Raw genomic sequence first — 115343 nt, 5'->3', positions numbered from 1 at the left:
CATCAAAAATACCGAACATATTAGGCCGGTATAATTTTTTCTTCTATACTTATAGTTAAGTTTACACCATCTCCATAAAAAAGCGCCCAGAACCCTTGATTCATTAATATCAACTGTACTTTTGTACATGACGGAAAAAAGCAGGTCCATCGTGGAGGTGCTGCTGCATCGGGCTGCCCACACCCCCTTACGAACCGCTTACCTTTTTCTGGCCGACGGCGAAACGCAGGAGGAATCCCTTACCTACCAGGAACTGAACGACCGGGCGTGTTCGGTGGCCGCCGTCCTCCGGCAGCATCAGGGCATCGCCGGAACGGTCGGCCCGCGGGTGCTGCTGGTCTATCCGCAGGGACTGGATTTCATCAACGCCTTTCTGGGCTGCCTGTACGCCGGGTATGTGGCCGTGCCGGTGTCGGTGCCAGCCAAAAATCGGGGCAGCGAGAAGATCACCCACATTCTGAACGACGCCGGTATTACGGTTGCCCTGACGACGGCCAAAACCCACAGCCAGCTGCAACGGCTTTTCGAGGGGGAGGCCTGGTTTCAGTCGCTGACCTGGATTCTGACGGATCTGCTGCCCGCGCCGGCCGAAACCTCCGTCGAACTACCCGCCCGCGACACCCTCGCCTTTCTGCAATATACCTCCGGCTCGACCGGCCATCCGAAGGGCGTGATGGTAACGCACGGAAACATCATGGCCAACTCAGCCTTCATCCGGCACGCCTTTCAGAATGATGAAGCGAGCGTGTCGGTCTGCTGGCTCCCCTCTTTTCATGACATGGGCCTGATCGACGGCATCCTTCAACCGCTCTACAGCGGGTTTACGGCCGTGCTGCTGAGTCCGGTGCATGTCATGCAGAAACCCGTCCGCTGGCTCCGGGCCTTCAGCCGCTACGGCGGCACCTACGGCGGAGCGCCGAACTTCGCCTTCGATTTCTGCGTCGACCGGGTATCGCCCCAGGAGCGGGAAGGGCTGGACCTGTCGGGCATCCGGCACCTTTACAATGCCGCCGAACCCATTCGTGCCACCTCCATGAGCCGGTTTCTGGAAATCTACGACCCCTATGGCTTCCGGCCCGAAAGCCTGTTCACCTGTTACGGCCTCGCCGAATCGACCCTGGCCGTCACCATGTGCCGCACCGACCGCCGGCCGGTGCGGATCGCCGTAGACGCCGAACAGCTGGAGTTGGGCCGGTTTCAGGAAATTTCCGAAGATGCCTGCGGCCGCACCCTGCTTACCTGCTCCGGCTGGCCGATGTCGGACAGTATCCTGCGCATCGTCGACCCGGAAACGGGCCGTTCCTGCCGGGAAAACGAAGTGGGTGAAATCTGGACGGCCGGACCGAGCGTGGCCCGGGGTTACTGGCACAAACCGGACCGGACGGCTGAGATTTTTAACGCGTATACCGTTGAGGGTGAAGGCCCTTTTCTGCGCACGGGCGACCTGGGCGTCTACGACCCGAAGAAGGGCCTGTTCGTGACCGGCCGGATCAAAGACCTTATCATCATCCGCGGCACTAACCATTATCCGCAGGACATCGAGTGGACCGTCGAACAAAGCCACGAGGGCCTGCAACCCAACGCGGGAGCCGCCTTCCCGATCGAAACCGAACAGGGCGAACAACTGGTGATCATCCAGGAACTGAAACGAACGGCCCTCCGCACGATGAACCCTGAAACCGTGGTCGAAGCCATTTTACGGCGGATCAGCCTGCATCATGGCCTCTCACCGGTCTGCGTGGTGCTGCTGCCGCCGGGCGGTGTCCTGAAAACCACCAGCGGAAAAGTGCAGCGGTCGGCCTGCCGGCAGGCATTCCGGGCCGGTGCCCTGGCCGAACACTACCGCTGGGAGCCGCTGCCCAGTTCCATCATTCTTTGAAATTAGTTCATAGTAAATCTCGTCTGATGATTTCATCTCCGATTACAACCTCCACTGTGGAAGAATGGCTGGTTCAGCAACTGGCCAAAGAATTACGGGTCGAGGCTTCGGCCATCGACCCGCACCGGGCCATCACCTCCTACCGGCTCGACTCGGTCGTCGTGGTGACGCTCGCCGTGGACCTGGAAGAATGGCTGGGCGTGGCCATCGACCCGTCCATTTTCTGGGAATTCCAGACCATCGCCGACATCTCCCACTGGTTGGTAAACGACTATCTACCGACCCAATCCCGGCCCTGATGAATCCTCCCGTTCTTACCGGAACCCAGATCGCAAAAAGTTCTTCCAGCCTCTGGACACCCTTCAATCCGGTCTGCCGCGAAGACCCCTACCCCATGTACCGGCGCATCCGGGCCGAGGACCCCGTCCACCGGACCGGCTCGGGCGACTGGGTCGTCAGCCGCTACGCCGACGCCTGCACGGTATTCACCGACAAGCGGTTCGACGTAATCGACATGCCGGGCTATTTCCGGGAAAAAGCCCTGAGCCGCGAAACCGGCGCACAGTCGCTGGAAGATACGTACCGGGCCACGTTTCACTGGCTGCTCTACCTCCGGCGGCCCCTTCACGGACGCGTCCGTGAGATGGTCATGAAAATCTGGGCCTCCCTGAACCTCGACGGCTGCGTGCAGCGGGTGCTGGACGAACTGGCCGACGAACTCGAATCGCTCCCGGCCGTCGACCTGCTCAACGATCTGGCTAAGCCGCTGCCGGTGCGGATCATCGCCCGGCTGCTCGGCTTTCCCGACGACAGCGTCGAACGGCTCAAGTACTGGGGCGAACAGCTCGCCAACGTCTTCGAACCGATGCTCTCGCGGGGCAACATGGAAGAGATCAACCGCGCGGCCGGCGATTTCATGGCGTTTGTCGAGGACTGCATCCGGGAGCAGCAAAGGGCGCCCGGCGACAACCTGACCGCCAGACTGCTTCAGCAGCGGGATGCGCAAGGGAACCCGGTCGACTCCGACGAGCTGGTTTCATTGATTATCAACCTGTTCGTAGCCGGAGAAGAAACCACCCGCAACCTGGTGGGAAACGGTTTCGCGGCTCTGTCGGCACATCCCGAACAATTTGAATTACTCCGGAACCGTCCGGAACTGCTGAAAACCGCCGTCGAGGAGATGCTCCGGTACGACAGCCCCGTTCAGATTACCTCACGCATGGCGCTGGAGGACGTGGAACTGGGTGGGCGGCTGATCCGGGCCGGTGAGCAGCTCTACGTCTGCATCGGGTCGGCCAACCACGACGAGCAGCAGTTCGAAAACCCGGAAGGATTCGACATCACACGGCAGAAGAACAAACACCTGGCGTTCGGCTTCGGCAGCCACTTCTGTCTGGGGGCCATGCTGGCCCGCATGCAGGCGATGGGCGCATTCCGGATGCTGATGGCGCGGTTTCCGGCCCTGCGGGCCGACCTCAGCCGGGCCGTCCACCGTCGGAATCTGCTGCTGCGCGGTTACTCCGCCCTGCCGACCTACCGGATCTAATCCGTCTTATGCTGTTTACCACCGCTTCGTACTTTGCTTTTCTGCTGGTCGTCCTGACGCTCTGGTTTCAGACCCCCGTCCGATATCGGTGGGTCGTGATGCTGGCGGCCAGTTATTTCTTTTACGCCACCTGGAACCCAGGGTTTGTGCTGCTGCTGGCACTGACAACCGGGGTCGCCTACGGCACCGCCCTTCGCATCGGCCGGACGCCGGACCGGGAGGCTCAGAAACGATGGCTGAGAACCGGCGTCGTGCTGGTGCTGGCCCCACTGCTGTTTTACAAGTATTTCAACTTCTTCTCGGCTACTCTCCAGGCCGGCCTGAAACCGCTGGGACTGAGCGGCTTTCTGCCCGCACACCATTACCTGCTGCCGGTGGGCATCTCGTTTTACACCTTTCAGACGCTGAGTTACCTGATTGACGTCTACCGGGGCTACGTCCGGCCGGAAAAACATGCCGGCATTTTTGCGGTATACGTCGCCTTTTTCCCCCAGTTGCTGGCCGGTCCGATCGAACGGGGCCGTCAGTTGCTTCCGCAGTGGCGCCATCCGCACCCGGCTTTCAGCTATTCCGACGCCGTGGCCGGGCTTCAGCTGATTATCTGGGGCCTGTTCAAGAAGATCGTTCTGGCCAACCGGCTTCAGGAGTATGTGGATACGGTATTCGATCAGCCGGAACAGCACTACGGCCTGGGGGTCTGGCTGGCCTGTTTCTTCTTTTCCTTCCAGCTTTTCTGTGACTTCTCGGCTTATTCGGACATCGCCGTCGGGTCGGCGCGGATGTTCGGAGTCCGGCTGAGCCAGAACTTCGCCAACCGGGTCTATGCCTCGCGGTCGCGGACGGAATTCTGGCAGGGCTGGCACCGCACCCTCACGGCCTGGTTCCGGGATTACATTTACACGCCGTTGAGCAAACAGACCCGCGACCGGCGTGTGCTGTATCTGAACCTGCTGGTGGTGTATCTGCTGACCGGTCTCTGGCACGGGGCGCAGTGGGGTTTCATCGTCTGGGGGTTGCTCAACGGCCTGTGGGTACTGACCGAGCAGGTCACCCGGCCCGCCCGCCGGGCTTTCTTCGAACGGCTCGGCTTCGGGCCGGAGCTTCGGCTTCATCAGATCCTCTCCACGATGCTGGTCTTTACGGCCGGGGCGCTGATGGGCCTCTGGTTCCGGGCCGCCACCTTCGCCGAGGGAAAAACGCTTTTCCGGCACCTGTTCGTCGCCGACTGGTCGCTGCCGGCTTCGGGATCGTCCTCCCGGCTGCTTGTGATCGTGCTGGGCCTCGTCGGGATGGACGTCGTTCACCGGCTCATGGACGCCCGGCCCATCGACGTGCTGCTGCAACAGCAGAGCCGGTGGGTTCGCTGGGCGTATGCCGTCGGGGTGGCGGAACTGATCCTGACGCTGGGCCGGTACGACAACGTTAGGTTCTACTATTTTCAGTTTTAAGCCTTTATGATCCGGTTCTGGCGAAATCTGCTTCTTTTCTTCGCGGTGCTGGCAGCGGTTAAAGGGCTGGTGCTCCTGCTTTCGGCCGGATATTACGAGCGGGTCATCCACGATACACGGGCCAAAACCCTCCTGCTGGATCGTCAGGCCGGGCGCATCAACACCGTATTCATCGGCTCCAGCCGCACGTTTACGAGCATCGACCCGGCCCGCTTCGATTCGCTGACCGGCCATCGGACGTGCAGTTTCAACTTCGGCGTCAGCAGTTTTTTCATTCCTCACACCTTCCGGACCGCCGAAGTCCTCATGGCCCGCCGGGACCTGGCCTTACATTACCTCGGCGTCGAACTGTCGCTGCCGCGTTTCGATACCAGCATCGACCCCTTCCGCTGGGAAGCCTGGGAACAGCCCCGGTTTTATCTGCCCTACCTGTTCAACGCCCCTCCCGACACGGCCGGCTCCCATTCCCGCCGGGCGGAACAGTATCTGAACACCTATCTGTTTACGCTGCTGTCGCCGGCGCTGCGGCTGCGGATGGCAGTGGCCGCCCATACCGACGACGCGGCCCGGCGGCAGCAGTTTGAAGCCGACCTGACCGGTTCGCCCGACGGCTATCTCCCTGACAATCATGGCCTCGATGCCGGTACCGGCCTGGGTCGGGATTCGGCCGAGTTACCGGCTTATCATTCCCGCAGCCTGCTGGTTTATTCCCGTTCGGGAAACGAGGCCGTCAATCCGGAGTACCGGGAAGAAATCGACCGGCTCATCGGGCTGGCGCAACGGCACCGCGTGCGGCTGTTTTTCTACCTGCCCAACCGCATGACGCCGGAGGAGGCCCGGGCGCTCATTCCCCTGTTCCGGTCCATCGACGCGCAGCACCGGCTGCACCTGCCGCACGACCCCCGCTTCGACGCGCTGTTCCTGCCCCGGTTTTCGATGGATCGGGGGCACGTCAATTATGGGGGCTCCCAGATTTATACGGGTCTGATGGCCGAAGCCTTCGTGAAACAGATGGTTCCGTAACCCTCCCCAGCTGATTATCAGTATTTCAATAATTTTTTAGAATTTTCTTTTAGGAATAGATGCTTATACGTTTTAGAAACCTTATTTTAGTATACAAAAAGGCCCTGAAATCTTGATTCGGTTACAGAGTGGAAATCGGTAGTCAGGTGGCCTTCATTCTTTCCTTTATCTACCTTTTTATGAGAAATTCTTTTATACAAACTCTTTGGATTCTTCTGTTTCTGCTTACTTCCTGCTATTCGGTCTACTCTCAAATCCAACTAACGGGTACGGTGACCGACAAAAACAGCCGGAATGCCCTGGTAGGCGTAAGCGTCGTGGTGAAAGGGACGATAGCCGGCACCATAACGGATACGAAAGGGCAGTTTTCGCTCACCACCTCCACGCCCGCTCCCCTGACCCTGGTGGTATCTTCCGTCGGTTATCAGACGCAGGAAATTCCCGTTTCGGGCGGCCAGTCCCGTCTGGAGGTCGAGCTTCAGGAGCAGGTGATGCTGGGGCAGGAGGTGGTCGTTTCGGCCTCGCGGGTCGAGGAAAGCGTTCTGAAATCGCCCGTTTCGGTTGAAAAACTCGACATCCGGGCCATCCAGTCGTCGCCCGCGCCGACCTTCTACGACGCATTGATGAACATCAAGGGAGTGGATATGAGTACGCAGAGTCTCATGTTTCGCTCGGTGAACGTCCGGGGCTTCGGTGCCAACGGTAACACGCGCGTCGTGCAGTTAGTCGACGGGATGGACAACCAGGCTCCGGGCCTGAACTTCTCGGTGGGCAACATTGCCGGCCTGAACGAGCTGGACGTGGAAAGTGTGGAACTGCTGCCGGGCGCGGCTTCGGCCCTGTACGGCCCCAATGCCATCAACGGGCTGCTGCTGATGAACAGCAAAAGTCCGTTCCAATATCAGGGCCTGAGCGCCTACGCCAAAACCGGCATTATGTCGGCCGAAAACCGCACGACCCGCACGACGCCGTTCTACGACGCCGGTTTCCGCTACGCCAAAGCCTTCAATAACCGGCTGGCGTTCAAAGTCGGCGTTTCCTACATCAGCGCCGACGACTGGCAGGCCACCGACTACCGCGACCAGGGCTTTACGAACGGTTTCAACCTCGGGACCGGCAACCGCCAGAACAATCCGGGCTATGACGGCATCAACGTCTACGGCGACGCCAGCGCCAACCTGAATGCCTTCCAGAGTACCGTTGCCGGCTTCCTGACCATCCCTCCGGCCCAGCTTCAGTTGATTTCACCGGATCTGGCCCGGATCGTGGGCGGGGTCAATCAGCTTTCGACGGCTACCGGAATACCGGCCACCCAGATCCTCAACGACGTGATGCTGCCCAACGTAACCGTATCGCGAACCGGTTACACCGAAAACCAGATGGTCGATTACAAGGTCAGCAACCTGAAACTGAACGGGGCCGTCCATTACCGGCTCAGCGACAAGGTCGAGGCCATCGTGCAGGTCAACTGGGGCAGCGGGACGGCCGTTTATACCGGCGTTGACCGGTATTACATCAAAGGATTCAAAATTGGCCAGTACAAGGCCGAAGTGCGGGGTTCCAACTTCTTCGTGCGGGCCTATACCACCCAGGAACGCTCCGGGAACGCCTTTGCCATCGGCATCCTGGGACAGGGCGTCAACGAAGCCTGGAAACCCAGCCTGAGCCAGGCCAACCTGCTGGGCTCCTGGTTCCCGCAGTATGCGTTCACCTATGCCGGGGGCGCCCTGCAGGTCTTCGGGCCGGCTTTGCAGCAGGCGCTGGCCGCCAACCCGACCAATCCGCAGGCCGCCTATCAGGCCGCGCTCAACGCCGTCAATGCGGCTTCTGGCAACCTGCACACGGCCGCCCGGACCTTTGCCGACCAGGGCCGTTTCCTGCCCGGCACGGCCGAGTTCAACCAGGCGGTGGATGCGGTAACGGGCCGGCCCCTGCCGGGAACACCCGCGGCCGTCGGAGCCAGGTTTCTGGACAAAACCAACCTCTACCACGGCGAATTCATGTACAACTTCAGCCCGCTGGTGGCGCCGAAAGTGGTGGAGCTGATCGTCGGTGGTAACTTCCGGCAGTATGCCCTTAACTCCGAAGGGACGCTTTTCGCTCAGGATGAAAACGGTAAGGAGTTCCGGATCAACGAGTTTGGCGCTTATGCCCAGGCCTCCAAAACGATTGCCGACATACTAAAGCTGACCGGTTCGGTCCGGTACGACAAAAACGTCAATTTCAAGGGACAGTTCAGCCCCCGGCTTTCGGCGGTACTGACGCTGGCGAAAGTCCACAACATCCGGGCGTCTTTCCAGCGTGGTTTCCGCATCCCGACCACCCAGGCCCAGTACATCGACCTGAATACGCCTAACAGTCACCTGATCGGCGGTTTGCCCCTGTTCCGGGAACGGTATAACTTTTCAAACAACCCGACCTACCCGCTGGAATCCGTCCGGGCGTTCGGGGCCGCCCTGCAGCAGGGCACTCCCCTGGCTCAGGCGGCTCAGCTCCTGAAACCGTACCAGCCCCAGCAATGGGATCCTGAGCGGGTCGAAACCTACGAGGTCGGCTATAAAGGACTGATCAACAATCGCTTGTTCGTCGATGCTTACTATTATTACAACCGCTTTCTGAACTTTGAAGGTGGCAATGTGGTGGTGCAGGGCCTTCAGCCGGCCACGGCGGCCAACCCGGCCTCTCTGCTGCAACTGATCAGCGGAACGACCCGGACAGTCTACAGTTTCTTTGCCAACTCGCCCGTCCAGCTGAAAAACCACGGGTGGGCGGTCAGCGCAGATTACAGGCTGCCGGGCAGCTTCATCATCGGGGGTAATGTGTCTTTCAACGAACTGATCAACCGCGACCGGCTGCCGGCCGATTTCGTGACGTTTTTCAATACGCCGAAATACCGGTACAACCTGTCACTGACTAATCGAAATATCCGGGGCAGCGGGTTCGGTTTCAGCGTCGTTTGGCGCCACCAGGACGCCTTCGTCTGGGAGTCGAGTTTTGCCAATAACGAAGCCACCCTGCGGAAGCAGACGACCGTTCCGGCCTTCAATACGCTCGACGCCCAGGTGAGCAAACGCATACCGGGTATCAAATCGGTGGTGAAACTCGGCGGCACCAACGTCCTCAACCAGCTTTACAGGCAGTCGTGGGGCAATCCCAGTGTCGGCGCCCTGTACTACATCTCCCTGAATTTCGATGAGCTGATGAATTGACCGGACCCGTACGAAGCCGATCGATAACGATTTCGGAAAAACCTGCAACGACCTGCAGGTTTTTTTAGTCTATGTCCCTGAAAGTAACCGTTACCTCAGAATAGTCAACTTTGTCTCCTGATGCTGTTTACGGCTTTGTATCTTTAAGATTACGGAAGCGGAAAGCGCATCGGTCTCTTTATTATTCTTCTATGAATCAACCCTCTACCCATATTTTGTATGAAAGCGTTGTTGGGCCTGAAGCACCCGGGTGCTTCGGCGGTGCAGTGGTTCCTGATCCTCAGCCGATTTGTTCTTTTGTTCCTGCTGCCGTCGGTTAGTTTCGGAAAACATATTTACGGGGGGGACATGAATCTTCAGGCGACCGGTCGCCAGAACTATTATACGCTTACGCTTCGCGTATTTTTCGATCAGGCCAACTCCACCACCAGCGACTACGAGACCTCGATCACCATTCACGTTTTCCGGAAAAGCGATCATACCCGGGTCAATTCCGTAACCGTCGGGCAGACCTCTTCGCTCCAGGTTCAGTACGGCAACCATACCTGCGCCACCCAGCGGAACATGAGCGTGCTGGAAATCAAATACAGCCGGGAAGTGTTTCTGGACCCCGCCGTTTACAGTGATGCCGAGGGCTATTACGCGGTCTGGGAGCGGTGCTGCCGTAATAACGACATCGACAACATCAGCAATCCCGGGGCCACCGGGATGGTGTTCCAGATGGAATTTCCGGCCGTTCGGCGGAACGGAGCCGCCTTCCTCGATTCGACGCCGGAGTTCAACTTTCCCAACGGCGAATATGTCTGCGTCGGCAAACCGTTCAAACTGAACTTCGGGGCCACCGACGCCGACGGTGACCAGCTCCGGTATTCGCTCGTCACCCCGCTGGCCGGTTACACGAGCGACGCGGCCAACAACCGCACAGGCAACGGAGCCTCCAGGGCTTCTTACCCGGAGGTAAACTGGCTCGCCGGTTACGGCGCTGCCGCTGCGATACCGGGCAATCCGGCCCTGGGCATCAATCCCCAGACCGGTGAATTGTCGGTTACGGCCAGCCGGACGGGCCTGTTCATTTTCGCCGTTCTGTGCGAGGAATACCGCAACGGTGTCCGGATCGGGGCCATTCGCCGGGAATTTCAGATGCCGGTGATCGACTGCGGGCGCAACACTCCGCCCCCGCCCGTGATCAGCTACAAAAGTCAGGTGGCCGTCGATCTGGCCTTTTGTGAAGGCACTTCCCTCACTCTCTCCACCGAATCCGACCCGCAATGGGCCTACCAGTGGCAGCGAAACGGCCTGAACATCCCCGGCGCTACCTCCGCCACCCTGGTCACCAGCGAACCGGGCGACTACACCGTCGTAAAAAGCTTCGCCAAAACCTGCGGTAACGATACGATCTCGAAGGTGACGAAGGCGCGGGCTGTTCCGCGGCCGAAAGTCAGCATCACCCCCGAGGACCCGAAGCTTTGCGAGGGCGATTCGGTCACGCTCTCGGTCACCGGGGAAGCCGGCGTCAGCTACCGGTGGATGCTGAGCGGGACGGCACTGCCGGGCGCAACCGGCACCTCGCTGAACGTGAAAAAAGCCGGTACCTACGCCGTCAGAGCCACCTCCCCGCAGGAATGCGCCAACAGCGACAGTGTGTCCATCGTGGTCAACCCGAAGCCGGCCGCCACGCTCAGCAGTTCGGCCAAAGCCATCTGCCAGGACGGTGAAACCCGCCTGGATGCCTCGGCCGGCGCCGGTTACCGATACGAATGGTATCACGACAAAGGGGTCATCGGCAATGCGTCGGCCTCCAGCCTGTCCGTCCGCCAGGCCGGAACCTATCAGGTTCAGATCACCGACGGCAACGGTTGTAAGGCCCTGTCGTCCGTACTGAATCTGGCCGTGATTCCGCGCCCGGACCTGCGGTTCGACTCCCTCTCGCCGATGTGCGCCGGTCAGTCGCAGGCGGTGCCGCTGGTTGCCGGCCCGGCCGGAGGTCAGTTTTCGGGGCCGGGGGTGAGCGGGGGCCGGTTCGATGCGTCGAAAGCCGGGGCCGGTCTGCATACGATCACCTACACCTATGGAGTCAATGAGGGGTGCCCGGTGTCAGTGACGCGGACGGTCCGGGTAGAATCCCCGGCGGTGATCAATATGCCCGAACGGGTCAGTATCCTGTCCGGCGGTTCGGTCACGCTCCAGCCTTCCGTGGGAAACCAGGCGGCCTCCTACCAATGGAGCCCACCCGAGGGTCTCTCGGACCCAGCGGCCCGAAACCCGACGGCCGGCCCGTCCGAATCGACGACGTACCGGCTGACGGTGACCTCATCGGGCGGATGCCGGTCCGAGAAAAGCATTGCCGTGGAAGTGCTGCGCAGGCTGTTCATCGCGGACGTCTTCTCGCCGAATGACGATGGCGTCAACGACCAGTGGGAAATCCGGAATACCGATCAGTTCCCGGGTTGTGACGTAACGATCTACAACCGCTGGGGGGAAGTCATTTTTCACTCCGACGGCTACGAAAAGCCCTGGGACGGGAGGTATCTGAACCGGAAGGTGCAGCCGGGCACGTATCATTACCGAATCAAAACCAACGAGGCTCTGATTCCCGAATACAAGGGGGTGGTGATGGTGATGTACTGAAAAAGCCGGTTCCGGGCGATGGCGGAAATCAGAGCTTGCCCCCGAAAGCCAGGTCGCCGGCGTCGCCCAGCCCCGGAACGATGTAGTAGTGCGCATCCAGGCGTTCGTCGACGGCGCCCAGCCAGAGGTGGCATTCGGGCATTCGCTGCTGAACGTACCGGATGCCTTCCGGACTAGCCAGGACGGCGGCAATGTGCGTCCGGGCCGGTGTTCCGAACCGCAGCAGGGCATGATAGACCTTCTCCAGCGACCGCCCCGTCGCCAGCATGGGGTCCATCAGGATGACCGTCCGGCCGCTGAGGTCCGGGCTGGTGATGTAATCCATGGCGATCTCGAAGTCGTCGCCGTGGGTCAGATACCCGCGGTAGGCGCCGATGAATGCATTTTCAGCCTGATCGAAGAAGTTGAGGAACCCCTGATGAAAGGGCAGGCTGGCCCGCAGGATGGTGGCCAGAACGGGAGGCTGTTTGATCAGCTGCGTGGATGCTTTTCCAAGGGGCGACTGCACCGAAGCGATCTGATACGTCATCGACTTGGATATTTCGTAGGCCATCAGCTCGCCCAGACGTTCCAGATTCCGACGGAAGCGCATCCGGTCTTTCTGAATCGTCACGTCGCGAAGTTCGGCAATGAAATGATTGGCAATCGAAGGCTGATCGGCAAAAACAAACATGCAGGGCTTTTTCAGGGTAATTTAAACGGAATGTGTCGGATAATCCAAACCCTTTCTTTAATTTGTGCATCAAAATTTGTTTATCGTTCCTGATGATTGTCGGTTATTCGGCGGTCTGCGCGAAGGTTCCTATGAGGAATATTTTTACGATCTGGATAGCTGCGGCCCTGCTGTCGGGAGGGTCGGCTCACGCACAGAGCCAAACGATCCCCTTAAATAGTGATTACTATCATCTTATCGATCGTCTTGAAATCCGGCAGGGCCAATGGGCCGGGGGTTTCCATAGTTCCGTAAAACCGTATAGCCGCCAGGCCGTCGTGCAGCTGACCGACAGCATTCTGGGCAACCCCTTTGTCCGGTTATCCCCGGTCGACAAGGCCATGCTCCTTTACCTTCGCGACGACAGTTGGGAATGGGTGCCGACGAGTTACCCGGATTCGCTCTCGCTGCTTCAACTCCGGGCGGCCGAATTGCTGCCCGGCCGGCAACGACCGGGCGACAGCCGGAAAAATCTCGGGCCGTTCTACCACAAGAGAAGCGACGCTTACAGTTCTCAGACCGAGGATTTTGATATTCACATCAATCCGGCCGTCAATTTCGGCTTCGGCCGGGAGACCAATTCCGATACGACCGGGGCCTCGTTCAACCCCTACATCAATACGCGGGGCGTCGAAATCCGGGGCAGCATCCGGAAGCGCCTGAGCTTTTACACCTACCTGTCCGACAACCAGGCCCTGTTTCCGCGTTACATCTGGGAATACGGCCAGCAATACACCTCCGGTCAGGAGCAGGGCTTCGCGCCGGGCGAAGGGCTTACCAAACGGATCCGCGCCCGCAATTCGTCGTTCGGCGGAGCGGACTTTCTGTCGGCACGCGGCTACATTTCGTTCAACGCCTTAAAGATCATCAACATTCAGTTCGGGCACGACCGCCACTTCTTCGGCAACGGTTATCGTTCCCTGTTCCTGTCCGACAACTCTTCTCCCTACCTGTTCCTGAAATTTACCACCCGGCTGGGGCGTTTCCAGTATACGAACCTGCTTACCGAGTTTCAGAACCGGCAGGTGCCCATCGGAGCCTATGAAACCAACCCCCAGAAATACGCAGCCATCCATCATCTGAGCGTCAACATCGGCGACCATGTGAATCTGGGACTTTTTGAAGCGGAGGTGTTCAGCCGGAGCCAGATCGAACTGAACTATTTCAACCCGATCATCTTCTACCGCTTTGTGGAATCCTACCGGGGCAGTGCCGACAATGCGCTGATCGGGCTGGATTTCAAAGCCAACTTCGCCCGGCGTTTTCTGTTGTACAGCCAGGTGATGTTCGACGAGTTTTACCTGACCGACCTGCGGGCCGCCAAAGGTTCCTGGCGGAACAAGTTCGCCATTCAGGCGGGGGCCAAATACATCGACGCCTTCGACATTCCGAATCTCGACCTTCAGGCCGAACTGAACCTCGCCCGGCCCTATACCTACTCGCACCGCTCCGGCCAGACCAACTACGTGCATTACAACCAGCCGCTGGCCCACCCGCTCGGCGCTAATTTTATCGAAGGGCTGGGAATCGTACGGTATCAACCCCACGCCCGGCTGAACGTGACGGGCATCTTCGGGGTGATGCGGTACGGGGCCGACCCGCCGAACCGGAACTACGGGGGCAACCTGCTGAAAAGCTATGAAGACCGGGTCCGCTGGCCGGGGCAGGAAGAAGGGGGGCATTATATCGGGCAGGGCCGCGAAACCATCGTCACCTACGGCGACCTCCGGCTTTCCTTCATGGCCCGGCACAACCTGTTCATCGACTTTCATCAGGTGCTGCGGAAAAGCGACAGCCAGTTGCTGCGGCTGAACTACAACACCTCTTCCTCCTCCATCGCGCTGCGCTGGAACCTGCCCTACCGGACGATGGTCCTGTAAAAAACTTACTGGAGCAGGGGAAGTGCCTAAAGGCACTACTTAGCGGGTTGCCGCCCTGTGGTGCCTACAACCATTGGGTCGCTCTGCGACCGCTTCCAGGACGGCAGGTACTCGTAAAGGATTTAACCTCCCGGTTTTTTGTCATCCCGACGCAGGAAAGATTCTGTGCTTCAGGGCTCGGTCTGAAGGGTCATTCAGCTGCAGGATCCCTCCTGCGTCGGGATGATAAAAAGAAACGGGAGGTTAATAGCGCTTCCCTGAACAACCTCTAACGTGGTTATTGGTATTTGGCGGCCCGGGCGTTTAGCTTTGTAACGGAATCAGCCCGGCCGATGCGTGGTCGGATGAAGCCTTTATTGCAAATCTGACCGAAAATGTCTGCACAACTCATCCGCCGGGAACTGGAAGAAGCCCGCTCGGTTCTCGACGCTTTTCTCAGCGACGAACAGAATATCGCCCGGATCGAACAGGCCGCCCGGCTCATGGCGGAGGCACTTCGGGAAGGCCGTAAAATTATTTCGTGCGGCAACGGCGGCTCCCACTGCGACGCCATGCACTTTGCCGAAGAACTTTCGGGCCGGTACCGCGAAGACCGCCGGGCGCTGGCGGCCATCGCCGTCTCCGACCCCAGCCACCTGTCCTGCGTCGGCAATGATTACGGCTATGAATTCGTTTTTTCCCGCTTCGTGGAAGGGCTGGGGAATGCCGGCGACGTTCTGCTCGGCATCAGCACCAGCGGCAATTCCGGTAACGTCATCCGGGCGGTGGAAGCGGCCCGGCAAAAGGGCATGAAGGTGGTTCTGCTGACGGGAAAGGACGGCGGTCGTCTGGCCGGCACCGCCGAGGTTGAAATCCGCGTGCCTCACTTCGGCTATGCCGACCGGATCCAGGAAGTTCATATCAAGGTCATCCACCTTTTTATCCTCCTGATCGAGCAGTTCGTTCTGGCTCCGGCTCCCGGTTCCGGCGCCTGACAAAGGGACCCCGACCCTCACATCGCTTAAACTTTTCCGGTGCTTGTTTGTCGTATATATATTCAAAGACAAACAGTTATATGAAAAAAGCCGGAATTATCACCGCGTCGGTCCTCGGGGTTCTGCTCCTGGCAGCCTGGGTCATACCGACGTTTTTTCGGGATAAGATCATTGCCCGGCTCCAGCAGGAGATCAATAACCGGGTCAACGCCCAGGTCCATTTCCGGCCTGACGGCGTCAGTCTGTCCTTACTGCGACATTTCCCGAATCTGACTATACAATTCGACACACTGAGCATCGTCGGCCACGCTCCCTTCAACGGAGATACCCTGATCGGCACACGGTCGCTCGAAGCGACGATCAACCTGATGAGCGCCGTCAGCGGAGACCGGATTCGGGTGAAAGGGCTGTATCTCGACCAGCCCCGCATCCTGGTAAAGGTGCTGCCCGACGGGCGGGCTAACTACGACATCTACAAAGTCGTCGAAAGCGATGAGCCGCAGGTGGCCGACACGAGCGACGCGGCTTTTACGGTCGACATCGATGAATGGTCGGTGCAGAACGGCCTGATCCGCTACGAAGACCAGACCCTGCCGCTGACGGTCCGGCTGGCCGGCGTGGACCATACCGGCAGCGGAAGCCTGTCGGCGGAACTGACCGACATGGCGCTGAAAACCCGGGCCGAAGCCCTTACCCTGGCGTATGACGGAACCGAATACGTAAGCGAAAAGAAGATCGACTCCGACATGAAGCTGCGGGCCGATCTGGAACACGGAAAGTATACGTTTACGGATAACCGTATCCGGTTCAACGACCTGCCGCTGGAACTGAATGGTTCGATCACCACCGGCACGTCGGCTCCGGCCGATACCAGCATCGGGTTCGACCTGACCTACCGTGTCCCGGACAACGACTTCAAGAACCTGCTGTCGGTGCTGCCCGGCATCTACTCGGAACGCTTTAAAGACATCCGGGCCGACGGCACGGTCCGCTTCGACGGCCACGTCAAAGGGCTTTACAACGGCACCCAGATGCCGGCTTTTCTGCTGAACGCCGTGGTGAAGAACGGCCGTTTCCGGTATCCGGACCTGCCTTCGGCGGTCGAGGGCATTGGCCTTGACCTTCAGGTGAGTAACACGACCGATCAACTTGTCAATACCGTCGTCAACCTGAAAAACCTGGTGGCCCGGCTGGGCAGCCACCCGATCCGCGGGCGGGTGCTGCTGCGGGGTCTGAAGCGTTCGGTAGTAGATGCCGACGTAGCCGCCCGGCTGGATTTGCAGGACCTGACCCGGCTTTTTCCAATCGACAGCCTGACCCTGCGGGGGTTGTATGAACTGAATCTGAAAGCCAAAGGCACCTACGATAAAGCTGCCGGCCTTTTTCCGGTGGTGAATGCTCTGATGCGGCTACAGAACGGTTACGCCAAATCACTGAAGTTTCCCGAACCGCTGGAAGGCATCAACGCGCTGGCGACGGTCACCAACCGCACCGGACGGCTGACCGACAGTCGGATCGACATCGGCGACCTGCGTCTCAAGCTGGCCGGCGACCCGTTCCAGGCCAAAGGCTGGATTCAGAACTTCGCGGATTACACCTTCGACCTGGCCGCCAAAGGCCGGCTCGACCTGACGAAGCTGACGCGCATTTTCCCGGTGGAAGGCACCCGGCTGGCCGGTCTGATCGACGCCGATATTCAGGCTAAAGGGCGGCTTTCGGACGCCAAAGCCAAACGCTACGAACGCCTGCCGACCAGCGGAACCCTGGCGGTCCGGAACCTGAAATACGAAGGAGAAGCTTTGCCGCAGGGACTGACGCTGGCTTCGGCCAACATGAATATGGCGCCCGGCAAACTGACCATCCGACAGGCCGAAGGTACGCTGGGCAGCAGCCGCTTCACCGCCGACGGCTCCCTGACCAACTACATTCCGTTTCTGCTGGAAGACGACCAGCCGCTGGAAGGGACGATGAACGTCCGGGCCAATCGCCTGAACGTGAACGAATGGATGACCGACGAGCCGTCGGCCCCCAAAACGGGTTCGCCCTCGGTGGTCGAGATTCCCCGGAACATCCGGTTTACCCTGAATACGACGCTGGGACAGGCTCTTTACGACGAAATGCCGCTGAACGACATTCGCGGGCAGGTGGAGGTAGCCGATGGGGCCGTCCGGATGAAGAGTGTGACCTTCAACTCGCTGGGCGGGCGATTCATCACCAACGGTCTGTATGATTCGAAGGACATTCGGCGCCCCCGGTTTGCTTTCGATGTCGATATTGCCAACGCCGACGTCAACCAGGCGTATAAGCACCTGACGCTGGCAAAAATCGTGTTTCCGCTGGCGCAATACGTATTCGGGAAGTTTTCGAGCAAATTCAACGTAGACGGCCGGCTGGAGCCGAACATGATGCCTGACCTGAACAGCCTGACCGGCAACGCCCTGGTCAAGGTGGTGCAGGCCACGCTGAAAAACAACCCGCTGCTGGAGAAAATCGCCGAGAAAACGAACCTGAAAGACTTCCGGAACCCGAACTTCAAGGATATGCTGATGAAGGTTGAAGTGAAGAACGGGTTTGTCTCGGTGCGGCCGTTCGATGTTAAAGTAGGCGATTATCTGGTCAACGTGTCCGGCTCGAACTCGCTGGAAGGTCATCTGAATTACATCCTCAAGATGGACGTGCCGACCGGAAAAGCCGGGATCCAGTTTGCCAGCCGGTTTGCTTCTCTGACCGGCCGACCCCTGGAGGGCGTCGACCGGGCCAAAATCGACTTCGCGCTGGGCGGAAGCTATCAGAAGCCCCAGGTTCGGTTTCTGGCCAGCACCACCGCCAATCAACTGAAGAATACCGTCGTAAAGGAAGTGATCCGGAAACCGCTGGAAAAAGCCCGCGAAAAGGCCATGGTCCGGGCCGACAGCCTCCGGCGCAGAGCCGGACAGCAGACGAAAAACGAGATTACCCAGCAGGGGATGAAACTGCTCGAAAAGCTGACGAAATCACCGAAGGACTCCTGAAACCACCCGAACCCCTCCTTAGCAAGGAGGGGTTTTTGCCTGTAAGTCCCCCTCATTCTGCAAAGCCACCCCTCCTTAACAAGGAGGGGCCGGGGGTGATCACTTCCGTGCCGTGACCATCGCCCGGCCGGGGATGGTCAGGTAGCCGGCCACCCGGATCGGCTTCAATCCGGCGGCTTTCTGCCAGTCCTGGATTTCCGCCACCGAGTAGTTACCGGCCGCACTGGTCAGGCCGTAGAACAGGTCCGTACTGGAGCCGACCAGGTCCGGCCGGCCGTCGACGTCGGGCCGGATGAACTCATTGACGATGTATACACCCCCCGGCCGGAGCGCCCGCGCCACCTTATGCGCCACCATCCGGTTTTGTTCCTCGGAAAAATGATGCGCCAGACTCGACATCAGAACGATATCGTATTGACTTTCGCCCAGCTCGTCGGTCAGGACGTTGCCGGGCCGGTGACGCACCCGGTCTCCCATGCCCGACCGGGCCAGCAGCGGGGCCGCCTGCTCGACGGCCGGGGGCAAATCCAGAATGACGGATTGAAGTGCCGGAAGCTTCCGGCACAGGGCCACCGAATGCTGCCCGTGCGAGCCGCCGATGTCGAGCATCTGCGTAGCGTGCTTCGGAACGGGCGCTTTCCGGCTGAACTCCTTCACTTCCGTGCCGGTCGCTGCGGCCATGGCCTGCTGGTAATAGGCCCATTCGGCCGTGGTCAGGTGGTCGTGATACTGTACGCCCTGTCCGGTTCGGAGGTAATTCCCCAGTTGGTCGAGCCAGGGCCACATGACCCGGTTATTGAACAGCATCAGCCCGAAAACCGAGAGAGGATCGTCTTTCAGCACCCAGCGCCGGGCCATGCGGGTCAGGCTGAACCGGCCGTTCCGGTAATGAAAATAGCCCAGGGTCTTCAGCAAAGCCATCAGTTCACCGACCGCCTTCGGATGAAGATTCAGGGCCCCGGCCACTTCCTCGGCTGTCTGCCGCCCTTCGCTGACTGCATCGAAAATGCCCTGATCGGCCGCTTCCAGCACGGCTTTGGAGATAATCGGAAACAGTTGGGCGTGTAATAGCGGGAGAGGCACCAGATTGGCTTTGAGAGCAAACCATTCCAGTGGGTTCTCGGGGGTAACGGTCAGTTGCATGAAAGCGGAGCAGTAGGGTGTTATGTAAACCGGGAGCCGGCCGATATGTTCGCCGGGGTTGATTTTAAAGTGACTTTCGCCTATACTTACATTCGCTTCGGCCGGAAATGCGGTTCAGGCGGAAGCTCCGACTCTGCCTATTCTTTCTTAACCGGAATCACTTGAGCAAGCGCCCCGTCATCGTTGAAGATGAATTGGTTGAGGGACTCAAAGCCCGCAGTCAGAAGGCTTTTGCCGTCCTGTACGACAACTACGGGACCACCCTGCTCGGCATCATCTGCAAAATCGTCAGGGACGAACACGAGGCCGAGAATCTGCTTCAGGATACGTTTGTCAAAATCTGGCGGAACATCGATCAGTACGATGCCTCGAAAGGCCGTCTGTTTACCTGGCTGCTGAACATTGCCCGCAATACCGCCATCAATTTTCTCCGTTCGATAAAAGATATAGAAAAAACCGAAATCCAAACCGCCGAAACCGATGTATATACAGCGCGGGCCGTCGTGTCCGAGCCGTCGCCCTTAGAGTACATCGGCGTCGCGGAGACGGTTAACCAACTGGATCCCAAGCTGAAACAGGTCATCGACCTGATTTATTTTTTTGGGTATACCCAACAGGAGGTGGCAGATCGGCTCGACATGCCGCTGGGTACGGTCAAAACCCGGACGCGGGCGGCACTGCAACAGTTAAAGCAGTTATTTGCGGATGAGTAACGGAATGGAATACCTACAATCTGGAATGATCGAGGAGTATTGTCTCGGGCTTCTGTCTCCGGAGGAAGCCCGGGAAGTGGAGCGAATGGCCGGTCTGTTTCCTGAAGTTCAGGCCGAAATCGACCGGACCAGCCTGGCGCTTCAGCAGTATGGAGCAAACGTGGTTCAACCCCGCCCCCAGCTGAAACACCGGATCCTCGACCAACTGAGCCGGCTGGACGGCGCCCGCGCTTTCGACCTGGCGCACCTCCCGCTGATCAACGCCTACTCCGACCACGGGCAGTGGCTGCGCACGGTGGAATCGATTCGGCCGACCCGGGATTTTCGCAATATCTACTCCCATACGCTCCGGGAAGACCCGGAGGTCGTGCAGTATCTGGTCTGGGCCCGGTTTGAAATCAAGCCGGAAGACCATCACGACGAACACGAGAGTTTCCTGATTCTGGAGGGCGAATGCGAATGCACCGTCGGCGGCAAAATTCTGCGTCTGTCGGCCGGGGATTATCTGGCCATCCCGCTGGATGTGGAACACAATGTCCGGGTTCTCTCCGCCACGCCCGTCAAAGCGATCATCCAGCGCCGGAAAGCCGCCTGATTCCCACCCGTTTATCCGGCCCAGTTTTCCCGGTCCAGACTGCGGTACTGAATCGCTTCGGCCAGGTGTTCGATGCCGATGCTTTCCTGCCCCGCCAGGTCGGCGATGGTCCTGGACACCTTCAGAATGCGGTCGTAGGCCCGGGCCGAAAGGCCAAGCCGTTCCATGGCGGTTTTCAACAGGCTGCGGCCCGCTTCACTGATCACACAGACCTCCTTGACCATCTGCGACGGCATCATTGCGTTGGAGTAGATGCCGGTATGATTCTCAAACCGCTTCGTCTGGATTTCCCGCGCCTGAATGACCCGTTCGCGGATGGACTGGCTGCCCTCGGCGGGCCGGTTGGCCGTCATCTGATCGAACGAAACCGGGGTGACTTCCACGTGCAGGTCGATCCGGTCGAGCAGCGGGCCGCTGATTTTGTTCAGATACCGCTGCACCACTCCCGGGCCGCAAACGCACTCCTTTTCCGGATGGTTGTAATACCCGCACGGACACGGATTCATGCTGGCGATGAGCATGAAATTGGCCGGAAATTCCACGGCCCACCGCGCCCTTGAAATGGTGACCCTGCGTTCCTCCAGCGGCTGCCGCATCACTTCCAGCGCATTCCTTTTGAATTCGGGCAGTTCGTCGAGGAACAGGACGCCGTTGTGGGCCAGGGAGATTTCACCGGGCTGCGGGAAACTGCCCCCGCCGACCAGCGCCGTGTCGCTGATGGTGTGATGCGGAGCGCGGAACGGGCGGGTAGAAACCAGCGTGGCCCGGCGGCTCAGCTTGCCGGCGACCGAGTGAATTTTGGTGGTTTCGAGCGCTTCGTGCAGGGTAAGGGGCGGCAGGATGCCCGGCAGCCGCTTCGCCAGCATGGTTTTTCCGGCCCCCGGCGGTCCGATCATCACCACGTTATGCCCCCCGGCGGCCGCAATCTCCATCGCCCGCTTGATGTTTTCCTGCCCCTGAACGTGCGCAAAATCAGCATCATAGGTGTTCTGGCTGGTCAGGAACAACTCGCGGGTATCCGAAACCAGCGGCTCAATGACTTTCTTTCCCTCGAAAAATTCGACCGCATCCATCATCGTCTCCACCCCGATAACATCGAGCTGGTTGACGATGGCGGCCTCCGGGGCGTTTTCGGCGGGCAGCACGAAACCCTTGAAACCCCGCCTGCGCGCTTCGATGGCAATCGGCAGCACGCCCTTGATGGGCCGCAGCCGCCCGTCGAGAGACAGCTCGCCCATGATGACGTACTCTTCCAGACTGCGCTCGAACGTCACCTGCTCCGACGACTGAAGTACGCACAGGGCGATAGGCAGGTCATAGGAAGAACCCTCCTTCCGGATGTCGGCCGGGGCCAGATTGACGACCACCTTCTGCCGGGGCATCCGGTAATCGAAAAACTTAAGAGAGGCTTCGACGCGCTGTTCGCTTTCCTTGACCGCACTGTCGGGCAGGCCGACGAGGTTGAAATGCAGCCCCTGCGCCACGGCGACCTCGATGGTGATGATGGTGGCGTTGACGCCCTGCACGGCGCTTCCATAGGTTTTTGCCAGCATGAATTCCAGAGTTCCGGTTGGGTGGTTATTCCGTTAGACGAACGTTCGCTCAAAAGGACACTGGTCGGGGGCAATGGGAGAAAGAAAAAATGCCGTTCGGTCGTTTCTTGTTTGTAAACTGTAAAAAGCCTGTCAACTTTGAACCCTGATTCGTTTGACCAGACTCTCTGACTCCCTATGATTGCTCAGCAGCCCTCTATTCAGCAGATCGCCACCGTGTTTCAGGAACAGTTCGGCCGCCGGCCGGAACTGCTGGTCCGCGGCCCCGGCCGGATCAACCTCCTAGGAGAACATACCGACTATAACGGCGGCCTGGTACTGCCGGCCAGCATTGATAAGGAGATCATTTTCGCCATCGCCCGGCGTCCGGACAGCACCTGCCGCGTCGTGGCCGAGAACCTGAACCAGTCGCATACGTTTTCGGTCAATGAGCTGAAAAAATCGCCGAAAGGCTGGCCCAATTACCTGATGGGCGTGGTCGATGAGATTCAGAAACTGGGTCGTAAACCGGGCGGTTTCGAGCTGGTTTTCGGCGGAAACATTCCGGTCGGGGCGGGCCTGTCGTCGTCGGCGGCTCTGGAGTGCGGGCTGGCTTTCGGGCTGAACCAGTTGTATGACCTGAATCTGGAAACGCTCGACATGGTCAAGCTCTGCCAGCGGGCCGAAAACCTGTTTGTCGGCGTCAACTGCGGCATCATGGACCAGTTTGCCTCCATGTTCGGGCGGGAACAGTCGGTCATTCAGCTCGACTGCCAATCGCTGAAACACCAGTATTTCCCCTTTCAATCGGAAGATTATAGCCTCATTCTCTGCGACTCGGGCGTGAAGCACTCGCTCGGCAACAGTGAATACAATACCCGCCGGGAGGAGTGTGAAACCGGGGTGGCCATTCTTCGGAAATACGATTCGGGCATCCGGTCGCTGCGGGATGCTTCTCTGGAGCTGGTCGAGGCCCACCGCGATGAAATGCCGGGGAAGGTGTATGACCGCTGCCGGTATGTGGTTCAGGAAATTCAGCGTGTCCGCGAAGCCTGTGAATACCTGCTCGGCGACGAGCTGGCGGCTTTCGGCCGGAAGATGTACGAAACCCACGACGGCCTTCAGCACCAGTATGAGGTCAGCTGCCCGGAACTGGATTTTCTGGTCGACCAGACCCGGCAGGACGACGCCGTTCTGGGTTCCCGGATGATGGGCGGAGGCTTCGGGGGCTGCACGATCAACATCGTCCGGCGGGATCAGGCCGATGCGTTCGTGGCCCGGATGACGGCGGCTTATCAGGAAGCCTACCAGATTGCGCTGAAATGCTATCCGGTCCGGATTACCAACGGAACCTCCGCGATTCAGGGATAAACTAACCTACTCTTTCCAGCGCCATTCGTTGGAAATCTGCAGCGGGGTGCGCAGCCCCTGGGCGATGAGGTAGTCGCGGGTGCGGGTATCGTCCATGCGCCGGGTCGGAATGTCGTCGGCGTCGGCGATGGCGTAGAGCAGCATGGCCGAATACCGGACCGTGTTTTTCATCTGTTCCTTATTGACCAGATTCATGCGGTCGCAGTTGGCGTGGTAACAATCAAGGGCGTTCTTTTCCAGATGCCCGTTCAGGCCGACCACCGGAACGCCCTCCATCATGAACGGCTGGTGATCGCTGTGCAGATCGGCCTGGTTGGACATGATGTTCGGAAAAGCCGGCTCCACCTGCTTCATCGTCTCCCCGATCGAGGTCAGAAACGGCACCATCTCGCTCCGCCCGAAGGCGTTGATCCCGTTCGGGTCGTTGGTCATATCGAGGTTGAGCACATACCGCACCTTATCCAGCATCCCGGCGCTTTTCATATCCTCGACCAGGCTCTTCGACCCGAGCAGGCCCTGCTCCTCCCCCATGAACATGACGAATTCGATCGTCCGTTTCGGCTTCAGCTTCAGCGACTTGAACGTCCGGGCGATGTCCAGAACGGAGAATGAACCGAGGCCGTTGTCGATGGCGCCGGTGGCCAGGTCCCAGGAGTCGAGGTGGCCGCCGATGATGATTTTTTCATCCGGATATTCCGACCCTTTCAGCGTGGCAACCACGTTCCGGGCCCTGATCTTCCGGCTGATGTTGGTCATGTCGATCAGCGCGTGCAGGTTCTTTTCTTCCTGCATCCACTGCCGGATCTCCTGCCCGCTCTCCATCGAGATACAGACCGACGGAATCGGAATCAGCTTGCCGGTGACGGAGGCCGTGCCGGTCAGCAGCACGTTGCCGGGCACCAGATTGACCATGATGACGCCGATGGCGCCGTGCTGAATGGCAAGGGCGGTCTTTTCCGACCGGTGCAGGTTGCGGGAGCCCCTCGTGGGGGAGGACAGGCCGATGTTCACCAGGACAATTTTGCCCTTGATTTTTGCTTTGAGGGCGGCAAAATCGCCTTCCAGCCCATTCCCGACGTCGACGAGTTCCCCGCTGACATGGGCATCAACGGGCGAATGAGCCAGGGCTACTACTTCCACATCCCGGAAATTGTCACTTTTATTAGGAACGACCGCCAGCGTCACCGTGTCACGCATCCACGACTCCACCTCGAACGGCGCATAGCGTACTTCCGAAAAACCGTATTGCCGGAGCAGATTATGGGCGTATTCTTCGGCCCGGCTTCCGTTGGAACTGCCCGTCAGGCGATGGCCGATCCGCTGCGAGGCTTCGCCCAGCGTTTCGTAGGCCCGGCTGTTTTGCAGCACCTCCTGATTTATTTTCGAGAAAACCTTCTCTAATTTGGGTTTGGAACCGGCCGGATCGCTGTCGCCGACGGGCAAAACTCGACCGGGCCGACCGAACTGATAAGCACTTAACAAACAGATTCCGCCCGCCAGGAGCAAATAAACGTAAACCTTTTTCTTCATAGACAGGGTGGCCGTATCCGTCTTCAAAATAACAAAAAATGACGGGAACGCAGTAAGCTCGATTTTAAAAATTTTAAGGTTTTTGGCAAACGGTTACATTTGATCCCATCCCTGAAAATTGCCTTAACGAATTAGGGGAAAACGGTGTTTAACCACCACAGTCCTGATTAGTTTTCCATGACAAACGCACAGACACCCGCCGTATTGCCCGGCCTCCCGGCGGCCCCACAGGCGCCCGTCAAGCCCAAAGAACTGACGGTTCACGGTCACACCCGGATCGATAATTACTACTGGCTTAACGAACGCGAGAACCCGGAAGTTATCGACTACCTCAAAAAAGAAAACGACTACCTCGAAGCGGTGCTGGCCCCGGTCAGGGAACTGCGGGAGAACCTGTTCGAGGAGATGAAAAACCGCATCAAACAGCAGGACGAATCGGTTCCGTATAAGGAAGGCCACTATTACTATTATACGCGTTTCGTCGAGGGCGGGGAATATCCGCTGTTCTGCCGCCGGCGGGGTTCAATGCAGGCGGACGAAGAAACCATCCTGGACGTCAACGAACTGGCGAAGGAACACTCCTATTACGACATCGGCGGGCTGGAGGTGTCGGACAACGAGGAGCTGGTGGCCTACGGCGAAGATACCGTCAGCCGGCGGCTGTATACGCTCCGGATCAAAAACCTGAAAACCGGAGAGATTTACCCCGACGCCATCCCGAATACCGAGGGGGGCAGTTATGCCTGGGCCACCGACGATAAAACGCTCTTTTATATCCGGAAAGACGAAACGACCCTGCTGGGCTATCAGGTCTACCGCCACGTGCTCGGCACCGACCCGTCGGAGGATGTGCTGCTGTATGAGGAGGAAGACAACCAGTTTTACATGGGCCTCTACCGCATGAAGTCGAAGAAATACATTGCGGTGGTCTCGGACCATAACGGGGTAGCTTCGGAATACCGCCTGCTCGAAGCCGCCGACCCGACCGGCGCGTTTCAGGTATTTCTGCCCCGCGAAAAAGGGCACGAATACGACCTTCAGCACTTCGGCGACAAGTTCTACGTCCGCACCAACTGGAATGCCGAAAACTTCCGGCTCATGGAAGTGCCGGAAGGCCATACCGCCGACCGCAGCGCCTGGAAGGAGGTGATTCCGCACCGGCCGGACGTCTATCTCCAGCAGCTCGACGTCTTTACGAACCACCTCGTGCTGGGCGAACGGAAGGAGGGGCTGATGCACCTGCGGGTGATCGACCAGCAGAACGGCGGAGAGCATTATCTGGACTTCGGCGAACCGGCCTACGTGGCCGCCATTTCCTATAACCCGGATTTCAACACCAATATCCTGCGGTTCGGGTATGCCTCGCTGACGACCCCCAACTCCACCTACGACTACAACATGGATACGCAGGAGAAAACCCTCCTGAAGCGGCAGGAAGTGCTGGGCGGTTTCGACCCCGACAATTATGTTTCGGAACGGATGTTCGCTCCGGGCCGTGACGGGGTTCAGGTGCCGGTTTCGCTGGTTTATCGGAAAGGTACGCCGAAAGACGGTTCGGCCCCCCTGCTTCAGTATGCCTACGGCTCCTACGGCCTTTCGACCGACCCGGGTTTCAGTTCCAGCCGCCTGAGCCTGCTCGACCGCGGCTTCATCTATGCCATCGCCCACATCCGGGGCGGGCAGGAAATGGGTCGGAAATGGTACGACGACGGCAAGATGCTGACGAAGGAAAACACCTTCAACGACTTCATCGACGTTTCGGAATATCTGATTCAGAACCGATACACCGCCCCCGACCGGCTTTTTGCGCTCGGCGGCAGCGCGGGCGGTCTGCTCATGGGCGCCATCATCAACCAGAAACCGGAACTGTACCGGGGCGTGGTGGCCGCCGTGCCGTTCGTGGATGTGGTCACGACCATGCTCGACGAAAGTATTCCGCTGACGACGGGCGAGTTCGAGGAATGGGGCAACCCGAAGGAAAAGCCGTACTACGACTATATGCTTACTTATTCACCGTACGACAACGTGCAGCCGAAAGCCTACCCCAACCTGCTGGTAACCACCGGCCTGCACGACTCGCAGGTGCAATACTGGGAACCGGCCAAATGGGTCGCCAAACTGCGGACGATGAAAACCGACGACAACCTGCTGCTGCTGCACACCAACATGGAAGCCGGTCACGGCGGGGCCTCCGGGCGTTTCCAGGCATTGAAGGAAATCGCCCTCGAATACGCCTTCATGCTCCACCTGGCGCCGGACCCGTAGGCCGGCGGGTTTACCGGGTTTTGCAGTTTTTCAGCGAGCGGGTTTCGTTTTTGAACTCCACAAGAGCTTCGCTGCCCTTGAACCAGATGCTCATTTTGCCGTCGGAGTACTTTGATCCGGAGGCCGTTTCGATGGGGTCGAGCGGGATTTCCTTGCCGTCGTCGATAAAGACGGCGATTTTCTTTCCGTTGGTGGTTTCGAAACGGACCGAGAACGTCTCGTTGTCGTTGCAGCCGTAGGTTTTTACGTCTCCCACGGTCGAGGTGGCTACCGTGTCCGCGTCGGCGGCTGCGGTTTGTTCGGTTTCGTCGGCCGCTTTTTTCGACTGACAATGGAAGGTCAATCCGGCGAGCAGGACGAGAATCGGAAAAGAGAACCGGTTTTTCATGGCGGAAGGAGGTTGACAGCCTGACGGCTTGTGTTGTAACAACCTAAAAGACAGCCCGCTTGTTAAGGTTCTTCCTTTCGGGCAGTGGAATGTCCGGCCGGGGTTTGGCGAACTTCGGCCGGATGCGTTACTTTGCGTATCAACTCAAAGCTGAACCCATCCATTAATGTATCTTCTTGGATTCGACGTCGGTAGTTCGTCCGTAAAAGCCAGTCTGGTGGAGGTGGAAACCGGCACTGCCGTAGCCTCCGCCTTCTTTCCCGAAACCGAAATGCCGATCGATGCCCCGCAGCCGGGTTTTGCCGAACAGCAGCCCGAAGCCTGGTGGAAAAATGCCTGCCTGGCTTCCAAAGCCGTATTGTCGAAAGCCTCCGTTCGGCCTGAGGACGTGAAAGCCATCGGTATTTCCTACCAGATGCACGGGCTGGTGGTGGTCGACAAAGACCTCAACGTGCTGCGTCCGTCCATCATCTGGTGCGACAGCCGGGCCGTTCCTTACGGAGAAAAAGCTTTTCAGGCCCTCGGGCAGAGCCGCAGCCTCCAGCATCTGCTCAATTCACCGGGAAATTTTACGGCCGCCAAGCTGGCCTGGGTGAAGGAAAACGAGCCGGGCGTTTACGGAAAGATCCATAAATTCATGCTTCCCGGCGATTACCTGGCCGCCCGGATGACCGGCGAAATCGTCACGACGCCTTCCGGTTTGTCCGAGGGCATTTTCTGGGATTTTCAGGAAAACCGCCCCGCCGATTTTCTGCTCGACTACTACGGCTTCGACCCGTCGCTGATTGCCGACATCCGGCCCACTTTCTCGGTGCAGGGCCAGGTCAGCGCCCGGGCGGCCGCCGAACTGGGGCTGGCGGCCGGAACACCCGTTACCTACCGGGCCGGCGATCAACCCAACAACGCCCTCTCCCTGAACGTGCTGGAACCCAACGAGATTGCCGCCACCGCCGGCACCTCGGGCGTCGTCTACGGCGTCAGCGATCAGGCCAAATACGATGCGCAGTCGCGGGTCAATACCTTCCTGCACGTGAGCCATACCGAACAGGCCCCGCGCTACGGGGTGCTGCTCTGCGTCAACGGGACCGGGATTCTGAACAGCTGGCTGCGCAATCAGCTGCTGGGCGGCTCCATCAGCTACGCCGAAATGAACGAACGGGCGGCCCATGCACCGGTCGGGTCAGACGGACTGCTCTGCCTGCCCTTCGGGAACGGTGCGGAACGGATGCTCGAAAACCGGGATATGGGGGCGGTCTTCCACGGCCTGCAACTAACCCGCCACGGCCTGCCGCACTGGATTCGGGCGTCGCAGGAAGGAATCGTCTTCGCCTTTTATTACGGCATTCAGGTCATGGAACAGGTCGGCGTGGGGCTGAAGACCATCCGGGCCGGAGAAGCCAATATGTTCCTCAGCCCGCTGTTCCGCGATACGCTCGCCAACCTGACGGGCGCGGAGATTCAGCTCTACAACACCGACGGGGCGCAGGGAGCCGCGCGGGGGGCCGGGCTGGGCCTCGGCATTTACAAAAACCGCCAGGAAGCCTTCAACGGCCTGAAAGTGACCCGCACCATCGAACCCGACCTCCGGGCGCAGGAGGGCTATCGGGAAGCGTATGAACGCTGGGCGGCCGTGCTGGAGAACGTCATGTAAACCATAAATGACCGATGAAAGCGTTCCTCCTTGCCTGTTTCTGTCTGATTGCCTCGGCCGCGCTGGCGCAGTCGGACGATGAAAAAGCCGTCCGGTCGGCCATCACCCAGATGTTCGACGGGATGCGAAAAGCCGACACGACTCTGTTCAGGGCGGTTTTTCTGCCGACTTCCACGCTCCAGAGCGTAGCCAAAAACAAGGAGGGGCAGGTGAGCATCCGTAACGAGTCGATTCCGGGTTTCGTCACCTCCGTCGGGAAGCAGAAACCGGGCGCCCTGGACGAGCGGCTGATGAACTATGAGGTGAAGATCGACGGTGAACTGGCGACGGCCTGGACTCCATATGTGTTTTACTTCAACGAGAAAAAAAGCCACTGTGGCGTCAACGCCTTCACGCTCGTCAAAATCGACGGAAAGTGGAAAATCCAGAATATCATCGATACCCGACGGCGCGAAAACTGCCCCGATCTGTAATTACTCTCCGCTCCAGACCGGCGGGCGTTTTTCCAGAAAAGCCGCCATGCCCTCCCGGGCGTCGGCGGTCTGCTGAATCTGCTGAAACTGTTCGTAGAGAAAAGCCTGTTGCCCGTCCGGCGGCAGGCTTTTCAATTGCCGGTACGCCCGAAGTCCGAACTGCATCGCGGTCGGCGAATACTGTTTCAGCTCCGTCGTCAGGCGTTCGACGGCGGTATCCAGCTCCGCGGCCGAAACCGTTTCCGTGACCAGCCCGAGGGCGAGCGCTTCGGGGGCGGTGAGGGTCCGGGCACGCAGGCACAGGTCGAGGGCTGCGCGGGCGGGCATGATCTCCAGCAGACTCGCCAGCACCTGAAACGGAAACAGCCCCCGTTTTACTTCCGGCAGGGAGAAAGTAGCCGAATCGGCTGCGACGACATGGGTGCATCCGCATACCAGCAGAAACCCGCCCGCATACACCGGCCCCTGCACCCGTGCGATACACGGCTTTTGAAGCCCGGTCATCACCTCCGCCAGCCGTACCGGCCCCGAAGGTGGAGGCACGGTTTCCTCCTCCTGCCCTCCGGAAGTCAGACTTTTCAGGTCCATCCCCGCGCAGAACACGTCGCCGGCCGCGGCCAGCACCACCATCCAGACGGTTTTTTCATGGTGCGCCCAGGCCAGAGCAAAGGCCAGTTCATTCAGCAGAGCGGGATGAAGGGCATTCTTCTTTTCCGGCCGGTTCAGGGTGATCGTCAGCACGTGGTCGTCCAGGCGGACCAGCAGGTACCGAAGGCGTTCCGGGGCGAATTCGCCGGTCTGTTGGGGGCTGTACAGCATTTTTTAATGGATTTTGTGACCAATACTACCAAATAGCAAACAGTGATCATACTATAAAAACGGAATTCCCGTTTCTGGGGTGATTGCCTTTCCTTCATCTATCCATCCACTCATGGCATGAAAACAGGGTTTACGTTCCTTCTGGTGCTGGGTCTGGCAGGTTCCTCCTTCGCTACGCACCTGCTCGGCGGCTATATTCAGGCTCGTCAGGTATCCGGGACGGCTACCTACGAGTTTACGGTTTACCTGTACATGGACGCCATTCAGGGAAGACAGGCAGCCGAGCAGTCGACCAGCATTCCGTTCTGTTTCGGAGACGGTTCGGACACGGTAACTATTCCGCGGGTTTCCACCGCTTTTATCGACCCCGGCCTGATGCTTATCGTCTTCAAGACCACCCATTCGTATAACGGAACCGGCAGCGGGTCCTATACGGTTTCGGTCAGCAACCTTACCAACCGCTCGTCGGATATGCAGAATTTTCCGGGTTCGGTCAATTCGCCCTTTTACATCGAAACCACCATCGTACCGGGCCGGCCCAACAGCACCCCGGTTTTTCAGCCACTGCCGGGGCTTCTGAGGGCTTCGGTGAACCGAAAAGCCACCTTCAGCTTCCCGGCGACCGACGCCGAGGGCGACAGTGTGGCCTATTATCTGGTTCGCATCCGGAAAGGAGACTGCGGGAAAATGAGTCAACTGGTCGATGAATTTATCTTTCCCAACGACGTATCGCGGAAAGGAACCTTTAAAATCGACGCCCTCAGTGGGGAGGTTACCTGGGATGCTCCAACCGTCGTCGGGCGGTATGTGTTTGCTCTGGTAGCGGCCGAGTGGAGAAACGGCGTGAAAATCAGCGAGACGGAGTATGAGATGGTCTGCTTCGTCGACGACCGGGCCGGCGGCAACCCCGGAACCGTCCCGCCTTACGAGCCGGTCATGGAACGCGGCCTGCTGACCGCATCAGACGGCGGCATCGATGCGCAGGACCTCACCATCGACGTGTTTCCCATTCCGTCCCTGCTGCACTTTACGGTGGTAATTAAAAGCGCCCAGCCCACCACCGCCCGCTTCGAGCTGATCGACCTTCAGGGAAGGATCATCGAACAGATCGAGCGGAACACTCCGGCTCTGGCCCACGAAACCTCCATCGGTAACGACCAGCTTCCCCCGGGCACGTATCTATTGAAAACCTCGGCGCGGGGGCGGGTTTTCACGCAGAAGGTGCTGAAACGCTGACCACCCCCCGCCCCCCTCCTTACCAAGGAGGGGGTGATTTGCAGAATTAGGGATCTCTTATAGAAAAGCCCCTCCTTGATAAGGAGGGGTTGGGGTGGTTCCTCAGAAAAGCTGTTTCCAGGTGCCTTTGATGCGGTTGTACTTCAGGGTGCTGGGCAGGGCTTTCCACCAGTATTTATTGAGTTCGACGGCGAAAGAGGGCTGCATGTAGCAGTTGATGGCACAGCCCTCGCAGCCCGGCAGACGGCCTTCCAGCGCCACCAGTTCCTGCACCTCCCGCGACCGGTAGAGGTCATACAGGCGGTTTTCGATGGGGAAGTCTTTGGTGCCGAGGTGGTAGCAGGGCAGCACCAGTTTATTTTCGGGGGAGATCACGAGCGTGGTGCTGGCCGCCCGGCAGACGGGGTCATCGACGTGGTTGCCGCCGTCGCGCCGGAGCTGGATGAAGGCATCGTTGAGGTAAACGTTCTTCTGTTTTCCCCACCAGGTCATCTCCTGAAGGGCTTTTTCCGACAGTTTATCGCCGGCTTCCACTTCATTGTATTCAAAAACCGGGTTGAGGATCAGCACCAGATCGTTGGGGCAGCAGATTTCGTCGTACAGCTGCCGGATTTGGTGGACGTTGTGTTCGAATACGGTGAACAGGATGTCGGGGCGCTCGCCCAGCCCCCGCGCGACGGCGATAGATTCCATCACCTTGTCGAAGCATTTGACACCCCGCGACCGGTCGTGTTCTTCGGCAATGGGCGAATCGAGCGAGAAATGCAGCATATCGACCAGCCCCCGCAGCCGCTCGGCGTATTTGGGATAGAGCAGCGCGTTGGTCGTGATGGTCGTGATCAGGCCCAGTTGTTTGGCCTCGCGGAGCAGTTCGTCGAGTTGGCGGTGCAGCAGCGGCTCGCCCCCGGTGAAGTCGACCACACGGACGCCCAGCCGCTTCAGGTCCCGGAGGTTCTCCCGCACGTTCTCCATGGTCACATACGGTGACGGCCGCTCCCAGATGTCGCAGAAACTACAGGTTGCGTTACACCGGTACGTGATGTAATAATTGCAGAGAACCGGGTGGGAGACGATGCGCATTACTCCAGCATCCTGAACAGACTGGTTACTTTGTCCTTGAGGTCTTTCCGATCGACGATGAAGTCCAGAAAGCCGTGTTCAAGTACGAATTCGGCGCTCTGGAAGCCTTCGGGCAGGTTTTTTCCGATGGTTTCACGGATGACCCGCGGCCCGGCAAAGCCGATCAGGGCACCCGGTTCGGCAATGTTGAAATCCCCCTGCATGGCGAATGAGGCCGTGACGCCCCCCGTGGTGGGGTCGGTCAGGAGGGAGACATAGGGAATTCTGGCTTCGGAGAGCAGCGCCAGTTTGGCCGAGGTCTTGGCCATCTGCATGAGCGAAAAGCCGGCTTCCATCATCCGGGCACCGCCCGAGCGCGAGATCATCAGGAACGGCGTCCGGGTTTTCAGCGAATGGTCGATGGCGCGGGCAATCTTCTCGCCGACGACGGACCCCATCGAACCGCCGATGAAGTTGAAGTCCATACAGGCGATCGTCACCTCAAGATCGTTCATCTTCCCGTATCCCGAGCGAACCGCATCCTTCAGGCCGGTTTTGCCGATGGTACTCTTCACCCGTTCCGGATACGCCTTCGTATCGACGAAATGCAGCGGGTCGGCCGAGGTCATGTTGGCATCCAGCTCCGTAAACAGGTTGTCGTCGAACAATAGGGCAAAATATTCAGTCGAACCGATTTTCTCGTGATAATTACAGTGAACGCAGGTGTAGGCATTCATCTTATGTTCACGGGTATGCATCACCTTCTTGCAGTTCGGGCATTGGTACCACAAGCCGTCCGGCGCTTCGCGCTTCATTTCGGTTGGTGTATTGATACCCTTCTCTTTACGGATAAACCAGGACATATCGAGTCTGAAAACGAAAATCAAAAAGCTGCCAAAGATAACAAGAATTTAACACGACTCCCTATAGTCCAAGGTAGTACTTCCGCCGGGCGGGTTCGAATCGTTCGATGGCGTAGCGCAGGGCCGTCCGGGGGAGCCGGCCGGCGTGGTCGTGCAGGAACTCCTCGAGCGCGTCCAGGTTTTTCTTTCCCACCTCGCGCAGCATCCAGCCGACGGCTTTATGAATCAGGTCGTGCCGGTGGCTGAGCAACAATTCCGCAATCTGAAAAGTGTCCTGAAACTGCTGTTTCCGGATAAAGGCGAGCGTAGAAACGATGGCGATCCGCTGCGACCACAGGTGGTTTTCCTGCGCCAGATCGTAGAGCAGGCTGCGGTCTTTGTTCAGGAGATAGTTACCGACCACTTCGGGGCAGGTTACGTCGACCAGATCCCAATTGTTGACATACGCCCGGTTCCGAAGGTAATACTCCAGAATCAGCCGGCGGTTTTCTTCCCCGGACCCTCTGGCCTGGTTGGTCCAGATGATCAGGCCCGTCAGCCGGCATTCGTGATAAGGGTCGCGAACGAGCTGTTCGGTCTCGTCCGGAGGCAGCGAACGGTACCGTTTGGCGATCTCCCGCTGCTGAGGCACCGAGAGCCCGAGGAACTGATCGTGTTCTCCGTACTGGCCGGGGCCGGTTTTAAAAAATCGCTTGAAAAAGGCGGCTTTTTCGGGGTCTGCCTGCGCCAGCAACGCGCCTTTTACATCCTGGTGGGTCATGAAGTTACCTGAACTAAAATGGAATCGGGTTGTTATTCCTGCAATCAACCCATTATCTTAGCCACTACGAAGATAGGTATATGAACGGGACTCCTGCCGGACCGGTAAGTGAAAATACGATCATTATCATCGTCGGGACGAACCGGAAGCACTCCATGTCCCGTCAGATCGCCGAATACTACCACACCATTCTTCAGCAGCTTCACGCCGACAGCTACGTCCTCGATCTGACCGGGCTTCCGTCCGATTTCACAACGACCGCTCTTTACGAGAATACCGGCAAGAATCCAGGGTTCAACCAGTTCAAGGAAGTGGTCGAGCGTGCCCGTAAACTGGTGTTCATCGTTCCTGAATACAACAACTCGTACCCGGGCGTCCTGAAGGCGTTCATCGACGGCATGAGCTACCCGAACGGCCTGGCGAACAAGAAGGTGGCCCTGGTGGGCGTATCGGCCAACCATCAGGGCGGTGCCCTGGCGCTCAGCCACCTGAACGACATCTTCAGCTATCTCGGCACCCACACGCTGGCCCTGCGGGTCAAGCTGGCCCAGATCAAGGTACACTGGAAGGACGGCGCCCTGCACAACGATCTGTACCGGATGCTGCTTCAGCAGCAGGCCCAGCAGCTGATCGACTTCTAACAAAAAATGACCGGACAGCGGGCTTCGCGATCCGGTCACTTCTCGGGTGTTCTCCCTGTCTTCTAATCATTCAGCCGGCTTCGGACCAGGTCATGGTCCGGAATGAGCGGCAGTTCGTAGAGCGTTACCTTCTGGCGCATGAAAGCCGGTGTCTCCAGGTCCCGTTCCGAATACCGGGTAGCCACGAACCCTTCCACCATTTTCTGAATCTGGAGAAGGTCGTCCTCCCGTTCCTCGTCGATCAGAATATCGGCCGGAACGGGGTTGACGGCCCGGCGTCCGATGTCCTCGAAAGGAGCCGCCATGGTACCGATACCGGTCGGAGTCAGGATTGGAGCCTCGTTCTCGGAAGTTTCGTTCTCCTGAGCGAACGATTCTTCTTCGGCCGGCAGCTGGTCGGAAACCATCTCTTTTTCCAGCTCCATCGGCAGCTTCCAGTTTGAAGGCGGGAAGTCCTGCGGTTCGGCGGGCAGGTCGAAACCGGCCGCGATCACGGTCACTCTCAGCTGTTTGCCGAGCGTTTTGTCCTTGATCGTACCGTATTTGAACAGGTGCGCCTGCTTGCCGATCTTTTCCTTGATGTAGCCGGTAATGATCTTCAGCTCGTTCATGGTCGTGCGGGCATCCGGACCCGAGGCCATCGTAAGCAGAATCCGCTTGGCGCCCCGAATGTCGCGGTCGTTGAGCAGGGGCGAGTTGAGGGCCTCCGTAATGGCCGACAGCGCCCGGGTTTCGCCCTCGGAATCGGCCGAGCCCATGACGGCCTGACCGGCGCCTTCGAGCACCCGCTTCACATCCATGAAGTCGACGTTGATCTCACCCTGCACGGTGATGATTTCGGCAATACTTTTCACGGCATTGGCCAGCACGTCGTCGGCCTTGGCAAACGCCTGATCCATCGGGAAATCCTCAAAGATTTCCGCCAGTTTATCGTTCAGAATAACCAGAACCGTATCGCAATACTCCTTCAGTTCCTCGATGCCGCGCATGGCCTGATCGAGTTTTTCGATCCCCTCGAAATCAAAAGGCGCCGTGACGACCGCAATCGTCAGCAGGCCCATTTCGCGGGCGATCTGGGCAATCACCGGAGCGGCCCCCGTACCGGTTCCCCCTCCCATACCGGCGGTGATGAACACCATCTTGGTGGGTTCGCCCAGAAGCTGCCGAATGTCTTCCGTATTCTCCAGAGCGGCCTGACGGCCGACTTCGGGGTTCGTTCCGGCTCCCAGTCCGGAAGTCAGAAGGGCACCCAGCTGGATTTTCGTCGGCACCGGACTGTTCGTAAGCGACTGACGGTCGGTGTTGCAGACCACAAAGTCCACATCCTTTACGCCCATCCTGTACATATGATTAACGGCATTGCTGCCGCCACCACCCACGCCTACTACCTTTATGATCGGTTGATCCTCCTCGTCGGGATACTCGAACCTCATGCCAAACTCCAGTACCTCTGGCATACCTTATAATGTTTTTTGCGCAATTTGAAAATTTATTCGTAACGTCGGAAATCCGCGCTATACCGTCTAAACCAATTACTGATAATACCGGTCGTCCGGACCGAGATCTTTGCTGATGTCATCGGTAAAAAAGGAGCGAATCCAGTCTCCGATGCCTTTCTTTTTATCCGTTGTTTTCCCCCGATTCGGCTCCTCCCGGCCTACCGGCGTCAGGGCCGGCTGCCGCGGAAGTTCCATCGCCTGCTGCTGCAGAGGGATTCGCTCGTCGAGCCGTTTGAAACCGGCCCAGACCAGCCCGACGGCCGTCGCGAAAGCCGGGTCGCTCACCAGGTCGGCCTTTACGTTGTGTTCCAGCTGGTCGGGAAAACCGATGCGGACATCCAGACCCGTTACCCGTTCGAAAATTCGTTCGATTCCCGGAATGGAGGCCGTTCCACCGGTCAGCACGACTCCGCCCACCAGTTTATCCTTGTAGCCCGAACGGGTGATTTCGGCCTGCACCATGGCGGCAATCTCCTTCAGCCGGGCCTCGATGACGAGGGCCACGTTCTTCAGCAGAATGTCTTTGGGCGGGCGACCGCTCAGGTTCGGCACGGCCACCACCTCGTTCAGACGGAAGTCGGTCGGGTCGGCGCTGCCGAACTTGGTTTTCAGCAGTTCGGCCTGGGTCGGCAGAATCCGGCAGCCCACCTCCAGATCGGCCGTGAGGCTGTTTCCGGCAAAGGGAATGACGGACACATGCCGCAGAACGTTCTTGTGATAAATCGCAATTTCGGTAGTACCTCCGCCGATGTCGACCAGCACCACGCCCGCGTGTTTTTCCTCCTCGGTCAGAACGGCCAGGGCCGACGCCAGCGGAGCCAGCAGAAACTTGTCCTTCTCCAGCGGCTCCTTGCGGGGCGATGCGGCACGGGCCCGCTCGATGCACTTCCGGGTGTAGGAGGCCGAGCTGGTCTGGGCCGTGATCACCTGAAAGTCGGCTTCGAGCTTCACACCGATCCGCCCGACAGGGTAGTCGATGTTCGACTCGCTGTCGACCATGAAGTCCATCGGCAGGACATGAACGATCTCCGAACCGGCCGGCAGCACCGAGCGGTACATGTCGCCCACCAAATGCTGAATGTCGTCCACGACGACCTCATCCCCCGGCGATGTCCGGGTAATGCTGCCGTGCTGACGACGGGCGGAAACGTTCTGCCCCGAGAAGCTGACATTCACGACATGAATGTCGATGTTCGCCTGGACGGCGGCTTCCTCGACGGCCCGGTTGATGGCTTCGACGGTCTGACTGATATTGACGACTGAACCTTTGGTAACTCCTCTGGAGACGGCTTTGCCCACCCCAAGGACATCCAGACGGGGGTGGTCGTTACTGCGGATGAGACGGCCGGCCACGGCGCAAACTTTGGTGCTGCCTATGTCCAGGCCAACAATAATTTCTTCCTGCTTTGGTGTCATTCGCACACTATCTGGTTACGGTACTGTACACTGACTCTACGGTATCGCTCCCACCCTTTCAACGGCAGGATGTGTTTGTAAAACAGCTTTATTTTCTCAAATTTTGGTTCCAGATCTACCGGCTGACCGATCTCGATGAGGCAGTCGCCCACCTGCGGGATCAGCGTCACTTCCCGGTTTCTGTCCACGACCACCTGCGCGACCTGCGCCTTCCAGAACGGGTCCGACGCGATCGTCCGAAGCAGATCGATCAGCGGCCGGTTCTGGGCCGACGCCAGCGACTTCCGTTCGCTGAAATAGGGTCCGGAAAGCAGTACGACCCGGGCGGTATAGTTCATCGACAGCGGAAACCAGCGCCCTTCTTCGTTCAGGTAGTAGCCGGCAAAAGCCGATTTCTCCTCGTCGCCGTCGGCCACCAGCCGGGCCAGGGGCCGCTGCTGCTGAATATCGACGATCAGCTCACCTCTCAGGTCCCGAAACACCTGACAACTCTTGACCAGCCCATTCTGTCTCAGGCGCCTTTCCAATCGCTTCAGGTCCATGTCCGCGTAGCTATCCCCGACAAGCGGGTCGGCTCCGTCGTTGGTCAGCGTCCTCAACACGTCGTTGCGGTTCAGGAAACGATGTCCGTCGACTTCATCCAGCTGAATTTCTATTCCTTCACAATGCCGGCGGCTTTGGCGGTGCTCGGTGAAGGCGATCAGCCCGACCAGAGCAACCAATCCGGCTACCGTCACGATCAGCGTCCTATTTAGGGGAAAAATAGAAAACATCCGGCATTAATTAACCTGAAACAACTTTATTTTTTATTCATTGGTCTGAAAAAGACTTTTCAGTACCGGAATCATCTGATCGATGTCTCCGGCGCCGATGGTAGCCAGCAATTCCGGCGGATCGCTCCGCAGAATGTCGGCCAGTTCGGCTTTAGTACACTGAATCTTGTATTCTGAATGAATGTTTCGGAAAATCAGATCGGCAGTTATGCCCTCGATCGGTAATTCGCGGGCGGGATAAATGTCGAGCAGGATTACACGGTCGGCCAGTGAAAGGCTTTCTGCAAACCCGTCGGCGAAGTCGCGCGTCCGGCTGTAGAGGTGCGGTTGGAAAATGGCCGTTACCTTGCGCTCCGGGTACAACGCCTTCAACGACGACAGAAAGGCTTGTACTTCCGCAGGATGATGTGCGTAATCGTCAATAAATATAATGTTTTTTGATTTCAGTATATATTCGAACCGACGTTTTACGCCCTTATATTTTCCAAGGGCTTCCCGGACGGCGTCCGGCGTCACGCCCACCCGCAGGGCGGCAGCGGCTGCGGCCACGGCATTCTCCACATTGTGAAAGCCGGGTACCTGCAGGCTGACATTTTCGATCACGCCCTCCGGACCGACGATGTCGAACACGAAACAGGCATTTTCGATCCGCAGGTTGCGGCTGTGGTAGGCGCCGGCTTCCAACGAATACTCATAAACGCTCGCCGGGGTCTGCTTCGCCAGCGCCAGGCCCTGTTTCATGAACAGCGTCCCGCCCGGCTGAATCTGGCTCACGAACGCCCCGAACGATTCCAGCACCGACGAATGATCCCCGTAAATATCGAGGTGGTCGGCATCGGTCGAAGTAACGATGGCTACCGTCGGATAGAGGGTCAGGAAAGACCGGTCGAACTCGTCGGCCTCCACGACGCAGATCACCTTGGACAGGTCGTCGGTCGGCTCATTGAGCAGGAAGTTCGTGCCGTAGTTCTGGGTAATACCGCCCAGAAAAGCCGTGCAGTTGATCCCGGCGTCTTTCAGGATGTGGGCCACCATCGACGAGGTCGTGGTTTTGCCGTGGGTTCCGGCCACGGCTACGGTGGTCATGCGCCCGGCCAGCAGCCCCAGCACCTGCGAACGCTTCCGGAGCGTAAAGCCCTGCCCGGTCAGATACCGGTATTCGGCGTGGGTTTTCGGTACGGCGGGGGTGTAGATAACCAGCGTCTGCTCCCGGTTTTCGCGGAAATGGACCGGTACCTGCTCAACATCTTCCTCAAAATGGATGCGCATGCCTTCCGATGCGAGCGCGTCGGTCAGGGGGGTGGAGGTCCGGTCGTAGCCGGCGACTTCATACCCGTTGATCAGAAACCAGCGGGCCAGGGCACTCATTCCAATGCCGCCGATGCCCAGGAAGTAGACATAGCGGATGGTATCCAGATTCAATGTATCCAACGTTTTTTACCTTATCGTTTCTGTTCAATACTTCGGGCTGGGCTTATTTCGCTCCGGCGAGTTTCAGCACCTCTTCGGCAATTTCCCGGGCGGCCTTCGGTTTGGCCAGCTGCCGGATGTTCCGACTGAGCGTCTGCTGCTGAACGGGGTCGTTCAACAGCCGCAGCGCGGCCGGGACCAGTTCTTTCGGCGCATCCCGGTCGTTAATGAGTAAAGCCGCCTGCCGGCCGACCAGACTCATGGCGTTTTTGGTCTGGTGGTCCTCCGAAGCCGCCGGAAACGGCACCAGGATGGCCGGTTTTTCGACCAGACACAGTTCCGACACCGACAACGCTCCGGCCCGCGACACCACCACGTCGGCGGCCGCATAGGCCTTATCCATGGCGTAAATAAAATCCATGGCCTTGATCCGGTCGGAGCCGATGCCCCCGATGGCCTTCGCGGCCCGTTCGATGAACGGCGGGCCGGTCTGCCAGATCACCTGATGCCCGGCTTCGGCCAGCAGGGGCAGGTCTTTTTCAATGCTTTCGTTAAGGGTCCGGGCGCCCTGGCTTCCCCCGATGATGAGCAGCGTTTTATAGTCGGGTTTCATGCCGAAGAATTCCAGCCCCTCCTCCCGCTTGCCCACGGCCTCCATGATGTCGGTCCGGACCGGGTTGCCCGTCATCCGGATTTTTTCCGCCGGAAAAAAGGCTTCCATCCCGGGGTAGGCCACGCAGATGGTTTCGGCCCAGCGGGCGAGCAGTTTGTTGGTCAGGCCGGCGTAGGAGTTCTGCTCCTGGATCAGGGTCGGAATATTTTTCAGGGAAGCGGCCATCAGGACCGGTCCGCTCGCATAACCGCCGACGCCCACGGCCACGTCCGGGGCGAAATCCCGGACGATCTGCCGCGCCCGCACGAGGCTGCGGCCCAGTTTGAGCGGAAACGCCAGATTCTCGACCGTCAGCTTCCGCTTGATACCGACCACGGGCAGGCCCACGATCCGGTATCCGGCCCGCGGTACTTTTTCCATCTCCATCTTCCCTTCCGCCCCGACGAAGAGGACGTCGATGGAGGGGTCGATGGTTTTCAGTTCGTTGGCGATGGCGATAGCCGGGTAAATATGCCCGCCGGTTCCGCCACCGCTGATAATCACTTTCATAGATCGGCCGTTTGCGGTCGCTGTCTGCTAAATTTTACTTTCATCCGCTTCTCCGCGGCTGACACTGATGATGATGCCGATGGCGGTTCCGGTGAAAAGCAGCGAGGTACCGCCCATGCTCAATAAGGGAAGCGGCTGCCCGGTTACCGGCACCAGCCCCACCGCCACCGCCATATTGATCATGGCCTGAATGACGATACTGAACGTCAGCCCGGCCGACAGCAGCCCTCCGTAGGCCCGGTTGGCCTTCTGGATGGCCCGCATACCCCGCCAGAGCAGGTAGAGATAAGCCGCGATGATGATGACGCCCCCGATCAGGCCGTACTCTTCCACGATCATCGCAAAAATAAAGTCCGAGTAGGGGTGCGGGAGGAAGTTACGCTGGTGGCTGTTGCCCGGCCCCTGTCCGTAGATGCCGCCGTGGGCCAGCGCGATGTACGACTGTTCGACCTGGTATTCGGGCGGTTTGCGGCCGTGGAACGTTTCCCAGAAATTGGTGATCCGGTTGCTGGCGGTTTTCGACCGCTGGCCCAGCATCAGGGCAAGACTGCCCAGCACCAGACAGACCACCACCATGATCATAAGGTATTTACCCGGCACCCGCCCGATAAACATCAGCAGGAAGCAGGTCGCACCGAGCAGGGCGGCCGTCGAGGTGTTACTCAGAACGATGCAGGCGCAGATGATGCCGATCCAGCCGATCATGTTCACCAGCATGCTCGGGTCATACTGCTCTTTCCGGATATACTGCCGCTTGGCGAGCATGGCCGCCAGGTTGGAGATCAGGGCCAGTTTGGCAAGGTCGGACGGCTGAAACGTCTGGTTGATGAGAGGAATCGTGATCCAGCGGGAGGCTTCGTTGAGGTTGGCTCCCTTGAAATAGGCCCACAGCAGCAACGGCACCGAAAGCCACATGCCGAACCGCGACAGCCGGGCGTAATAGATGTAATTGACCCGGTGGGCGATCCACATACAGGCCAGACCGAGCACGACCAGGGCGCCGTGTTTGAACAGGTAGTGTTCCGTGGATTTGAGTTTCTGGTACGCCATCGTACCGGTGGCGCTGTACACGACCGCAACACTCATAATCGACAAAAACAGCACCACTCCCCAGATGTGATAATCTCCCCGCAGATTATCCTTCAGCCACGCTTTCGCCGAAATAGTCATGATATGAGCACAAATTATTTCATCAGTCGCTTCACGGCCTCCTTGAACTGGTTGCCGCGGTCTTCATAATTCCGAAACAGGTCGAAGCTGGCGCAGGCCGGCGACAGCAGCACGGTATCGCCCGGAACCGCCCATTCCAGCCCCTTGGCAACCGCTTCGTTCACGTCCTGGGTTTCATACAGGAACGCAACCCGGTGTTTGAAATAGCCGGTCAGCTTGGAATTATCTTTGCCTAAACAAATTAAGGCTTTTACTTTTTCTTTTACCAGCCCTTCGAGCTGATCATAAGCATTTCCCTTGTCGAGCCCGCCCGCAATCCAGATCACCGGGCCGGTCATGCTCTCCAGCGCGTAATAGACCGAGTCGACGTTGGTGGCCTTCGAATCGTTGACGAACGTTACCCCGTCAATGGTACCCGCCGGTTCGAGCCGGTGTTCGGCATTTTTAAAGGTCACCAGTCCTTCCCGAATGGCCTCCGGCCCGACGCCCACGGCCTGGGCGGCCAGCACGGCCGAGAGCATATTGATGGCGTTGTGTTTTCCTTTCAGGGGCAGGTCGGCTGTGGGCAGCCGAAACGGCCGCCGGCCGTCGTCGGCCACCAGTTCGCCGTCCAGCAGAAAGCCGCCCGGATCAGGAGCGGTTTCCAGGGAAACGGGCAGCGAGCGGACGGACGGCTTTCTCAGTTGCAATTCCTGCGCGATGGCCGGATTTTCCTGATAGTAAATAAAAGTATCTTCCGGCATCATGTTTTGCAGGATGCGGAATTTCGAGTTCACGTAGTTCTGAAACCGGTACTCATACCGATCGAGGTGATCGGGCGTGATGTTGAGCAGAATGGCCACATCCAGCCGGGTGCGGTGCATATCGTCGAGCTGAAAACTGCTCAGTTCGAGCACATAATAGTCGAAGGAGTTTTCCAGCACCTGCCGGGCGAAGCTGTCGCCGATGTTGCCCGCCAGCCCTACGTTCAGCCCGGCGGTTTTCAGCAGATGGTAGGTCAGCAGGGTGGTGGTGGTTTTGCCGTTACTGCCCGTGATCCCGATCAGCCGGGCGTTCGTATAGCGGGCCGCGAGTTCGATTTCGGAAATCACCGGAATCCCGAGTTGCCGGAGTGTCTGAACCAGCGGGGCTTTTTCCGGAATACCGGGGCTTTTCACCACCTCGACGGCCTGAAGAATACGGTCCTCGGTATGGCTGCCCTCCTCGAACGGGATGGCCTCCTGCCGTAGAATCTGGCGATAGGGCTCCTGAAGGCTGCCCTTGTCTGATAAGAAAACCTCAAACCCCCTGGCTTTTGCCAGCAGAGCAGCTCCCACCCCACTTTCTCCCCCTCCCAGAATGACCATTAAAGGCTGCTTTCCTTCCATAGACCGGTACGTATCCGCCGGCGCTGCCGAACGTGGGGGTAAAAATAGGACTTTTTATCAATAAAGAACCCCGCTCGGGGCGGGGCTGACGAATCCGGAAGCCGGAAAAGGCGGTCATTCTTTCTGAAGGGAAGACGATAACCGGAACCGGTTGGCGGCCTTGACGATCATGAACACCACCCAGGCGATGATCAGAAACTGAATGACGATATTTAAAAAATTTCCGTACCGGATCGCTACCTCCGGCGTCTCGCCGACGGCCTCTTTCAGCACGAGTTTCAACTGACTGAAATCGACGCCCCCGGTGATCAGACCAAGAACCGGGTTGATGATGTCTTCAACCAGCGAGGTGGTGATCTTTCCGAAGGCCGCACCGATAATAACGCCCACTGCCAGATCAAGTACATTCCCCTGGGCAATGAAGGTTCTGAATTCCCTGAGCATATGAATACGAGTTAGGTGTTGTGGGCAATAAATTATAAAAAGAAGCAAAACGGTCAAAGTATTCTCCTGAAATTCAGCGCCCCGGAAAAACCGTTCAGTCGAAAACTTCCACGCTTTGGGATTGCAACGTCTGTAAGGGAATGATCGTGACGGTCGAATCGGTCTGCAGGGTCAGGGAGGTGTTGTCGATCTGGACGATGGTCCCCTTGATCTCGCCGACCCGGATGGTCTGGCCCTCGTGAAAGCGGTTTTTGCTGTAGAAAGAAGACAGAATGTTGGCCATGACGTCGCGGGAGGCAATGCCGTAGCCGATGGCGAAGGCGAAAATCACCCCGCCGATCAGCAGATTGAAGCTCGACTCCAGCAACTCGGTATTGATGCCGGCCTGGCCCAGGGCGCTGATGAGGGTGATGATCAGAAAAAAGAAGAAGACGATCATGCCCAGCAGCCGCCCGGAAGCAATGTTGAACGACTGACAGAGCGTCACGACGGCCCCTTTCAGGGCATCGGCCAGCAGCACCCCGACCTGGATCATGATCGCGGCCGCGATCAGGTGCGGGATGAAATCGACGAGCGATTTTACCATCTCCGTTATGGCCGACACGCCGAGGGTTTCGGTAGCGGCCATCAGGAAGATGAGCAATACGAAGTAATACAGCACTTTGGCGACGATGTCGCTCAGTTTGATCTCGGTATTCAGCCGTTTGATGAAGTCGATTTCGGTCAGCCGGTCGCCGATGCGGTTGAAACCCACCCGTTCGAGCACTTTGCACACCAGCAGCGCCAGGCCCTTCGCCACCCCAAAACCGATCGCCATGATGAAGGCCGCCCCGATGATCCTCGGCACAAAGTCAATAAACTGGTTGATCAGGGTGGTGAAGGTATTGATCAGGATGTCGACAAAAGCGGGAATTCGATTCATAGCCGATTACGATTAAGAGAGGAGCCAAGCGGCCCGGAAATGTCGGTAAACATCATCGATGCGACGCCGAACAGGTCATCGACATATACTTCGACCACGGTCAGGGAATTCCGGATCAGGCCGATCTCCGAAAAGAGTTCTTCCTTGACGGCCGGCGGGCAGGTATCCGGCAGTTCGATGGCTTTGAACACATTGTACATTGATTCCATGGAATGTTTTCGATGCGTTACGGTGGTTTATTTATGCAGTTTCAGCCAGGCGATGAGTTTGGCGATGAGCACGGCCCAGAAAATAAGCGCTTCCATGTACCGCTTCTTCAGCTTTTCCTTCGCCCGCTTGAGCCGCATCTTGACGGCACTTTCCGTCAGATTATGAATGTCGGCGATTTCCCGGATGCTGACGTCGTCCTGGTATTTCATCAGCAGCAGACTCTGTTCCTCGATGGTCAGGTAGCCCAGTGCCGACTGCAGCCGGTCGGCTTCCAGCGCTTCCAGATCCCCTTCGTTGCATTCGTCGGCCCAGTCCATGTCGGATTCGACCGGCACTTCGCCTTTTTTGCGGGTCGTCCGGAGCTGGTCCGTGCAGTAGTTGTAGGTGATGGAAAACAGCCAGGCCGAGAACCGGGATTGCTCCTTGAAGCTGCCCAGCCGCATGATGATCCTTAGAAAGATGTCGTGGGTGAAGTCCTGCGCCTTTAGGGGGTCTTTCGTAAAGGTCAGGCACTTCCGGTACACCTTATCACTGTATCGGCTATACAGATGCTCAAAGTAGTAGTTACTCTGAGTCGTAATATACAGACGAACCAGCTCTTCGTCAGTCAATCGCTTCGCTTCCCGGGCAGCAATCATTCTATAAGACCTCTTAAAGTTGTTAAAGTAACGGGCGTCCTCCCTGTTTTTTACGACAGAGGCTCCACTTGTTACCAGTCAGCCACAAATAAAACTTGAATGTACAAATAAAAGTAACTTTGGAAATATTTCATAAAAAAAGCCCGGCCAAAATGGGCCGGGCTTCGGAATATCTATTTACTGACAATAAGACTGATGTCTGAAAACGGTTCGGATTAACCGATCGCGACGCGCTTGAAGGTCGAAACGGTCAGCCCTTTGCTGGTCTTATCCAGCAGCTGAGCGATCGTCAGCGACGGATCCTTCACGAATTCCTGGTTCAGCAGGGTGTTCTCCTTATAGAATTTCTGGAGTTTCCCCATGGCGATCTTTTCCAGCATGGCTTCCGGCTTGCCTTCGGCGCGGGCCTGGTCCTTACCGATTTCGATTTCGCGCTCGATGAGGCTGGCATCGACGCCTTCCTTATCGATGGCCACCGGCTTCATGGCGGCAATCTGCATGGCCACATCCTTGCCTACTTCGGTCACGTCGGTGCCGTTCGTGTTGCTCAGGCCGACCAGAACGCCCAGTTTCCCGTTGGAGTGGTTATAGGCCACCACCTTATCGGCAGTGACGACCTCATAGGCCACCACGTCCAGTTTTTCACCGATTTTACCCATCAGGTCGGTAATGTGATCCTGGAGTGCGCGGCCGTCGCCCTGGGGCAGTGCCAGCAGTTCTTCCTTGGTGGCCGGTTTGGCCGTGACGGCATTGTCCATCAGGGACATCGCCAGGTTCTGGAAGTCGGCTACCTTGGAAACCGGCTCGGTTTCGCAGGCAAAGGCGATGATCCGGCCCGTCTGGCCGTCGGGGCTCACGTGCGTCAGAACGATGCCTTCGGCCGTCGTATTTTCCGCCCGTTTGTTGGCAATTTTCTGGCCTTGCTTCCGCAGGATGTCTTTTGCTTTCTCAAAATCGCCATCGGCTTCGGTGAGCGCTTTTTTGCAGTCCATCATCCCGGCGCCTGTTTCCTGCCGGAGTCTGTTAACGTCTTGTGCGGTAATTGCCATTGTTTGATTGGATTTTCGAGTTTTGAATTTCGGGGGTCCGGCGCGGGTTACCCGAAAACGTAAAAATGAATAGCCCATAGCGAGGCTACGGGCTATCCAGAATATTAATACCGGCAACGCATCGCGGTTGCGCTTAGATAGTCTCTTTTTCCTCGTTTTCTTCCGATTCCTCAGCGCCGACCGGGCTGGTTGCTTCGGCCGTAACCGCAGGTTCAGGCTGGTCTTCGCCCTCGGCGGCAGCGGCCCGTACATCTTCGGCACGTTTGGCTTCTTCCTCTTCCTGCAGACGCTGATCGTCCTTATCCTGCTTGCGCTCCAGCAGCCCTTCTTCAATGGCTTTGCCGATGGCGAGCGTAATCAGACGGATCGACTTGTAGGCGTCGTCGTTGGCCGGGATCGGGAAATCGACCTCATCCGGGTTCGAGTTGGTATCGCACATGGCGAAAACCGGCACGCCCAGGCGTTTTGCTTCGGCAACGGCAATGTGCTCCCGTTTGACGTCGACGATGAACAGGGCGGCCGGCAGGCGGGTCAGGTCGGCTACACCGCCCAGTACGCGCTCCAGCTTTTCTTTCTCACGAGACACCGTCAGACGCTCGCGTTTGGCGAGGCTTTTGAAGGTCGTCTCATCCTTCATCATCTTTTCGATGCCCTGCATCTTCTTCAGTGACTTCCGGATCGTGGCGAAGTTGGTCAGCATACCACCCAGCCAGCGGTCGGTCACGTAAGGCATTTTCAGGCGACGCGCTTCTTCCGTCACGATTTCCTGCGCCTGTTTCTTGGTCGCCACAAACATCACTTTGCGGCCGGAACGAACGATACCTTTGATTGCCGCCGACGCTTCGTCGAGCGAAGCCAGCGTTTTGTTAAGGTCAATGATATGGATGCCGTTTTTCTCCATGAAGATGTACGGCGCCATGCGGGGGTCCCACTTCCGGGTAAGGTGGCCGAAGTGCACACCGGCATCCAGAAGGTCTTTGTATTCTACTTGTGCCATTTTTGAAAATGAGTGAAAAATAAGTTAGTGCCGCCGGAGCGACGATTCGCCGTGGCGACGGATCGCCGTAGCGACGGACCGCCGTAGCGATAAACAATACGCAGCACCACACGTCGGCATCAGGCAAGTGTGGTCTGGACGGTACCCGGGCCGGAAAACCGGCCGATGGATTAACGTTTTGAGAACTGGAACCGGCGACGGGCTTTGGCGCGGCCGTATTTCTTGCGTTCCACCATGCGGGAGTCGCGCGTCAGGAAGCCTTCTTTCTTGAGGGCCGGACGGAACTCGGGGTTGAACTCACACAGGGCGCGGGCAATCCCCATCCGGGTAGCCTCGGCCTGACCGGAGATCCCACCCCCGCGGACGTTGACTTTCACGTCGTAGCCTTCCGGCGCGTTGATGGTTGCCAGGGGTTGTTTCAGAACGATTTGCAGAACTTCCGTCGGGAAATACTGCTTGTAATCTTTGCCGTTGACGAGGATATTCCCGGTACCTACCGACAGGTAGACCCGCGATACCGCTGTTTTCCGGCGACCTAATGCGTTGATTCGTTCCATGTTTGTCTTAGGTGGCGTTTGAACGGCGACGAAACCGGGCCTGCAGAGGGGCGACCGGATGCCGGCGGTTCAGCGTCATACATCAAATATCCAGATTTACTTCTTTCGGTTGCTGTGAGGTGTGCGGGTGCTTCGTTCCTGCGTAAACATGCAGGCTCGTGAACAGCCGGCGGCCCAGACGGTTTTTCGGCAGCATCCCCTTGATGGCGTGCTCCAGAATGAAAGCCGGGTTCTTCGAAATCATTTCACGCGGGGTGCGGAAACGCTGGCCGCCCGGATAACCCGTGTGACGAACGTACACCTTGTCGTTCATTTTCTTGCCGGTCAGCTTGATTTTCTCGGCGTTGATGATGATGACATGGTCACCGCAATCAACGTGCGGAGTGTAACTGGGCTTGTGCTTGCCCCGGATGATCTTAGCCGCCTGGCTTGCCAGCCGACCCAGCACCTGGTTTTCCGCGTCAATGACCACCCAGTCCTTCTGCACCGTCGCTTTGTTGGCCGAGATGGTCTTGTAGCTTAACGTATCCACTGCTTATGGGAGATTATATATTGATAGACAATTACTTACGCTATACATAAAAACTCCCGTCCGAAAACGGGAGTGCAAATATAGAGTGTATAATTCTGAAATACAAGCTTGTTTGAAGTTTTCAGCCGTCCGATTCCGGATTTCTGCCGCTTCCGTTTCTTCCTACCGCAGTTTCAGCGTAACCAGGCTGATGACGGCCAGAATGATGCCCACGATCCAGAACCGGGTGACGATTTTGGCCTCGTGATACCCCTTTTTCTGAAAGTGATGATGCAGTGGCGCCATCAGGAAAAGCCGGTGTTCCCGGGCATGGTCCAGGCCGTTTTTCCGCTTCTGGTACCGGAAGTAGGTCACCTGCAGGATCACCGACAGGTTCTCGACCAGAAAAATGCCGCAGACGATCGGGATCATCAGCTCCTTGCGAACCGCCAGCGCCAGCACGGCAATGACGCTCCCCAGCATCAGGCTCCCCGTATCGCCCATGAACACCTGCGCCGGAAAGGAATTGTACCACAGAAACCCGACGCAGGCCCCCACGAAGGCGGCACAAAAAATCACCATCTCCCCCGAGTTCGGGATGTACATGATGTTCAGATACTGCGAAAAGATCTTGTTCCCCGACAGATAGGCATAGACCCCGAGCGTCAGGCCGATGATGACGGAGGTCCCGGCCGCCAGCCCGTCGATGCCGTCGGTGATGTTGGCCCCGTTGGAAACCGCCGTAATGATGAAAATGACCACCACCACGTACAGAATCCAGGCATACCCGTCGGGGATGAAATCGGGCAGGATGTTGCCGTAATTGAACTCGTTGTTCTTCAGAAAGGGGACTGTCGTCGACATCGACTTGATGTCCTGATAAGCCGCGTATTCAATCTGCCCGACCGAGGTGTTGATCACGCCCGGCTTGTAGATCCGGATTTTGACGTAGTCGTTGAAATACAGCGTCAGCCCCACGATCAGGCCCAGCCCGACCTGCCCGACCACCTTGAAACGGCCCTGCAGCCCCTCCTTGTTCTTTTTGAATACCTTGATATAGTCGTCCAGGAAGCCGATCATGCCGGTCCAGACGGTCGACACCAGCAGCAGCACGATATAGACATTGGTCAGCTTGGCGAACAGCAGCGTCGGCACGACCAGCGACGCCAGGATGATGAAACCGCCCATGGTCGGGGTACCGCGTTTCTGCATCTGGCCCTGCAGGCCCAGATCCCTGATTTCCTCCCCGATCTGGAGCTTCCGGAGGATGTCGATGATCTGCCGGCCGTAGATGGCCGCAATCATCAGCGACAGGGTGATGGCCGCCCCGGCCCGGAAGGATAAATATTGAAAAACCCCGGCGCCGGGAAAGTCGAACCGCTGGTCGAGATACGTAAAGAGGTAATAAAGCATATGGTTTGTGCTTGAAAAATCGAAGGCCTTCCGAACGAAAGAAGGCTTTCGAACCCGCAAAGTTACGGTTTTCCCTGTATCGATTGCTGAAAGGCTTCCCGGAGAACGACCCGGTCGTCGAAGTCGTGTTTGACGCCCATGATCTCCTGATAGGTTTCATGCCCCTTGCCGGCTACCAGAATCACGTCGTTCGGACCGGCCTGGGCCACGGCCCGGAAAATGGCCTCCCGCCGGTCGGCAATGGTTTCCGTCTTTTTAAAATCGATGGCCGGCACCCCGGCCTGCATCTGCTCCAGAATCGCCATCGGGTCTTCATTTCGCGGGTTGTCGGAGGTCAGAATGACCCGGTCGCTGAACCGGCAGGCGATTTCGGCCATGATGGGCCGTTTGGCTGCATCCCGGTTTCCCCCACAGCCTACTACCGTGATTACCTGCTCATTACCCTGCCGCAGGTCCGAGATCGTTTCCAGAACGTTTTGCAGGGCGTCGGGCGTATGGGCGTAGTCGACGATTCCGATGATTTTCTGCTCCGAAATGATGGTTTCGAAACGGCCCGGCGGGCTGGACAGATCGGAGAGCTGGGTCAGCACCTCCTCGGCCTCCTCCCCCAGCAGCACCGCCGAACCGTAGACCGCCAGCAGGTTGTAGGCGTTGAACCGGCCCGTCAGCTTGAACCACACCTCCCGGCCGTCAATCTCCATATGCAGGCCGAACAGCCCCTCCGACAGAATCTTGCCCTTGAAGGAGCCTACCGTCTGCAGGGAATAGCTTTCCTTCCGGGCCGCCGTGTTCTGGAGCATGACCAGCCCGCGCTTGTCGTCGAGGTTCGTCAGGGCAAAAGCCGAAGCCGGCAACTGGTCGAAAAACCCTTTCTTGGCTTTGATGTAATTGTCGAAGGTCTTATGAAAATCGAGGTGATCGTGGGTAATGTTGGTGAAGATTCCCCCCGCAAACTGCAGCCCGGCAATGCGCTGCTGCACCACCGCGTGCGAACTCACTTCCATGAAACAGTGCGTACAGCCCCGCTGGACCATCTGCACCAGCAGTTCGTTGAGTGCCAGGGTGTCGGGCGTGGTATGGGTGGCCGGGATGACGGTTTCGTCGATCTGGTTCTGCACGGTGGAGAGCAGCCCGACCCGGTAACCCAGCCGCCGAAACAGCCGGAACAGCAGGGTAGCCGTCGAGGTCTTCCCGTTTGTGCCGGTCACCCCGACCAGCTTCAGCTTCCGGGAGGGATGGCCGAAAAAATTGGCCGCCAGCAGGCCGAGGGCGTAGGCGCTGTCCTGCACCTGTACGTAGGTAACGGCGGCTCCGGGCCGGTCGTCCGCTTCCATCGGCGGAAGTGCCTCGCAAAGGATGACGGTGGCCCCCTGTTCTACGGCTTTCGGGATAAACTGGTGACCGTCGGTCTGCGTACCGCGGACGGCGGCAAACAGGCTGCCCGCCCCGGCCCGGCGCGAATCCATGGTCAGTTGGGTCACCTCCACATTCATGTTTCCGGAGGTAGCCAGCAGAGGGACTTTATAAAGAAGATCGGTTAACTGCATGGTAAAAGCACACAAAGGCGTTGGCCCGCCGGTTTCCGCGACGATCAGGCCGTCGCGGCAAACCCGGGTTTACAACCCTTTACAGATCATGTTTGGCAATGTCTTTCGAAGCGGTCATCAGGGTGTCGGGGCGGGCGGTTTGCCGGAGGGTCAGGGTGATCCGGCGCGGCTCGGGCAGCGGACTTCCGGGTGGAACGGACTGCTCCACCACTTTGCCGATTCCCTCGAAGCGGACGCGGAAGCCGCGGTTTTCGAGCAGATGCAGGGCGTCGCGCAGGCTCATGCCGCGCAGGTCCGGCACCTGGGTTTTGGTCGCCTGGCTCACCCACTGCACTTTCGTTCCCTGGGTTTCGGCTTTCACCCACCCGTCCGGGCCCGGCTGGCTGTCGATGTTCAGCTCGGTTCCGATGGTCCGGAGGTCGTCGGCAAAGCCGGCTTTGATGCCGGCGCCCGACTGCCGGACCGGTCGGGAGGCAATCGCCACCGGCTGGTGCATCCGCACGTCGTAGGCGTAGATGCGGTCGGCAATCTCCCGGAACACCGGCGCCGACACGCTGCCTCCGTAAAGCAGGTCGATGTGGGCTCCTTTGGGACTATCGACCACGACGACGCAGGAGTATTTCGGTTTGTCGGCCGGAAAATACCCGATGAACGAGGTATAATATTTGCCGACCTGATAGCGGCCGTTGATCAGTTTCTGGGCCGTTCCGGTTTTCCCGGCGAATTTATAATAGGGACTCTGGCTCTTTTTGGCGGTTCCGCGCTCGACGACCCCCTCCAGCATCTTCTTCACCTTGCGGATGGTTTCCTGACGGCAGATCGGTTCCGGATCGACATACGGCTGATAATCCTCGATCACTTCGTCGGCCCGGCGAATCTGCTTCACCAGCATCGGCTGCACCCACTTGCCGTCGTTGGCCACGGCGTTGTAGAACGCCAGCATCTGCAGGGGCGTCAGCCGCAGTTCGTAGCCGTACGACATGGAAGGCAGCGACAGCTTGCTCCACCGCCGTGACTGCGGATTCGGGATATAGGGCATCGTTTCGCCGTACAGCTTCAGCCCGATGGGTTTATGCAGCCGGAACTGACGCAGGTACCGGCAATAGAGTTCCGGGCGGCTGTAGAAGTACCTCATCAGCATGTGCACGCCGACGTTCGACGATTTTTCGAATACCTCCTGCGCGGTGATCGTTCCGTGGCCGCCCCGCTTGGCGTCGGCGATGCCCATGCCGTGGTAACGGACAAACCCGCCCCCGGTGTTCACCAGCTGGTCGGGCCGGATTGCGCGTTCCTCCAGGAGTGCCATCATGGTTGCCAGCTTGAAGGTCGAACCCGGGTCCGTCCCGCCGGCCAGCGCGTGGTTGAAGTTCTCGACGTATTTACCGTTGCGCAGGGTCAGGTTCGCCATGGCCCGGATTTCGCCCGTAGCCACCTCCATGACCACCAGCGACCCTTTCTCGGCCTGGTACTTCTCCAGCCCGTGCAGCAGGGCGGTTTCGGCCATGTCCTGAAAATTGACGTCGATGGTCGTGTAGACGTCCACGCCCGGCTCGGGTTTAATGTCGGACCCGTCCTCGACCGGCATCTGGACCCCGCCCGAAAGCACCTCCACCAGCCCGACGCCGTCTTTTCCGGCGAGTTCTTTCTGGTAACTGGCTTCCAGCCCCACCAGCCCGCGCCCGGTTTCGGGGCTCAGGTAGCCGACCGTCCGCAGGGCCATCCGCCCGAACGGGTTATACCGCAGGTAGACCGGGTCGAACTTGCCGCCCCCCTGATTCCGGCGATCCCGGCGGAAAAACGGCCATTTCAGCATCGCCAGCCGGTCTTTGAAGGTAATTTTTTTGCGGCTCAGGAGCACATACTTTCGCCCGTGCTCCCGGGCCTTTTTGATCATGTAGACGTATTCGTTGCGGGAGTGGTCGCCGAAGTGCCGCGACAGCAGCATCCCCAGCGAGTCGATCTTCTGGTTGAAAAACTCCTCCTTCGCCACGCGCGGATCGATCCCGACGTAGTAATAAGGCAGGGAAGTCGCCAGCAGGCTGCCGTTATGGGAATAAATATTGCCCCGGTTGGCCCGCAGCGTATCCTTCTTGATATGGTATTCGGCGATGCGCTCCTTCCACAATTTACCGTCCTGCTTCTGAACGAACTGGACGTGGAACATCTTCCCGACGATCCCGGCGGCAAACAGGCAGATCGCGATGGAAGCCAGCCTCGCCCGGCGCAGAATATCCTTTTTAATGTTCATGGCTGAGGGGCTTCCGGTTTAACGACAATTTTGTAGGGCGGAGTGGTCGGCTCGGTGAGGCCCATCGGGGCCACCTGCTTCGTAATTTCCGACTGTTTCCCGCTTTTCATGAAGTCGGCCTTCAGGGTCGTGTAGTGGGCAAGCAGTTCGTCCACTTCGGATTTGGTCCGCTGAATCCGGCGCACCAGCCGCTCGGCGTTGTGGTTGAAACCGATGTAGACGATCAGCAGCAGCGACACCCACATGATGCGGTCGAAGTGCTTGATGGGCCAGGCGTTGTCCTCCCCGAAAATCCGCTCGATTCCGACCGTCTGGTTCAGGTAATTGTACAGCCGGTTTTCCCGCTTCTTTTTCACCTTCGGGGCTCTCGGCTCGGACTGCTGGTGTTTGAACGTATTCTGTGCCATAGGTTCGGGTGGCCCGTTTACAGTTTCTCGGCGATCCGGAGTTTTGCGCTTCTGGCCCGCGGGTTGCGGCTCACTTCCTCGGCCGACGCTTCGATCGGTTTGCGGGTGATGCCCCGGAGCGGTTTGATTTCGTTCCCGTACAGGTCTTTCTCGATGTCTCCCCTGAAGTTACCGGCTTTGATGAAGTTTTTCACCAGCCGGTCTTCCAGCGAATGGTAGGCCATCACCACCAGCCGCCCGCCCGGCGCCAGCACCTCCGGCACCTGCGTCAGGAATTCCTCCAGAACGGTCAGTTCTTCGTTCACTTCGATGCGCAGCGCCTGGAACACCTGCGCATAGTATTTATTTTCCCGGCCCCGCGGAGCATACCGCTGCAGGACGCCCTTCAGGTCGCTGATGGTTTCGATGGGCTGCCGCGCCCGGGCGGCCACGATGGCTCCGGCCAGCGTGCGGGCGTTGATTACCTCGCCGTACATGCCCAGAATTTTGTGAAGCTGTTCTTCAGGATACTCGTTGAGCACTTTGCGGGCCGTCTGTTCGCCGGACTGGTTCATCCGCATGTCGAGGTCGGCGTCGAAGCGGGTCGAGAAACCGCGTTCGGGCGTGTCGATCTGGTGCGAGGAAATGCCCAGGTCGGCCAGAATACCGTCTACGTGGTCGATTTTATACAGTCTGAGATACCGCTTCAGGTGCCGGAAGTTGGCCGCCACGAACGTTAGCCGCGGGTCATTGACCTCCCCGGCATTCCGCCGGGCGTCTGGGTCCTGATCGAAGGCGATCAGCCGGCCGCCTTCCAGTTGCCGAAGCAGCTCGCGGGAATGACCTCCCCCGCCGAACGTCACGTCGACATAAGTGCCCCCCGGTTTCAGAGCAAGCCCTTCGATGCAGGCCTGGAGCAGAACCGGATCGTGGTAAGCGGTATTCGTCATTCGTATTTCAGGAACTATTTTAAAAAGAACATCCGTTACAAACTTAACAAAACCGCCCCTATTTCTACGAGAAGACTCCCGCATCCTCCATCTTTTTATCGTATGAAAAAAATGCTTGCCCTGCTGGTCGCAGCCGCGTTTTGGTTTCCGTTTTCCTGTGCGTCCGATTCGGCGCCGAAAGTAAAAAAAGGCATCTGGCGGGCCACGCTGAAAACCAAAGGGGGCGACCTTCCGTTCGGGCTCGAACTGGTACCCAACGCCGACAGTACCACCTGGTCCGTCTACGTCCTCAACGGCAAGGAACGGCTGAAATTCGACACGGCAACGTTCCAGGGCGACTCGATCCGGATTCCGATGTCGATCTTCGAATCCGAGATCCGGGCCAGAGTGTCGAGCAACACCATGCAGGGCATCTTCCAGCGCCGGCGCACCCTTCAGAGTTATACCTTCATCCCCTTCGAGGCCCGGTTCGGCGAGCGTCACCGCTTCACGAATACGGCCGAACCGCCCAAAACCAGCTTTACCGGCAAATGGGCGACCACCTTCCGCTCCGAATCGGACACCACGCAGGCCGTCGGGATTTTCCGGCAGCAGGGCGGTACGGTCACCGGAACGTTCCTGACGCCGACCGGCGACTACCGCTTCCTGGAAGGCAACGCGGTGGGCGACAGCCTGCTGCTTTCCTGCTTCGACGGCACCCACGCCTACCTGTTCAAAGCCGCCCGCAGGCCCGACGGAACGCTCCAGGGCGGGTTCTGGTCCGGCGTAACCGGTTACGAAACCTGGCAGGCCCGCTTCGACCCGGCCGCCGAATTGCCCGACGCCACCCAACTGACTTACCTGAAACCGGGGCATAAGACCCTGACCTTCAGCTTCCCTGATCTCAGCGGCAAACCCGTCTCCCTGGCCGACGAACGGTTCCGCAACAAGGTGGTGGTGGTGCAGCTGCTTGGTTCCTGGTGCCCCAACTGTATGGACGAGACGAATTTCCTGAGTCCGTGGTACCGGAAGAACAAAGACCGGGGGGTTGAGATCGTGGGGCTGGCCTATGAGAAGTCGGCCGATCTGAAAGAATCTGCTCCCAAACTGCAGCGAATGATCGAACGGTACTCGATCGGGTATCCGGTGCTGCTGGCGGGTACCAACAATAAGGCAGAAGCCTCAAAAACGCTTCCGATGCTCAACCGGGTGATCGGCTTTCCGACCACCATCGTTCTGGATCGGAAGGGAAACGTGCGTCAGATCCATACCGGCTTCACCGGCCCGGGAACCGGAAATTATTACGACACGTTTGTTGAAGACTTCAATCGTCTGATTGATAAACTTCTGGCCGAGGAACTGTAAACCCCCGTCCGCACCATCCACAACAAATACGAACACACCATGTCCCGTCAGGAAAAATTGCTTCTTTTCGTGCTTGCCTGCATCAACTTCACCCACATTATCGACTTCATGATCATGATGCCGATGGGGCCTCAGTTGATGCGGTTTTTCAGTCTCAGTCCCCAGCAGTTCAGCTTCATCGTATCCGCCTACAGCCTCAGCGCCGGCATCTCCGGTTTTCTGGCCGCCTTCTTCGTCGACCGGTTCGACCGGAAGAAAGTGATTTTCTGGGCTTACCTCGGCTTCGTCCTCGGAACCATCGCCTGCGGTCTGGCCCCTACCTTCGGCTGGCTGATCGTGGCCCGCACGACCGCCGGAGTTTTCGGAGGGGTGCTGGGGGCGCAGGTCCTGGCCATCGTGGCCGACGTGGTGCCGTATGAGCGCCGGGGGCAGGCCATGTCGCTCATCATGAGCGCCTTTTCGGTGGCTTCCGTCGTGGGTGTTCCGGCCGGGCTGTATCTGGCTACGGAGATCAGCTGGCATGCGCCGTTTCTGGTGCTGGGCGGCCTCGGCCTGGTCGTCATCGGCCTGATCGTCCGGTTCGTACCGAAACTGGACCAGCACCTGCAGCGGGCGGAAGTCCGCTTTAATCCGCTGGAAGTGGTGACGGCCGTTGCCCGCAATCCGAACCAGCTTCGCGCGCTCTGGCTGACGACCACCATCATGCTGGGCCACTTCAGCATCATCCCGATGCTTTCCCCCTATATGGTCGCCAACGTCGGTCTGAGTGAGAACAACCTGTATCTGATCTACCTGACCGGCGGCCTGGTGACGATCTTCAGCGCCCCGCTGGTCGGAAAGCTGGCGGATCAACGCGGTAAATACCCGGTTTTCGCGATTTTCGCCCTGCTCTCGGTACTGCCCATCTACCTGATCACTACCATGGAGCCGGCCAGTGTTGCCTACATCATGTTCGTGGCTGCCATCTTTTTCATTTTCTCCAATGGCCGCATGATTCCGACCCAGGCCATGGTTTCTTCCGTCGTGGAACCGAAGCACCGGGGTGGGTTCATGAGCATCAACTCGTCGGTGCAGCTGCTGGCCCAGGCGGCCGCCACCTACGGGGCCGGTCTGATCGTCAGCAAAACGCCGGGCGGGCAGCTCATCCACTACTCCTGGGTGGGGTATGTGGCCATGGCGGTCATCCTTTCCAGCATTCTGATCGGCCGCATGGTCCGGCCCATCGAGGAAACCCGGCCGGAAACCGTCGAGGCCGGGGAGGCCGAACCGGACGCGGCTCAGCCGGTTTCGGTAGCCTACCGTCCTGCCAAATAATAAAATTAACGCTCAGAAATTTGGAGCGTATTTAAACTGTTGCCTATATTTGCACATAATCTATTGACATAGTATATTAATGCATCTGACCAATCGCCATACGACCCCCCGCCGGCGCCGTCCGGTTGTAGAGACCTCCCCTCCTTCTACGGGTCGGTGTTGTTGTCGAATGCATATGGTGTGCCATTAGGACACCGCCCCTTCATTACCCTGCCCAATCTGCTTAACTTTTTTCTGAATACCGGCCCGGCAACGTCGATGGGCCGTTTGCCCGGCATAACCCGGCTTGATTAAGGCTCAGTCACGATACGTGCCATTCTAAAAACCTGCTGCCATGACTCCTTATTTCGATACCGTTCCCGAGGACACCGACCTGTACTCCGTTCCTCAGATCTTCCGCAAAACCGTTTCCGTCGCCCCGCTGCGGCCGGGTGCCAAGGCGCCCCTGATCAACCTGCCGCGTCGGCTGGCCGTATGGCAGTACATCACCTGGCAGACCGATTCGGCCGGCACCATTCACCTGCATGATCTGCTGGTGAACGGCCCGTTGGTCGTGGCCTTCTACAGCTCCGGCTGGAACGGCTATGCCGAACCCTATCTGCAGAAACTGACCCGGCTTTACACCCGCCTTCGCCAGGCCGGTACGAATCTGCTGGTGTTGTCGCCGGATTCGGTGGATCATCTGCAATCACTGGTCGAGCAGCAGGACCTGCCGTTCACCATCGCCCAGGACGCGGATAACTTTATTGCCGACCAGTTCGGTGTTCACTCGGCCAGCGACCTGGTCTGGAACCGTATTGCCGGAATCACGGAAGACGTACCCTTTCCGGGTCTGTTCGTCGTCGGGCAAAACCGGGAGGTTTTGTTCAGCTACGTGGATAAGGATTTTACGGAGGATTTTCCGCGCCGGGAAGTCCTGGAGCGGCTGGAGCAGCCTTCCGCTACGGAAGTGCTGGCTTACTACGACCGCTCGGCTGCCTGAGGCCACCCATATTCAGCAGGTTTTATTACATTTGACCTGCCGGTGACCGTTTCCGCGGATCGCCGGCAGGTTTCTTTTTTAATAGGATTCCTCGCTTCCCTTCTACTTTTTCCCTCTTTCATCCAGAATTCTTCAATAGTATGCTTGCATAATACTCTTTTATTTTGGTAGCTTTACGGGGTCGGCCCGACACCAAACGCCCGAGCGATACCGAGATGAAAAAGGAAAAAACCGTCGATTTTCACATCAAGTGGGGGTGGCATGCCGTTTCACGCATGTATAACACCTATGCAGCGCGCTACGACATGACGATGGCAATCGGCTACGTTCTGCTGAACATCGACATGGAGCAGGGAACCCCGGCTACCAAGATCGGCCCCCTGCTGGGAATGGAGCCCCGCAGCCTGGTCAGGATGCTGAAAAGCCTGGAAGAACGGGGCTGGATCAAACGGGTGGTCGACGAAAACGACAAGCGGTTCGTTCGTATTTTCCTGACCAGCGAAGGCAAGAAGAAGCGGGAGATTGCCCGCGAGGGCGTCATTCAGTTCAATAACCTCATCCGGGAGAATATCCCGCTCGATAAGCTCGTGGTCTTCTTCGACGTCATGAAGGAGATCAACCGGCTGGTGGAGGAAGAAAACTCCAAACTGAAAGCCAGCGGTACGGAGGAATTAACGGTTGAATAATGGTTTAAAAACGCAGGCAGCCTGAGCGTTTTGCCGACAGCCCCGGCCCGGCGGCTTTTCTTCAAACCGCTGTATTATTATAAAAATTATGGAAGCAACCCTTTCGAAACCCCTGACCACCACCAGAAACCGCAGCATCCGACGGGTAGCCGTTCTCGGCTCCGGCATCATGGGCTCGCGGATCGCCTGCCACTTCGCCAACATCGGCGTGGAAGTGCTGCTGCTGGACATCGTCCCGAACGCCCTGACTCCGGCCGAAGAAGCTAAAAAACTAACGCTCGACCATCCGGCCGTGCGCAACCGGGTGGTGAACGAGGCTTTTCAGAACACGCTGAAAGCTACCCCTGCCGCCCTCTACAGCCCGAAATTCGCGGAGCGCATCAAACTGGGCAACTTCGACGATAACCTTTCCGAAATCGGTAAATACGACTGGGTGATCGAGGTGGTCGTCGAGCGGCTGGACATCAAGCGGTCACTCTACGAGCGGGTCGAACAATACCGCAAGCCCGGCACGCTGATCACCTCGAATACCTCCGGCATCCCGATGCACCTGTTGACGGAAGGCCGGAGCGAGGATTTCCGGCGGCATTTCTGCGGAACGCACTTCTTCAACCCGCCCCGCTACCTCCGCCTGCTCGAAATTATTCCCGGCCCCGCTACCGACCCCGCCGTCATCGACTTCCTGATGAGTTACGGTGACCTGTATCTGGGCAAAACGACCGTACTCTGCAAGGACACGCCCGCCTTCATCGCCAACCGGCTCGGTATTTACGCCATGATCCAGACGATCCGGGTGGCCGAAGAGATGGGGCTGACGGTGGAAGAAGTCGATAAACTGACCGGCCCGGTCACCGGCCGACCCAAATCCGGCACTTTCCGGCTCTCCGACGTCGTAGGGCTGGATACGACCGTCAACGTTGCGACCAATCTGCTGAAAGTTTTGACCAACGACGAGTCGAAGGAGGCCTTCCGGCTGCCGCCGGTCATGCAGAAACTCTATGACAACAAATGGCTCGGCGACAAAACCGGCCAGGGTTTCTATAAAAAGGTCAAGGACGAAAAAGGCCAGTCGGTCATTCTGGCCCTCGACCTGAAAACGTTCGAATACAAGCCGTCCCAGAAGGTGAAGTTCGCGACGCTCGAAGGCACCAAAAGCATCGACTCGCTGAAAAAACGCTTCCCGGTCCTGCTGGCCGGCTCCGACAAGGCCGGGGAGTTTTACCGAAAGACCTTCGCCGACAGCTTCCGCTACGCCACCTACCGCATTCCCGAAATTGCCGACGAGCTTTACCGCATCGATGCCGCCATCACGGCGGGGTTCGGCTGGCAGATGGGCCTGTTCGAAACCTGGGATGCCATCGGCCTCCGGAAGGGCGTCGAACTGCTCGAATCGCAGGGGCAGAAACCGGCCGCCTGGGTGTATGAAATGCTCGAAGCCGGGTTCGACAGCTTTTATAAAGTGGAGGGCGGTGTCCGGAAATACTACGACCTCCCGACCAAAGCCTACAAGGCCATTCCGGGAACGGAGAGCTTCATCCTGCTCGAAAACCTGAGCGGCAACGTCGTCTGGAAAAATGCCGGCGCGGCCCTGTACGACATCGGCGACGGCATTCTGAACCTCGAATTCCGCAGCAAGATGAACACCTTCGGAGCCGAGGTGATCGAGGGCCTCAACAAAGCCATCAGCATCGGGGAGAAGGATTTTCGCGGGCTGGTCATCGGCAACGAGTCGAACGAGGCCTACTCGGCGGGGGCCAACCTGGCTACCCTGTTCATGTTCGGCATCGAGCAGGAGTTCGACGAGATCAACCTGATGATCGCGCAGTTCCAGCAGACGATGATGCGGGCGCGGTATTCCTCGATTCCGGTCGTGACGGCGCCCCATTCCCTGGCCCTGGGCGGAGGCTGTGAACTGAATCTCCACGCCGACCGCGTCGTGGCCCATGCCGAGCTGTATATGGGACTGGTCGAAGTGGGCGTCGGGCTGATTCCGGCCGGGGGCGGCACCAAGGAGATGGCCGCCCGGGCGAGTGACCTCTACCAGACCGGTGACCCGGAGCTGAACATCCTGCAGAACATTTTCATGAACATCGCCACGGCTAAGGTGTCGACCTCGGCGCAGGAAGCCCGGGACATGAACTACCTGCTGCCGTCGGCCCAGATCGTGCTGAACCGCAACCGGCTGATCGCCGAAGCCAAACAGGCCGCTATCGAACTCGCCGAAAACGGTTACACCCAGCCCAAACCACGCAAGGACATCAAGGTGCAGGGCCGGACCGGCATCGCCCTGTTCAAAGCCGGAATTACGGCGATGCGCATGGGCCGGTTTATCTCCGAACATGATCAGAAGATCGCCGAAAAACTGGCTTACGTCATTTGCGGGGGCGACCTCAGCACGCCCCAGACCGTCAGTGAGCAGTACCTGATCGATCTGGAGCGCGAAGCCTTCCTGTCGCTGACGGGTGAAAAGAAAACCCTGGAACGGATTCAGAGCCTGCTCCAGGGCGGAAAGCCGCTGCGGAACTGAGCCGGAAGACCGAACCCGGTCGGAAATTTATAAGTAACCGAAATTGTTTTAAAAGAAACATCGCATTCATATGGACGCCTATATTGTAGCCGGTTACCGGACGGCCGTCGGAAAAGCGCCCCGCGGGGGCTTCCGCTTTACCCGTCCGGACGACATGGCGGCTGAAGTCATCAAACACCTGCTCGGGCAGCTCCCGAACTTCGACCCCGCCCGCGTCGACGACCTCATCGTCGGCAATGCCGTGCCGGAGGCCGAACAGGGCATGCAGATTGCCCGGTATATTGCGCTGCTGTCGCTGCCGGAAAGCGTGCCGGGAATGACCATCAACCGGTATTGCGGCTCCGGGCTGGAAGCCATCGCCATCGCGTCGGCCAAGATTCATTCCGGGCTGGCCGACTGCATCGTCGCCGGCGGTACGGAGTCGATGTCGCTCGTGCCGGTGATGGGCTGGAAAACCGCCCTGAACTTCGAGATTGCCCAGAAGCATCCGGATTATTACATCGGCATGGGCCTGACCGCCGAGCAGGTGGCCGAGCAGTTCAAAATCAGCCGGGACGAGCAGGACCAGTTCGCCTACGAATCGCACCAGAAAGCGCTGGCGGCTCAGGCGGCCGGTAAGTTCGACGACGAGATCGTGCCGGTTTCGGTAAAGGAAACCTATTTCGATACGGAGGCAGGCAAGAAGAAAACCCGCGAGTGGGCCGTCAGCAAAGACGAAGGCCCGCGGGCCGATACGAGTCTGGAAGCCCTGGGGAAACTGAAACCGGTGTTTGCCAACGGCGGGTCGGTCACGGCCGGAAACTCCTCACAGACCTCCGACGGAGCCGCGTTCGTCATCGTCATGTCCGAACGGCTGGTGAACGAACTGGGCCTGAAGCCGAAGGCCCGCATGGTCTCCTACGCCACGGCCGGCGTCGAGCCCCGCATTATGGGAATCGGACCCGTCAACGCCATCCCGCTCGCGCTGAAAAAAGCCGGACTGAAGCAGGACGACATCGAACTGATCGAACTGAACGAGGCCTTTGCCGCCCAGTCGCTGGCCGTCATCAAGGAACTGGACCTCGACCGGAGCCGGATCAACCCGAACGGCGGTGCCATCGCCCTCGGTCACGCGCTCGGCTCGACGGGCGCCCGTCTGTCGGTTCAGCTGTTGAATGAAATGGAACGCCGGGACCAGAAATACGGCATGGTTTCGGCCTGCGTGGGCGGAGGTCAGGGCGTGGCCGGCGTCTTTGAACGGCTCTCCTGATCCACCCGGATAGACAGTAAAAAGCGGACCCGCTCCTGGAAATGAAGCGGGTCCGCTTTTTTATAGCCTCCCGGCCTTAATTTCCCCTCCTGATCACCAGCCGCGTCCCTTTCACGGCCGTCAGGTTCGGCAGGTTATTCCATTCCCGTATCTGCTCGGGAGTCACGTTGTATTTCAGGCCGATGCGGAAAAGATTTTCTCCACTTTTCACGGTATGGATGATCGCTTTGGCGGTTTCTGCCTCTTCTGCTGCGGCCCGGACGGTTCCCGGATCGGCCGGACCCACGACCAGCGTCTGACCCGCCATGACGGCCTGCTGGTCGGGCAGGTGATTCCACCGGCGGAGCTGTTCGGCCGTGACCTGGTATTTCAGGCCGATCCGGAACAGATTTTCTCCGTAACGCACCACATGGGTGCGTTCTCCTCCCGAAGCCGCCGGAACGGCTGCCTTGCTCGCCGGCCGGGAAGGTCGCGCCAGGTCGATCAGCAGCGACTGGCCCGCCCGAAGCGGTTTTCCGGCGGAAAGGTTATTCCAGAGCAGCAGATCCCGGACGGTAACGTTATACCGCCGGGCCACCGAGGCATAGGTGTCGCCTTGCTCGGCCAGGTGCATAATCAGCGGGCCGGCCTCTTCCGATTCCGTCTCACTTTCCGCCGGCTCCGACACCGGAGGGCTTACGGGTGCGGACTCCGGCGGGGTAACCGTCGGCCGAACCGTCTTGGTGGCACCGCTCCGGATGACCGGTTCGGGAGCAGGACCGGCCACCGCAAGGCGTTGGTCCGGGAGGGGCGTCAGGCTGTCGGCCGGTGAGGGCGTCGTCTGGACCGTCAGAGCGCTGCTACTCTGGGCAGAAGCCGGGCGGGCCGTTGCCGAATCAGGCCGGGATGGTACCGAAGACGGGGAAGACGGGTAGGCCGTTGCCGTTACCGGAGGCCGGTCGGAGGGTTCCGGTTTGAAGTACTCGACCGGCACGCCGTCCGGCCGTTTTTTCTGAAGCCAGAGGATGCGGCCGGGAGCCGGCTTCTGCTCCGGATTCAGGTCGTTATAAGTAATTAGAGAAGCCAGTTGAATACCGTATTGCTGGGCAATCTCCCGGAGCGACTGTCCCTTCGCGACGACATGGAACGGCACCTTCGCCCGCTTCTCCTTTTTTTCCAGATAATAGACCTCTCCGATAAAAACCGGTTCTCCCCGTTGCAGGTCGTTATAACGCAGAAATTCTTCCACGCTGATGCGGCCCCGATAGGCGAGCGTGATCGGATTGTCGTACAGCAGGGCCTGAATACCTTTCTTCCCGTTGATGCGGTGAAACACGGCTCCGCGTTCGTCGGGCTGCATGGTTTCTTTCTGAATCATCGGAAACCCGGCATCCTGCCGGGCCACCGCATTCTGCGCTGCGGCAGCCGCCCGGCGCCTGAGGTCGGGGAGCCGCTCGACTGAAACCGGAATAAAAACCGTAAGCTCCCGGTCGGGCGGCACCTGGCTGCCCTTCAGCCACCGGTTATGACGGTGCAGGTCGGCCTCCGCCACTTCGAATTCCTCCGCCAGTTGCCGGACGGTTTTCCCTTTGGCTTCCTCATACTGAAAAAGAACCTCCTGACGGGCCGGATGATAGAGCGAAAAGGCGCGTTCGAGAACCGTTTTGGAAGCCAGCAACCGGATCAGAAAATCATCGTGGGTATCGGTCAGGGCAAAAAACGATTCCTGGTCGGTGTTCGGATGACCGGCGGCTGTGGTATCGGCCCGCAATATCCGGTCGAAATGCCGGATCACGTCGATCCAGTTACGGCTCCGGCGGCTAAGCTGCTTCAGCCGGTCGATGGCCGCACCGGAAGCCGACGTCAGGTGCAGGCGTTCATCGACGGCCGCATCGACTCTCAGGCCCAGAGGGTTCGTTTTCGGGAGAGCCCAGAAGCCGGGTACCGGGCCGGGCGGAAAAGCGGCACTGTCCTGCAGGGCCAGAAACAGGAAATCGGTGGGAAGGGAGTGCTCTTCCAGCAGGGGTCGGATCACGGGGAAATACAGACTCATCTGCTCCAGACGCAGCCGAACCAGCGAGCGGTTGAGATAAAGCAACTCGGCCTCCTGCTGAACGGCATATTGCGTGGATTCGGTCAGGTGGATCGTGACGCCGGCAAATTCCATCCGGTTTCCGATCTGAGGAACGCCCTGAGCCTGAGCCGCCCCGAAGGCCAGCATATATCCGGTCAGCAGGACCAGCCCCCACCTGACCGGTCCGCGGTCATTTACATTTTTCCACATCATTCGGTTACGGTTTATCGCTCACCTCGATCGATACGTAATCATTTGAATCTAAAGTTACACTTTTAGTATATGTGTACAAGCAATATGCCAACAAATTCCGCTTTGACATTTATTGAAATAACATATCAGTAACACACTGAAAACCAGGCAATTTAACGGAGGTAAAAGTAAGAAATTAAGGCAGAAAGGCAACCGGTGCCCGTAAAACTGAATCGACCGAAACCCGGGGAGCCAATTTTTTTAAAAGTATGCTTGCATACTATTTAGGCTTTCATTATTTTTACGGCTAAAGCAGTATGCCTGCATACCGAACGTAGCTAATTCTTATTTATAAACCCATGATCGCAACCGAACACAAAGCATCCATTAAAGGCGGAGAGTTTCTGGTGAAGGAAACGGATGCCTCACAGGTGTTTATTCCGGAGGAATTTTCGGAAGAGCAGCAGATGATCGCGGCTACGTGCCGGGAGTTTCTGGAACGCGAAATCTGGACCCGTCTGGACGAAATCGACCACGCCCAATCGCCGGAACTGATTTCCTCCCTGATGGATAAAGCCGGGGAACTGGGCCTGCTCGGGACGTCGGTGCCGGAAGAATACGGCGGTTTCGGAATGAATTTCAATACGTCGATGCTGGTGGCCGAAGTAACGGGCGCGGGTCACTCCTTCTCGGTGGCGCTCTCGGCCCACACCGGCATCGGCACGCTGCCGGTCGTCTACTACGGCAACGAAGAACAGAAAGCCCGGTATCTGCCCAAACTGGCGACCGGCGAATGGAAAGCCGCCTACTGCCTCACCGAACCGGATTCCGGCTCCGATGCCAACTCGGGCAAAACCAAAGCCCGGCTGTCGGAAGACGGTAAACATTATATCATCAACGGACAGAAGATGTGGATTACGAACGGTGGGTTTGCCGACGTTTTCATCGTCTTCGCCAAAATCGAGGAAGGCGGTCAGACGGACAAAAACCTGTCGGCCTTCCTCGTCGAGAAAAGCTTCAGCGGCATTACCATGAATGAGCCGGAGCATAAAATGGGCATCAAGGGTTCCGACACCCGCCAGATCTTCTTCAACGACTGCCTGGTACCGGTCGAGAACCTGCTGTCGTCGCGCGGTAACGGATTCAAAATTGCCGTCAACATCCTGAATATCGGCCGGATCAAGCTCGGCATTGCCGCCGTCGGCGGGGCCAAACAGGTGATCCATAACGCCGTACAGTATGCCAATGAGCGCCGTCAGTTCGGCGTACCGATCGCTTCGTTCGGCGCCATCCGGCATAAACTCGGCGAGATGGCGGTGCGGGTGTATGCGACCGAAACCGCCTGTTACCGCATCGGGCAGAACATCGACGACCTCATCGAAGACCTGAAAGCCAAAGGTACCCCGGACGCCGACGCCAGGCTGAAGGCGCTGGAGCAGTTTGCCATCGAATGCGCCATGATGAAGGTCCACGGCTCCGAAATGCTCGATTATGTGGTGGATGAAGGCGTTCAGGTGTACGGCGGCATGGGCTACTCGGCCGACGCGCCGATGGACCGCGCCTACCGCGACGCCCGCATCAACCGGATTTTCGAGGGTACTAACGAAATCAACCGGATGCTGACGGTGGATATGCTCCTGAAGCGGGCCATGAAAGGCGAACTCGACCTGATGGGTCCGGCCATGGCGGTTTCCAAAGAGATTCTGTCGATTCCCGACTTCAGCACCGAGGAAGACGAAACGCTGTTTGCCGCCGAGAAAAAGGTACTGCGAAACCTCAAAAAAGCCGTCCTGATGGTGGCCGGAGCCGCCGTGCAGAAGTTCATGATGAAACTGTCGGAAGAACAGGAAATCCTGATGGCGCTGGCCGACATGGCCATCGAAGTGTACGCAGCCGAGTCGGTGCTGCTGCGTGTCGAGAAGCTCATCGGCACACGGGGCGCTTCGGCGGTGGCCCTGCAGAACGATCTGGCGCTGGTGTACCTGCACGAAGCCGTCGAGAAAGTCAACATGGCCGGCCGGGCCGCCATTACCTCCTTTGCCGAAGGCGACGAACAGCGCGTGATGCTGATGGGCCTCAAGCGCTTCACCAAAATTGAACCGATGAATCTCAAAGACGCCCGCCGTCGGATCGCCGATGCGATGATTGCCGAGAACAAATTTTTTTTCTGATCGGGGAAGTGCCCTCCGTGTCAAGATTTTACTTCTGAACTAAAGACCAATAAATTGTATAAGCCGGCTGCGGAATCGCGGTCGGCTTTATTGTTTCATGCCGCTCACGAAAGGGCGGCTTTTTTAGTCGACGGGATTATTGATTAATAGCAAAGGTTTTTCAACCTTAGGCCCGGTATTTCCTGTGCCCTTTTCTACCGTACCTTTTCCGCCTGTATGAAACCGCTTCTGCGTCTGCTGCCCGCCGTTGGTATCCTGCTTCTGTTTTCTACCTGCTCCCGACTCAGCAACGACGTCCGCGTCATCAGCCGGAATTTTGAAGACGAGGTGGCCCGTACCCAGAACCTCGTGTTTACGTTCAGTAAGGACCTGGTGCCGGCGGGGCGGCTCAACGCGTGGGACTCCACCCGCTACGTGTCGTTCGAACCGGCCATTGCAGGCAAGTACAAATGGACGGCCCCCAACGAACTGGTATTCTCTCCCACTACCGCCCTGAAACCGGCGACGGAATACCGGGCCGAACTGACCGACGCCCTGGTCGATGCGGTGAGCGACCGCAAGTACGGCATCGACCGGGAAACGATCACCTTCCACACGCCCTACCTCCAGCTGGTCGATACGGAATTCTGGTGGACGCGCTCCCGCGAAACCGGCCGGCCGGTCGCCAAAGCCCGGCTGAACTTCAACTACCCGGTCAGCGGCAGTGAACTGGCGGGCCGGCTGAAACTTGAAACCGAAGACCCCCAAACCGCCCTGACGACCCAGATCAGCCAGGCCGCTCCCGGCGAAACCGTTCCGGTGACCCTGCCCAACGCCCCGGCCTCCCGTAACCCCGCACCGGTGGCGGTCCGGATCGAAAAGGGGCTTAAAATGCAGAATGCAGCCTTCGTGACGCAGGAAGCCGTCGAGCAGAAAACCGCCCTGCCCTCCCAGTATGCGCTGGAGATCGTGGACGTCAAAACCGGCTTTGAGAACAATGAGGGCGTCATCCGGGTCGTCACGACGCAGGAACTGCAGGCCGATCGCATCAATGAATACTTTACGCTTTCCCCTGAAATCGAAACGCGAACCGAACCCACCGACAACGGCTTTCTGATCCGGGGAAATTTCAACGAAACCGAAACCTACGTTCTCACCCTGACCAAAGCCGTCAAAGGGGTGCTTGGGGCGGCACTGGACGAAGAAGTCAGCCGGGATCTGTTCTTCGGAAAAATGCCGGCGGGTATCGCGTTCGTCCAGAAAAAAGCCCTGTATCTGTCGTCGAAAGGCGCGAAGAACATCGGCGTCAACATCACCAACGTCCCGCAGGTGCAGGTGAAAGTCGCCAAAGTCTATGAAAATAATATCCTGAGTTACGTCCGGACGGGACGGTATGAAGAGTACGGCGAGGTCGACGGCAGCTGGCAGCCGATGGGTTCTTATGTCTATTATGAGGACGAACAGCAGAACCACAGCGACCTCATCGTCGACAAAACGGTTTCGACGGCCAACCTGCCGAAGGTCAGGGGTGCATCGGTCCTGAACCTGTCGCTGCCGGATCAGAACAGCCTCCGGGGCATTTATCTGGTGACCGTCAGCTCGAAGGAACAGGCCTACATGGGCGCGACCAAACTCGTCTCGGTGTCGGACGTCGGGCTGATCGCCAAACAGGGCAGCGACGAAGTCTGGGTATTCGCCAACTCGATCAAAACCGCCGAATCGCTGGCGAACGTCGAGGTCAGCCTGGTCAGCAGCAATAATCAGGTGGTCGCCACGGCCCAGACCAACGGCAAGGGCGTCGCTCATTTTGAGAAGCTCTCCGAAAAGGCCCCCGGTTTTAAAGTCGCCCTGATCACCGCCCGGACCGGCGACGATTTCAATTATCTGCTTCTACAGGATACCCGGGTCGAGACCTCCCGCTTCGAGGTCGAGGGGAAACGCGACAATCCGTCCGGTTTCGATGCCTTCGTCTACGGCGACCGGGACATTTACCGCCCCGGTGAAACGATGCACTTCAACACCGTCGTCCGCAACCCGGCCTGGGAAAGCGTCGGTCAGATTCCGCTGAAAATTCGCATTCTGACCCCCAACGGAAGGGAATACCGCGTGTTTCGCCAGAATACCAACGAACAGGGCGCCGTCGCCACCGACGTCCCGATCGACCCGGCGGCCGTCACCGGCACCTATGTCGCCGAAATCTACAACGCCAACGAGGTCCTGCTGGCGTCGCGCAACCTCAGCGTGGAGGAATTCATCCCGGACCGCATCCGGGTGGAGGCCCGCACGGAGCGGGACGCCTACCGAACCGGCGAAACCGTCACGATGACGGCTACGGCCACCAACCTGTTCGGGCCGCCCGCCACCGGCCGGACCTACGAAATGGAATTGCAGCTGAAACCCCGCGCCTTCACGGCTAAGCAATTCCCGGAATATACCTTTGCGATTGAAAACAATACCTCCTTCGAAAAGGAACTGCGCCAGGGCGTCACCAACGCGCAGGGGCAGGCCGTCGAACGGTTTCCGGTTTCGACCGGCTACCGAGACATCGGGGTGCTGGAAGGCCGGCTGTTCGTCACGATCTTCGACGAAAACAGCCGTCCGATCAACCGGGTGAAACGATTCGACGTCTTTACGCAGGAAACGTTCTACGGCGTTCGGCTGGCGGATTCCTACGTCGGCACGAACGCTCCGCTGCCCGTCGATCTGATCGCCGTCGACCGGAACGGGGCTTTAGGAAATGGAGCTACGGCGCGGGTAGAGGTGGTCCGGATGGACTACCAGACCGTCATCGAGAAGCAGGACGACCAGCTTCGGTACGTGTCGAAGAAACGGGAGAAAGTCGTCTACGTCAACAACCTGACCTTCGGCGACGGCAAGGCCCGGATCCGCTATGTGCCGACGGTTTCGGGCGAATACGAAGTCCGGGTTCGGCGGCCGGGGGCGCCGGGAGAAGCGGCTCCGGGCTATACGGCGGTTTCATTTTATGCCTATGGGTACGGCACCACCCAGAGTTCGTCGTTTGAAGTCAGTTCGGAAGGTCAGGTTCTGATTCAGCTGGACAAAACGCAGTATCAGGCCGGGGAGAAAGCCAAAGCCCTGTTTAAAACGCCCTTCGACGGAAAACTTCTGGTGACGCTGGAACGAAACCGGGTGCTGGAAACCCATGTGCTGGATACCGACGCCAAATCCGCCGAACTCAGCTTCGGTCTGAGCGACGAGCACCTGCCCAACGTTTACGTCACGGCTACCCTCATCCGGCCGCTCGACGGCGCCAACCTTCCGCTGACCGTCGCCCACGGCTTTGCCTCGGTGCCGGTGGAGGACGCCGACACGAAACTACCGGTGCAGATCACGGCCGCCGGCCAGTCGCGCTCGAAAATCAGACAGCGCATTTCGATCAAAACAGCAGCCAATGCGGAGCTGACCGTGGCCGTGGTCGATGAAGGCATTCTGCAATTGAAGAACTTTCAGACACCGGATATGCACGGCTTTTTTTATCAGAAGCGGGCGCTGGAGGTCGGCAGTCATGATCTCTACGCGTTTCTCTTTCCGGAATTGTCCATTGCCGGAAGCTCCTCGACGGGTGGTGACGGTTACGAATTGGGCAAACGTATCAACCCCCTGAGCAACGGGCGCGTCAAACTGGTGGCCCTGTGGAGCGGTATTCTGAAAGCCGACGGCAGCGGGGAAGCTTCGTTCGACATTGCCATCCCGCAATTTTCGGGCGACCTGCGCGTCATGGCCGTGGCTTATAAAGGAAAAGCCTTCGGCTCGGCTTCCAAGAACATGAAAGTGGCCGATCCGATCGTGATCAGCACCGGCGCACCGCGCTTCCTCAGCCCCAACGACGAACTGAGCCTGCCCGTCACGATCAGCAACACCACCCAAAAACCGGCCACGGTGACGGCCTCGCTCAAACTTTCCGGCCTGCTCCAGGCGGCCGGTTCACCCACGCAGCAGCTGACCATCGGCCCCGGCCAGGAAGCGCGGGCCGCCTTCGCCGCCAAAGCCGGGTCGGCCATCGGGACCGGTAACATTACGGTTTCCGTCCGGGGGCTGAACGAAACCTTTACGGAAAGCACCGACCTGACCGTCCGGCCGGTGACCTCCCTGCTCAAAACCGCCCAGTCGGGCGTGGTGGCGGCCGGTCGGTCGCAGACCATCGACCTGACTAACGCCTTTATGCCGGGTACTGTCCGGAGCGAACTGGTGGTCAGCCGGTCGCCGATGATCCAGCTCAACCGGGAGTTTTCCTACCTGCTCGGCTACCCGTACGGGTGCATCGAACAAACCATATCGAAGGCTTTCCCCCAGTTGTATTTCGCGGAGGTCATGAAAACCATCGGGAAACCGGGCACCTACTTCGTGCGTTCGGGACAAAGTGACCTGAACCCCACCTACACAGTGCAGGAGGCCATCCGGCGGGTGGAGTCGATGCAGCTGTTCAACGGGGGCTTCAGCATGTGGCCGGGCGTGGCCGCGGCCGGGTCGGCCGAGCAGGAAGACGGCTGGGCGTCGGCCTATGCGGTTCATTTCCTGACCGAAGCCCAGCGGGCCGGTTTTGAAATCAGTCCGGCGGTTTACGCCAAAGCCGTGGACCGGCTCAGCACCCGCACCGGCACCCCGGCGACGGAAGATGAAGTGGTTTTTGACGAAACCGGCGGCCGAACCGTCCGGAAAGTAGCGAGCCGGCAAACGATTTACGGCCTGTACGTGCTGGCCCTGAGCGGTCAGCCGAACCGCCCGGCCATGAACTATTACAAGCAGAACGTCGCTCAGCTTACATCGGACAGCCGGTATCTGCTGGCCTCGGCCTTCTTCCTGACCGGCGATGCGCGGAGCTACAACGCCCTGCTGCCCAAAAAATACACCAACACCACCAACGTCCGGCAGTCCGGCGGGAGCTATGCCTCCCCCATCCGGAACCTGGCGCTGGTGCTGAACACCCTGCTCGAAGCCGACCCCGACAACCTTCAGATTCCGGTGCTGGCCCGTCAGCTCTCCCAGGCGCTGAATACCGGCTCGTATCTGAACACCCAGGAGTCGGCGTTTGCCGTGCTGGCCCTCGGAAAGGTGGCGAAAAAAGTGGCGACGTCGACCGCTACCGCCACCCTGACCGCCGACGGAAAGCCCCTCGCTCCCTTTACCGGAAAAGACCTCCGGCTGACCGGCGGCATTGCCGGTCGAAAAGTTACGCTGACGGCGCAGGGCAGCGGCAGCCTGTACTGGTTTACGCAGACGGAGGGCCTGAGCGCCACCGGCACCTTTACCGAGGAAGACGCCGGGCTGCGGGTCCGGCGGGAGTACCTGACGCGCGACGGGGTGCCGGCTTCCTCGTTCCGGCAGAACGACCTGGTGGTGGTGCGGATCACGCTTTCCGGTGAAACGGGCGTGCCGGTCGATAACGTCGTGGTGACGGACATGCTGCCCGCCGGCTTCGAGATCGAAAATCCGCGCCTGACCGAACCGCGCGAACTGCCGTGGGTGAAAGGGGCGGCCACGCCCGAACACTTCGACGTGCGTGACGACCGTATTCATTTTTTCACTTCTGCGGGAGCAACCGCAAAAACATTTTACTACCTCGTCCGGGTAGTTTCGAAAGGCCGCTTTACCAGGGGTCCCGTGTCGGCAGATGCGATGTATGACGGCAGTTTGCGGAGTTATTCGGGCCGCGGCACCCTAACCATAAACTAACAAAACAACTCATGACCGAGCGAATTTCGTCGCGTGGTAACCATAAGTAGAAATTGCCGGGTAAATTACCGTGCCATCCGGGCTTCAGAAGCAGACTATTGAAACGCTTTTTAACTGATTAAAAGCGAGTTAATGGCAACAATCTGTTTAAACGGGTTGGAACATGCCCAATTGTACCGTACCTTTGTACCAACGAAAAGTTAAGTAACCTCATGCAATATAATCGCTTCTATCTCCTGTCGAGCATGATGGGAGATGAACTGTATAAAGAACAGTCTTCCCCCAATAAGCAGAAATTCGAAGAGAGCCTGGAAAAGCGTTTCAACCTTCTGTATCAGAAGCCGTTAGATCAATATATTCGGAGCGGTATGCCCTGGCTGCGGATTCTGGAGATTCTGGAACGTCGCTTCTGATTCTTTCGGTATTTCTGTCCATAAACGGGTAGCCCACCTCATCCATCGGTTCCGATGGCGGGGTGGGCTAATCTGTTCAGGGTGGTGCCCTCCCAACCGTTAAAAATTGTAACTTGCCGGTCGATGAGAATTTTTCTGTTTGCCTGCCTGGTTGCATGGATCGGGGCCTTCAGGCCCACCGTTGAAGAACAAGCCTGGATACGAACCAACCTGCTCGGATACCGTCCCGGAGGGCCGAAAGTAGCCGTTTGGGCGGGCAAAACCGAAGAAGCGGTTCATCAGTTCCAACTTGTTGAAGCCCAGACCGGTAAAGTAGTATACGAAAATACGGCCGGGAAACCGTTCGGCGCTTACGGCCCGTTCGTGCAGACCTACCGGCTGGATTTTTCGGCCTTCCGCAAACCCGGCCGGTATTACCTGAAAACCGGCACGCAGCAGTCATCGGAATTCCGGATCGCCGACGACGTGTATCACGGGGCCGCCGACTTCTGCCTGCGCTATATGCGGCAGCAGCGAAGCGGTTACAACCCCTACCTGAAAGACTCCTGCCATACGCAGGACGGCTACACCATGTACGGGCCCATGCCCGACAGTACCCACATCGACGTCTCCGGAGGCTGGCACGACGCATCCGACTACCTGCAATACGTAACCACTTCGGCCAACGCCACCTATCACCTGCTGGCGGCCTACCGCGATTTTCCGAAGGTGTTTGCCGACAACCACCAGTCCAACGGGCTGGAGGGCGCCAACAGCCAGCCCGATGTGCTGGACGAAGCCCGCTGGGGGCTGAACTGGCTGCTCAAAATGCACCCCAAAGACGACTGGATGTTCAACCAGCTGGCCGACGACCGTGACCACGCCGGTATGCGGATACCGAAGCAGGACAATTTCTACGGCAAAGGCTTCGAACGGCCCGTCTACTTCGCCACCGGGCAGCCCCAGGGCCTGTTCAACCACAAAAACCGGGCGACGGGCGTAGCCTCCACGGCCGGGAAGTTCAGCAGCGCATTTGCCCTGGGCTATCAGCTCCTGCGCCGGAAGGACCAGGACTACGCCGAAACCCTGTGGCAGCGGGCCCAGACCGCCTATACGCTCGGTTTGAAGAAACCGGGTGTCAGCCAGACGGCTCCGGGCCGGTCGCCGTATTTTTATGAGGAAGACAATTACGTCGACGACATGGAACTGGCGGCCGTCGAATTATACAACGCGGCCCGGTCGCGGGGTCTGAAAGCCGCCGATTACCTCAACAGTGCCTACGCCTACGGCCTTATCGAGCCGGTGACGCCCTGGCTGGGGTCCGATACCGCCCGGCATTATCAGTGGTATCCGTTCATCAACATCGGCCATTTCGAAGTCGCCAAACGGCTGACCGACTCCCGCAAACAGCATCTCATCGGCTTTTACCGGGACGGCATCGAAAAGGTATGGGCCAGGGCGCAGAACAACGCCTTCTACCGGGGCGTGCCGTTCATCTGGTGCAGCAACAACCTGACCACCTCCTTCGCCATCCAGTGCTACTGGTACCGGAAACTGACCGGTGATAACCGCTTCGCTCCACTGGAACAGGCCTGTTTCGACTGGCTGTTCGGCTGTAATCCCTGGGGTACGAGCTTTGTCTACGGGCTTCCGGCCGGCGCCGACACACCCGCCGACCCACACTCGGCCTTTACGCATCTGAATAATTATCCGATCGACGGCGGACTGGTCGACGGCCCGGTTTACGGCCGTATCTATAAAAGCCTGCTCGGGATTCAGTTGAAAGACGCCGACGAATACGAGGCTTTCCAGAGCGACCTCGTCGTCTACCACGACGACTACGGCGATTACAGCACTAACGAGCCGACCATGGACGGTACGGCTTCGCTGATCTACCTGCTGGCGGCCAAAGAGGGTGAAACGACGGCGGCTGCCGAGAAGGCGCCGGTGGCGGTGAGGAAAAAAGCGCCGGTGAAGAAGAAAACGGTCAGACGCTCGTCCGGACGGAAAAAATCGACGGCCCGGCGGTCGTCTTCGAAAAAACGAAGAAGGCGGTAGAACGCTTCGGCGGAACCGGTCAGAACAGCACCTCGATGCCGAAGTCGGAGATCTGTACCCCTCCGGTGGACGAATGCCGGTTGCGCACCTCGTTGGCAATGCGCTGGATGATCTCGGCCCGCCGGGTCGTGGCGTTGCGGGCGCCCGAACTCCGGCAGTAGGCCGCCCACTGCCCATCGCCCGGAACGAAGATATACACGGAAGTCAGCATACGCTCGTAGGCAAACCGTAACGACAGCAGGGGTTCACGGTAGCTGATCCAGCCGGACAAACCGGTCTGTTCCATCTCTACGGTGTAATTGGTCAACGGCGTGGCCATAATCGTTCGTGCAGCCCAGGGGTTCATCAATGTCAAACGGATTTCTATGAGGTAGTTTTTCTGCGATATGGTGCTGATCTGGATGTTAATTCTTCGCTGGGGTGTGGTTTCCGCCGAAGCGGATTTCTGCAAAGATGCAGGCCGGCTCCCGGACGTTGCACGGGCCGACACAATCCGGAAAAAATTTGTTTCGCACCGGGGCGCCCTGATCCGGGGCGACAGCAGCCTCCGCCGACTGGCCCTCGTTTTCACGGGTGACGAATACGCCGACGGCGGCCCGGTCATCCGGCAGACCCTCCGACGCCGGAAAGTGCCGGTTTCCTTCTTCTTCACCGGGCGGTTTTACCGCAACCCGGCTTTCCAAACGCTGATCCGGGACCTGCGCCGGGACGGGCACTACCTCGGCGCCCACTCCGACCAGCACCTGCTGTACTGCGACTGGACCCAACGCGACAGCCTGCTGATCGGCCGCGAGCAGTTCCGGGACGACCTTCGCCGGAATTACGACGCCATGCGGACCTTCGGCATCCGGAAAGAGGAGGCCCGGTTTTTTCTGCCGCCCTACGAGTGGTATAACGATACCATCTCGGCCTGGACCCGGACCGAGCAGCTGGAACTGATCAACTTCACCCCCGGTACGCTCAGCCACGCCGATTACACCACGCCCGACCTGAAGAACTACCGCCCCAGCCGCACCATTCTCCAATCCATATACGACTACGAACAACACCGGCCGGCGGGCCTGAACGGCTTCATCCTCTTGATGCACGTCGGCACGCATCCGGCCCGGACCGACAAGCTTTATGCCCACCTGGATGAACTATTGATCTACCTCAAAAAGAGAAACTACCGGTTCGTGCGGGTCGATCAGTTATTTTAGTTATCTTTCATACGATTGCCTGAAATGCGCCGTTTTGCCGATACCTGATGCAACGTTTCGTTGTATCCGATGTCTTTCCATCCAAAGTCAGCACCCTCCCATTTTTTGTATTCTTCCGGATTTCAATTAAAAATGAAATTTTTAACTACTTATATAGTTGCAACTATTAAAAATTGTTAACTTTCACCAACGGATGATAATTCTTTTCAATTTACCGCTTTCCAACACCAACCCCCTCCCTATTCCCCTATGAAAAACCTTTTCTCTCTGCTGTTGCTGGTCGTCTGCTGCTGCACGGCTTTCGCCCAGCAATCTGCCCGCGTAACTGTCCGGGGGTCCATTGTTGATACGGCCAGCGTCGTCATGCCGGGAGCAACCGTGATGCTCCTGACGCCCAAAGACTCGGCGCTGGTCAGTTTCGGCCGCACCAGCGACAAGGGTACCTTCGAGTTCCGGAACATGAAACGCGGCCCTTACATTCTGAAGGTTTCCTACGTCGGCTTCCTTCCTCTCCAGAAAGAATTTACACCCGATGCGGGCGACATAACCGATCTGGGTGCGCTGAAAATCAAGCCCATCCAGAAAGAACTGTTCGAAGTGGTGGTGAAGACCGCCCGCGCCCCGCTGAGCATCCGGGGCGATACCATCGAATACAATGCCTCTTCGTTCAAAGTCCCGCCCGGTTCGAGCGTCGAGGAACTGCTCCGCAAACTGCCGGGTATGCAGGTTGATCAGGACGGTAACATCAAGGCGCAGGGCCAGACCGTTCAGAAAGTGACGGTCGACGGCAAGCAGTTCTTCGGCGCCGACCCCAAGCTGGCGACCAAGAACCTGCCCGCCGAAGCCATCTCGAAAGTGCAGGTGTTCAACGATAAGACGGAAGCCGCCAAAACCACCGGCATCGACGACGGCAAGCGCGAAAAAACCGTCAACCTCGAACTGAAGGAAAGCCACAAGAAAGGCGGTTTCGGCAAGGTGACGGCCGGCATAGGCACCAAAGAACGGGCCCAGGTCCGCGGGAACTACAACCGCTTCAACCAGAAAGAGCAGTTTTCGGTGCTGGGCTTCGCCAACAACATCAACCAGACCGGTCTGTCGTTCGACGATTACCAGGACTTCCGGGGCAGCCAGTCGTTCAACTGGCAGGACAACGGGGATTTCGGGTTCAACTCCGGTTTCTACTACTTCGGCGGTGACGACGGCAACGGTATCGGGATTCCGATCAACGGCGGGAACAGCAGCAACCGGGGTTTCTCCCGCAACTATGCCGGGGGCGGAAACTACAACTACGACACCAAGAAGACCAAGCTCAGTTCGAACTACTTCTTCAACCAGACCGGCCAGACCTTCGACACCGACCTTAACAAGGAAACATTCCTGCCCAACGGGTCCTTCCTGACGCTCGAAAAAAGCAATCGGAGCACACTGAACAATAACCACCGCGCCAGCGCCCGCTTCGAGAAGAACCTCGATTCGCTCAATACGCTGGTTATCATCGGCAACGCCCGCTTCAACAACGGAACCGAGCGGTTCAGCAGCACGCAGAACTTCTTCCGGGGTATGAGCCGCGAGACGCCCAGCAGCCTGACCGAAATTAACAACCGGAACTCGTTCAGCGCCTTTCAACTGGCCTCGACGGCCATCTATCGGCACAAATTCCGGAAGAAAGGCCGAAACTTTGCCGCCAGCCTCTCCTACAACATCAACGATACCGACGGGTCGGGCAACCAGCAGTCGAACAACCGGTATTTCGACGACACGACCTCGACCGGCCCTCCGGCCTCCTTTCGGCTCAACCAGGACAACATGACGAGCAGCCTGCGCAACGAGCTGAAATCCAGCCTCGACTTTATTGAGCCGCTGTCGAAAACCGTCTCCTGGGAGACCTTCTACAACTTCAGCTTCCGGACCGACCGGGTCGACCGTGACGTGTTCGACGTCTCCGACCAGGGCCGTATCCGCAACAACAGCCTGAGCCGGTATTACACGAACGACTTCACGTATAACCGGATCGGGACAAGCGTCCGCTATTCCAACAAGGGGCTGAACGTCTCCGGCGGGCTGGCGGGGATGTGGTTCAATCAGGCCGGGCGGTTCGCTCCCGACCAGACGGCCTCGACCTTCACCTCCGTCAACCGGAGTTTCTTTTCGGTGGTCCCGAACGTGACGGTCTACTATAACATGAAGAACCGGAACCTGAACGCCAATTACAATGTCGATGTCCGGCAGCCCTCCACCGCCGACCTTCAGCCGGTAATCGACAACAGCAATCCGCGTTTCATCCGGGAAGGGAACCCCAACCTGCTGCCCCAGCTGACCCACCGGGTGAGCGCCGGTTTCAACACCTATAATCCGGGCAGTTTCGTTCACTTTTACAGCAACGTCAACTTCGGGTATAACATCAACCAGATCGTTTACAACCAGACGGTCGATGAGCGGCTGGTGACTACGAGCCGTCCCGAAAATATCGACGGAGGAAAGAACTTCGGCTCCTACCTCGGCTTCGGTTTCCCGCTGAAAAAGACCAAGGCCACGCTGAACGTCTACAGCTCGCTCAATTTCGGCCGCAACCCGACGTATATCAACAATGTGCTGAACCAGACCAATACGAACTATTACAATTTCGGCCTGAACCTCGATCTGACACCGAGCGAGAAGTTTACGCTGTATCCGAACTTCAACTGGAACCTGACCGATACGCGGTATTCGGTCAACAAAACTCAGAACCTTCAGATTTACAATTTCCGCTACGGCGGTGACCTCAACGTTCAGATGCCGGGCGGTATTTACTTCAACGGCCGGCTGAACTATCAGATCTACAAAAACGAGAAATTCGGCTTCAACCAGCAACTGCCCATTCTGAACCTGTCGGTGTACAAACTGTTCCTGAAAGACAACAAGGCAGAGGTCCGGCTGTCGGCCTACGACGTGTTCAACAAGAACCAGGGCATTACGCAGCAGGCCTATCAGAATATCCTCCAGACGGAACAGGTGCAGACGCTGGCGCGGTATTTCATGCTTTCCTTCACGTACAACGTACGCGGTCTTAAATCACAAATGCGCCGGAACAACGGCTGGTAAATTTAACTTCTTAATTCAGGCATGAAAAAGCTTTTGTTCTTTCTTCTGATTTTCGCCGGCATTCAGGCCCGGGCCCAGGAACTGCGGGGCGTGGTGACCTACGAATACAGCCAGGACTGGATCAAAATCGCGTCCCGTCTGCCCTATCTGAGTCTCGACCAGAAGGAACGCATCAAATCGACCTACAAGAACTACACCGGCTCCAAAAGCATCATGAAGCTTTACTTCAACGCCGACCAGAGCCTGTATTCGTATGAAAGCGACTACACCCGGAGCGAAGACGGCCGCTGGAGCTGGCGGAACAGCGACTACGTCATCCGCCGGGACTTCAAACAGGGCACCCGCACGGAAATCATCGAAATGCTCGGCAAGACCTTCATCGTCGAGGATTCGCTGGCCGAGCCGAAGTGGAAGATTCTGAACCAGTTGAAGGACATCGCCGGCCACGTCTGCATGAAAGCCGAAACCGACGACCCGATCAAGAGCCAGAAGATCACCGCCTGGTTTGCGCAGGACATTCCGGTTTCGGCCGGCCCCGAGATGTATTACGGCCTGCCCGGCCTGATCCTCGAACTGGACATCAACGACGGCGACGTGGTCGTGACGGCCACCCAGGTGGAACTGAAGGATGTGTCGAAGGAACTGGCGGCCGTTAAAAAGATAAAAGGCAAAAAGATCAAAGCCGCCGAGTACGACAAACTGCTAACCGACCATATCAAAACCGCCATCAAGGCTCAGGAGAACCCGTACTGGACGATCCGGTATTGAGCGTTAAGGAGTTTGGGGGTTTAAGAGTTGGGGAGTTGATTTTGTGGAACCTGCGGAGTCCGTCCCCGGACTCCGCAGGTTTTTTCGTATTCGGCCGTTCCTTTTCCGGCATCGGCTCGTCTAAATAAAAAAAAGCCGGATGCCCATGTATGCCTTACGCCTTCCCCTGCTTCCCGGACACTATTATCACATTTTCAATTTTCATAACAGCGAGGAACCGTTATTCCGGGAAACGGACAATTACATCTTCTTTCTCAGGAAGTATGAGGAATTCTGTCGGCCGGTTACCGATACGTTTGCCTATTGCCTGATGCCGTATCAGTTCCATTTTTTCGTCCGCATCCGGCCAACCGCCGACCTTTTCCGCCAGTTCGGAATCAAAGACGGTTCCCTGCGCCCCTGGGAAGTCGACGATGTCCTGAACGTTCAGCTGAGCCGTCGGTTTGCGAACCTGTTCAATTCATATGCAAAGGCCTATAACCGGCGCTACGGACGGCAGGGCTCCCTGTTCACCGATTATTTCAAAAGGAAGGAAATAGACGCCAAAGCCTGCCGCCGGAGCCTGATTCGGGACATGCATCTTCAGCCCGTCGCGCAGGGCCTTTGCGGAACCGCTTCGCAATGGCCCCACTCCTCCTGGCCCGTATTGAGTTCGGATCAGCCCACCTACCTGTGTCGTGACGAGTTGCTGGAGTGGTTCGGGGGCCGGGATGCCTTCCTCAGCTTCCATAGCCAGCCCCCGCCCGTAACCATATAGCGAGTGGTTTGGGAAAGGTTTTTGCTTCCAGGCCGGATGGTCCTCCTGGGGAACAAGGGCCATCCGACCACCCCCCAGCCCCCTCCTTGCTAAGGAGGGGGAGAGCGCTGCCAGATTCAAATCCTGCGGAGCCACCCCCTCCTTAGCAAGGAGGGGGCTGGGGGGTGGTCAGGCTGGGCACGGTTTGTCATCCCGACGCAGTAGAGATTTTGGGCTTCGTCGGTCACAATGATTAGTCAACAGAACACAGGGTCTCTCCTGCGTCGGGATGATAAACCGCTTCCCCAAACCACCTCTCAGCAGGTGGCCTCCGAGTCGCCCCGACTCTCGATCTGCCGGCTGATTCAGGTTTCCTATCCCGTTGATTTAAAACAAAAAACCAGTCAGGTTTTAAAACCTGACTGGTTTCGTTCAATACCAGTTTCAATTCGATTGATCTTAAGCAGAAGGCAGGGGTTAGGGAATCAGGTAAAAAATCCCGGCTTACTCCACCGGAGAGTCGATCACGCGAACGACCTTCCAGATGCCGCGAATGTCCTTGAGCGGAATGGTAACCGTGCCGCCGTTCGGATTGTCGGAGTGCAGCGTCAGCCGCTGCTTCGTCAGCAGTTCGTTGTCCTTGATGCGCTTCACGACAAAAAAGTCGCGATAGATCACCGCATAAATACCCCCGGACTGATACTCCCAGTTACTGGGGTCGACGAGTACGGCCAGCACCTTGGCTCCGTTGGCCAGTTGGGGGCTCATGCTGTTGCCGGCTACCTCGATCACCACTACATTCTTATGGTTCCCGACCACATCGACCGGAACCCGGTAGATTTCCAGCTGGTCCATGCTCAGCCCTTCGATGTAGGTTTCGATAAAGCTGGCATAGAAGCGGGTCGGAACGAAGGGCAGATCCGTATACCGCACCTGAAGCTCGATGACCTTTCCGTTGGGTTCGGGTTCGTCGAGCACCGGCCGCTGGCCCCGGAGCAGAAAATCGGCACGCACCTGCGGATACTGCTCCAGCAGGCGCATAATCGTATCGTAAGAGGGTTTGGCCCGTCCGTTCAGGATATTATAAAATTTGGATGAGTTCTCACCCAAATCCTTGGCTGCCTGATAAATACTAATCTCCAGGGCATCAAATACCTGCCGCAGCCGTTCCTGAATCGGCTCCAAACCTTCTTCAATAGTTTTTCCCGGTTCGTTAAACATAATACAGCTATTGGCTTTTATAATATAAGTAAAATATATTGTGATCAAATTTACTAAAAATTCCGTCAGATTGGTAACAGCCTGCCAGAATTATATCACACCGATTCCAGAATTTTTATGATGCGGTTGGGGGAGAATACGGAACCGACGGTTCTCTATGTGAAAATACCAAGCTTTCCCGGGCGTTTGGAGGGGCAAACCGACCAGAAGACACTGATCGAAATGCTGAAAGAATTTTCACCGGACGTATTTCCCGCCGGGGCGACGGGGGCGGTCGTGGACCTGGGTGCCTGCCCGGTATTGTTTCCGGACGGCAACGCGACGGCTCTCCGGATTCAGAGAGCCCTGTCCGAAAAAACCGGAAACCGGTTTCGCGGGTCGATCGGGCTGGCGCCGAATATTTTCCTGGCCAAGCTGGCGGCCGGGCTGGGCCGGCCGGGCGCCATGATCGTCCTGACGCCCGACACGATCGAGGATGTGCTGAAACCGCTGCCGCTGACCGGTCTGCCCGGCATCGATGACGCCATGGCCGACCGCCTGCGGCAACACGGCATCCGGACGCCCCTCGATCTACGGTCGGCCTCGCCCGAACGGCTTCAGACCGAATGCGGGAGCCTGATCGGGTGGCACTGGCATATGCGGCTGAATTTCAGCGGAGAAATCGACCTTGAAACGCGCCCCGACCGAACCATGCAGGCCCGGCGCACCGTTCCGGCCGAACTCCAGGGGCTGACGGGCCTGCTGCACGAACTGCTGGAAACCCTTTGTCTGACGCTCGAACGGCGGATGGTACGGAAAGCCGTCTTTTACCGGAAGGCGGTCATTCAGTTCCGGTATCTGGACGAAAAACAGTATACGGACGAAATCCGGCTCCCTGAACCGGGGCAGGACGGCCTTGAACTGTACCGGATAATTCGGGATCGGATGGAACGATTTGAGAAAACCGGGCATACGGAGCCGGTATTCGGCGCTCCGCTAAAGTATCTGAGCGTTACCGTGCAGCGGTTTATGCCGGCACAACTGGTTCCGTTCAGCCAGTTTGAGAACGACACCCGGAAAAACCGGCTGCGGCAGGCTTTGTACGAAGGGAAAGCGCGTTTCGGAGCCGACAAGCTGCTCCGCGCGGCTGAACTGGGCCGCCACCCCACCTACCGCGACGCTCCGCCCCCCGGCACGATCCGCGAGCTGGACGACGACCGGAATCCATTTTAAATCGTTACTATTGCGGGTTTTCGAAGTCCAAATAAGAGGTCGGAAATCCGGCTGTGGATCCAGCGGTTTTCTGCGTATCTTTCGTTATTCAAAAAAGCGCCAATGATGAATAAGCTGTTTTCCCTCGTTATCCTCCTTCTGGTGGTCACCGGCGGTCTGGTTTCGTTTCGGCCACAGCCGACGAAGGAGGAAGGCAAAATCAAATGGCTGACCATCGAGGAAGCCTTCGCCCTCAACCAGAAGACTCCCCGGAAAATGGTCGTCGACGTCTACACCGACTGGTGCGGCTGGTGCAAGGTGATGGACCGCAAGACGTTTTCGAACCCGGCCGTGGCCGATTACATCAACAGGAATTACTACGCCGTCAAACTGGATGCGGAACAGAAAGCCGACATCGTTCTGGGAAAAGACAAATTTGTGTATGTCGGGCAGGGCGGCCGGGGGTACCATCAGCTGGCCGCAGCCCTGCTGCGCAATCAGCTGAGCTATCCGACGGTGGTGTTTCTGGACGAAAAATTCCAGGTGATACAGCCGGTGGCCGGGTTTATGGAGGCCCCGGTTTTTCACCAGGTTATTACCTTCTTCGGCGGTGATCATTACAAAAAGGAGCCGTTCGAGCAGTTCAAAACCTCGACCTACGCCCAGAAATACGCAACGAAATAACCCAATCGGCCTGACTTTCCGTCTTATACGGCAACAATTCGGGAAGGAAGCGAGTTAGGAAGCAGAGCAGCGCGATCGCGCTGCTCGTTTTGTGCAAACCTGATTGATCTATCCCGTTTATCCATTATGAAACTTTACGCCGGCTGCGAACTCCAGTACGAAGTTCCTGCCCCCGTACCCGTCGTGCTGATGCTCCGCCCCCGCTCCGGTGCCGGGCAGTGGGTTCTGTCGGAAGAATATCTTCTGAAACCGGGCATTCCTGTCGTGGAGTATACCGATCTGTACGGCAATCTTTGCCAGCGGCTGCTGGCCCCGGCCGGGTCGTTCACTGTCCATACCGCCGTGGTAGCCGAAACCGCCGACGTCATCGATACGGCCCCCGGTGCGCCATTCACCCCCGTTCAGGACCTGCCCCCCGACGTTCTGCATTATCTGCTGCCAAGCCGCTACTGCCAGTCGGACCGCCTTGGACCCCAGGCTCTCGACATTACGGAGGGCTTCACACCCGGCTACGACCAGGCCGAAGCGATCCGGAACTGGATTCATACCCACATCACCTACCAGTACGGTACCAGCGATGCGACGACATCGGCCGTCGATACGGCCGAAAAACGCATCGGCGTCTGCCGGGACTTCGCGCACCTCGGCATTGCGCTTTGCCGTAGCCTCAGTATCCCGGCCCGCATGGTGGTCGGATACCTTTACCGGCTCGATCCGATGGACCTGCATGCCTGGTTCGAGGCTTTTGTCGACGGCCGCTGGTATACCTTCGACGCCACCCAGGAGCAGCCGCGGGGCAACCGGATCGTGGTGGCCTACGGTCGAGATGCCGCCGACGTAGCCCTGGCGACGCAGTACGGCCCCATGACGCTGAAAGGAATGAAAGTGTGGGTGTCGGCCGAGAAGGTCACCGAACCGGTTTAACCGGTCGTGGTTTCGGCAGGCTGCCTTTTCGGAGACGCGAGCAGCCCTTCCGGCACGGTCAGTTCACCGGTATGCGGATCGATCAGCCCGTTGCGTTCCTCCTCAATGTTGGTGGCCTGGGTGTAGACGTCTCCGGCGATGGACCGCCGGCGCAGTTCTTCCTTGAACATCCGGATCCGCTCCGAACGGTCTTCCGACTCGGTCGGCCCGCCATAATCGGCAAAACCGAAGCCGCCCCACTCGCTGACGACCAGCGGCACCTGCCGACGGTAGAAGAACGGGTCACCTACCACCAACGGAAAGGCCGCTACTCCTTCGATGTCCCCCTTGGTGAGGCCGTCGAGCAGTTCGCGCCAGCGAGTCAGATCGGGCGTATAAAGGTGAGCCGTCAGCAGATCGGACTTCAGCCGGCCTTCCAGGGAAACATGGTGCCAGCCGTCATTGTCGACCACCAGAAACTGCGGGTGGTTGATCTGCATATAGTGGTACATTTCGACGATGTACTGCCGGGTTTCGGGGTTGGACGCGATGTCCTGCGCCCCCCAGTCCTCGTTATAGAGGCTCCAGATGACGATGGACGGGTGCGTTTCGATCAGAGCCAGCATCCGGAGCATTTCGGCCCGGTGGTTTTCGCGGCTGCGGTGGCTCGAACTGTGCGGACTCGGCACCTCTACCCATAACAGCAGCCCCAGTTCGTCGGCCAGGTTATAGATGCGGGGATCGACGCCGGCAATATGTACCCGGACAAGATTGCATCCCAGTTTCTGCATGGCGTAAAAATGCCGCTCCATCTCCTGGTAGGTGGCCGTACCCGGCTGGTACAGAATGCCGTCGAGGTAGATCGGCTTTCCGTTCAGATAGACGCAGCACCCCCGGGATTCCACTTTCCGGAGACCGAAGTGCGCTTCGATCTGGGAAGCATGACCGTCGGAGTCGATCAGCTGGGCCACCAGCCGATACAGGTGCGGATCGTCGGGCGACCAGAGACGGGCCTTCGGTACTTCGACCACCACCCGCTGGTTTTTCTGACCCGCTTCAAGCCGCAGCGGGAAATCCGATACCGCCACCGGTTCGACGGGGTGCCCGTCGCGCTCAAAAATCTGAAGCCGGAGGGTGTAGCTGCCGGGGTCATGGACGCGGGTGGTGAGGTTGAACCGGACCAGCTCGTCCTCCACGATGCTGACGACGCCCACCCGGGAGCGCAGCCGGTTCCGTTCCACCGTTTCCAGCCAGACGCTCCGGACGGCACCGGTGTAAGTCTGGTACCAGATGCCTCCGCGTTTGTAAACGTGCGACTCCTGCTTGCCGCGCGGAATTTCGGCGTCCATGGTGTCGGCAATCCGGACGGTCAGCCGGTTGACGGGCTGGAGGCAGTCTTCCTCCAGTTCGTACGAAAAGGAGGTATATTCCCCAACGTGGGTTTCATCGCCCTCGATGGTTTTCAGCGGTCGGCCGTTGAGCCAGACCCGGGTTTCATAACCGCAGGCGCCGAAGGTGAGCTGGTGCATGGCTTTCGGGCCGGAGTCCGGGTCTTTCGCGGGCAGCGTAAACTCGCGCTCATACCATACGACGATTTTGTCCTGCCAGCCGAAGGCTTCGGAGTCTTCGCGGCCGGCCCGCATATGGTCTTCCACGGCACCCGGCCAGTGGGCCACGTCCTGGTAGTCGTGACCCAGATACCATTGTTCGAGCAGACCGTGATCGTCGGGATCGACGGCAAAACGCCATTCGCCGTCGAGGAGCATATACGAATTTGGTCGCAGAACGGCCCGGGGCAGCGGGTTGGAAGCTTCGGTGATGACGGGTTTCTTCTGGCTCTCCGTCAGGTTAAAATTACATTGAGTCGATTGCATCGGTGAACGGGGTAGTAGCCGGAACAGCCCTTCCGGCCATTCCGTATTCATGTGCATAACGGAATAAACCACGAAAAAAGGTGTGGGTTTCGGAATCTTACGAAAGAGCACGGTTTCCGGTTACTGCCCGAAGCCTTTGGAGAAAAAAAGCAGATGGTATTCGACGTTGCTGCGCCAGTACTCCCAGGTATGCGCTCCCGGCCGCTCGACGTAATCGTGGTCGATTCCCTGACCCACCAGTTTCTGATGCAGGCTGCGGTTGACGTCGAAGAAAAAGTCCTTGATGCCGCAGTCGATCAGCAGGCGCAGGTCGCCGTTGCGGAGGCTGTCCGTCTGGTTGATGACGGTATGGCGATCCCAGTTTTCGGGATGGGCCGCCAGTTCGCCCAGCGATTTTTTAATTTCCCAGTTGTTGGGAAAAGGCCGGATATCGACGCCCCCGCTCAGGCTGGCGGCCTGTCCGTAGAGGTCGCGGTGCCGGAGGGCCAGATACAAGGCGCCGTGTCCGCCCATGGAAAGGCCGGTGATGGCCCGGTGCCGGCGGTCGGCCAGGGTAGGGTAGCGGGCGTCGACGAAAGCCGGCAGTTCGCGGGTCATGAAGGTCTCGTAGCGGACGGCCGGGTCGAGAGGGCTGTCGAAATACCAGCTGTTGCGGCCGTCCGGACAAACGATCAGCACACCGTAGCGGTCGGCGAGGGTGGTGAGTTCGGGTACTTTCGTGATCCAGTCGCGGTGATTACCGCCGTAGCCGTGCAGCAGGTAGACGACCGGGAAACGGTCCGTAGAGGAAGCCGAATGTCGGTCGGGCGAGATGACCACGCAGGAAACCGCACGGCGCATGGCCGGGCTTTCCACCTGAACGGTATCGACCCGGCCGGCCCGGGCGGAAAACCAGGCCGGCAGAAGAAGCAGGGCAACGCACAGAAGGCGCATAAACGAAAAAGGAGGGTTTGAAAGGGTTGAAGCCTCCAAAAATACGGTAATTTTTACGTCACTACGCTGCAAACTTCCTCGGAAAATACCCGCACGGGATGGCTGCCGACCCCGGCGACCCGGAAAACATACTGTTTGCCGCTGGTCAGGTTATCGATCTTTGCCTGGGCCCTGAAGGATACGAAATTGACCCAGTCGCTGTCGGAACGGACCGGCAAAGAGGCATACTGAAACAGGTAGTTGACGGCGCCGTCGACGCCCTGCACACTCAGCCGGACACTCCCCTGCCGGTTGCCCGGCTCGACCCGGAAGTTTTGCGGCCGGGGCAGCGGCTCAATCGGCCAGGGTATTTTCGACAGGTCGAAGCCGGAGGTCAGGAGCACCTCGCGTTTGCCGTGGCCGGCGACCTGCACGTAGAGAGCCAGCAGGTTCAGCTCTCCTTCGAGCTGGGCGCGCTTCTGACGTTTGAAGCTCAGGTCTTCGGGCGAGCCGTCGATGGCGCTGATCAGGGCGGCACTGTAGGCGTCGAGCGTCGCGCGGATGTCGGCCAGCGAGGGAATCGGCCTGGGAAAAGCGGGATTGTCGGTCAGGCAGGAGAGAATGTGTCGGGCCTTGTGCTCAAGTTCGCGTTCGCGGAGCCGGGAAAAGCCCGTAGCGATTTTAGCGGTGTTCATGGATTTCAATCGGTCCTGTTGACGATCAGTGCAACGGTTCTGGTTGCCCCTCAACTACTAAGACTTGAAACCCTCGAAAAAGTAACACCTTTATTCATTCATAACCAGCCGGATTACAGGTAAAATACGGCGGGAAAACGGGAGATTGCCCGTGTTGGGACGACCGCGGTTTCATTAACTTTCTTCCATTAATCTTCATTGCCTGACGGGCTTATATACAGCAGATTATGAGAGAAGATATTTTTGAAAGAAAGCTGATTGCACTCATTCCGCTCTTTCTGGTGGTTGTTCTCATTGGCCTGTACGGCTATTATTCCGAGAAATACATTTACAGGAAGCTGAAACCGTCACTGCTTTATACGCTGGATGAGAAATTGAAATATCCATTGAAGAACCAGGGTATCCATAAACCGTCGGCAGCTTATGTTCAGGGCGACAGCATTTCCCACCGGATGACAAGTGCCACCATTGTTTCCCAGCGGTTTAACGGAAGATTGATCTGGGTTTTTTCAGTGGCCGTAAACACGTTTATCTGCGTTTGTATATCCTTCGTCATCCTGTTCTTATTGTATGTCGATTCGTCCGACCGAAAGCGTTTCCTGGTAAAGTCAGCAGGAATCGCCGGTGTTTCGGCCGGCGTCGGTGTCGTTTTATATTATTTTTATGGAGGTCATTTGTACCTGATCGAAGAAATTATCAGCCAAAGCATCGCCCATCGCTCGAAGGAATTTAATTTCTCCAATATCATGGAGTCCATGCGGTTGGTAAACTCATTCACTTATGGAGTTGCCCTGGCAGTTATTCTGACGGTGACGATTTTCATCTGGCCCAGACAATGGGTCAATAAGGAGTATGCCTTTCAGTTAAAAGCAACGAACGAGCAAATCCGATATTTAAGACTTTTTCTCTATTGTGCTACGGCCCTATTGATTGCCGGTGTTCTGCGCCAGAGCGCCACCCTTACCTGGACTTATGCCTATATACCGCATGGAGCCAGGGATTTAAGCGTTCCTGCCAAGGAGTTCGGCAAAGTATTTACGGCCGTAATCGGCGGATTCCATACCCTGGTTCTTGCGGCTCTGTATTTGCCGGCCGCCTACATTCTGGATGAAAAAAGACGAATCATCATCGTTCGGGGATTCAGGGAGCCGGAGAGGTCCGCCCTGTTAAAGGAGCAGAATAACCCTTCCTTTTTTTCTTCCACGCTCCCCCGAATACTGGCCGTGCTGGGGCCTATTCTGGCCGGGCCGGTCTCAGACATTCTGAAAGGTATTTTAGGAAGTTAACTGAAATCGGCTGGTGTCTGTCAGACAGGCAACCGGTCCCGGAGGCTACAGGGGCCGTCGGAAGAAGGCAGGAAGGAAAGCGATCAAACATTCCCCGCAAACAGAAGGTTGGCTTCTCAGCAACGTCTTTCCGCTCCGGATCTTTCATGCCGACCCCCTCCACTCCCTCCGCCGGTAAACTTACCGAATCGCCCCGGTGGTCGCTTCCGACCGTACTCAGCGAAAGCAGGGGGCTGCGGTATTTTACCTTTTTTTACCTCTACGCCCTCCAGGGAATTCCGGCCGGTTTTTCGCTTACGGCGCTATCCAACTACCTGACGGCCGAAAGCGTAAAACCGCAGGTAATCGGCGCCTTTGTCGCCACCGTCGGCCTGCCGTGGGCATTTCAGTTCCTCTGGGGGCCTTTTATCGACCGTTACCAGAGTTCTCCGATGGGCCGGCGCCGGCCCTGGGTGCTGGGTTCGCAGCTGATGGCTTTTCTGGCTTCGCTCGGCTTGCTGCTGGTTCAGGACCCGGTCACCCAGACCGGCCTGCTGGCGACCACTTTCCTGGTTCACTCCGTGTTTGCGTCCGTGCAGGATGCCGGCGTCGACGCGATGGCTATTTCGGTGATTCCGGAATCCGAACGGGGGCGGATCAATGCGTTCATGCGGGCGGGGTTTCTGGGGGGTACCGGCTTCGGCGCGGTGGTTTTTGCCTACCTGCTGCGCAGTGAAGGGTTCCGGGTGGCGGCCCTGGCTCAATCAGGACTGCTGCTGGCGCTTACCGTGCTGACGTTTTTCCTCCGCGAACGGCCCGAAGACCGGCTTCTGCCTTTCGGACGGAAACGCCCGGAACCCGCAGACCGCCCGCCCGGCCGATCCTACCGATGGCTGTTCCGGGAATTGTTCCGGGGCCTGTTTTCAAGACGGAGTCTGGTGTTGTTCGGCTCCATTCTGCTGGTTTACATCAGCCACAGCCTGTTCATCCGGGTTTTTAATTTCCATCTGATCCGTCGGCTGGGCTGGGCGGATACCGAGGTATCGGTGCTGACCGGAACCTACGGCATGCTGCTGGCGATGGGGGTCAGCCTGCTGGGCGGCTATCTGGCCGACTGGCTCGGCCCCCGGCGGCTGCTGATCTGGGTCATGCTGCTGACGGCGGTCTACCTGATCGGAATCAACGCGCTGGCTTCCTACTGGGCCGAGCGGTCTTTCACCCGTAATGCCCTGATTACCTGGTACATCATGGACCCCTGCCTGAGCATCGCGGCTATGCCCGTCCTGATGGCAATATGCCGGAAGGGCGTTGAAGGTTCGCAGTTTACTACCTATATGGCGCTGGTCAACTTCTCGGACGTAACCGGGTCGTTCGTCGCGGGGATGGCGTTGAGCCGGTTCTCCGCTCCCTCCATCGGGCTGCTGGCCGGCGGGCTGGTACTTGGGGCCATCGCCGTCGTTGGGCTGGCCTCCCGCTACCGGATCGCCTGAATGGGAGCGGCTCCGGCCGTCCGGGAAGAATGAATGGGTTATCCGAAAAAAGGAGGGCCGCCGGATCGCCAGGCCGGCGATCCGGCGGCCCTCCCTGACGTCAAACCGGCTCGTCGCCAAACTTTTCATTCCGGCCGGTTTTGTCGGACGCGCCGGTCAGGGCGCCTTTCGCCATTTCAAACAGCTTGACCATTTTGCCGCCCGGCCGGTCCCAATATTCGCCCGCGTTGGTGGTTACCTTCAGCAGCGTGATTTCGGGATCGTCCTTGCCGTTGGGAAACCAGGTTTTCAGAATGTCGCTCCAGAGTTCGTCGATTTTGCCCCGGTCTTTTACCACTTCGGCATAGCCGGTGGTGGAGACGTAGACCTCCGAATCGGTGTCGGCAAAGGCCAGCGCCACCCGCGGGTTCTGCCGGATCTCGTCCACTTTGTTCGAGTTTTCATAGGTAAAGAACCACAGGGAGCCGTCCGGGTCCATGTCGTGGGTGGCCATCGGGCGGGTGTGGAAATCGCCGTCCGCTTCCTGGGTGGTGAGCATACAGATGCGGATGTCCTTGATTCTGTCCCGGAGCTTATCCAGTTCCAGGGCGTTCAGAGTCCGTTGAGTTTCCATAAGGTTGCTTGATTTGGTTACCTAAACGGAAACCGGTGTGGTAGGCCGGGGTTTCGGCACCGCGCGATAAACCGGATAAGTCGAGCCAACGGTTACCCGACTCCCTTTTATTGGTCAGAATCCATGCAGTTGATCAGTAGCACATTGCACAGCGGGACTTTATATCCCGACGGATAATTTCTTCCTTCCATTGTTTTTAGTCAATTTTCAGTTTGTTCCTGATACATACCATACCCGACCTATGTTCCCGGCTTTTACCCGCCTTTTTATTACAACTGTACTCTTTTCCAGTCTTATCCTCACCGCCAATGCCCAGCCACCGGCTTCAAAACCGATCCTGATCCGGGCCGGGAAGCTGTACGACAGCGAGAAAAACAGCTTTCTTTCCAAACAGGAAATTCTGATTCAGGACGGGGTCATCCGTCAGATCGGCCCCCGTCTGTCGGCTCCTAAAGGCGCCATCGTCCTCGATCTGAGCCGCCACACGGTTGCACCCGGTCTGATCGATGCGCATACGCACCTGTTGCTCAACCAGAAACAAACCCGGACCGGGATGGAAGATGCCTCCAAAATACCGGCAGAAGAACGGATGCGGCAGGCCCTGGCCTTTGCCAAAGCCGACCTGGAGGCCGGAATCACCACCGTGCGCGACGTCGGCAACTCCGGACAGTTTCTGGACGTGCAGCTCCGGAAACTGCTGGCCGAGGGGAAAGCGCCCGGTCCGACCATGTACGTTTCAGGGCCGATCCTGAGTCCGCCGGGCGGGCAGTTCGGAAAGCTGGCCCCGGCCGACACCTTCGTTATCAAACAGGAGTACCGGGTTATTCGGGGGGCCGCCGACGCCCGGGCGGCCGTGCTCGAACACCTGAAGCAGGGCGTCAACGTCATCAAGGTGTGCATGAACACGGATAACCGGGTGCTGGCCCCGGAAGAAATCAAAGCCATCGTCGCCACCGCCCATGAGAACGGTATTCCCGTCACGGCCCATGCCACCTACGACGAGTCGGCGCGGGATGCGGTGCTGGCCGGCGTCGACGGCATCGAACACGGCTATGCACTGTCGGACAGCACCTTAATCCTGATGGCGAAGCGGGGGGCCTATGTGGTGCCGACGGACGTCTCGCGCGAAAAAGCCGCCATCATGGTGGCCGGCATCGGGATGAAAGGCAAGGAAGCCGAGGACTACATCGCCACCAGCCTCAACACCTTCCATGACCGCATCCGACGGGCCCGGGAAAAGGGTGTCATGATCGTGGCCGGGTCGGATTATTATTTTGACATCAAAGGCGTCGGACGGGGTGAGGGTTCGGTAGACGTGGTGCTGTCCTATTTCGAAGCGGGCCTTTCGGCCGCGGACGCCCTCCGCACGGCCACCTACCATGCCGCCAAAGCACTCGGCATTCTGACGCATACGGGCATTCTCAAAAAAGGCATGAAAGCCGATCTGGTGGCGTTCGACGGCGACCTGGAACAGACCTTCCCCCGGTCATTGACGAAGGTAAAAACCGTCATTAAAGGCGGAAAAATGGTATATCAGGCCGCGGAGAAGTAAAGCGGCCGGCAGGGTCGGCGAATCGGTTAATTTCGTATCTTTCAGCCAATGCCGGCAACGGCTTTCCGTCCACACTCCGCCATGAAAGCCTTCACTTCTGCCCGGTTTTTCAGCCTTAGCCTGCTGGCCGTATTTGCCTTCGGCTGCTCGCCATCCGACCCTCCGTCATCGTTCACGCTGAACGGTCGTCTGCCTAAAGCCGTTCAGTCGAACCTATACCTGCTGGCCGCCGACCAGACGCCCGTCGATTCGGTCAGGAGCAACGGGGCCGATTTTGTTTTTAAAGGGAACCTGACGGAGCCGGGGTTGTATGCCGTCCGGATCGATACCTTCCGCAAAACCTACCCGGTTTTTCTGGAACAAGCCCCGATCCGGATGGAGATACACGACGACGAAACGTATGCGGTTAGCGGGTCGAAACTGCATTCGGAATGGGATCAGTACGAAAACCGGTTTATTGCACCTATTCGGGACGAACTGGTCCGTTTGTACTCGGAAAAAACGGCGGCTCAGGCCAAAGGAGATACCGCCCTGGTTTCCAGGTTAAAGAAGCAGAACGACTCCGTCAGTATCTATTTTTTCACCCACCGTCAGAACTTCATTACCCGGCGTCCTTTCACCTTTTTCAATCTGTATCTGCTGGGTCAGTATTGGGAGAATCTGGGGGAAGAATTTACGGCCGCCCAACTGGCCGAATTCAAAGGGCAAATGGGTCACTATGCGACCTTTGCGCGACTGGATCAGGAGCTTAAAAAACGGACCGCCCGCCGACAGGCCACGGAACCGGGCCAGGCCGCCTTCAATTTTACGCTGCCGGACAGCAGCGGGGCCATGCATCGGCTGAAATCACCGGCGAAAAAGCTGGTGGTGGTGGATTTCTGGGCCAGCTGGTGCGGCCCGTGCCTCAAACAGGTGCCTGCCCTGAAGCGACTCCATACCGCCTATGCCGGGCAGGGCCTTACGGTGATCGGCATTTCCATCGACGACAACGAGCGGCAGTGGAAACAGGCACTCCGGAGACACCGGCCGGCAGGTCTTCAATTGCTGGCCGGAACGAATCAGGAAGTGAAAGACCGGTATGCCATTACCGAAATCCCGCAAACCTACCTGATCGACCAGCAGGGCCGCATCGTCGCCCGAAATCTGGAAGAAGCGGCCTTACAGAAGAAAGTAGCCGTGCTGCTGGGGAAATAACGTCGTGCCTTTGCTCTCCTGTTTAGAATTTCAAAATCCGGCTACAAATCGAGGGTCCGATTGGTTGCGACAACAGGTCGGTAAAAACCGACTCCGGTCGGATTTTTACCCCCAACCGCACCGGCAACCCAGCCCTCTTAGAGGTTGTTTTTGGGAAAGGGTTTTTGTCATCCCGCCGACCACCCCCCGGCCCCCTCCTTGCTAAGGAGGGGGTGGCTCCGCAGGACTGAAAAGGGGCAGCGCGCTCACCCCCTCCTTGCTAAGGAGGGGGCCGGGGGGTGGTCCGGCGTCCCTCGTTCTTCAGGATGAACGCTTCCCCAAACCACCTCTCAAGGGCCGGGCGGACACGGGAAGGGCACACCCTTCAATCGGGTCGCTCTGCGACCGAATGTTTGTAGGTACTAAAAGACGGCAGCAAGCGAATCAGTGCTTAAAGGCACTTTTGATTGTTTTTGCGGGGTTCGGTTTTTAAAGACAGGGCCGCTACGGGGCCAGGTCAGAAAGTGCGGTTTGGCACTTTTTGGGCTGGCCGGGCGGCTTCTCAATTCTTCGTCTTGCTTCCCATATCGCAAGCTTCTACCTTTGAGCCGCCCAATTAGTTACTATTTACTCACTCTAATCACTCAGGAGCATGGTACAAAAAGAGACGTTCAAAAGCCTGGCCGGCAAAAGGGTGAAAGTCCCCACTCTCTTACCATTGCTCTTGAGTGATGAGTAACTGTTGGGCAGTGACCGGCCTATTTTTAATCCTTCTTTCTTATGCCCAACAGAAAGAGTAAATCTGGGATTTCGTCAAAGAAGTCTCAGCACCAATCCCATTTCCTCCTCGAAACTCCTCCCCAGCCCTTTGTCGGCCCGCCGGAAAGCCGTAGTCGGCTTCACCAGCCCCGCCCTTTCGAGGTGCTGACCGAACACATGGCGCCGACGCTCGACCGCCACGAAACCATCGTCGGCTTCCCGGTCGGGCGGGAAGACTGGGGCCGGGTTTCCGGCATCGTCGTGATCGAACTGGTCAACGGGCGCTGCACCTGCGGGCGCGTCCTCGCCGTCACCGCCGACGGCATCGCCCTCTGCTTCGACAACCCCGCCTACCCGCCCGGCGCTTACCGGACCGAACACATCGCGACGCTGTACGAAGCCTACCGCCTGACCCGCATGGCCGCCTGACCGGGGTTTAAGCCGCCACCGGCTCCGTCTCGAACACCGGCGGAATCACCAGCCGGAAATACGTGCCGTTGCGGTTCTGCACCTCCAGCTTCCCGCCCACCTGCTCGCTCAGCGACACGATGAGCCGCTTGCCGAATGAACCCGTCGGCCGCTCCCAGTGGCTGAGGTCCAGACCGTTGCCGTTGTCCTGTACTTCAAGTGTCAGGCCGGGGCGGACCAGATTCGGCGACCCGGAGCCGTCGGCCAGCAGGCGGATGCTGAGGTGCGGATCATCGACGCCCTCGTAGGCATGTTTGAAGGCGTTGGTCAGGATTTCGTTCAGGATCAGGCCGAGCAGGATGGACAGGTCGACGTCCAGCACGGCCGGCTCGATGTGCAGCCGGCCGTCGAACGGCTTCTTGTCGTAGCCGTAGGCCTGAACCAGCCCCTCATACAGTTCGGTAATGTACTCCCGGATGTTGACCGCCGTCACCGAATCGACCTGATACAACTGCTGGTGGATGAGCGCCATCGCTTCGACGCGCTGCTGGCCCGTCCGGACGGCCTCGACGGCCCCCTCGTCTTTCAGCCGCCGGGATTGCAGCCGAAGCAGGCTCGACACGATGGCAAGGTTGTTCTTGACGCGATGGTGCAGCTCCCGCAGCAGGATTTTCAGCTGTTCCGACTGCTCGCTGATCTTACGGTTGTTCTCCGTAATGATCCGGTTATTTTCCGTAAGGCGGGCGTTGGTTCGCCGGATCAGGCGGTTTTGCCGGAACAACAGGCCAAGCAGCCCGACCACCACGATCAGGCCCGCGCTGACCCACAAAAGCTGGCGGTTTTTCCGGAGGTTGGCCTCGTCGAGGTCCTGAATCCGGGCTTGCTGCTGTCTGGCCTGAAAGCGGCTTTCGGCCATAACCAGCTGCCGGGCCTTGTCGGCATTCAGGACACTGTCGCGGTAGACGGCTTTCTGCCGGGCATAAGCCAGCGCCTGGGCAAACCGGCCCCGTTTTTCGTATATGCGCGTCAGGACGTCGAACAAGTCCTCCCGGATTTTCAGCCGGTCGGGGCCGTTTTCGCTCCATTTCAGCGCCAGCCGGGCGTAGCGTTCGGCCTCGTCGGGCCGGTCGAGCAGCAGAAGCGTATTGGGCAGGTTGACGTGGACGTAACCGCGGATAAAGTCGTCGTTGTGTTCGTCGGCATACTTCAGCACCTGGCGGTAGATGCGTTCCGATTCGACGTAATTACCCGCGTTTTTGTATTCGATGGCGCGGTTGAACAGCGTCGAAATGTAGTCCTCACCGTGGGCTTTGTAGATGGCGATGGCTTTAGCGTTGTAGATCAGGGCTTTGTGCGGATTCTTACGGCTGTCCTCCAGATTCGCCAGTTCGGAATAGGTGTCGGCCGTCAGCAGTTCTTTTTTATGGGTCCGGGCCAGCTTCAGGGCTTCCAGAAAATAGCGCTCGGCCTGGGTAAGATCGTTGCTCAGGAAGTAGGTTTGCCCGATGCGGAGGTGCAGGACGATCTTCTGCCGATGATCCGGTGTGTTTTTCAGCAGGTCGACGGCGGTCTGGAAACGCTCCAGGGCAGCCGGATAAGCGCCCTGATCGAGTTCCATCCGACCAAAATACATCTGCACGCGGCTGAGCTGCCGGTCATCCTGAAGCCCTTCGGCAATCGCCAGAGCCTCGTTCAGCACCGTCAGGGCCTCACCGGCCCGTCCTTTCTCGATCAGACGCTGGGCAAAGTCGCCCATGCGGGCAATCCGGACCGTATCGGGTTGGGCGGCAATCTCGGTTTTAAAGCGGGTGTAGTCGGTGGTTTCGGCGGATTGGGCAAAACTGTCCTGCAACAATAGCTGTATTGCCCAGAGAAGCAAGAAACGTTTCACGGTAGGGGTCGGGTAGGGTTAAAACGAAATCAGGTCGGCTACCAGATCTGAAATTGCTGGATAAAGGCCGGTTTATACTGGCGTCCAAGCGGCACGATATGCTTCCCGACGGTGATCTCACGGTCGGAGAAGCCTTCGACTTTTTTAATATGGACGGCAAAGGATCGGTGTACGCGCACGAGCTGCGTTTCGCTCAGCCGGTCGAGCAGGGTGCTGAGGGTGAGCCGGATGGCAAATTTGCGGTCGTGGGTAGTGATGGTGGTATAGGCGCCGTCGGCTTCCAGGAACATAATGTCTTCCAGCGGAATCTTGACGAACTGGTAATTATGCTTGATGAAGATGAGATTGTCGATCCGCAGAATGGTTTCGCGGGAAGGGGCATCCTTCTCCAGCAGACTGTGCAGTTCGTGCGCATCGTCGTGGGGCCTCGCTTCGAGTTTATGGCTAAAGTTATATAGCGCCAGTTCGATGGCAATGCGCAGATTGCTGATGGCGACGGGCTTGGTGAGGTAGGCCGCCGGCCGGGTGAGTTTGGCCCGGTCCAGTACTTCTTTACCAGACAACGCGGTGGTATAGATCACCGGGACATGACGGACCGCCTGCAACTGACCGACGGTCTCGATGCCGTCCCAGTCGCCCTTGAGTTGTATGTCGCAGATCACCAGATCGACCCGCAGTTTTTTAAATAAATCCAGGGCTTTTCGGCCATTATTGACCGTTCCGACCACATTGTATCCCTCCTCTTCAAGTATATCGCACAAATACATGGCCAGAACGGCTTCGTCCTCTACTACGAGAATCTGGATTTGTTCCTCCTCCATACTTTATTAAGGGACAATATTTATGGTAATATTAACAGTTATTTGGCGGCATTGCTAATCAATTGCAATACAAATATTTCTCCACATTGCGCTTCCATTACCAAAATTAACCGTTTGGTGACCAAAAACCGTCGTTAACTGCCTTTTGCAAGCAAAGCGATATAGCGATCGCCATCTTTACATTGTCAAACCGCCCACGAAGTAAAACAGACCAGACCATGCTGACCCTTAAGACTACCAATTTCCCTGCCAAGATTGTATCGAATACGCCGACCGCCGTTCTCCAGGTCTACGCCCGGGGAAACCGACAGCGTCTTTTCGATACTTCGGAACTGGTTTATCTTCAGGGCGATGCCAATTATACCTGGCTGCACTGGAAAGACCGGCCGTCGATGCTGGTCTCGAAAACGCTGAAATACTTCATGTCGATGCTGCCCGCCGGGGACTTTGTGCGGCTTCATCGGAACTGCATCGTCAACTGCCGGTATGTGGAACGGCTGGAGCAGCTAAAAAACGGAGGGGGCCTCGTTTACCTCGAAACCGGTACGACCCTGACCATCTCCCGCCGTCGCTGGGAGGAAATCGAGCGGCATTTTACTCTCGAAACCCGCTGAATGTCATGTCCTCCAGCAACGAAGCCCAACTCCCACCGGTCGCCATGACGGACATCGTCTACCTCCACAGCGAAGACCAGCAAACCTGGATCGTCTATTTCGATCACTCCGCCCTGCGTTGTGCCTCCATTTCCATGCCTCTCGAACATTGGGAAAAGAAACTGCCGGATTTCTGGCGGATCAACCAGTCGTATCTGATCAACCCGGCCCTGATCTACCGCTTTCATCCGGCCGATTTCCCTGATTTTCCGCTGCCGCTGGTCGAGCTGATCACGGGCCGGACGCTGGCCGTCAGCCGCAAGCAGACGCCGTCCATCCTGCGGAAATGGAACAGCCTGCAGCGGGCCATGATCTCCTGATTCTTCTCTGTTCTACCGATATTTTTCTCTGTCTTATTCTCTTCTCTGTCTCCATTCTGTCTTACTTAGTAGCCAATAAATTGTCTGACTATCAAAAAAGCCGGCCTGATCAGGCCGGCTTTTTTTCTTTTCCGGAAGGCGGTCAGGCGGTTACCAGACCCGGATTCGTTCTTCTTTGGGCTTATACATCTTATCGCCGGGCTGGACGTTGAACGCCTGATAGAACGCGTCGATGTTGGTCAGCGGACCGTTGCAGCGATAAATCCCGGGTGAATGCGGGTCGGTCAGGATCAGCTGGGCCTGGGTTTCGGGCCGGGTATTGCTCCGCCAGACCTGCGCCCAGGACAGAAAAAACCGCTGATCGGGCGTAAATCCGTCGATCTTTTCACCGGCCTGCCCCTGTTTCGTCTTTTTGAAGGCGTCGAAGGCAATCGCCAGCCCGCCCAGATCGGCCAGGTTCTCACCCAGCGTCAGTTTACCGTTTACGGCCAGTGAATCCAGCACTTTATAGCCGAAATACTGGGTCGCCACGCGGTCGGCGCGCTGTTTAAACTGCTCGGCGTCGGTTTTGGTCCACCAGTCGCGCAGGGTTCCGTCGGCGTCATACTGCCGGCCCGAGTCGTCGAAGCCGTGCGTCATTTCGTGACCGATCACGGCCCCGATGCCCCCGTAGTTCACGGCGTCGTCGGCTTCGGGGTCGAAGAAAGGAAACTGGAGAATCCCGGCCGGAAACGCAATCTCGTTGTTGACCGGGCTGTAATAGGCGTTGATCGTCGGCGGAGTCATACCCCAGCGGGTCCGGTCGACGGGTTTGCCCAGCCGGGTTACCATGTAGTTATACGCCCACTGGCTATTGCGTTTGACGTTGCCGTAAAAATCGTCCGGCCGGATCGTCACCCCTTCGTAGGTTTCCCACTTGTCGGGGTAGCCGATCTTCCGTTTGAACGAGGTCAGTTTGACGAGGGCCCGCTTTTTGGTTTCGGCGCTCATCCAGTCGAGGCCGTTGATATGTTCCCGGAACGAGGCTTCCAGGTTATCGACCAGCTTCATCATCCGCTCTTTGGCTTCGGGTTTGAAGTAGGTCTGCACATACAGCTGCCCGAGCAGATCACCGAGCTGGGTGTCGACGAGGTTGCTGATGCGCTGCCAGCGGGGCGCCATTTCCTTCTGACCGCTCAGCACCTTCGTAAAGGCGAAGTTCTGCGTCACGAAGGCGTTGCCCAGATACGGGGCCGCGCCCTTCAGGACGTTCCAGCGGAGGTAGGTCTTCATTTCGTCGACGGGCGTGGCCGTCAGCAGGCTGTCCACCGAGCGGAAAAAAGCCGGGTTGGCCACCAGGACCGTATCCTGCTTTCCGGCACCCATCCGGTCCAGCAGCCGGCTCCAGTCCAGCGCCGGGGTGGTTTTGGAAAAATCGGCGACGCCGAACTTGTTGTAGGTCTTGTAGGGGTCCCGCATTTCGACCCGGCTCATCTGCGCACCGGCCAGCGCGGTTTCCAGCCGCAGCACCGTGGCTGCGTCCTTTGCGGCTTTTTCCGGAGTTTCACCGATCAGCCCGAACATCTTCGTCAGGTGGTCTTGATAAGCTTCCCGGACGGCCCGGCTGCGGGCGTCGTTTTTGAGGTAGTAGTCGCGGTCGGGGAGCGTCGTGCCGCCCTGACCGAGTTGCGGAAGATACTTATTGACGTTCTTGCGGTCCTGCGACACCGAGAACCCGAACAGCATGGGGTTTCCCTGCGCCCGCTGCCGGGTCATTTCATCGAGCAGCCCGGCTTTGTCCGCGACGGCGGCAATGCGGTCGAGGTCGGGGCGGATGGGGGTATAGCCGAGCTTCTCAACCCGGAGGCTGTCCATGCCGCTGGCGTAGAAGTCGCCCACCATCTGCCGGGTACGGCTGCGGCCGGCTTCCGAACCGCGGGAGGACTCTTCCAGCAGGGTTTTCATGGCCTGCAAACTCTTTTCCTGCAATTCGTTGAAACTGCCCCAACGGGTTTTCGAGGCCGGAATCGGGTTATTTTTCAGCCACGTTCCATTGGCATACTGGTAGAAGTTATCGCCCGGCTTCACGCTCGTGTCCATGTTGGCGGGGTCGATAAATTTCTTTTTGGGATCTTTTGGAGGAGTGGCGGCCATCAGCCCGACGGCGACGGCCAGCACCGGCAAACAGACAATTCTCATAAGAAGCAATCTGCGGTTTTAAGACTGGGTTTGTTGAGGAAATTAAACTACGAATTTACCTGATAAATAGACGAATAGCTACGCTTTCAGTCAGATAAATTGCAAAAAGAAAACGCGGCACCGTCGGGTGCCGCGTTTTCTTCAGGTCAGTTACCTGATCGATCTTTACTTGATGGCAAATGATCCTTCGCCGATCCGGAAACCTTCCGAATAGAACTCGATCGTATATTTACCCGGCTTGTAGGGAATACCGCCCCGGGTGTAGGTCAGTTCGACGTTCTGGTTGTTGTTCGTAAAAGGAACCGTCTGCTTCACGGTATACACCTGCTCCTGGCCGTTCACCTGGAACGTGCCGGAACCGTTGGCCATGTCGGAAACGACAGCCCCCGTCGGATCGAGCACCCGAACGTAGACTTCTTTCTCCTCCTGTTTGGTCAGCGGGTTTTCAGGCAGCATATAAACCACTTTCAGTTTATCCACGCGTTTCGCCTTCACTTCATCGGCGGTTGCATCGCGTTGCTTACCGCGCGAGTTCAGGGCGAAAACCCGAACGTTCTGGGCTTTCAGAGCGGCAGCCCGGGTGACTTTTTCGGAAAGATCCTTGTTAACCGTCGAAATGGTGTTAACCGAATCTTCCAGCGTCTGCTTCACCGTTTTCAGGGTCGTGTTTTCGTCGTTCAGAACCTGGTTGTTGGTTGTCAGAACCTGGTTTTCGGTTTGCAGCTGAGCGATCAGCGTGTCTTTTTCCGCCAGGAACGCTTCGTATTGCTTGATTTTAGCTTCGTACTTGGCAATCGAGATTCGCTGGCCTCTGCGAAGAGCGGCTTTGTCTTTCTCAAGCTGTACTTTTACACGCTCCAGGTCGGTAACGTCACCACCCAGTTTCCTTACCTCTGCAATTTTGGCATCCAAAGCCGTCGAGATGGAATCCAGACGAGTACGGGTCGTTGCTAATTCTTCCACTCGCGTGGCAATCGTCGCTTCCTGGTTTTTGCTAACCTCTTTTTGTTCGTACAGCAGATAGCTTGACACGCCGGCCAGAATTGTCATAATAACCAGGGCAGCTACCAGCGCCCCGTTTGCTTTTGGCTTGTTGTTTTCCATAACTACTTTGTGCGATTTATTTAAATTAGACAGAATTGATTACGTAAATTTCTAACCTCCATTCAGTAAAATTAATTGAACAACATGCGTTCGGGAGTGCCTTGCTGATACAAAACATTGTAACCATAACGGGCACTATTGGTAATTATTATCCTCGAAAATTAAATTTTAGCAAAACAAATTCTTCGAAAGCGTATTTAACGTTTCCGGGATGATTCGTTACCTAAAACTGGTTTAGGCTTTGAATTGTTATATACAACACCTGAATCATTTTATAAAGTTCCTGCGTTTCGACTTTATGCCTGAACTCCCCGAAGTGGAAATCTACCGCCGGTACCTTGAAACTTCCTCTCTGCACCAGCCCATCGAAGCCATCGAGGTGGAAGATTTTAAACTCCTGACCACCGACCTTTCTACGCTTCAGGAAGCCCTGATCGGCCATTCCTTCACGGGAACGAGCCGGGTCGGTAAAAACCTGTTCGTGCTGACCAATGCTCCCGGGAAGGTCATCGTGCATATGCATTTCGGCATGACCGGCGACCTCGAATATTACCACTCCTCCATTACCCGGCCGAAATATGCCCGGATCGTTTTTCACTTCCGGAACGGCTTCAATCTCGGCTTTATCTGCCCCCGCAAGTTCGAGCGAATCGGTCTGATCCACGACATAGATACGTATCTGGCGCAAAAGAAAATCGGCAAAGACGGGCTGGAGATCCGTCTTTCTGAGCTAACGGCCCGGATTCGACGAAAAAAGGCGTTGATCAAACCCGTTCTGATGGACCAGAGTACGGTCGCCGGACTGGGTAACTGGATCGTCGATGAAGTGCTGTTTCAGGCACGGGTTCATCCCGAAAAACGCACCGAAAGCCTGACCGACGCCGAAATTGAAGCGCTTCACGACGCCATCCGGCTCGTCCTGACCACGGCCATCCGTCACGAAGCCACTTACCGCGACTTCCCGATCGGTTTCCTGATTCATGTCCGCGAGTGGGACGACTCCCCTTACGACGACGTCGAAGCGCACAAATTCTGCCCCCGCTGCGGCACCCGCATCGAGAAAAAGGAAGTCGGCGGCCGGACCACCTACTTCTGCCCTAAAGACCAGACGCTGTAACCACCCGGTTTTCGCGCCGGCCGTCGGTCACACACCCCTCCGCTGCCGACGACACCAGCCGGCTGTATTTATAGAGAATACCGCTGTCGTATTGCGTCTCGGGCGGTTTCCAGCCCTGCTTCCGCCGGGCAATTTCATCGTCCGTCAGCACCACATCGAGCCGGTTGTCGACCGCATCGATGGAAATCATGTCTCCGTCTTCGAGCAGGCCGATCAGACCGCCGTCCACGGCCTCCGGGGTAATATGTCCGACCACAAAACCGTGCGTTCCGCCCGAAAACCGCCCGTCGGTGATGACCGCCACCTCTTTACCCAGCCCGGCGCCCATGAGGGCCGAGGTGGCTTTCAGCATCTCGGGCATGCCGGGGCCGCCTTTCGGTCCTTCATACCGGATCACGACCACCTCCCCGGCCCGAACCCGCCCGGCTTTGATGGCTTCGATGGCGACGGCCTCCTTGTCGAAGACCCGCGCCGGTCCCCGAAAAAACTCGCCCTCCTTGCCGGTGATCTTGGCGACGGAGCCTTCGGGGGCCAGGTTGCCGTACAGAATCTGGATATGCCCGGATTTCTTCAGCGGCCGGTCGAACGGCACAAGGATATTCCGGTCGTTGTTCCATTCGGGAATGCCTTCGAGGTTCTGTCGCAGGGTCTGGCCCGTCACCGTCAGGCAGTCGCCGTGCAGCAGGCCCTCGTCGAGCAGAATCTTCAGGATCGCGGGCGTGCCTCCGCTTACATGCACATCTTCCATCAGGTATTTGCCGCTGGGCCGCAGATCGGCGATGAGCGGCACCTGGTCGCTGATCCGCTGAAAGTCGGCCAGTTCGAGCCGCAGACCGAAGGCGCGGGCCATGGCGAGGTAATGCAGTACCGCGTTGGTCGAGCCGCCCAGGGCCATCACGCCCACCAGCGCGTTTTCCAGCGACCGCTGCGTGACGATGTCGCGCGGTTTCAGGTCCAGTTCCAGCAGCTTTTTCATGGCTTTACCCACCTGCGCGCACTCCTGCCGTTTCTCCAGGCTGGTGGCCGGATATGACGAACTGTAAGGCAGGCTCAGCCCCAGCGCTTCGATGGACGACGACATGGTGTTAGCGGTATACATGCCCCCGCAGGCTCCGGCCCCCGGGCAGGCATGGCGGATGATGGCCCGCATCTCCGACTCGTCGATCAACCCGGCGACCTTAGCCCCATAGGCCTCGAACGACGATAGAATGCTGATATTCCTGCCGTTATGCTGCCCGGAAAGCGAACTGCCGCCGTAGACCATGAGGGCCGGGCGGTTCAGCCGCCCCATGGCGATGATCGACCCCGGCATGTTCTTGTCGCAGCCCATGACGGCCACCAGCCCGTCGTACCACTGCGCCGATACCATGGTTTCGATGCAGTCCGCGATCAGGTCGCGGGAGGGCAGCGAATACCGCATACCGGAAGTACCCATGCTGATCGAGTCGCTGACGCCGATGGTGTGGAAGGTCAGCCCGACAAGTTGTTCGGGCTCCATCGACCGGGCAATTTCCCCGGCCAGATCGTTGAGGTGCATGTTGCAGGGATTCCCGGCGAAACCCGCGCTGGCAATCCCGACCTGCGGATACCGGATGGTCGTTTCGGTCAGACCGGCCCCGAACAGCATGGCCTGCGAGCCGGGCTGATCTTCATTCTCGGTCAGCGTACGGCTGTATTTGTTAAGGATCATAGCAGGAAGGACCACCCCCCGGCCCCCTCCTTACCAAAGAGGGGGTGATGAGGGTTTTGTGAAGTTTTTAAGAAAAATGAATTTTCAAATAGTCATCCATAAAATACATCGGCAATCCATCAAACTCACTCCCTCCTTACTCAGGAGGGGTGGTCCGCTTTATCCTCCCGAAATGGTTTGTCATCCCGACGCAGGAGGGACCCTGTGGATGAATTTCTCATTACCTGAAGTTCCCGGGCACCAGATCCCTCGTTCCTCGGGATGACAAAAGAACGGGAAGACAAAAACACCCCCTCCTTACCAAGGAGGGGCCGGGGGGTGGTCCGGCGGGGGTAGTCAAAGCAACTGCCAGACTCCATACAATCCCACGAAAAGGATCGACCCTACACTGGCCCAGAAGCAGATATCATAAAAACGGGATGGTTTCAGGCTCGCGGGAAGCTGCCGGTAACGGAATTCCAGCGCCCCCCAGATCACCACGATCAGCAGAACGGACGTGGCAATCCCGCCCAGAAGAACCATCAGCACGGGCACCTGAAGGAACAGATACAGCAGACACCACAGGATCGGAAATGCCCAGGACAGGGTGGCGATGACCCGCCGACGCGCCACCGGGTCCTGAAACCGCACCCAGCCGAACTGTCCGAACGCGTCGGCAAAAATGCGCGCCCAGCTGGCCGTGGCCGTAAACAGGGTCGAATACAGCACAAAGAAGGCGCCGACCAGAAAGACGGCTTTCGCTCCCGGCCCCAGCGTTACCGTGAACAGCCGCGAAAGCGTTTCGACCATGGCGTATCCATCCGGAACCTGCCCCTGCTCGTGCAGCAGCGAGGCCCCGAGCAGGTAAAAAGCCGCCGTGACGGTGGTGTAGACGAGCATTGAGCAGAAGGCGTCGAGATACATGACCCTGATCCAGCCCCGGGCGCGGTCGGCCCACTCAGGGGTGCCGTCGTTGGGGCCGGTATAAGCCGCATAGCCTTTTTCGATACACCAGTAACTATAGTACATGATCTCGTCACCCCCGACGCCGGTGATGCCGAAAGCCGCCAGCGCCACCCCGACGGTTTCGGGCGGCAGGTTGAACCGCAGGCCCTCGCCCAGTTGGTCGCCGGTGATGGCGTATTGGGTAGACTGGAGCATTACCAGCGAGAGTACGATGAGGCCGGTGAACAGAACGATCATCAGCAGAGAACCTCTCTCGACCCAGGTGTAGTAGTTCCGGGCGATCAGCCAGGCCGTCACGACGGCCGACAGCACCGCCCAGACGCCGGTCGGCACCAGCGGCACGGCCATGTTCAGCACGATGGCCACCCCGCCCACGATGCCGCCCACCTGAAGTACCTTGAGGCTTTGCAGGGAGAACCACAGCCAGAGCGTCCAGTGCGCCCGGCCCAGCCGCCACCCCGGCATCCGGTTGAGCGACTGCATGGTCGGCAGGCCGGAGTAGACCGCATTTTTCCCGAACTCCAGCTGCAAAGCCACTTTCATCAGACAACTAACCAGAATGACCCAGAAGGTAACGAAGCCGGCTTTGGCCCCGAGGGCCGTGGTCGCAATCAATTCGCCGGAACCGACGATGGCGGCCGACAGAATGAAGCCGGGGCCCAGCTGCCGCATCCGCCCCCCGAACGTTTCGGGAGCGGGCCGTATCTGGGCCGCAGAGAGTGCATAGGGGTCATCGACCGCAGGCTGTCGGCCGCCGGTCGACGATACGTCGGAAGGAATCAAGTAGGTAAGGGCTTTAGGTTCAGCCGTAACTTACGAAGTTTTCGGGAATCAGGAATATTTCCTTTCTTGCAGGCTCCTAATTCCGTATTCCCTTGACTACCCTTTCGTCTGAATTTCGCGCCGGTCGGCTTATGTCGATGGATGCGTATCGCGGCTTTGTCATGTTTCTGATGGCGGCCGAAGTACTTCGGTTCGAGCATATCTCCGAAACGCTGCCGGAGAGTTCCTTCTGGCGGTTTCTGGCCTTCCACCAGAGCCATGCCGAGTGGTTCGGCTGCTCGCTCCACGACCTGATCCAGCCGTCGTTTTCATTTCTGGTAGGCGTGGCCCTCCCCTACTCCATCGCCAGCCGCCAGGCCAGGGGCGACCGCTTCGGCCGGATGTTCCTCAGCACGCTGCGCCGGTCGCTGGTGCTGATTCTGCTCGGCATTTTCCTGCGCTCGGTCGGTCGCCAGCAGACCAACTTCACGTTTGAGGATACGCTGACCCAGATCGGTCTGGGCTATCCGTTCCTGTGGCTGCTCGGCTTCCGCTCCGAGCGGACGGGCTGGGTGGCGCTGGCGGTCATCATGGTCGGCTACTGGCTGGCCTTCATTCTGTATCCGCTGCCCGGCCCCGGTTTCTCCTACGAAGCCGTGGGCGTTCCGCCCGACTGGCCGAACCACGCCACCGGCATGGCCGCCCATTTCAATAAGAACAGCAACCTCGCCTGGGCCTTCGACACCTGGTTTCTGAACCTGTTTCCCCGCGCCAAAACGTTTCTGTACAACGGCGGAGGCTATGCCACGCTGAGTTTCATCCCGACCCTCGGAACGATGCTGCTCGGGCTACAGGCCGGCCGGTGGCTGCGGGCCAGACTGACCGACCGCGAGCTGTTCCGGCGGTTTCTGATTGCCGGGGCCGTGGGGCTGGCGTCGGGCTGGCTGCTGACCGTCACCGGCATTGCGCCTTCCATCAAGCGCATCTGGACGCCGGGCTGGGTGCTGTTCAGCGGGGGATGGTGCTTCCTGCTGCTGGCAGCCTTTTACTACGTTATCGACGTGCGGCAATGGCGCGGCTGGGCGTTCCCGCTGGTGGTGATCGGCATGAACTCCATCGCCATCTACTGCCTCGCCCACCTGATCGAGCACTTCATCAAGGACACCTTCCGGACGCACCTCGGGCAGTCGATATTCGAGCAGTTCGGGCCGTATGAGCCTCTGGCCAGCGGGGGTATGGTGCTGCTGGTGTTCTGGCTGATTCTGTACTGGATGTACCGGAAAAAGATATTCATCCGGGTTTAAGTCCCGTTTCTTACTTTTACAGGTATTCTGACCCATTCCCTGAACCGTATGACTCAACGTATTATTCTCCGGCTTTTCCTTCTTTCGGTACCGGTCTTTTTTCTCGGCATGATCGCCAGAAAGCCGGCCAAACCGGTCGTGATCGCCTACGTGGGCGGTTTTCGCGGGCTGGTCAACGCCGACCGGATCGCGGCCGAAAAGCTGACGCACATCAACTACGCCTTTGTCGATATTAAGAACAACCGCGCCTGGCTGCACAACCTGGCGACCGACACGACCAACTTCCGGAACCTGAACGGGCTGAAGAAACGCAACCCGGACCTGAAAATCCTGATTTCCATCGGCGGCTGGGCGTGGAGCGAAAATTTTTCGGATGCGGTTCTGAGCGACACCTCCCGCCAGGCGTTCGCTTCCTCAGCCACCGACATCGTCCGGCAGTATAACCTCGACGGCATCGACATCGACTGGGAGTATCCGGGCATGAAGGGCGAAGACAACGTGTTCCGGCCCGAAGACCGCGAACATTTCACGCTGATGTTTCAGGCTCTCCGCCAGCACCTCAACGCCCTCCAGCAGCAAACCGGCAAATACTACCTGATCACGACCGCCATGCCCGGCTTTCGGGAGATCTTCACGCATACCGACATGGGACAGGCCCAGCAGTATCTGGATTACGTCAACGTCATGTCGTATGACCATTTTACGGGCGGCCCGAAAGCCGGGCACCATACCAACCTCTATGCCGTTACGAACGACGAGTCGGAACAGTCGGCCGACCGGGCGGTGCAGCGGTATAGGCAGGCCGGGGTTCCGGCCGAAAAGCTGGTGATGGGGGTGGCCTTCTACGGCCGGGGGTGGGAACTGGCCGGCAATGACCCCGAAGCGCAGCCTAAACTGATCTGTAAAGTGAACCGGGTAGGCGGCTATACCTACATCAGGGACAGCCTGCTCACCAACCCGGCTTTTGTGCGGCACTGGGACAAAAAAGCAAAAGCGCCGTACCTGTTCCGGCCGGAGCAGAAGTTTTTCATCTCCTACGACGACGAGGAATCGGTACGGCACAAATGTCGGTATGTAAAAAAGAACGGGCTGGGTGGTGTGATGTTCTGGGAATACTTCAGCGACCCGAAAGATTACCTGCTGACCGAAATCGACCGGCAGTTGAAATAAGCGGTTACGAGAATTCGTAGAAACTGCGCGTGGCCGACTCGACCAGCGACGCAAAGGCTGCGTCGTGCAGTTTCCGCATCATGAAACCGTGTTCTTTCAGGTAATACAGATTGTGTTTGCGCACCATGCCGTGGTTGGGCAGTTCCGGACTTTCCACATGCTCGATGAGGTAGTTCGGGTAGTAGCCGTACACGTCGTCCGGTGCAATGCTGAAGGGCGGGTTGTCCATCGTCGGGGCATATTCCAGTGTGTTGAGGAAATACAGCGTGCCCGGCGAGGTTAGTTCCTCCATTTTCTGCAGGTACTCGACCCGCATGGGAAGCGGTAAGGCAACCAGCGAGGCCCGATCATATACGATGTCGATCTCACCGATGTCTTCCGGTGTCAGGGCAAACAGATCCTTACAGAAGATCGTCAGATTCCCCGACACGTACCGCTCCCCTTTTTTCTCGTAAGCAAGATGGTTTTCCTCGAAAAACCGGAGGATGGCTTTCTCGACCAGCTCTACCCCGACGACACGCTCCGCAAACTGACTGAAATATACCAGGTCGATCGATTTGCCGCAGAGCGGCACGAAAACCGACTTGTCCATCAGCGCATACGGCGTCAGGTGTTTCAGTACGTACGGGTGAACGTCCCTCCGGTGAAAGCTGGTGTAATGCCCCTCCAATTCCCACGATTCTGCCCAAAATTGCTTTTCCATCAGTACTTGTTGTTGTGGTGTGGATTGTGTTGTTTACTCGTTGTTCCTGTTGTTCACTAGTATGTTGTTGTCGTGCGTGTCGGCGCCCCGTGTCTCAATCGACGATACAAAATTGGGGGATCGGCGGGTTGGAAAATAGAGGGGATATACGGATTTTCCGAAACAGGTACTTTTACGTAGTGCCCCGGGTTTTCCGAACCACACCACTTCGGAAAACCCGGAATACTGGAGCGGGGCCGCTCACTGAAGCACCTCGATCTTCAGAATCCGGTTGTCGACGGTGCCGTTGGTGATGACAGGTTCGGGGTAATAATGGACGCGCATGAACATGCCCTCTTTGATGGGCACCCGCACGGAATCGTTGTTCTGAAAGCCGGCCGCGCTGCCTCCGCCCTGGATATAATAGCCGAAATCGACGTTTCCGACCGTAAATCCTTCAAAATGGAACGAGCGGGTTTTGCCGTCCTTGCGGTCCCACCACTTCTTCTCCCACTGCCGCGTGACGGGGCCTTCTGCCTTACGGCAGTCGCCGGAATCGAGCATCTTCTTCAGGCGGTTGTAATCCCAGAACGGAATAACGAAAGTGATCAGGATCACGATACCGGCTACGGTCAGCAGGCCGTAGCGGTATTGCCAGTTCCGGAAAAAAAGAAAGACGATGAGCGTGGCGAGGGCCAGGCCGGCGGAAATATACGCCCATAGCCATTCCTCGTAGCCTCGGGCCGAAATGTCGTAGACGGTGGTGTATTTCATGGGTATCAGTGGCCGGAAGACGGTTCTTCCGGTTCGGGTACCAGAGATCGGCGGTTTCCTAAAGCGCCGGCCACCAGAAAGACACTGATGAACGTCAGCACGGCGCCCGTCAGAAAGGGCGCACCCGGAAAATATACCGGCGCTTCGGGTTTCGTAAAATAGGCAAAGAGATTCGTCATTAGCAAGGGCCCGACGATGGAGGTTACGCTGGCCAGACTCGTCAGAGCGCCCTGTAACTCACCCTGTTCGTTGGGAGGCACTTGCGTCGATACCAGCCCCTGGATGGACGGGCCGGCCAGACCGCCCAGCGCATACGGAATCATGAAGGCGAACATCATCCAGCCGCGCGTCGCGAAGGCAAACAGCGTAAAACCGACGATGTAAAACACCAGTCCTACATACAGCGCCCGTTCCTGGCCCAGCTTCGGGATCGCCACCCGGATCAGCCCGCCCTGCACCACGGCCACCGTCAGCCCGACGAACCCCAGCGAATAGCCGACCCACGACTCGTCCCAGTGGAATTTCTCCATCGTATAATACGTCCAGACCGACTGCGGTGCCTGGCCCGCTATATAAAGGAGTACCAGCGCGCTGACCATGCCCATGATGGCCGGATACCGTTTCAGGTTCGCCATCGACCCGATGGGGTTGGCCCGTCGCCAGTCGAACGCCCGGCGGTTTTCCTTCGACAGGGATTCGGGCAGGATAAAATACCCGTACAGCGCGTTCAGCAGCGACAGCCCGGCCGCGATCAGAAACGGCGCGCGCACCCCGAACTGGCTGAACACCCCGCCCACCACCGGCCCGATGATGAAGCCCAGCCCGAAAGCCGCCCCCACCAGCCCGAAGTTCTGCGCCCGCTTCTCCGGCGGGCTCACGTCGGCGATGTAGGCCGCGGCCGTCGTGAAGCTGGCTCCGCAGACCCCGGCAATGACCCGCCCGACGAAAAGCCATTCGATGGTCGGCGCCAGAGCCAGAAACACGTAGTCGACGCCCAGCCCCAGCAGCGACACCAGCAGCACCGGCCGGCGGCCGTAGCGGTCGCTCAGCCCCCCCAGCACGGGCGAAAACAGAAACTGCATGATGGCGTAGGAGAAGGTGAGCCAGCCGCCGTACTGGGAAGCAATGCTCAGGTCTCCGCCGGTAAGCTGCTCGATCAGCCGGGGAGTCACCGGGATGATGACCCCGATGCCCGTGCAATCGATCAGAATGGTAATAAAGATGAACGTAAGCGCCCGATTCCGTTGCTGAGCCATGCGGTAATGATTTTGTCGAAAGTTACCGGTTTTTCAGTTTTTCGTGTTTAGCTTTTTAAGTTTACGGATTCAAACCATCGCCATGACCACACTCGAAAATGACGCGCTCCGCGTCACCATCCGCCCGAAAGGGGCCGAACTGACTTCCCTCTTCCATAAAAAAACAGGCATCGAACACCTCTGGCAGGCCGACCCGGCCGTCTGGGCCTGGCACGCGCCCAACCTGTTCCCGGTGGTGGGCGGTATGCTGGACAATGAGTTGCTCATCGACGGCCGGACGTATCCGATGGAACGGCACGGCTTCGCCCGGCATTCCGAATTTACGGTCGTGGACGTGTCGCCGACGCAGGTTCGCTACTCGCTGCCCTCCAGCGAAAAGACGCTGGCGGTCTATCCGTATCCATTCGACTTCCAGATCGAATACCGCATCGACGAGCAGGTGCTGTCGGTCATCTACCGGGTGTTCAACCAGAGTAGCGAAACCATGTATTTTTCGGTCGGGGCGCACCCGGCCTTCAACGTCCCCTTCCGGCCGAACGAAAGCTACGAGGACTATTTTCTGGAGTTCCAGAAGGAAGAAACGCTCGAACGGCACCTGCTGTCAGCGAAAGGCTATTTCACCGGCGACACTGAGCCGGTCCTGACCGTCGGCCGCGACCTGCCCCTCACCCGCGACCTGTTCAATCAGGATGCGCTGGTGTTCAAGAGCCTCGATTCGCGGCAGGTGACCATCCGCAGCCGAAACCACGACCACGCCGTAACGGTCGGCTTCACGGCTTTTCCGTCGCTGGGCATCTGGGCCAAACCCGGCGCTCCGTTCGTCTGCATTGAACCCTGGCTGGGTTACGCCGACCGCGAAGGAACGCCCGTTCCCATCGGGGAAAAGGAAGCCATCCAGCACGTTGCCCCCAACGGCCAGTTCGAAGCCGGGTTCACGATCGGGCTGTCGTAAAGAAGACCACCCCCCGGCCCCCTCCTTGATAAGGAGGGGGAGTGCTGCGCCATTCCTACGCACCGCGAAGCCACCCCCTCCTGTTTTAGGAGGGGGCCGGGGGGTGGTGTGCCGAATGGCACTCCTTCCCCAGCCCTCTTGCATCCTTCCCCTCCTCCCCCTACCTTTGAACCGCGAAGTTTATTGTTGTTTATTAAAGTTTTTTTCTGGGAAGATCTTAACCAAAGGACGGCCGGCAAAAGGTGCAAGTCCTTGGTCTTCCCTATGCTTTAAGCAATGGTAAGCTTCGCAGTGACCGGCCAATCTTTTCCACCATCTCATCCTTTGGTTATGCGAAGTTCAGCCAATGCCTCCTCCCAATCCCGCCCGGATTACCCCAAAGCCTACTACCGGCCCAGCGGCATACTCCGACGCTTGCTTTTACAACTAATTGAGGCCGAGCCTCTGCTCTCCGCCCAACCCGACGGCCAGGGCGTCGTGCAGGGCTTTTTCCGTACCGTCCTGCGTCGCTACCTGCTCGAACAAAGGACCTACTACGCCC

The 115343-nt window shown here is 58.2% G+C and carries 92 protein-coding genes; 47 read left to right on the top strand and 45 right to left on the bottom strand.

Annotated elements, in window-relative coordinates; all coding sequences use genetic code 11:
* Positions 1–127 precede the first annotated feature (127 nt).
* The 7 genes from DX909_RS24910 to DX909_RS24880 all read left to right on the top strand — a co-directional run bounded on the left by DX909_RS24910 (position 128) and on the right by DX909_RS24880 (position 11733).
* The gene (locus tag DX909_RS24910; protein ID WP_128547955.1) at positions 128–1879 is read left to right on the top strand and encodes a fatty acyl-AMP ligase; all 1752 of its coding nucleotides are present in this window, start codon (positions 128–130) and stop codon (positions 1877–1879) included.
* 56 nt (positions 1880–1935) lie between these two features.
* A complete protein-coding gene (locus DX909_RS24905; RefSeq protein WP_164851395.1) occupies positions 1936–2178 on the top strand; it encodes an acyl carrier protein in 243 nt (80 codons plus the stop codon).
* Positions 2178–3425, top strand: a complete 1248-nt coding sequence (locus DX909_RS24900) for a cytochrome P450 (RefSeq protein ID WP_164851394.1) — start codon at positions 2178–2180, stop codon at positions 3423–3425. Before DX909_RS24905 ends, DX909_RS24900 begins: the two co-directional genes overlap by 1 nt.
* A gap of 8 nt (positions 3426–3433) precedes the next feature.
* Complete coding sequence (locus DX909_RS24895) at positions 3434–4873, top strand: MBOAT family O-acyltransferase (RefSeq protein ID WP_128547952.1); 1440 nt, start codon at positions 3434–3436, stop codon at positions 4871–4873.
* A gap of 6 nt (positions 4874–4879) precedes the next feature.
* Positions 4880–5896, top strand: coding sequence for a hypothetical protein (locus DX909_RS24890; protein ID WP_128547951.1), 1017 nt, complete (start codon positions 4880–4882; stop codon positions 5894–5896).
* 179 nt (positions 5897–6075) lie between these two features.
* A complete protein-coding gene (locus tag DX909_RS24885; protein WP_128547950.1) occupies positions 6076–9105 on the top strand; it encodes a TonB-dependent receptor domain-containing protein in 3030 nt (1009 codons plus the stop codon).
* Positions 9106–9324: 219 nt separating this feature from the next.
* Positions 9325–11733 carry a T9SS type B sorting domain-containing protein gene (locus tag DX909_RS24880; protein ID WP_128547949.1) on the top strand — a complete coding sequence of 803 codons (2409 nt, stop codon included), beginning with the start codon at positions 9325–9327 and terminating at the stop codon, positions 11731–11733.
* Positions 11734–11761: 28 nt separating this feature from the next.
* On the opposite strand, the gene upp is transcribed toward DX909_RS24880, so the two are convergent.
* The gene (gene upp, locus DX909_RS24875; RefSeq protein ID WP_128547948.1) at positions 11762–12406 is read right to left on the bottom strand and encodes a uracil phosphoribosyltransferase; all 645 of its coding nucleotides are present in this window, start codon (positions 12404–12406) and stop codon (positions 11762–11764) included.
* A gap of 131 nt (positions 12407–12537) precedes the next feature.
* Between upp and DX909_RS24870 the strand changes: the two genes are divergently transcribed.
* The 3 genes from DX909_RS24870 to DX909_RS24860 all read left to right on the top strand — a co-directional run bounded on the left by DX909_RS24870 (position 12538) and on the right by DX909_RS24860 (position 18310).
* Positions 12538–14325 carry a hypothetical protein gene (locus tag DX909_RS24870; protein ID WP_128547947.1) on the top strand — a complete coding sequence of 596 codons (1788 nt, stop codon included), beginning with the start codon at positions 12538–12540 and terminating at the stop codon, positions 14323–14325.
* 374 nt (positions 14326–14699) lie between these two features.
* Entirely contained in the window at positions 14700–15299 is a 600-nt protein-coding gene (gene lpcA, locus DX909_RS24865; RefSeq protein WP_128547946.1) for a D-sedoheptulose 7-phosphate isomerase, read from the top strand.
* Between the two features lie 80 nt (positions 15300–15379).
* Positions 15380–18310 carry an AsmA family protein gene (locus DX909_RS24860; RefSeq protein WP_128547945.1) on the top strand — a complete coding sequence of 977 codons (2931 nt, stop codon included), beginning with the start codon at positions 15380–15382 and terminating at the stop codon, positions 18308–18310.
* A 99-nt stretch (positions 18311–18409) separates the two neighbouring features.
* Here the strand turns inward: DX909_RS24860 and DX909_RS24855 are convergent, their stop codons facing one another.
* Positions 18410–19453 (bottom strand): class I SAM-dependent methyltransferase, encoded by a 1044-nt coding sequence (locus tag DX909_RS24855; RefSeq protein WP_128547944.1) that lies wholly within the window; start codon positions 19451–19453, stop codon positions 18410–18412.
* 161 nt (positions 19454–19614) lie between these two features.
* Between DX909_RS24855 and DX909_RS24850 the strand changes: the two genes are divergently transcribed.
* On the top strand, positions 19615–20166 hold the full coding sequence (locus DX909_RS24850) for an RNA polymerase sigma factor (protein ID WP_229311177.1): 552 nt from the start codon (positions 19615–19617) through the stop codon (positions 20164–20166).
* Positions 20167–20191: 25 nt separating this feature from the next.
* Positions 20192–20761 carry a cupin domain-containing protein gene (locus DX909_RS24845; RefSeq protein ID WP_164851393.1) on the top strand — a complete coding sequence of 190 codons (570 nt, stop codon included), beginning with the start codon at positions 20192–20194 and terminating at the stop codon, positions 20759–20761.
* Positions 20762–20772: 11 nt separating this feature from the next.
* On the opposite strand, the gene DX909_RS24840 is transcribed toward DX909_RS24845, so the two are convergent.
* Entirely contained in the window at positions 20773–22314 is a 1542-nt protein-coding gene (locus tag DX909_RS24840) for a YifB family Mg chelatase-like AAA ATPase (RefSeq protein WP_128547941.1), read from the bottom strand.
* A 177-nt stretch (positions 22315–22491) separates the two neighbouring features.
* Between DX909_RS24840 and galK the strand changes: the two genes are divergently transcribed.
* Positions 22492–23664, top strand: a complete 1173-nt coding sequence (gene galK / locus DX909_RS24835) for a galactokinase (RefSeq protein WP_128547940.1) — start codon at positions 22492–22494, stop codon at positions 23662–23664.
* A gap of 6 nt (positions 23665–23670) precedes the next feature.
* Here galK and DX909_RS24830 read toward each other — a convergent pair whose 3' ends face one another.
* Positions 23671–25194 carry a M20/M25/M40 family metallo-hydrolase gene (locus tag DX909_RS24830; RefSeq protein WP_128547939.1) on the bottom strand — a complete coding sequence of 508 codons (1524 nt, stop codon included), beginning with the start codon at positions 25192–25194 and terminating at the stop codon, positions 23671–23673.
* Positions 25195–25371: 177 nt separating this feature from the next.
* Here DX909_RS24830 and DX909_RS24825 point away from each other — a divergent pair, with 177 nt between their 5' ends.
* A complete protein-coding gene (locus DX909_RS24825; RefSeq protein WP_128547938.1) occupies positions 25372–27459 on the top strand; it encodes a S9 family peptidase in 2088 nt (695 codons plus the stop codon).
* 10 nt (positions 27460–27469) lie between these two features.
* On the opposite strand, the gene DX909_RS24820 is transcribed toward DX909_RS24825, so the two are convergent.
* Complete coding sequence (locus tag DX909_RS24820) at positions 27470–27847, bottom strand: MliC family protein (protein WP_128547937.1); 378 nt, start codon at positions 27845–27847, stop codon at positions 27470–27472.
* 166 nt (positions 27848–28013) lie between these two features.
* On the opposite strand from DX909_RS24820, the gene DX909_RS24815 reads away from it, so the two are divergent.
* Together DX909_RS24815 and DX909_RS24810 are read left to right on the top strand one after the other, a co-directional pair.
* Positions 28014–29498 (top strand): xylulokinase, encoded by a 1485-nt coding sequence (locus DX909_RS24815; RefSeq protein ID WP_128547936.1) that lies wholly within the window; start codon positions 28014–28016, stop codon positions 29496–29498.
* Positions 29499–29512: 14 nt separating this feature from the next.
* Positions 29513–29971, top strand: coding sequence for a nuclear transport factor 2 family protein (locus DX909_RS24810; RefSeq protein WP_128547935.1), 459 nt, complete (start codon positions 29513–29515; stop codon positions 29969–29971).
* On the opposite strand, the gene DX909_RS24805 is transcribed toward DX909_RS24810, so the two are convergent.
* The gene (locus DX909_RS24805) at positions 29972–30790 is read right to left on the bottom strand and encodes an enoyl-CoA hydratase-related protein (RefSeq protein ID WP_128547934.1); all 819 of its coding nucleotides are present in this window, start codon (positions 30788–30790) and stop codon (positions 29972–29974) included.
* A 117-nt stretch (positions 30791–30907) separates the two neighbouring features.
* Here DX909_RS24805 and DX909_RS24800 point away from each other — a divergent pair, with 117 nt between their 5' ends.
* The gene (locus tag DX909_RS24800) at positions 30908–32026 is read left to right on the top strand and encodes a T9SS type A sorting domain-containing protein (RefSeq protein WP_128547933.1); all 1119 of its coding nucleotides are present in this window, start codon (positions 30908–30910) and stop codon (positions 32024–32026) included.
* Positions 32027–32128: 102 nt separating this feature from the next.
* Here DX909_RS24800 and DX909_RS24795 read toward each other — a convergent pair whose 3' ends face one another.
* The 3 genes from DX909_RS24795 to DX909_RS24785 all read right to left on the bottom strand — a co-directional run bounded on the left by DX909_RS24795 (position 32129) and on the right by DX909_RS24785 (position 34708).
* The gene (locus DX909_RS24795) at positions 32129–33106 is read right to left on the bottom strand and encodes a radical SAM protein (RefSeq protein WP_128547932.1); all 978 of its coding nucleotides are present in this window, start codon (positions 33104–33106) and stop codon (positions 32129–32131) included.
* Positions 33106–33948 carry an acetyl-CoA carboxylase, carboxyltransferase subunit beta gene (accD, locus tag DX909_RS24790; RefSeq protein WP_128547931.1) on the bottom strand — a complete coding sequence of 281 codons (843 nt, stop codon included), beginning with the start codon at positions 33946–33948 and terminating at the stop codon, positions 33106–33108. Before accD ends, DX909_RS24795 begins: the two co-directional genes overlap by 1 nt.
* A gap of 61 nt (positions 33949–34009) precedes the next feature.
* Positions 34010–34708, bottom strand: coding sequence for a DNA alkylation repair protein (locus DX909_RS24785; RefSeq protein ID WP_128547930.1), 699 nt, complete (start codon positions 34706–34708; stop codon positions 34010–34012).
* An 80-nt stretch (positions 34709–34788) separates the two neighbouring features.
* Between DX909_RS24785 and DX909_RS24780 the strand changes: the two genes are divergently transcribed.
* On the top strand, positions 34789–35349 hold the full coding sequence (locus tag DX909_RS24780) for an NADPH-dependent FMN reductase (RefSeq protein ID WP_128547929.1): 561 nt from the start codon (positions 34789–34791) through the stop codon (positions 35347–35349).
* Between the two features lie 62 nt (positions 35350–35411).
* On the opposite strand, the gene ftsZ is transcribed toward DX909_RS24780, so the two are convergent.
* The 20 genes from ftsZ to rsmH form a co-directional block, all read right to left on the bottom strand.
* Positions 35412–36806, bottom strand: a complete 1395-nt coding sequence (gene ftsZ / locus DX909_RS24775; RefSeq protein ID WP_128547928.1) for a cell division protein FtsZ — start codon at positions 36804–36806, stop codon at positions 35412–35414.
* Between the two features lie 75 nt (positions 36807–36881).
* Positions 36882–38264: a cell division protein FtsA gene (gene ftsA, locus DX909_RS24770; protein WP_128547927.1), complete on the bottom strand. Its 1383-nt coding sequence runs from the start codon at positions 38262–38264 to the stop codon at positions 36882–36884.
* Positions 38261–39001 carry a cell division protein FtsQ/DivIB gene (locus DX909_RS24765; RefSeq protein ID WP_229311176.1) on the bottom strand — a complete coding sequence of 247 codons (741 nt, stop codon included), beginning with the start codon at positions 38999–39001 and terminating at the stop codon, positions 38261–38263. The genes ftsA and DX909_RS24765 overlap by 4 nt, the downstream gene beginning before the upstream one ends.
* Before the next feature lie 69 nt (positions 39002–39070).
* On the bottom strand, positions 39071–40459 hold the full coding sequence (gene murC, locus DX909_RS24760; protein WP_128547968.1) for a UDP-N-acetylmuramate--L-alanine ligase: 1389 nt from the start codon (positions 40457–40459) through the stop codon (positions 39071–39073).
* 52 nt (positions 40460–40511) lie between these two features.
* The gene (murG, locus tag DX909_RS24755) at positions 40512–41609 is read right to left on the bottom strand and encodes an undecaprenyldiphospho-muramoylpentapeptide beta-N-acetylglucosaminyltransferase (RefSeq protein WP_128547925.1); all 1098 of its coding nucleotides are present in this window, start codon (positions 41607–41609) and stop codon (positions 40512–40514) included.
* A 27-nt stretch (positions 41610–41636) separates the two neighbouring features.
* Positions 41637–42779, bottom strand: a complete 1143-nt coding sequence (locus tag DX909_RS24750) for an FtsW/RodA/SpoVE family cell cycle protein (RefSeq protein ID WP_206513047.1) — start codon at positions 42777–42779, stop codon at positions 41637–41639.
* A gap of 14 nt (positions 42780–42793) precedes the next feature.
* Positions 42794–44146, bottom strand: coding sequence for a UDP-N-acetylmuramoyl-L-alanine--D-glutamate ligase (gene murD / locus DX909_RS24745; protein WP_128547924.1), 1353 nt, complete (start codon positions 44144–44146; stop codon positions 42794–42796).
* Positions 44147–44260: 114 nt separating this feature from the next.
* On the bottom strand, positions 44261–44590 hold the full coding sequence (gene mscL / locus DX909_RS24740; RefSeq protein ID WP_128547923.1) for a large-conductance mechanosensitive channel protein MscL: 330 nt from the start codon (positions 44588–44590) through the stop codon (positions 44261–44263).
* 94 nt (positions 44591–44684) lie between these two features.
* The gene (locus DX909_RS24735; RefSeq protein ID WP_128547922.1) at positions 44685–45512 is read right to left on the bottom strand and encodes a mechanosensitive ion channel family protein; all 828 of its coding nucleotides are present in this window, start codon (positions 45510–45512) and stop codon (positions 44685–44687) included.
* Positions 45509–45721, bottom strand: a complete 213-nt coding sequence (locus DX909_RS24730) for a hypothetical protein (RefSeq protein ID WP_229311175.1) — start codon at positions 45719–45721, stop codon at positions 45509–45511. Before DX909_RS24730 ends, DX909_RS24735 begins: the two co-directional genes overlap by 4 nt.
* Positions 45722–45748: 27 nt before the next feature.
* Positions 45749–46360 (bottom strand): RNA polymerase sigma factor, encoded by a 612-nt coding sequence (locus DX909_RS24725; RefSeq protein WP_128547921.1) that lies wholly within the window; start codon positions 46358–46360, stop codon positions 45749–45751.
* 215 nt (positions 46361–46575) lie between these two features.
* Positions 46576–47409, bottom strand: a complete 834-nt coding sequence (gene tsf, locus DX909_RS24720) for a translation elongation factor Ts (RefSeq protein WP_128547920.1) — start codon at positions 47407–47409, stop codon at positions 46576–46578.
* A gap of 133 nt (positions 47410–47542) precedes the next feature.
* Complete coding sequence (gene rpsB, locus DX909_RS24715; RefSeq protein ID WP_128547919.1) at positions 47543–48406, bottom strand: 30S ribosomal protein S2; 864 nt, start codon at positions 48404–48406, stop codon at positions 47543–47545.
* Between the two features lie 170 nt (positions 48407–48576).
* The gene (gene rpsI / locus DX909_RS24710; RefSeq protein ID WP_128547918.1) at positions 48577–48963 is read right to left on the bottom strand and encodes a 30S ribosomal protein S9; all 387 of its coding nucleotides are present in this window, start codon (positions 48961–48963) and stop codon (positions 48577–48579) included.
* 82 nt (positions 48964–49045) lie between these two features.
* Positions 49046–49495 carry a 50S ribosomal protein L13 gene (rplM, locus tag DX909_RS24705; protein ID WP_128547917.1) on the bottom strand — a complete coding sequence of 150 codons (450 nt, stop codon included), beginning with the start codon at positions 49493–49495 and terminating at the stop codon, positions 49046–49048.
* Positions 49496–49657: 162 nt separating this feature from the next.
* Positions 49658–50887 (bottom strand): phospho-N-acetylmuramoyl-pentapeptide-transferase, encoded by a 1230-nt coding sequence (gene mraY / locus DX909_RS24700; RefSeq protein WP_128547916.1) that lies wholly within the window; start codon positions 50885–50887, stop codon positions 49658–49660.
* 62 nt (positions 50888–50949) lie between these two features.
* Positions 50950–52434, bottom strand: coding sequence for a UDP-N-acetylmuramoyl-L-alanyl-D-glutamate--2,6-diaminopimelate ligase (locus DX909_RS24695; protein WP_128547915.1), 1485 nt, complete (start codon positions 52432–52434; stop codon positions 50950–50952).
* A gap of 79 nt (positions 52435–52513) precedes the next feature.
* The gene (locus DX909_RS24690) at positions 52514–54682 is read right to left on the bottom strand and encodes a PASTA domain-containing penicillin-binding protein (RefSeq protein WP_128547914.1); all 2169 of its coding nucleotides are present in this window, start codon (positions 54680–54682) and stop codon (positions 52514–52516) included.
* A complete protein-coding gene (locus DX909_RS24685; protein ID WP_128547913.1) occupies positions 54679–55089 on the bottom strand; it encodes an FtsL-like putative cell division protein in 411 nt (136 codons plus the stop codon). Before DX909_RS24685 ends, DX909_RS24690 begins: the two co-directional genes overlap by 4 nt.
* Positions 55090–55106: 17 nt before the next feature.
* The gene (gene rsmH / locus DX909_RS24680) at positions 55107–56018 is read right to left on the bottom strand and encodes a 16S rRNA (cytosine(1402)-N(4))-methyltransferase RsmH (protein WP_128547912.1); all 912 of its coding nucleotides are present in this window, start codon (positions 56016–56018) and stop codon (positions 55107–55109) included.
* A gap of 102 nt (positions 56019–56120) precedes the next feature.
* On the opposite strand from rsmH, the gene DX909_RS24675 reads away from it, so the two are divergent.
* The 6 genes from DX909_RS24675 to DX909_RS24650 all read left to right on the top strand — a co-directional run bounded on the left by DX909_RS24675 (position 56121) and on the right by DX909_RS24650 (position 64120).
* The gene (locus DX909_RS24675) at positions 56121–57362 is read left to right on the top strand and encodes a peroxiredoxin family protein (RefSeq protein WP_128547911.1); all 1242 of its coding nucleotides are present in this window, start codon (positions 56121–56123) and stop codon (positions 57360–57362) included.
* 39 nt (positions 57363–57401) lie between these two features.
* Entirely contained in the window at positions 57402–58676 is a 1275-nt protein-coding gene (locus tag DX909_RS24670) for an MFS transporter (protein WP_128547910.1), read from the top strand.
* 334 nt (positions 58677–59010) lie between these two features.
* Positions 59011–59658 (top strand): redoxin domain-containing protein, encoded by a 648-nt coding sequence (locus tag DX909_RS24665; RefSeq protein WP_128547909.1) that lies wholly within the window; start codon positions 59011–59013, stop codon positions 59656–59658.
* A gap of 215 nt (positions 59659–59873) precedes the next feature.
* A complete protein-coding gene (locus tag DX909_RS24660; RefSeq protein WP_128547908.1) occupies positions 59874–60344 on the top strand; it encodes a MarR family winged helix-turn-helix transcriptional regulator in 471 nt (156 codons plus the stop codon).
* Positions 60345–60432: 88 nt separating this feature from the next.
* Positions 60433–62871, top strand: a complete 2439-nt coding sequence (locus DX909_RS24655; protein ID WP_128547907.1) for a 3-hydroxyacyl-CoA dehydrogenase/enoyl-CoA hydratase family protein — start codon at positions 60433–60435, stop codon at positions 62869–62871.
* A 70-nt stretch (positions 62872–62941) separates the two neighbouring features.
* A complete protein-coding gene (locus DX909_RS24650) occupies positions 62942–64120 on the top strand; it encodes an acetyl-CoA C-acyltransferase (RefSeq protein WP_128547906.1) in 1179 nt (392 codons plus the stop codon).
* 76 nt (positions 64121–64196) lie between these two features.
* Here DX909_RS24650 and DX909_RS24645 read toward each other — a convergent pair whose 3' ends face one another.
* Positions 64197–66386 (bottom strand): LysM peptidoglycan-binding domain-containing protein, encoded by a 2190-nt coding sequence (locus DX909_RS24645; RefSeq protein WP_128547905.1) that lies wholly within the window; start codon positions 66384–66386, stop codon positions 64197–64199.
* 338 nt (positions 66387–66724) lie between these two features.
* On the opposite strand from DX909_RS24645, the gene DX909_RS24640 reads away from it, so the two are divergent.
* From DX909_RS24640 to DX909_RS24625, 4 genes are all read left to right on the top strand, one after another.
* A complete protein-coding gene (locus DX909_RS24640) occupies positions 66725–68536 on the top strand; it encodes an acyl-CoA dehydrogenase FadE (RefSeq protein ID WP_128547904.1) in 1812 nt (603 codons plus the stop codon).
* A gap of 216 nt (positions 68537–68752) precedes the next feature.
* Positions 68753–74209 (top strand): Ig-like domain-containing alpha-2-macroglobulin family protein, encoded by a 5457-nt coding sequence (locus tag DX909_RS24635; RefSeq protein WP_128547903.1) that lies wholly within the window; start codon positions 68753–68755, stop codon positions 74207–74209.
* Positions 74210–74421: 212 nt separating this feature from the next.
* Positions 74422–74622 (top strand): hypothetical protein, encoded by a 201-nt coding sequence (locus DX909_RS24630; protein ID WP_128547902.1) that lies wholly within the window; start codon positions 74422–74424, stop codon positions 74620–74622.
* 123 nt (positions 74623–74745) lie between these two features.
* On the top strand, positions 74746–76659 hold the full coding sequence (locus tag DX909_RS24625) for a glycoside hydrolase family 9 protein (RefSeq protein WP_128547901.1): 1914 nt from the start codon (positions 74746–74748) through the stop codon (positions 76657–76659).
* Between the two features lie 19 nt (positions 76660–76678).
* Here DX909_RS24625 and DX909_RS24620 read toward each other — a convergent pair whose 3' ends face one another.
* Positions 76679–76978: a hypothetical protein gene (locus DX909_RS24620; RefSeq protein ID WP_128547900.1), complete on the bottom strand. Its 300-nt coding sequence runs from the start codon at positions 76976–76978 to the stop codon at positions 76679–76681.
* Positions 76979–77045: 67 nt separating this feature from the next.
* Here DX909_RS24620 and DX909_RS24615 point away from each other — a divergent pair, with 67 nt between their 5' ends.
* The 4 genes from DX909_RS24615 to DX909_RS24600 all read left to right on the top strand — a co-directional run bounded on the left by DX909_RS24615 (position 77046) and on the right by DX909_RS24600 (position 82464).
* Positions 77046–77858: a polysaccharide deacetylase family protein gene (locus DX909_RS24615; protein ID WP_128547899.1), complete on the top strand. Its 813-nt coding sequence runs from the start codon at positions 77046–77048 to the stop codon at positions 77856–77858.
* 249 nt (positions 77859–78107) lie between these two features.
* Positions 78108–80939 (top strand): TonB dependent receptor, encoded by a 2832-nt coding sequence (locus DX909_RS24610; RefSeq protein ID WP_128547898.1) that lies wholly within the window; start codon positions 78108–78110, stop codon positions 80937–80939.
* A gap of 21 nt (positions 80940–80960) precedes the next feature.
* Positions 80961–81707, top strand: coding sequence for a GLPGLI family protein (locus tag DX909_RS24605; RefSeq protein WP_128547897.1), 747 nt, complete (start codon positions 80961–80963; stop codon positions 81705–81707).
* Between the two features lie 145 nt (positions 81708–81852).
* Positions 81853–82464: a hypothetical protein gene (locus tag DX909_RS24600; RefSeq protein ID WP_128547896.1), complete on the top strand. Its 612-nt coding sequence runs from the start codon at positions 81853–81855 to the stop codon at positions 82462–82464.
* Between the two features lie 483 nt (positions 82465–82947).
* Here the strand turns inward: DX909_RS24600 and DX909_RS24595 are convergent, their stop codons facing one another.
* Positions 82948–83628, bottom strand: coding sequence for a S24 family peptidase (locus DX909_RS24595; protein WP_310589878.1), 681 nt, complete (start codon positions 83626–83628; stop codon positions 82948–82950).
* Between the two features lie 153 nt (positions 83629–83781).
* On the opposite strand from DX909_RS24595, the gene DX909_RS24590 reads away from it, so the two are divergent.
* The 3 genes from DX909_RS24590 (at position 83782) to DX909_RS24580 (ending at position 86463) form a co-directional block, all read left to right on the top strand.
* Entirely contained in the window at positions 83782–84876 is a 1095-nt protein-coding gene (locus DX909_RS24590) for a DNA polymerase Y family protein (RefSeq protein WP_128547894.1), read from the top strand.
* Positions 84877–84981: 105 nt separating this feature from the next.
* A complete protein-coding gene (locus DX909_RS24585; RefSeq protein WP_128547965.1) occupies positions 84982–85539 on the top strand; it encodes a thioredoxin family protein in 558 nt (185 codons plus the stop codon).
* 126 nt (positions 85540–85665) lie between these two features.
* Positions 85666–86463 carry a transglutaminase domain-containing protein gene (locus DX909_RS24580; RefSeq protein WP_128547893.1) on the top strand — a complete coding sequence of 266 codons (798 nt, stop codon included), beginning with the start codon at positions 85666–85668 and terminating at the stop codon, positions 86461–86463.
* On the opposite strand, the gene DX909_RS24575 is transcribed toward DX909_RS24580, so the two are convergent.
* The 3 genes from DX909_RS24575 to DX909_RS24565 form a co-directional block, all read right to left on the bottom strand.
* Positions 86460–88316 (bottom strand): glycoside hydrolase family 2 protein, encoded by a 1857-nt coding sequence (locus tag DX909_RS24575; RefSeq protein WP_128547892.1) that lies wholly within the window; start codon positions 88314–88316, stop codon positions 86460–86462. The two genes, DX909_RS24580 and DX909_RS24575, sit on opposite strands and share 4 nt — an antisense overlap.
* Before the next feature lie 120 nt (positions 88317–88436).
* A complete protein-coding gene (locus DX909_RS24570; RefSeq protein WP_128547891.1) occupies positions 88437–89249 on the bottom strand; it encodes an alpha/beta hydrolase in 813 nt (270 codons plus the stop codon).
* A 53-nt stretch (positions 89250–89302) separates the two neighbouring features.
* Positions 89303–89923 (bottom strand): fibronectin type III domain-containing protein, encoded by a 621-nt coding sequence (locus tag DX909_RS24565; protein ID WP_128547890.1) that lies wholly within the window; start codon positions 89921–89923, stop codon positions 89303–89305.
* Between the two features lie 227 nt (positions 89924–90150).
* On the opposite strand from DX909_RS24565, the gene DX909_RS24560 reads away from it, so the two are divergent.
* Both DX909_RS24560 and DX909_RS24555 read left to right on the top strand, forming a co-directional pair.
* On the top strand, positions 90151–91209 hold the full coding sequence (locus tag DX909_RS24560; protein ID WP_128547889.1) for a hypothetical protein: 1059 nt from the start codon (positions 90151–90153) through the stop codon (positions 91207–91209).
* 146 nt (positions 91210–91355) lie between these two features.
* Positions 91356–92678, top strand: a complete 1323-nt coding sequence (locus DX909_RS24555; RefSeq protein ID WP_128547888.1) for an MFS transporter — start codon at positions 91356–91358, stop codon at positions 92676–92678.
* A gap of 100 nt (positions 92679–92778) precedes the next feature.
* Here DX909_RS24555 and DX909_RS24550 read toward each other — a convergent pair whose 3' ends face one another.
* Positions 92779–93291 (bottom strand): pyridoxamine 5'-phosphate oxidase family protein, encoded by a 513-nt coding sequence (locus tag DX909_RS24550; protein WP_128547887.1) that lies wholly within the window; start codon positions 93289–93291, stop codon positions 92779–92781.
* A 241-nt stretch (positions 93292–93532) separates the two neighbouring features.
* Between DX909_RS24550 and DX909_RS24545 the strand changes: the two genes are divergently transcribed.
* The 3 genes from DX909_RS24545 (at position 93533) to DX909_RS24535 (ending at position 97204) form a co-directional block, all read left to right on the top strand.
* Positions 93533–94843, top strand: a complete 1311-nt coding sequence (locus DX909_RS24545; RefSeq protein WP_128547886.1) for an amidohydrolase family protein — start codon at positions 93533–93535, stop codon at positions 94841–94843.
* A gap of 81 nt (positions 94844–94924) precedes the next feature.
* A complete protein-coding gene (locus DX909_RS24540) occupies positions 94925–96037 on the top strand; it encodes a TlpA disulfide reductase family protein (protein ID WP_164851390.1) in 1113 nt (370 codons plus the stop codon).
* 759 nt (positions 96038–96796) lie between these two features.
* Complete coding sequence (locus DX909_RS24535; protein WP_128547884.1) at positions 96797–97204, top strand: S24/S26 family peptidase; 408 nt, start codon at positions 96797–96799, stop codon at positions 97202–97204.
* A 7-nt stretch (positions 97205–97211) separates the two neighbouring features.
* Here DX909_RS24535 and DX909_RS24530 read toward each other — a convergent pair whose 3' ends face one another.
* Both DX909_RS24530 and DX909_RS24525 read right to left on the bottom strand, forming a co-directional pair.
* The gene (locus DX909_RS24530) at positions 97212–99074 is read right to left on the bottom strand and encodes a tetratricopeptide repeat-containing sensor histidine kinase (RefSeq protein WP_128547883.1); all 1863 of its coding nucleotides are present in this window, start codon (positions 99072–99074) and stop codon (positions 97212–97214) included.
* A 38-nt stretch (positions 99075–99112) separates the two neighbouring features.
* Positions 99113–99895 carry a LytR/AlgR family response regulator transcription factor gene (locus tag DX909_RS24525; RefSeq protein WP_128547882.1) on the bottom strand — a complete coding sequence of 261 codons (783 nt, stop codon included), beginning with the start codon at positions 99893–99895 and terminating at the stop codon, positions 99113–99115.
* A gap of 218 nt (positions 99896–100113) precedes the next feature.
* On the opposite strand from DX909_RS24525, the gene DX909_RS24520 reads away from it, so the two are divergent.
* Together DX909_RS24520 and DX909_RS24515 are read left to right on the top strand one after the other, a co-directional pair.
* Positions 100114–100509 carry a LytR/AlgR family response regulator transcription factor gene (locus DX909_RS24520; RefSeq protein WP_128547881.1) on the top strand — a complete coding sequence of 132 codons (396 nt, stop codon included), beginning with the start codon at positions 100114–100116 and terminating at the stop codon, positions 100507–100509.
* 5 nt (positions 100510–100514) lie between these two features.
* A complete protein-coding gene (locus DX909_RS24515) occupies positions 100515–100868 on the top strand; it encodes a LytTR family DNA-binding domain-containing protein (RefSeq protein WP_128547880.1) in 354 nt (117 codons plus the stop codon).
* Between the two features lie 150 nt (positions 100869–101018).
* Here the strand turns inward: DX909_RS24515 and DX909_RS24510 are convergent, their stop codons facing one another.
* A complete protein-coding gene (locus DX909_RS24510; RefSeq protein WP_128547879.1) occupies positions 101019–103046 on the bottom strand; it encodes a M13 family metallopeptidase in 2028 nt (675 codons plus the stop codon).
* 165 nt (positions 103047–103211) lie between these two features.
* Positions 103212–104150 carry a DUF8428 domain-containing protein gene (locus DX909_RS24505; protein WP_128547878.1) on the bottom strand — a complete coding sequence of 313 codons (939 nt, stop codon included), beginning with the start codon at positions 104148–104150 and terminating at the stop codon, positions 103212–103214.
* 298 nt (positions 104151–104448) lie between these two features.
* Here DX909_RS24505 and DX909_RS24500 point away from each other — a divergent pair, with 298 nt between their 5' ends.
* The gene (locus tag DX909_RS24500) at positions 104449–105267 is read left to right on the top strand and encodes an Fpg/Nei family DNA glycosylase (protein WP_128547877.1); all 819 of its coding nucleotides are present in this window, start codon (positions 104449–104451) and stop codon (positions 105265–105267) included.
* On the opposite strand, the gene ilvD is transcribed toward DX909_RS24500, so the two are convergent.
* Together ilvD and DX909_RS24490 are read right to left on the bottom strand one after the other, a co-directional pair.
* Positions 105248–106957, bottom strand: coding sequence for a dihydroxy-acid dehydratase (ilvD, locus tag DX909_RS24495; protein WP_128547876.1), 1710 nt, complete (start codon positions 106955–106957; stop codon positions 105248–105250). The two genes, DX909_RS24500 and ilvD, sit on opposite strands and share 20 nt — an antisense overlap.
* A gap of 336 nt (positions 106958–107293) precedes the next feature.
* Positions 107294–108685 carry an Nramp family divalent metal transporter gene (locus DX909_RS24490; RefSeq protein WP_229311174.1) on the bottom strand — a complete coding sequence of 464 codons (1392 nt, stop codon included), beginning with the start codon at positions 108683–108685 and terminating at the stop codon, positions 107294–107296.
* 92 nt (positions 108686–108777) lie between these two features.
* On the opposite strand from DX909_RS24490, the gene DX909_RS24485 reads away from it, so the two are divergent.
* Together DX909_RS24485 and DX909_RS24480 are read left to right on the top strand one after the other, a co-directional pair.
* Positions 108778–109968 carry an acyltransferase family protein gene (locus DX909_RS24485; RefSeq protein ID WP_374755877.1) on the top strand — a complete coding sequence of 397 codons (1191 nt, stop codon included), beginning with the start codon at positions 108778–108780 and terminating at the stop codon, positions 109966–109968.
* Between the two features lie 48 nt (positions 109969–110016).
* Complete coding sequence (locus DX909_RS24480; RefSeq protein ID WP_128547875.1) at positions 110017–111138, top strand: glycoside hydrolase family 18 protein; 1122 nt, start codon at positions 110017–110019, stop codon at positions 111136–111138.
* A 4-nt stretch (positions 111139–111142) separates the two neighbouring features.
* Here DX909_RS24480 and DX909_RS24475 read toward each other — a convergent pair whose 3' ends face one another.
* The 3 genes from DX909_RS24475 to DX909_RS24465 form a co-directional block, all read right to left on the bottom strand.
* Complete coding sequence (locus DX909_RS24475; RefSeq protein WP_128547874.1) at positions 111143–111841, bottom strand: class I SAM-dependent methyltransferase; 699 nt, start codon at positions 111839–111841, stop codon at positions 111143–111145.
* Between the two features lie 240 nt (positions 111842–112081).
* On the bottom strand, positions 112082–112594 hold the full coding sequence (locus tag DX909_RS24470) for a hypothetical protein (RefSeq protein WP_128547873.1): 513 nt from the start codon (positions 112592–112594) through the stop codon (positions 112082–112084).
* A gap of 5 nt (positions 112595–112599) precedes the next feature.
* Positions 112600–113850 (bottom strand): TCR/Tet family MFS transporter, encoded by a 1251-nt coding sequence (locus tag DX909_RS24465; protein ID WP_128547872.1) that lies wholly within the window; start codon positions 113848–113850, stop codon positions 112600–112602.
* 82 nt (positions 113851–113932) lie between these two features.
* Between DX909_RS24465 and DX909_RS24460 the strand changes: the two genes are divergently transcribed.
* On the top strand, positions 113933–114802 hold the full coding sequence (locus tag DX909_RS24460) for an aldose 1-epimerase family protein (protein ID WP_128547871.1): 870 nt from the start codon (positions 113933–113935) through the stop codon (positions 114800–114802).
* Between the two features lie 330 nt (positions 114803–115132).
* A partial coding sequence (locus DX909_RS24455) for a hypothetical protein (protein ID WP_164851389.1) occupies positions 115133–115343 on the top strand: 211 nt, incomplete at its 3' end.

It is taken from the genome of Larkinella soli (assembly GCF_003703975.1).
GTDB lineage: Bacteria > Bacteroidota > Bacteroidia > Cytophagales > Spirosomataceae > Larkinella > Larkinella soli.
Note: the sequence above shows the minus strand (reverse complement) of the source record. Positions and strands in the feature narration are given on the sequence as shown.

Coding starts and splice junctions, on each gene's coding strand:
- DX909_RS24910 (WP_128547955.1), top strand. CDS start 128: ATGACGGAAAAAAGCAGGTCCATCGTGGAGGTGCTGCTGCATCGGGCT.
- DX909_RS24900 (WP_164851394.1), top strand. CDS start 2,178: ATGAATCCTCCCGTTCTTACCGGAACCCAGATCGCAAAAAGTTCTTCC.
- DX909_RS24895 (WP_128547952.1), top strand. CDS start 3,434: ATGCTGTTTACCACCGCTTCGTACTTTGCTTTTCTGCTGGTCGTCCTG.
- DX909_RS24890 (WP_128547951.1), top strand. CDS start 4,880: ATGATCCGGTTCTGGCGAAATCTGCTTCTTTTCTTCGCGGTGCTGGCA.
- DX909_RS24885 (WP_128547950.1), top strand. CDS start 6,076: ATGAGAAATTCTTTTATACAAACTCTTTGGATTCTTCTGTTTCTGCTT.
- DX909_RS24880 (WP_128547949.1), top strand. CDS start 9,325: ATGAAAGCGTTGTTGGGCCTGAAGCACCCGGGTGCTTCGGCGGTGCAG.
- upp (WP_128547948.1), bottom strand. CDS start 12,406: ATGTTTGTTTTTGCCGATCAGCCTTCGATTGCCAATCATTTCATTGCC.
- DX909_RS24870 (WP_128547947.1), top strand. CDS start 12,538: ATGAGGAATATTTTTACGATCTGGATAGCTGCGGCCCTGCTGTCGGGA.
- lpcA (WP_128547946.1), top strand. CDS start 14,700: ATGTCTGCACAACTCATCCGCCGGGAACTGGAAGAAGCCCGCTCGGTT.
- DX909_RS24860 (WP_128547945.1), top strand. CDS start 15,380: ATGAAAAAAGCCGGAATTATCACCGCGTCGGTCCTCGGGGTTCTGCTC.
- DX909_RS24855 (WP_128547944.1), bottom strand. CDS start 19,453: ATGCAACTGACCGTTACCCCCGAGAACCCACTGGAATGGTTTGCTCTC.
- DX909_RS24845 (WP_164851393.1), top strand. CDS start 20,192: ATGATCGAGGAGTATTGTCTCGGGCTTCTGTCTCCGGAGGAAGCCCGG.
- DX909_RS24840 (WP_128547941.1), bottom strand. CDS start 22,314: ATGCTGGCAAAAACCTATGGAAGCGCCGTGCAGGGCGTCAACGCCACC.
- galK (WP_128547940.1), top strand. CDS start 22,492: ATGATTGCTCAGCAGCCCTCTATTCAGCAGATCGCCACCGTGTTTCAG.
- DX909_RS24830 (WP_128547939.1), bottom strand. CDS start 25,194: ATGAAGAAAAAGGTTTACGTTTATTTGCTCCTGGCGGGCGGAATCTGT.
- DX909_RS24825 (WP_128547938.1), top strand. CDS start 25,372: ATGACAAACGCACAGACACCCGCCGTATTGCCCGGCCTCCCGGCGGCC.
- DX909_RS24820 (WP_128547937.1), bottom strand. CDS start 27,847: ATGAAAAACCGGTTCTCTTTTCCGATTCTCGTCCTGCTCGCCGGATTG.
- DX909_RS24815 (WP_128547936.1), top strand. CDS start 28,014: ATGTATCTTCTTGGATTCGACGTCGGTAGTTCGTCCGTAAAAGCCAGT.
- DX909_RS24810 (WP_128547935.1), top strand. CDS start 29,513: ATGAAAGCGTTCCTCCTTGCCTGTTTCTGTCTGATTGCCTCGGCCGCG.
- DX909_RS24805 (WP_128547934.1), bottom strand. CDS start 30,790: ATGCTGTACAGCCCCCAACAGACCGGCGAATTCGCCCCGGAACGCCTT.
- DX909_RS24800 (WP_128547933.1), top strand. CDS start 30,908: ATGAAAACAGGGTTTACGTTCCTTCTGGTGCTGGGTCTGGCAGGTTCC.
- DX909_RS24795 (WP_128547932.1), bottom strand. CDS start 33,106: ATGCGCATCGTCTCCCACCCGGTTCTCTGCAATTATTACATCACGTAC.
- accD (WP_128547931.1), bottom strand. CDS start 33,948: ATGTCCTGGTTTATCCGTAAAGAGAAGGGTATCAATACACCAACCGAA.
- DX909_RS24785 (WP_128547930.1), bottom strand. CDS start 34,708: ATGACCCACCAGGATGTAAAAGGCGCGTTGCTGGCGCAGGCAGACCCC.
- DX909_RS24780 (WP_128547929.1), top strand. CDS start 34,789: ATGAACGGGACTCCTGCCGGACCGGTAAGTGAAAATACGATCATTATC.
- ftsZ (WP_128547928.1), bottom strand. CDS start 36,806: ATGCCAGAGGTACTGGAGTTTGGCATGAGGTTCGAGTATCCCGACGAG.
- ftsA (WP_128547927.1), bottom strand. CDS start 38,264: ATGACACCAAAGCAGGAAGAAATTATTGTTGGCCTGGACATAGGCAGC.
- murG (WP_128547925.1), bottom strand. CDS start 41,609: ATGAAAGTGATTATCAGCGGTGGCGGAACCGGCGGGCATATTTACCCG.
- DX909_RS24750 (WP_206513047.1), bottom strand. CDS start 42,779: ATGACTATTTCGGCGAAAGCGTGGCTGAAGGATAATCTGCGGGGAGAT.
- murD (WP_128547924.1), bottom strand. CDS start 44,146: ATGGAAGGAAAGCAGCCTTTAATGGTCATTCTGGGAGGGGGAGAAAGT.
- mscL (WP_128547923.1), bottom strand. CDS start 44,590: ATGCTCAGGGAATTCAGAACCTTCATTGCCCAGGGGAATGTACTTGAT.
- DX909_RS24735 (WP_128547922.1), bottom strand. CDS start 45,512: ATGAATCGAATTCCCGCTTTTGTCGACATCCTGATCAATACCTTCACC.
- DX909_RS24730 (WP_229311175.1), bottom strand. CDS start 45,721: ATGGAATCAATGTACAATGTGTTCAAAGCCATCGAACTGCCGGATACC.
- DX909_RS24725 (WP_128547921.1), bottom strand. CDS start 46,360: ATGATTGCTGCCCGGGAAGCGAAGCGATTGACTGACGAAGAGCTGGTT.
- tsf (WP_128547920.1), bottom strand. CDS start 47,409: ATGGCAATTACCGCACAAGACGTTAACAGACTCCGGCAGGAAACAGGC.
- rpsB (WP_128547919.1), bottom strand. CDS start 48,406: ATGGCACAAGTAGAATACAAAGACCTTCTGGATGCCGGTGTGCACTTC.
- rpsI (WP_128547918.1), bottom strand. CDS start 48,963: ATGGAACGAATCAACGCATTAGGTCGCCGGAAAACAGCGGTATCGCGG.
- mraY (WP_128547916.1), bottom strand. CDS start 50,887: ATGCTTTATTACCTCTTTACGTATCTCGACCAGCGGTTCGACTTTCCC.
- DX909_RS24695 (WP_128547915.1), bottom strand. CDS start 52,434: ATGCAGTTAACCGATCTTCTTTATAAAGTCCCTCTGCTGGCTACCTCC.
- DX909_RS24690 (WP_128547914.1), bottom strand. CDS start 54,682: ATGAACATTAAAAAGGATATTCTGCGCCGGGCGAGGCTGGCTTCCATC.
- DX909_RS24685 (WP_128547913.1), bottom strand. CDS start 55,089: ATGGCACAGAATACGTTCAAACACCAGCAGTCCGAGCCGAGAGCCCCG.
- rsmH (WP_128547912.1), bottom strand. CDS start 56,018: ATGACGAATACCGCTTACCACGATCCGGTTCTGCTCCAGGCCTGCATC.
- DX909_RS24675 (WP_128547911.1), top strand. CDS start 56,121: ATGAAAAAAATGCTTGCCCTGCTGGTCGCAGCCGCGTTTTGGTTTCCG.
- DX909_RS24670 (WP_128547910.1), top strand. CDS start 57,402: ATGTCCCGTCAGGAAAAATTGCTTCTTTTCGTGCTTGCCTGCATCAAC.
- DX909_RS24665 (WP_128547909.1), top strand. CDS start 59,011: ATGACTCCTTATTTCGATACCGTTCCCGAGGACACCGACCTGTACTCC.
- DX909_RS24660 (WP_128547908.1), top strand. CDS start 59,874: ATGAAAAAGGAAAAAACCGTCGATTTTCACATCAAGTGGGGGTGGCAT.
- DX909_RS24655 (WP_128547907.1), top strand. CDS start 60,433: ATGGAAGCAACCCTTTCGAAACCCCTGACCACCACCAGAAACCGCAGC.
- DX909_RS24650 (WP_128547906.1), top strand. CDS start 62,942: ATGGACGCCTATATTGTAGCCGGTTACCGGACGGCCGTCGGAAAAGCG.
- DX909_RS24645 (WP_128547905.1), bottom strand. CDS start 66,386: ATGATGTGGAAAAATGTAAATGACCGCGGACCGGTCAGGTGGGGGCTG.
- DX909_RS24640 (WP_128547904.1), top strand. CDS start 66,725: ATGATCGCAACCGAACACAAAGCATCCATTAAAGGCGGAGAGTTTCTG.
- DX909_RS24635 (WP_128547903.1), top strand. CDS start 68,753: ATGAAACCGCTTCTGCGTCTGCTGCCCGCCGTTGGTATCCTGCTTCTG.
- DX909_RS24630 (WP_128547902.1), top strand. CDS start 74,422: ATGCAATATAATCGCTTCTATCTCCTGTCGAGCATGATGGGAGATGAA.
- DX909_RS24625 (WP_128547901.1), top strand. CDS start 74,746: ATGAGAATTTTTCTGTTTGCCTGCCTGGTTGCATGGATCGGGGCCTTC.
- DX909_RS24620 (WP_128547900.1), bottom strand. CDS start 76,978: ATGGCCACGCCGTTGACCAATTACACCGTAGAGATGGAACAGACCGGT.
- DX909_RS24615 (WP_128547899.1), top strand. CDS start 77,046: ATGGTGCTGATCTGGATGTTAATTCTTCGCTGGGGTGTGGTTTCCGCC.
- DX909_RS24610 (WP_128547898.1), top strand. CDS start 78,108: ATGAAAAACCTTTTCTCTCTGCTGTTGCTGGTCGTCTGCTGCTGCACG.
- DX909_RS24605 (WP_128547897.1), top strand. CDS start 80,961: ATGAAAAAGCTTTTGTTCTTTCTTCTGATTTTCGCCGGCATTCAGGCC.
- DX909_RS24600 (WP_128547896.1), top strand. CDS start 81,853: ATGTATGCCTTACGCCTTCCCCTGCTTCCCGGACACTATTATCACATT.
- DX909_RS24590 (WP_128547894.1), top strand. CDS start 83,782: ATGATGCGGTTGGGGGAGAATACGGAACCGACGGTTCTCTATGTGAAA.
- DX909_RS24585 (WP_128547965.1), top strand. CDS start 84,982: ATGAATAAGCTGTTTTCCCTCGTTATCCTCCTTCTGGTGGTCACCGGC.
- DX909_RS24580 (WP_128547893.1), top strand. CDS start 85,666: ATGAAACTTTACGCCGGCTGCGAACTCCAGTACGAAGTTCCTGCCCCC.
- DX909_RS24575 (WP_128547892.1), bottom strand. CDS start 88,316: ATGCAATCGACTCAATGTAATTTTAACCTGACGGAGAGCCAGAAGAAA.
- DX909_RS24570 (WP_128547891.1), bottom strand. CDS start 89,249: ATGCGCCTTCTGTGCGTTGCCCTGCTTCTTCTGCCGGCCTGGTTTTCC.
- DX909_RS24565 (WP_128547890.1), bottom strand. CDS start 89,923: ATGAACACCGCTAAAATCGCTACGGGCTTTTCCCGGCTCCGCGAACGC.
- DX909_RS24560 (WP_128547889.1), top strand. CDS start 90,151: ATGAGAGAAGATATTTTTGAAAGAAAGCTGATTGCACTCATTCCGCTC.
- DX909_RS24555 (WP_128547888.1), top strand. CDS start 91,356: ATGCCGACCCCCTCCACTCCCTCCGCCGGTAAACTTACCGAATCGCCC.
- DX909_RS24550 (WP_128547887.1), bottom strand. CDS start 93,291: ATGGAAACTCAACGGACTCTGAACGCCCTGGAACTGGATAAGCTCCGG.
- DX909_RS24545 (WP_128547886.1), top strand. CDS start 93,533: ATGTTCCCGGCTTTTACCCGCCTTTTTATTACAACTGTACTCTTTTCC.
- DX909_RS24540 (WP_164851390.1), top strand. CDS start 94,925: ATGAAAGCCTTCACTTCTGCCCGGTTTTTCAGCCTTAGCCTGCTGGCC.
- DX909_RS24535 (WP_128547884.1), top strand. CDS start 96,797: ATGCCCAACAGAAAGAGTAAATCTGGGATTTCGTCAAAGAAGTCTCAG.
- DX909_RS24525 (WP_128547882.1), bottom strand. CDS start 99,895: ATGGAGGAGGAACAAATCCAGATTCTCGTAGTAGAGGACGAAGCCGTT.
- DX909_RS24520 (WP_128547881.1), top strand. CDS start 100,114: ATGCTGACCCTTAAGACTACCAATTTCCCTGCCAAGATTGTATCGAAT.
- DX909_RS24515 (WP_128547880.1), top strand. CDS start 100,515: ATGTCCTCCAGCAACGAAGCCCAACTCCCACCGGTCGCCATGACGGAC.
- DX909_RS24510 (WP_128547879.1), bottom strand. CDS start 103,046: ATGAGAATTGTCTGTTTGCCGGTGCTGGCCGTCGCCGTCGGGCTGATG.
- DX909_RS24505 (WP_128547878.1), bottom strand. CDS start 104,150: ATGGAAAACAACAAGCCAAAAGCAAACGGGGCGCTGGTAGCTGCCCTG.
- DX909_RS24500 (WP_128547877.1), top strand. CDS start 104,449: ATGCCTGAACTCCCCGAAGTGGAAATCTACCGCCGGTACCTTGAAACT.
- ilvD (WP_128547876.1), bottom strand. CDS start 106,957: ATGATCCTTAACAAATACAGCCGTACGCTGACCGAGAATGAAGATCAG.
- DX909_RS24480 (WP_128547875.1), top strand. CDS start 110,017: ATGACTCAACGTATTATTCTCCGGCTTTTCCTTCTTTCGGTACCGGTC.
- DX909_RS24475 (WP_128547874.1), bottom strand. CDS start 111,841: ATGGAAAAGCAATTTTGGGCAGAATCGTGGGAATTGGAGGGGCATTAC.
- DX909_RS24470 (WP_128547873.1), bottom strand. CDS start 112,594: ATGAAATACACCACCGTCTACGACATTTCGGCCCGAGGCTACGAGGAA.
- DX909_RS24465 (WP_128547872.1), bottom strand. CDS start 113,850: ATGGCTCAGCAACGGAATCGGGCGCTTACGTTCATCTTTATTACCATT.
- DX909_RS24460 (WP_128547871.1), top strand. CDS start 113,933: ATGACCACACTCGAAAATGACGCGCTCCGCGTCACCATCCGCCCGAAA.